Here is a 115,016-nt window from a genome sequence, read left to right on the forward strand (position 1 = left end):
GGGGGGCACGGTCTTGGTCGGCGCGGGGGCGGGCGCAGGAGCGGGCGCGGGGGTCGCGGCGGCGGTCGGGGCGGCAGGCTTGCTGTTACCAGTGTCACCCGGCGTCTCCGGGGTGTAGTCGGCCAGAAACTCGTGCCAGCTCTCATCGACCGACGACGGGTCTTGCTTGTACTTCTGGTACATCTCGTCGACAAGCCACTGGTTCTGTCCGAACTGGGATGTTGAGCTGCTCACAGCAGGTGTTCGCCTCATTTCGTTCTTCGCGCTGCGACGTTTGTGACGTGCTCGGCACGGGTAATCGGCTCGATACGCGCCGATGCGCCCTTATCGAGGATAGGCCCAGCCCCACTCCGGCGTCCCATGGCGGCAACCGCGGGTCCCTTAAGGTTTGCTCAACTCCCCGTTCGGGCCCCGCCGTGGTCGATCAAGGACCACCGGGCAGACCTAGCCTCATACTGTGTCGACTCGTCCGCGACTGAGAATATTCCTTCGCTTCCGAGTGTTGCTCCCCACACTCCTCTGGTGTCGCGGACCACAGTCCTGAATACGGTCCACCGGCCGCGAGCAGTTCGATGTGCGAACCGATTTCGGCGATCCGCCCGTGTTCGACGACCGCGATGCGATCGGCGCGCGCGGCCGTCGCCAGCCGGTGCGCGACGATGACCGCCGTGCGCCCGCGGGTCACCGAACGGTTGGCCGCCAGTACCTTCTCCTCGCTGTCCGGATCGAGGACCGCGGTGGCCTCGTCGAGCAGCAGCAGATCCGGATCCACCAGTTCGGCCCGGGCCAGGGCGATCAGTTGACGCTGCCCCGCCGACAGTCCGCGTCCGCCTTCGCCCACCGGTTGCCGCATGCCCTGTGGGAGTGCGGCGATCATGTCGGTCGCGCCGACGGCCGCGGCGGCGGCGTCGATCTCGGCCCTGGTGGCCGCGGGCTTGCCGAACGAGATATTGCTCGCCACATCGCCGCTGAACAGGTGCGCCTCCTGCGGCACGATCCCGAGCCGGGACCGATAGTCGGCGAGGCGATAGTCGCGAATATCTGTGCCGTCCACGTCGATCGAGCCCGCGTCGGCGGGCGGCAGATCGTAGAGACGGGCCAAGAGCTTCACAATGGTGGACTTACCCGCTCCCGTCGGACCTACCAGGGCGAGGCTGGTTCCGGCCGGGATGCGCAGCGAAACGTCGTGCAGCGCGTTGGACTTCGCGTCCGGATAGCGGAATTCGACCGCGTCGAAGGCGACCTCACCGCGCAGCCGCCCCCCGATGCTCCGCGCGTCGGGCGCATCGGCCGCGATCGAGGACGGGGTGCGCAGCAGCGCCTCGATACGCCGCAGGCCCACGCGCGCCTGCTGATATCCGTCGAATACCTGTGACAGCTGCATGATCGGGCTGAACAGCAGACCCAGATAGAGCACGAAGGCGACCAGGGTGCCCGCGGTGACGGAACCGTGAGCAACATCACGGGCGCCGACGTACACTACCGCGGCCTGTGCGAGATCGGCCCAGGCGATGACCGCCGCGAAGTACAGCGCGATGGCCCGCTGGGCCCGCATGCGACTGCGCCGGTAGTCGTCGGAGTAGCCGGTGAAGCGCCGGGCCGCGTCGGATTCGTGCCGGTAGGCCTGAGTGGCGCGCAGTCCGGCGACGTTCTCCTGGAAGTCGGCGTTGACCACCGCAACACGTTCGCGCGCGGCCGAATACGCGGTGGCCGATACCTTGCGGAAGATCAGTGTCGCGACGATCAGGGGCGGCAGGGTCGCGAAGACCACCAGGGCCAGTTCGAGATCGATGACCAGCAGGGCCAGCGCGATACCGGCCGCGGTGACGAGGCTGATCAGCGCGGTGCCCAGCCCGGTCTGCAGGAAGGTCGACATCGCGTCGATATCGGTGGTCATCCGGGTCATGATTCGCCCGGACAGTTCCCGCTCGTAGAAGTCCAGACCGAGTCGCTGCAGATGGGCGTAACTGCGCACCCGCAGGCCGTAGAGCAGCCGCTCGCCACCCCGCGCGGACAGCAGCGTTCCCGCGGTCTCGTCCGCCCAGCTGAGCACGACCAGCAGCACCCCGCCGATCGCGGCCGCCGCCAACACCTTTCCGCTGCTTGCGGCCACGCCGTGGTCGAGTGCGTATCTGGTCAGCGCGGGGAAGGCCACGCCGATGAAGCCGTCGACCGCCAGCAGCGTCACCACCGCGGCCAACAGCCAGCGCACCGGTCCGAGCAGTCGCCGCAATCGGAAATTCGGTTCGGGTTGTTCGAGTTCGTGGACGTCGAGCCCCGGTTGTTCGTGAGCGCCGGGCAACCGCGCCAGGGTGTCCCGCAGCTCCTCCGGTATCTCGACCTCGGAATTCGGTGGCGGTTCGGGTGCGCTGCCGTTGGATTCGGCCGACGAGCCGGGCCACAGGTTTCGGGAGGCGGGTGCGGCGGGATCGGGTAGGCGGATGACCCGATCGGCGTGGGCGAGGGTGGATTCGCGGTGGGCGAGAATCACGGTCGTGCGGTCGGGGCGGCTGGGCAGGGCCGCGAAGATGGCGGCCTCGGTGACCGCGTCCACGGCGGAGGTGGCGTCGTCGAGGATCAGGATGCGTGGATCGGTGAGCAGGGCCCGGGCCAGGGCCAGGCGTTGGCGCTGGCCGCCGGACAGGGTGAGGCCGCGCTCGCCGACGACGGTGTCGTAGCCGTCGGGCAGTTCGGTGATGAACTCGTCGGCCGCGGCCTGTTCGGCGGCGGCGCGGATCTGCTCGGGTGTGGCGTCGGGATTCCCGAGGGCGATATTGGCGGCGATGGTGTCGGAGAACAGGAATGGTTCGTCGAACACCACCCCGACCGCCGCGCGCAGTTCGGCGGTGCGCAGTTCGGCGATGTCGACCTCGGTATCGGCGCCGCGCAGGCTGATTCGCCCGGCGGCGGGGGAGAAGAAGCGCGGCAGCAGCAGCGCCAGGGTGGACTTGCCGGATCCCGCGGGACCGATGATCGCGACCGTCTCCCCGGGGCGCACGCTCAGATCGAAATCGCGCAGCACGGGACGATCCGGATCGAAACCGAAGGTGAGACCGCGTATTTCGATGCCGAGCGGACCCTCGGGCAGCGGTTTCGGCGCGGGCGGATCGATCGCGGCGGGAGCGGTATCGATCACCTGGTACACCCGTTCGGCGGCGGCTCGGGTCAGCTGCGCCATGACGATCACATTCGACACGATCCGGGTACTGGACGACAGCATCGTCACATAGGACGCGAAGGCCAGGAAGGTGCCGACGCCGATCGAACCGTGCAGCGCGAGCGTTCCACCCAGGGCGATGACCACGACGAGACCGAACTGCGGCACGGCCGAAACCAGTGGCGCGAACCGGGAATCGATCCGCGCGGCCCGCATCCGCTCGGCGTACAACCGGCGGCCGTGCCGCTCGAGCAGCGCGACCATTCGGGCCTCCTGCCCGAAACCCTTCACCACCCGCACGCCGGTGACGGTCTCCTCGACGTGCTGGGCCAGATCCGCGGCCCGCTGCTGCGCCGACCACGTGGCCGCGTGGAACAGCGGCCGCGCCCGATGGATCACCAGTCCCAGCACCGGCATGGTCGCCAACGCCACCACCGCCAGCAGCGGCGACAGGACGAACATCACCACCGCGGCCGATACGAAGATCATCACCGAGGCCGCCGACAGCGGGGCCATCGCAAGCAGCCCCTGCACCAGCTGCAGATCGCTGATCGACCGCGACACCACCTGTCCGGTGCGTAGCCGATCCTGACCCGGCCCGTCGTATCGATGCAGCGCCGTCAGCAGCCCGGTCCGCAATTCGTGCTGCACATCCAGCGCCAGCCGCCCGGCCATCCACCGCCGCCCATAGGACGTCGCGAATCGAACCACCGCCAGCCCCACCAGAATCCACGCCACCACGGCGATCCCCCGCACATCACCGATCCGCGCCCCGTCGAGCGCCCGCTTGGCCGCCACCGGCACCGCCACCTCGGCCAGCGCCCCGAACACCACGGCCGCGACCACCCCACTCGCCAGCCCCGGATGCCCCCAACAAGCACCCCACAACCGCCGAACCCACCCACGAGCCCGCGGCCCCGAATCCCTGTCCACCCCCGTCACCATCACCCGACCGACGGTACTCACACCCACCGACATCCATCGGACCACAATGGAGCGAGCCCGACGAGCGGCCGCGAACACGCCGGAGCGAAGCGGAGGCCAACGAAACGGAACCATCCGGGGCCGGGGCGCGTCGAACTCGATGTACCGAAAACAGACATTCCGAAAGGCGACCGGTGGCTGGCTACTTGAAGGTCGATATCGATGCGCTGGCCAAGGCCGTGCAGTTGTTGCGCGGTTCCGAGCAGGTGCTCACCGATGCGATGAAGGCGATGGCGCAGGGCGGGCACGGGGATATCGGTACGACGGTGCTCAACGATGCGGCCGAGAGTTTCCAGCGGCGCTGGCATTTCGGGGTGCAGCGCATCAGTGAGGCGACGAAGTCCACCGCGGACGGCATCGCGCAGTGCCATGACGCCTATCAGCAGGTGGACGATCAGTTCGCGCAGCTCATCGCGCAGGCGCAGGCGGGGGAGAACAATCCGACCCCGCCGGCCGAGACGAAGGTCTGACGAACTCAGATATCGCGCTGCCGCAGATACCACCACGCCCCGGCCCCGGCGGCCAGGGTCCACAGCAGCAGGATCACCGCGGAGGCGGGACTCGGGGCGAACAGGCGGTTGCCGGGGAAGGAATCCACCGCGACCGCCGAGATCGTGGCCGAACCCGGAAACAGCACGGCGACCCCGGGCACATCGGAGCCGTGGGCGATCAGCCAGATCAGTGGTTCGATCACCAGCAGCCAGCCCAGCGGCGCGACGATGGCCAGCACCGCCGACCGCAACAGCAGCCCGAGGCTCGCCCCGATCACGCCCCAGCACACCGCGGCCAGCAGGCCGCCGCCCAGCACGCTCACCAGACGCAACCCGAATTCGATCTTGTGCCGCCCCGCGGTCACCAACCCGAGACCCGCGCCCACCTCGGCGGCCAGGCCCAGCAGCAGCGAATAGACCGCGGCGATACCGATCTTCGCGCCGAACAGCAGATCGCGATCGGGGGTGAACAGCGCGGTTACCGGCATACTCGCGTAGCGGTACTCACCACCCGCCCCGAGCGCCCCGCCGATCAGCGATCCGGCGATCGCCACCGCCAGCCCGATGTACAGGCCCATGCTCGCCGTTCCGGTCGCCAGGTCCTGTTTCGGTTGCGGCCCGCTGCCGAGGGTCGTGCTCCCGATCGCGGCGAGCAGCCCGACCACCGCGCATCCGGTGAGCAGCAGCCACGGCCAGCGCAGCGTGGTGAGCTTGCGGGCCTCGGACGTCGCCGCCCGGCTCACCTCCGCGGGCACGGTCACAATCATCGAGGCGCTCCGTACGGGGTCGGCGGGGCGGGGACGGTGGTTCGGGTGAGCGTCGCGAGGACGCGATCGGGATGGACCGGCTCCGGAATCAGATCGCTCAGTTGAACTTTCGCGGCGCGCGCCGCGGCCTCGATTTCCGCGCGCGAGGCCTCCGCGACGGCGAGGCGGCCGTCGGCGCGCATGATCGCGTCGGTGAAGCCCTGGGCCGCCAGCATGGTCGCGAGCGCGATCGGGCTGGACGCGCCGACGATCAGCCGATCCGGATGGCTGCGCCGCAGCCGACGCGGACTGCCCTGGTACACAATCGAACCCGCGGCCAGCACGATCAGCTGATCCGCGGCGGGCAGCGCCGCGGCCAGGCTCTGCGCGGTGAACACCGTCGTACCGCCGCGCCGGGCGTGCCCGCGCAGATGGTCGTAGAGCCAGCCGCGTTCGGACCCGTCGAGTCCGGTGAACGGATCGTCGAGGATCAGCAGCGGGGGATCACCCAGCAGCGCGATCGCCAGCGCGAGCCGGGTCCGCAGCCCGGGCGCGAGCGCGCGCACCCGCAGGTCGGCGACGCCGTCGAGCCGGGTGAGAGCCAGCACCGCGTCGACCCGGGCATCGGAAACGCCTGTGGCGGCGGCGAATACACGCAGTTCACCGCGCACGGTGCGCCCGGGATGCAGGCCGCGCGCCTGGGTCATCGCCCCGACCGCCCGACCGGACGCGGACCGAGCGTCGCCGAGCGCGACGGTCCCCGTATCCGGCGTCGACAGCCCCAGCAGCATCGAGACGAGGGCCGTCTTCCCGGCGCCGGTCGTGCCGACCAGTGCCGCGGTGGTCCCGGCGGGAATCGTGAAACTCACATCCCGCACGGCATCCAGTCCGTCGAACTGTTTGGACAGTCCGGTGGCCGAGACGGCGAGCGATCGCGGCGCGCTCACTGCGATCCGGCTCCGGGCGAGGGATCCAGGGACGGCAGCGGATCAGCATCGATCACCAGCGGACCGCGCCAGGACCGCGGGGCCGCGCCGAAGGCGCCGTGCGCGTTGGCGATCACGGTCTTACCGAGCGCGCGGTTGCCGAAACCGCCGATGGCCGCGCCGATTCCGGCGGGAATCACCTTGCCCACCATCAACGCGCTGCGCTTGGCCAGGAACTGCACCACGAACCGCTTGAGCAGCGAATCGTTCATACTGCTGAGCCCCGGAATCCGGTTGGCCAGCAACGTGCCCCAGTTCTTGGCCGAATGCCCCACACTCTTCTCGACGATCTCCATCCCGCTCTCGCCGAGCACCACCGCCAGCACCAGGGCCCGGCGGCGCTCGGAATCCTCGGGCGCGATGTTGTGCACCGAGGCGACGGCGAGGGTGAATACCGCCGACGCCTCCAGGAAGAACGCCGTCTCCGCGCCCATGGCCGCGATCGAGGTGATGGTGCCGATGCCGGGTATCGCGGCGGTCGCGCCGACCGCGGTACCGCTGCCGGTGACCGTGGTCAGATACTGCCGCTCGAGTCGTTCGACGATCTGCGCCGGGGATTCGCCGGGGTGTGCGCGGCGGAGCCGTTCGACATACTTCTCGACCGCCGGCGCCTGCAGCTGCGATCCGTTGTCCAGCAGCGACACCACGGCCTTCTCCAGGCCGGTCTTGAACATCGCCAACACCCCTCTCGTCCGGTCAGCTGAAACTCTAACGAACGGATTCGCCGAGCCGGTTCCGTCCGCGCGTCCTACCGTGGAGCCGTGCACGGTGTGTCGGAGGGGGCGAAGGGTCTGCCGGACCCACGCCTGCGACCGTTCGTCAGCGGGTACGACGGTTATCTGCTGCACGGGTTCGCGCCCGGCGTCCACGTCGGCATGCCCTCGACCGCCCTGACGGTCATCGTCACCATCGGCGAGCCGATCGATGTGCCGGTGTCCTCGCATCCCGATCAGCCCGGCGGCACCTGGGACGCGCTGGCGAGCGGGCTGACCGTGCGGCCCAGCCTGATCGCGCACCGGGGTTTCCAGCACGGTATCCAGCTGGCGGTCACCCCGCTGGGTTCGCGGGCGCTGCTCGGCGTGCCGGTGGCCGCGCTGGGTTCCTGGGTGATCGATCTGGCGGATTTGCTCGGCCCCGACGTGACCGAGCTACGCGACCGGATCTCGGCCACCTCGATCTGGGCCGAACGCTTCGCCGTCCTGGACGAGATCCTGCTGCGCCGCCTCGGCGATGTGCCGATCGATCCGAATCTGCGGCACGCCTGGCGGCTGCTCACCGATGCGGCCGGGCCGCCGCGCGTGGCCGAGGTCGCCGACGATATCGGCTGGAGCAGAAGACATCTCGGCAACCGGTTCACCGCGGAGTTCGGCATCACGCCCAAGGACGCCGCCCGCCTGACCCGCTTCGAGGCCTCCCACCGCCGGTTGCGCACCCCCGGCGTGACGATCGCGGAGGTGGCCGCGGTTACCGGCTACTACGACCAGGCGCATATGGCCCGGGAGTGGCGCGAACTCGCCGGGATGCCGCCATCGCGGTGGCTGGCCAGCGAGGAGTTCCCATTCATCCAAGCCCAGCACGTATCCGCACTGGAAGGCTCGGATACATGAGCGATACAACCACTTCGAAAACGGCCACCACCGTGATCTGGCCGACCTTCACCTACCGCGACGCGCCCAAGGCGATCGAATTCCTGCGCACGGCCTTCGGCTTCCTCGAAACCGCCCGCTACGGCACGGGCGACGTGATCGACCACGCCGAACTGGCCTGGCCCGGTGGCGGCGGCATCATGCTGGGCTCACTGCGCGAGGGGTCGGCGCTGTGCGACCAGCCCCCGGGCGTCGGCTCGGCGTATCTGGTCGTCGACAACCCGGACGAGCTGTACGAGCGGGCCGTGGCGGCCGGGGCGACCATCACCCGCGAACTGCGCGAGGAGGATTACGGCTCGCGCGGTTTCACCTGCCGCGATCCCGAGGGCGTGTTCTGGAGCTTCGGCACCTACGCCGGGGCCCAGTGATCGGCGGGCACCCGCTCGGCCGGTAGCGGCGGCGGGGGCGGCGTGCCGTCACCGAACGGCCTGCCGCCCAGCGCCTCCCGGCCGTGCGGGGTCAGCCAGCCGGACAGATCCGGGCCCTTGGGCACCACCCGCGTCGGATTGATATCGGCGTGCACGATGTAGTAGTGCCGCTTGATCTGCACGAAGTCCACGGTGTCGCCGAAACCGGGGGTCTGGAACAGATCGCGGGCGTAGGCCCACAGCACCGGCATTTCGGTGAGCTTCTCGCGGTTGCATTTGAAGTGGCCGTGATAGACCGGATCGAAGCGGACCAGCGTGGTGAACAGCCGCACATCGGCCTCGGTGATGGTGTCGCCCACCAGGTAACGCTGCGTGGCCAGCCGCTCGGACAGCCAGTCCAGCGCCGTGAACAGCCGATCGTAGGCGGCCTCGTACCCCTCCTGGGAACCGGCGAAGCCGCAGCGGTACACGCCATTGTTGACCTCGGTGTACACCCGCTTGTTCACCGCGTCGATCTCCTCGCGCAGCGCCTCGGGATACAGCCGCGGCGCGCCGTCGCGGTGATATCGCGACCACTGCGTGGAGAAGTCGAGGGTGATCTGCGCGTAGTCGTTGGTGACCACCTCACCGGTCGGCACGTCCACGATCGCAGGGACGGTGATGCCGCGCGGATAGTCCGGATCGCGCTTCAGATACGCGTCGCGCAGGAAGTGCACTCCGAGCACCGGATCCACCTGGTCGGGATCCAGGTCGAAGGTCCAGCTGCGCTTGTCGTGGGTTGGCCCGCACAGGCCCAGCGACAGCACGTTCTCGAGGCCCAGCAGCCGCCGCACGATCAGCGTGCGATTGGCCCACGGGCACGCCCGGGCGGCGATCAGGCGGTAGCGGCCCGGTTCCACCGGATAGCCGTCGCGGCCGTCCACGGTGATGCGCGTGGTGATGTAGTTGGTATCGCGCTTGAACTCGCCGGGTTCCACATAGGTGCCGCTATTGGGCGACGAGATAGTCACCCGCCCAGTCTTCCACGCTTCCGTCGCGATGGTGGGCTGGATAGATTCGGCGGATGACCGAGAAACCCACCAGGCTGGAACGCGTCGATACCGATGGGGGCGCGCGGCTTGCCGTGCTGACCATCGACAGTCCGCCGCTGAACCTGTTCGACAAGGCGCTGATGGAGTCGTTGGCGGCCGATATCGCCGAGCTGACCGCGGCCCCGCCGCGCGCGGTGCTGCTGCGTGCCGAGGGCAAGGTGGTCTCCGGCGGCGTGGATGTGCACATCTTCGACGGACTCTCGGTCGAGGAGGGCGCCGAGCTGTGGCGGACGCTGTTCGCGCGCATCATCCATCCGCTCGAGGCGCTGCCGTGCCCGGTGGTTTTCGCCGCGCACGGGCTCACCCTCACCGCGGCCCTCGAGATCGCGCTGGCCTGCGACATCGTATTGGCCGCGCCCAAGGCGAAATTCGGGCTCGTGGAGACGGTCGTGGGACTGACGCCGTCGATGGGCGGCCCGCAGCGGCTGGCCGAGCGCGCGGGTTCGGGCCGGGCCCGGGAATTCGTGATGACCGGCGATCTGTACGACGCGGCCACCCTCGCCGACTGGGGCGTGGTCAACGCGGTGCACGAGGATGTCGACGCCGCCGCGCGAGCGCTGGCGGCACGCCTGGCCGAGGGGCCGACCCGGGCGCATTCGGCGACCAAGCAGATCGTGGCCGCGTGGCGTTCCGGTGGTGTGGCCCATGCGGATTCGGTGACGCCGCAGGTATCGGGCGAGCTGTTCGGCACCGAGGATCTGCGGGGTGCGGTGCGCAGCTTCCTCGAGGTGGGCCCGGGGAAGGCGAAATACAGCGGGCGGTGACGCGCCGGACACTTTTGCCGCCTATCCAACCTTCCTTGTGACCTGCGTCATATAGTCACAGGTGCCTGCCGAATCGAGGCGCTCGGAGGAACGGATGGCGCAGTTGCTCGTCGAATACCCGCAGCGGGATTGTCACCCAACGGAATTCGGCCCACTGGCCCGCGGGGCCGACGGCGTGTTGCGCTACGGCAATCTCAATCCGGCGCTGACGGAACTGCTCGATGTGCAAGTCCACGCGTTCTCCGGGCGCGAGGCCGTGGTGGAGATCGGCGGCCCGCGGCTGACCTATCGCCAGCTGTGGCATTCGGCGTCGCGCATCGCGGGCGGACTGCAGGAGCACGGGATCGGCTATGGCGATCGGGTGGCGGTGCATATGCCGGTCGGCGTGCGCTGGGTGCAGGCGTTTCTCGGCGCGCTGCTGTCCGGCGCCGTACCGGTGCTGGTGCACGACGGATTATCCGATGCCGCTGCCGCACAGGTGATCTCCGACAGCTCCGCGGATTTCATCCTGGGCAGCGGCGAATTACCGGATGCCGCGGCCTTCATCGACGACGGCGCGTCGCTGACCGAGCTGGCGCTGCTGTGCTACACCAGTGGCGCTGTGCCCCAGGGGGATTCGGCCGGACCGAAGGGGGTGGAGCTGACCAACGAGAACCTGCTCTCCGCGGTCCGCTCGGTGGTGGGCGCGCTCGACCTGCCGACCGACGGGCTGCGCAATCTGGTGCTGCTGCCGCTGGCGCATGCCAGCGGATGTGTGGATCAGGTGCTGCCGACCTTCGCCGTGGGCGGCACGGTGGTGCTGGTGCCGGATCCGACGCTGATCGCGGAAACCATTGTGGCCGAACGGATCGATATGGTATCGGCCACCCCGCGCATCTTCGCCGGACTGCTGCCGGAACTGGCCGGGCTGCGGGCCGAGGGGGTCGGTCAGGTGTGCAGCGCCGGACATCGCGCCGAGGTCGCCGCCACCGGGCCGGGCACCGCCGAGGTGGTGTCCGAGGCGCTGCGCGAGGTGTTCCCGCTGGCCCGGCAGTGGTCGGTATGGGGCGCGACCGAGACCAGCGGCATCGGTCTGGCGCTGGCGGACTGCGGTAAGCCCGCCCCCGATCTGCTCGGATTCCCGTTCGGTGGAACGGAATTGGCACTGTGGGGTCCGCGAGCGAGTGCCGGTCTCGGCGAACTGCTCTGCCGCGGGCCCAATGTGTCGCGGCGCTACTGGAACGATCCGCGGGCCACCGAGACCCGCTTCACCGGAAGTTGGTTCCACACCGGCAATCAGGTCGAGATCGATGCGGACGGTCTGGTGCACCGCGCCGACTGAGCCTCATTCCAACAGGCGTTCGCGCAGGCGGCCGCGCAGCGGATCGGACAGCCCGATCGCGTCGAGGTAGCCGTCCAGATCGCCGTAGAGGGTCCGCATATTCTCGGTGCCCGCGCCCAGATAGTCCGGCGAGACGCCCAGGACGTCGAGCGGAAGTGTCGCGCGCCCACCGGAATTGACCGAGACGTCCTCGCGCAGCGAGTCGATGGCCCCATTGCTGAGCAGATAGTCGTCGAGCACCGCGGATTCGGTGACGCCGACCGCGCGCAGCAGCGTCGCCACGGCCCAGCCGGTGCGATCCTTACCGGCGGCGCAATGCACCAGCACCGCGCCGTCGCCGCGGACCAGCGATTCGGCGATGGTCACCAGGGCGATGCCGGCCTCGGGCATCGCGGGAAAGGCCGCGTAGACCCGCATCATCTCGGTGCGGCCGTCCTGGTAGACCACCTCGTGCGGTGGCACCTCGCCGATCTGGGAGTCGAACGGGCTCAGCTCCAATCGAATATCGCGCGGGAGCGCGTCGGGACCCAGATGGTCGATCTCGCGCGGTCCGCGCAGATCGTGCACGGTCGCGACGCCGAGTTCACGCAGGGTGGCGTGGCCGTCGTCGTCGAGCCGGCACAGCTGCGCCGACCGCAGCAGGACCCCGCTGCGAACCTTCGCGCCGCCGGCGGTGCGCAGGCCGCCGACGTCGCGGTAGTTGAAGGTGCCGGATATGAGCAGATGATCGGGGCGTGCGGTGGTCATAAATCCAGGCTATGTCCGGGCCGGTATCGACGGGGTGTCGTTATCCGATCGAACGGGCGAATCTGCGATGGCATGTGTGATCGGCCACAGGATCGGGTGCGAGCGGTCCGTGACCCGTAAAGTTCTCTGATCGGACGACGCGAGGACACGCGCTGGGCGAGAGTGGTCCCCGGGTCTCCGTCAGGTCGCGAGGGGGTACCGGACCGGTAACAAAACATTCTTTCGGTCCGGAAATGCCCACTTAAAACGATCGCGATCCCTGAAAAACCTCTAACATTGTGAAAACGGGTCGACCGGGATGCTTCCGGAGCGATCAGTGAAGACCGCAGCCCGTTGAGCGAGTCGCGCAAGCGAGGTGCGCGAGTTCTTTCGCCCGAGGGAGTCGTCGTGAGCGCAAGTGCAAGTAGACAGATGGTTCAGGTTCTCAGACCGAGGCCGACGGTCGAACAGGCCGTCGAGCAGGCCGCGGCCGCACTCGACTACACCGGCACCCGCGCGCTGCGGGTGCTGTTACATGCCGGGGTGAGCGCGCTGTGGCCGACGATCAAGGCCACGCCGGAAAAGCAGGTGCGCTCCTACGAGTCCACGATCGCGGCCCTGCGTCGCCGCTGGTCCAAGGGCGGCGAATGCGAACCCGATTCCACCGTGGCCGCGCTGTTCCGTGATCTGGACGCCGAGGTGGCGGCCTTCCTGCAACTGTGCGCCGACCGCTCGCGGACCGAATGGCTGGAACCGGTCGAGGCCGTGGCGGCCTACTCGGTGGCGGTCATGCAGGGCACGGTCCTGCGCTGGTTGGCCGATTGTGACGACGAGACGACCCTGGTGGTGTTGGACGATCTGGTATCCAGCCTGTCCACCAAAGCCGCCGATCGATAATCCTGGACGTTTGACCAGTTTCATGGTTCAGTTGAACCTGTGACAGACGTGTCGTCCATCACCGGACTGAACGCGGCCACCGCCGATCTGGATCCGCCGTTGGCCGCGTTGGACCTGAGCGCGCTGCGCGCCAATGCCGCCGATCTCGTGCGACGGGCGCGGGGCGTACCGATCCGGGTCGCCAGTAAATCGGTGCGCTGCCGGGCGGTCCTCGAGGAGGTCCTCGGCGGCGAGCTCACCGGATCGGGCGGTTTCGCGGGCATCATGTCCTATTCGCTGCCCGAGGCCATCTGGCTGGCCCGCCGGGGCGCGCGTGACATTCTGCTCGGCTATCCGAGCGTGCATCGGGCCGCGCTGGTCGAACTCGGTGGCGACGAGACGCTGCGCGAGGCCATCACCCTCATGGTCGACGATCCCGCGCAGCTCGATCTGATCAAGACCACCGTCGGCGGCGAGCGGGTGCGCCCCCGGGTCTGTCTGGATGTCGACGCGTCGCTGCGGGTCGGACCGCTGCACCTCGGCGTGCGCCGATCCCCGATCCGCACCCCCGATCAGGCCGCCGACCTGGCCCGTGCCGCCCAGCAGCGCGGCTTCCAGGTGGTCGGCGTGATGACATACGAGGCGCAGATCGCCGGGCTGCCCGATACCAATCCCGCTGTGCGACTGGTGAAATGGGCCTCGGCCACCGAAATCGGCAAGCGCCGCAAGCAGGTGCTCGACGCCGTGCGCTCGGTGGTCGGCGAACTCGAGATCGTCAACAGCGGCGGCAGCGGGTCCATCGAGGTCAGCATCTCCGATCCCGAGGTCACCGAGGTGACCGCCGGTTCCGGCCTGTACGTACCGACCCTGTTCGACGGCTACCGCGCCTTCCGACCGCATCCGGCCCTGTTCTTCGCCCTGCCGGTGCTGCGCCGCCCCGCCCGCGGCATCGCCACGGTCTTCGCGGGCGGCTACACAGCCTCCGGTCCGGCCAATAATTCCCGCGTTCCGAAGCCCGTGTGGCCCAGCGGTTTACGGCTCATCGGCACCGAGGGTGCGGGTGAGGTACAGACCCCGCTGACCGGCGCGGAAGAACTCACCATCGGCGACCGGGTGTGGTTCCGCCACGCCAAGGCGGGTGAACTGTGCGAACGCTTCGACCAGATCCACCTGGTCGACGCCGACGGCACCCGAACCACCGTCCCCACCTATCGCGGCGAGGGCCTCAATTTCGGCTGAACCTCTCGGATCGTCCTCCGCCGGATACGATTTCGGTATGGAGAAGAAGACACGGAATGTCACGGTCTCCCTTCCCGAGGACGTGGCAGCCACCCTGGAGAGCTGGTGCGAAAGCGGCCGTATCGCATCGATCGGCGAATACCTCTCCAGCCGGGTGCGAGCCGACACCGTCGGCGCCCAGGACTGGGCCAGCGAGACAGGGACGCGCCCGGGCATCGGGTGAGCGGGGGTCCCACGACAGCCACGGGTTTGTTCGGATCCGTGGCGGCGGTGCGGATTTGTTCTCTTCGCGGAAATCCGCCGGATTGTGCTGCTCCGTCCCTGTGCGGTGATTCCGTGCGGTAGCTTTTTGGGGTCGGCGTGTTGAGCTGGCAGCACACCGTCGATGGGTCGCGAAGACCGCGGATCAGCGAGATGGCCCGTATCCGCGTTGCGGCCGTATGCCGTCGAGCGGGGTGAACCCGGGCCGCTGGGCGGCGAGTATCCTGAAGCGGGGGCCTCAGTATGTGATTGCCTGCGCCGCTATGGCGTGCGTGTGTGGCGTGTCGAAGCATATGAACTGGGAGGGGAATTCATGACCAGTGCGGCGAATATCTCGCCTCGGGCGACGATCCTGTCCGAGGCCCTCACCCGAGAACCGTCCTGTTCGGAAATCGTCGTGCTGCCGATCGGCAAGCTCCGTCCACTGGACTCGTCGCCGCGGACGACGGGCGAGAGCGCGGATCACGTACGCCTGCTTGCCGAATCGGGCACCGCGTTCGCGCCGATCGTCGTCCTGCGGGCGACGATGCAGGTCGTCGACGGCTGGCACCGGCTGTGCGCCGCACTGCTGCGCGGTGAGAAGACCATTGCGGCAGTGTTTTTCGACGGCGGCGTCGAGGCGGCGTTCGTGCTGGCGGTCAAACTCAATGCGGCGCACGGGCTGCCGTTGTCGCTGGCCGAGCGGAAGGCCGCGGTGCTGCGCATTCTGCGGTCGTACCCGGACTGGTCGGATCGGTCGATCGCCGGTATCGCAGGGGTCTCGCCCAAGACCGTCTCCGCCATCCGCAGGCGGTCGACTGTGGAAATTCCACAGTCGACCGGTCGGATCGCACGCAACGGTGTGCGGCATCGGTCCGGACCGCGGGCGCGACAACGCGCCGCCGAGATGTTCGCCGCCGATCCCACCATATCCGCGCGGAAGGTTGCCGTAGCGGTGGGTATTTCGGTGACAACGGCCAAGGATGTCCGAAAACGATTGAACGAGGCGACTTCCGTACCCGCACCCGCGGACGGCCCCGAGTCGACCGAGATCGCCGATCCGGCCGAACAGTGGCTGGTCACCGACGAGATTCTGCATCAGCTGCGCAAAGATCCGTCGCTGCGCTTCTCCGAGACCGGGCGAAAACTGTTGCGATGGTTGGAGTTTCCGTTCGGCGACGGCGTCGACTGGAGCGATGTCCTCGGTAATACCCCGAGTCACTGTGTTCCGCGCATCGCCGAACTCGCTCGACGACGCTCCCAGGACCTGCGGCAGTTGGCGCAGCTACTCGATCAACACAGCCGCGGCGCCTGTTCGGCGTGAGCTCCATGGTCGTGCATACGACCATGGCCGCCGACTCAGTACTGTTCTTGTGCACATCCCTTGTGCGCGTTAGTGTTGAGTTCGAGAGACTACCGGGGACTCTGAAATTGCACGGGGTTTCATGTGATCGACGGGGCTTTTATTGATTACGGCATGCCTGCCCTACATCGGGTGCGTATTGCGCGTTCGTAACCGATGATTCTCTCGATGTTCACACCCTCAGTCCGTGCTCCGAGGAGCAGGAGGGGTAATGAGTCAGGAATCGCTTACCGACAATTGCGAACATTACCGATGTGTGGGAATCGGTATCGGTCCGGCAAATCTGAGTCTGGCGTCTCTGCTGTACGGTCAGCCGGATATGTCGAACCGGTTCTTCGAGAAGCGGAACGATTTTCGATGGCATGACGGCCAGCTGCTGCCCGACACCTCGCTCCAGGTTTCGATGCTCAAGGATCTGGTGAGCCTCTCCGATCCGACCAACAGGTTCTCGTTTCTGTCCTACCTCCATGCTCAGGGTCGGGTCTATCACTATCTGAACGCGCAATTCGATGCGGTGCCGCGCAGCGAGTTCCGGAACTATCTGGAATGGGTGAGCGCGAACAACGAGAACCTCATGTTCGGCGAAGAGGTTCAGGCGATCCAATTCGACAGGGTTTTCGTGCTACGCACCGGCAATCGCACGGTGACGGCCGACAATATCGTTATCGGCGTCGGCCGCCGCCCCCATGTTCCGCCGATGGCCGAGGGGCTGCTCGGTCCGACCCAATTCCATATCGGCGAATTCGCCGACAGGGCGGTCGGACTCGGAGGGCGGCGAGTGTGGGTTATCGGCGGCGGCCAATCCGGCGCGGAGGCGTTTCTCGATCTGATATCCCGGCCGCGCGGTGAACTGCCGCGCAGGGTCGGCTGGATATCCCGGCGCCGCAACTACTTTCCCCTCGACGACTCGCCGTTCACGAACGACTATTACATGCCGGACTACTCGGAGTATTTCTCCGCGCTGCCGGGAGTCACCCGCGACAAGCTCAACTCCGCACATGTGCTGTCCAGCGACGGGATCTCCGAGTCCACGCTGCGCAAGATATACCAGCGTATCTACCTGCATCACTTCGTCGACGGCGCCACCGATCTGGTCGCGCTGTACCCCAACCGCGACGTCCTCGGCGTGACAGGTGATTCCGGCGCAGGCTGGGATATCACGCTCACCCACAACGACCAGCCGGGCGCGGACGAGCACGTCGAGGCGGATGTGATCGTCTGGGCGACCGGTTTCCACGCCGCCGACACGGAATTCCTGTCGCCGATCGAGGAGCGGCTCGAACGGGACGGCGACGAGTACAAGATCGACTCGGATTTCGCCGTGCGCTGGGACGGCCCGGCCGATCGAAACATCTTCCTGCAGAACGGCGCCCGGCGCCAACGAGGTCTGGCCGATACCAATCTGAGCCTCGTGGCCTGGCGCAGCAAGCGGATCGCCGATCGCCTGCGCGGCATTCGGTCCGACGATCCGCACGGATCATTCCTCGAGTGGTCGGCAAAGGGGCCCGACGACCGGCTGTCCGGAGCGTAGACCGATGGCGAATCCAACCATCGCCGTGGTCGGCGCAGGGATCATCGGTTGTCTGATTGCGCGCGAGGTGATTTCCCGTGCGCCCGATACACCGGTCGTGGTGTTCGAGCGAGACGGGATAGGGTCCGGGACCAGTCGACGCTCGGCGGGCCTGCATTTCCCCCGCGGCGCGACCGAGCGGGTGCGGAAGATGACCGCCTACAGCCAGGACTACTACGAGCGCCTCGTGGCGAAACATCCGCTGTTGCCGATCTATTCGCTCGATATGACCGTGGTGGCGACGCATACCGCCGCGCGAATAGGGGAGGTCTATCTCGACCGCGCCGCGTTGACGCCCGCGGACACCGTGCCGGGCCGCATGATCCGGGTGCCCCGTGAGGCCCGGATCTGGCGGGGCGCGGGATGCCACTACGCCGATGTGTCGACGGTTGCTCAGGCAATGGCTCGGGAGTTGCGTCCGCGCGTCACGTTCCGGGAAGGCATGCGGGTCACCGCAATCAGTGACGCGGGGGAGGAGGTGATCCTCCGATTGAGCACCGGGGAGACGTGCACCGCCGGACGCGTGGTGCTCGCGCCCGGCCCGTGGTTGGGCGACCGCGCCTGGTGCGAACTCGTCGCCCCGATGGGTGCCCGGGTCAAGAAGGTGGCCGCGATCCATATCGAGCGCGAGCCGCGGCCGGATGAGGGCGTGGTCGTATTCCAGGACGAGGACGCCTTCCTGCTACCGCTGCGACACCGCGGTCACTGGCTGTTCAGCTACACGTGCCAGGAGTGGGATGTCGATCCCGATGCCGTTTCCGATGGGCTCGACGAGGGCGTGCTCGGCGCGGCGCTGCCACTGCTGCACCGGTACGCGCCCGCACTGGTCGAGCACGTCGCGGGCGGGCGCGTGTTCTGCGATGCCTACAGCCTCGATCGGGAGCCGCAGGTGCGCGCGCTCGACCCGGCCGGACGAGTGATCTTCGCCGGCGCCGCGAACGGTTCCGGCTATCGGCTCGCCCCGGCGATCGCGGCCGAGGCCGTCGGCTTGCTGCGAGTCGAAGGGCAGACACGTCAGTCTTCGAAGGAGATGAGCCCCACGTGATCATCAGTCGTTTCGATACGGCCGAACTGCACTCCGCATTCGGCATCGACATGAGTTCGATCGAGGGATTGGGCTTCGGAGCCGGCTGGGCGCGGGTCACGCCCGGTGGCCGATCCGATCCGCATCAGCACGACGAGACCGAGATGTTCCTGGTCGTCAGCGGGGAGGGTGAGGTCGTCGTGGACGGCGCGCGGCATCCCGTCGGTCCGGGCCTCGCCATGCTGTTCGACCCCTTCGAAACCCACGTCATCGAGAACACCGGCTCCAGCGAGCTCGTATTCTTCGATCTGTACTGGCGCGATCCGGCCCGCGCCGCTCGCGCCGCGGCCGGGCGTAGCGACCGCAGGCGGTTCGGCGAGCGGCCGATCTTCGTATTCTCCACCCCGCCGACTCCCAACGGTGATCTGCATCTCGGGCATCTGTCGGGCCCGTACTTGGGCGCGGATGTCTTCGTCCGATTCCAGCGGATGAATGGTGCGCAGGCGTGGCACCTCACCGGCAGCGACGATCATCAGAGCTACGTCGTCGACCTGGCTCGGCGGGAGGGCCGCACACCCGCGGAGACCGCGGCGTACTACAGCGCCGAGATCGCCGAAACGCTGCGGCTGATGGATATCGAGCCCGATCAGTACACGGTGACCGGTGCGAACCCGACTTACCGTGAGGGGCTGCGCGCGTATTTCTCCCGCCTCGTGGCATCGGGATCCGTTGCGCCCCAGCAGGGTACGGCGCTGCGAGACGCGACGACCGCGGACTACCTGTACGAGGTGGATGTATCGGGCGGATGCCCCGGCTGCGGCGCGACGACCGGCGGAAATATCTGCGAGGGCTGCGGCGAGCCCAACTCCTGCGTCGATCTGACCGAGCCGCGATCGGCGCGATCCTCGGCCACCCCGCAGGCCGATACGATCGTCCGATACTCACTGCCGTTGCACGAGTTCGCACCCGAACTCGCGGCGCATCATCGGCTGGGACGAGTCCCGGCGCGACTGCGGGAGCTGGCCGGGCGTCTGTTCGCCCGGCCCCGGCTCGACGTGGCGATGACCCATCCCGCGGCATGGGGCGTGCCACCCGCCGAGCCCGGCGCGGACGGACAGGTCATCTGGGTCTGGCCGGAGATGTCCTACGGGTTCCTGCACGGCATTTCGGCGCTGGGTCGTCGTCTCGGCCGGGACTGGCGGGCCGATGAGCCCGAGCAGGATTGGAAGATCGTGCATTTCTTCGGTTACGACAACAGCTTCTACCACGCGATTCTCTATCCCGTGCTGTATCGGCTGGCCTTCCCGGGCTGGCAGCCGGATATCGACTACCACGTCAACGAGTTCTATCTGCTGGACGGTGGCAAATTCTCCACCAGCCGTCGGCATGCCGTGTGGGGCAAGGAAATCCTCACGCCCGACAGTGTGGACGGGGTGCGGTACTTCCTGTCCCGCACTCGGCCGGAATCGCGGCGTACCAACTTCACTCGCGAAAGTTATGCGGCCACCGTGCGCGAGGAATTGATCGGTACCTGGCAGCGCTGGCTCAACGATCTGGGACACCGGATCGATGTCCGCTACGGGGGCCGCGCGCCCGATGCCGGTGTCTGGACGCCGGAGCACACCGCATTCCTCGGCCGTCTGGGCGTCCGGCTGGCCGCGGTGAGCGCCGCGCTCGGCCCGGACGAATTCTCGCTCGGGTCGGCGACGAGCGAATTGCACGGCATCGTCACCGATACGGTTCGATTCGCCGAGAGGGAGAGCGCGGCAGCGACGGTCGAGGGCTGGCACGACGAGGCCCGCACCGCGGTGGCGTTGGAACTCGCCGCGGCGCGGTTGCTCGCTCGATGTGTCACACCGGTGATGCCGCGGTTCGCCGGAAAGCTCGGCGACGCGCTCGGCGAGCGGCGTCCGGCCGAATGGCCGCATACCGTCGAACTCGTCCCGGCCGGTAGTCGGGTGGATCTGGTGCGGGAGTTCTTCGCCGCACCGGCGGTCGTGGTGTCGGAGCCGGTCGCGGTGGGGAGCGCGTGATGGATTCGGTGGTCAATCGGATCGTCACAACGCCGCCGCCGGCCGGTTATCACGCTACCTTCGTGCGATTGGGTACGACGGAAACGATCGAACTACGCGAACTGTCCACGCGCGCCGAATATTTGGCGGCGCGGTTGCGCGAATCCGGTGTGACGCCGGGGGATCGCATCGGGATACTCGCCGCGAACTGTCTGGAATGGGTGGTGCTGGATCTGGCCGCGCTGCGATGCAAGGCGGTGACCGTCGGACTGGAACCCGGCAAGTTCGAGGCCGATGAGGCGCTGCTCGCACGCTACGATCTGAAGCTGCTGTTCACCGATCAGCTGTCCACCGCTACCGGTGCCCGGCCGATGAGCGTGGCGCGCGAACTCGCCGAACATCCCGCGGGCCCGCTGCCCGCCGTCCGATACGAATCCGACGAGACGACCACGCTCAAGTTCACCTCGGGCAGCACCGGCGTGCCGAAGGGGTTGGCGGCCAGCGTGGGCAGTATCGATAGCTCATTGCGCGCGGTTCAGGAGATGTTCGCGCACGGCCCCGGTGATCACCTGTTCGTCTTTCTGCCGCTGTCTCTGTTGCAGCAGCGGTATTGGATCTATTCGGCGCTGTCCTTCGGCCACGATGTCACCGTCAGCACCTACGAGGCGGCGTTCGCGGCGATGCGGCGGATGCGACCCACCGTCGTGATGGGCGTGCCGGGCTTCTACGAGACCGTCAAACGATATCTGCAGGCCCGGCCCGATCCGCGGGTCGCGGCCGAGGAGCTGTTGGGTGACCGGATCCGCTACCTGTGGACCGGTTCCGCGCCGGCCAGGCAGGACATGCTGCGCTTCTTCACAGATCTCGGGCTGCCGATCTACGAGGGCTACGGCATGAACGAGACCTGCATCGTCGCCAAGAACCATCCGGGCGCGAACCGGGTGGGCAGTGTCGGGCGCGTCGTACCGGGTAAGGAGGTGCTGTTCGACGCCGACGGAGTCATCCACGTGCGCAGCGACCATCCGGTGGCGAGGCGGTACGAGTACGGCGCGACCTCCGGTTCGTTGGGCGTATTCGCCGCCGACGGCACGGTTCGGACCGGCGATATCGGCCATATCGACGACGACGGCTTCCTCTATATCCACGGTCGCGCCGACGACGTGATCGTGCTGGAGAACGGGAGGAAGGTCATCGTGCGACCGATCGAGGAGCGCATGGTGGCGAGTCCGGCGATCGAGCACTGCGTGGTCTTCTGTCCGGCGCAGACCGAACTCGTCGCGGTCGTTTCACCGGCCGATGAACCCGCCGATGAGGCGGCCATCGCCGAACATCTCGCCCATACGAACGCGGAGTTGGAACGCGATGAGCGCATCGGCCGGGTCGTGATCGCCCACCCGCGCTTCAGCATCGAAAACGGTCTGATCAGTTCGCAATACAAACCGAAACGTCGGCAGATCCTCGAACAGTTTCGACGGGAGATCGGTGAGAAAGGAAAAGCTCATGCCTGATGTGGAAAAGGCTGTGCACGACAACTTCCGGAAGGTGATCGCGTCGAATATCGCTCCCGACGATCTCGATCCGGACCTGGATATGGCCGACGACTACGGCCTGACGTCGCTGAACAAAGTGCTGTTTCTGACCGCGGTCTGCGAGGACACGGGCGTCTCCCTGACCAGCTTCGCCGAGGACGACGTCGCGGCGATGCGCAGCCTGCGCGATGTGACGGCCGCACTGTCGCGGCGCGCGGAAAGCGCGGTCTGAGATGAGTTGGACGGAGATTGCCCCGGCCCGACTGGAGAACGATCAGGTTCTGCTGCGACCGATCGAACCGACCGACCGGGCGGCCCTGTGTGAGATCGCGCTGGATCCGGACATCTGGCGGTATTTCGTCTCCCTGGTGAAGACCGAGGCGGATTTCGACGCGTTTTTCGATGCGGCACTGGATGATCAGCGCGCCGGGCGCCGGGTGGTCTTCTACATCATGGACCGGGCCAGCGGCCGCGTCGCGGGCAGTATGAGTTACGGAAATATGGCCGAGCGGGACGGCCGACTCGAGATCGGGTGGTCCTGGCTCGGCCGGGACTTCCGGGGTCGCGGGATCAATCGCTGGGCGAAATACCTGTTGCTGGAACACGCTTTCGAGCGGCTGGGCGCGGAGCGGGTGGAGTTCAAGACCGATGTGCTCAACGAGCAGGCGCGCCGCGGCCTGCGCAATATCGGGGCGGTCGAAGAGGGGACGCTGCGCAGTTTCAATCCGATGCCCGGCGGTCGCCGCCGCGACGCGATCTTCTACAGCGTGCTGCGCGGCGAATGGCCCGAGGTCAAAAGGAAACTGGCGGCCTATCCGAAGGTGCAACTGGCGGGCGCATTCGAATGAACGCAGACGGGCGGACTCCGTTCATCCGGGCCGAGGGCGATTCGTTCGAACTCGGCTACCGGCACGGTCGAGCCAGGGCCGCAGAACTGCGGGCCTTCCTGGGCGACGGGTTGTGCCGGTTGAATCGGATTCTGCCCGAACCGGTATCGCTCGCGGGGTTGGGCCCGGAGATCGACGCCTATACGGCCGAGATCGCCGCCGCGACACCGGATCTGGCCGAGGAGATCCGCGGCCTCGGGGCCGGGGCCGAGCTCGACGCGCGCGAGGCCGCGCTGTTGCAGCTGCGCCGCGAGATCCTCGGCTATCAGAAGATTCCGAGCGCCGGAGACTGCACCACCTATGCGCTGGCCGGGGCCGATCCCGTACTGGCGCAGACCGTCGACCTCAACGGTGACCTGGATGACCAGATCAGCGTGCTGGAGATCGCGCGGGCCGGGGCGTCCCGGCGCGTTCTCGTGCTCAGTTTCGGGGGTCTGCTCGGCTATCTCGGCCTCAACAGCGACGGCCTCGCGGTCGGGTTGAATCTCGTGCTCGGCGGTGACTGGAAGCCGGGTGTGCCGCCCTATCTCGCCATCCGGCATGTGCTCGACAAGGCCGGGTCCGTCGCGGAGGCGGTGCGGCTGCTGCGGGAATTGCCGCTGGCGAGCTCGCGCAATATCGTTCTGTGCGACCGGGATACGGCCGCCTGGGTCGAGGTGCTCGGCCCGGACGTCCGGGTCGAGTACGGCCGAAATGTGGCGCATACCAATCATTTTCTGGCTCCCGACCTCGCGTCCCGCGACGAGATCAACGTGTTCGCCCGCAATTCCTCCGTGCGCAGGCTCGAGGCGTGCCGGGCGCGGCTGGTCACCGTGGCCTCCGATCCGGAAGAACATTTGGCCGTGCTGTCCGCGCCACCGATCAATGTCTCGGGCAACGGTGACATCCGCCGCGAACGCACCGTCGCCGCCGTCGTCCTGTGCCCGGAACGCGGCCGGATGTACCTGCGGCCGGGTGATCCCGCGGCGCACGCCACCGAAATATTCGCGCTGTCCTAGGAGAGCAACGATGAGCTTCGATGCGGGAATCCTCGCTCTGCCGTTCTACGAGCCACGACATGTGGAGTGCGCCCGGGAGATCGAGAGTTGGTGCGCGGAGCACACCGAGCTGTGGGACGACCCGAATGCCGCGACCGATCCGGATGCGACCGGCCTGCGGATCCTTCGGGCCCTGGGCGAGCACGGCTGGCTGGCCGCGCTGGATCCCGCTGCGGGACCGGAGAATTCGGCGATCGGGGACTGCCGCTCGGTGTGTCTGATGCGCGAGGCGCTGGCCTATGCCGACGATCTCGCCGACTTCGCCTTCTCGATCCAGGCTCTGGCGGCGACACCGATCGCGCGACACGGCGACGAACAGCAGCGGCGACAATATCTCGCGCCGATGGCGAAGGGGATCCTGTGCGGCGCGTTCGCCATCTCCGAACCGATGGCCGGATCGGATGTCGCGGCGATCGGCCTGCGCGCCGAACGCCTCGACGACGGGTACGTGCTGAACGGCGCCAAGGCCTGGATCGCCAACGGCGGCATCGCGGATGTCTTCTGCGTCATCGCGCGGACCGGCGAGGGGCCGGGCGCGCTGGGATTGACGGCATTCCTGGTGCCCGCGACGACCCCGGGGCTGACGGTGGGGCCACGGGTCGGGCTGATCGCGCCCCGGTCCTTCGCCGATCTCGAATTCGAGGACTGCCGACTGCCGCTCGACAGCGTACTGGGCAGGCCGGGCGGCGGTTTCGTGATCGCGATGGAGGTGCTCGAACGGTTTCGTACGACCGTCGGGGCCGCGGCCCTCGGATTCGCGCGTCGTGCCGCCGACGCGGCGCTGACGCATGCCAAGAATCGGCCGATGTACGGCGCTCGGCAATTCGATCTGCAGTTGGTGAAGGCCGGCTTCGCGGACGCCGAGGTCGAGCTGAACGCCGCGGCCTTGCTGGTGGCCCGCGCGGCCTGGGAAATCGACCGCGGAAACCCCACGGCGGCAAAACATTCCAGTATCGCCAAGCTGTATGCCACCGAGCGGGCGCAGGGGATCGTGGATGCGTGCGTGCAGATCTTCGGCGCGGCGGGGCTGGTTTCCGACAGCGTGCCGGAGCGGCTGTATCGGCAGATTCGGTCGCTGCGCATCTACGAGGGCGCCTCCGAGGTGCTGAAGATGATCATCGCGGGCTCGCTGGGGAGCGGCCGGGGGAGGACGAAATGAGCGCATACCTGTCGCGACCGCCGCGTCGCTCCGCCCGAATGCGGCTGTTCTGCTTCCCGCATTCCGGCGGCGGCGCTTCGGTTTTCCGCGGCTGGCACCGAGATCTCCCGGGCTGGGTGGACGTGCTGCCGGTACTGCTGCCCGGCCGCGAGGAACGATCCGATGAGCCGCCCCGGGCCGACCTGAACGAGCTGGCCGACGCGATAGCCGACGCGCTGCGACCACATCTCGACGCACCGTTCGCACTGTTCGGGCACAGCCTGGGCGGCCTGCTGGCCTACGAGGTCGCACTGCGCCTACAACGCGTCGGCGCACCGACACCCGCGGCGTTACTGGTGGCGGGCCTGTCCGCGCCACACCGGCTCACACCCGAGCCGATGCACGAACTGGCCGACGAGCAGCTACTGGACCGAATCTTCGAATTGGGCGGCACCCCAGCCGAATTACGCGATGACCGCGACCTGATCCACTCCGCGCTCCCCGCGCTGCGCGCCGACGTAACAATGTTCTCCACCTACCGCCACCAACCCGCTCCACGGCTGGCGTGCCCGATCACCGTCCTCAACGGCCGAAACGATGCCCTGGCCCCACCAGAGCACGCATCCGAGTGGAACGCCCTGACCACCGCAGCCCTGCGCACCCACGCCCTACCAGGCACCCACTTCTTCGTCCACTCCCACCACCACGAGCTGACCCGGATAATCACAGCCGAACTACGTCGCTATTCCCCACCCGACAACCGGCAACGCCCAATCGCCCCGGGAACGAGCGGCCAGGGAACCTCTGGAGCCGACTCGCACGGGCGGGGCGAACCAGACACCCGGGGAATTTCGGGGACCGTCTCGCGTGGGCGGGGTGAGCCGATCGCTGTGGTCGGGATTGGTTGTCGGCTGCCCAATGCCGATGGGCCGCAGGCGTTGTGGCGGTTGCTGGTCGACGGGGTGGATGCGGTGACCGAGGTGCCGGGGCGGCGGGCCGATCATCCGGGTGTGTATGGGCGTTTGCCTGCCGCGCCGGATGGGTTTCGTCGGTTCGGGGGATTTCTCGATGATGTCGCGGGTTTCGATGCGGCCTTCTTCGGTATCTCGCCTCGGGAGGCCGATCGGATGGATCCGCAGCAGCGGCTGCTGTTGGAGGTGGCTTGGGAAGCGCTGGAGGACGCCGGGATTCCGCCTACCGCGCTGGCGGGTACTCGCACCGGGGTTTTCGTGGGGCAGATGGGGCGGGACTACTGGGAATTGCAGGCGCGGCACGGTTCGCTCGATCTGCATGCCCTGACCGGGGGTGGGCTGGCGTCGTTCATGTCCGGCCGCATTTCGTTCGCGCTGGATCTACGCGGTCCGAGTGTTTCGGTCGACACGGCCTGCTCCTCGTCGCTGACCGCGGTGCATTTGGCCTGGCAGAGTTTGCAACTCGGGGATTCGGACCTGGCGTTGGCGGCGGGGGCGAATCTGGTGCTGCTGCCGGAACTGGCCGCGGTCTACGAGCAGGTCGGGTTGATGTCGAGGCAGGGGCGGTGTCGCTTCGGCGATGCCACCGGTGACGGGTTCGTGCGCTCCGACGGCGTCGGCGTGGTGGTGCTCAAACCGCTGGCGCGAGCGCGCGCCGACGGTAATCGCGTCTACGCGGTCATCGCGAGCAGTGCGAGCAATAACGACGGCAGCGGCGGCGGCTCCCTGGTCGCCCCGGCTCAGGACGCCCAGGAGCGACTGCTGCGCGACGCATTGGACCGCGCGGGCATGGATCCCGCCGCGGTGGATTATGTGGAAGCCCACGGCACGGGCACCAATACCGGCGACGCCATCGAATTACGTGCTCTGTCAGCAGTATTCGCCGGAACGCGCCCGGCCGGACGACCCTGCCTGGTCGGTTCGGTGAAGACCAATATCGGCCACCCCGAGGGCGCGGCCGGAATCTCCGGATTCATCAAAACGGTGCTGAGCCTGCATCATCGGATGATTCCGGCCAATCCGCTGCTGACCGAGCCACATCCGGTCCTGCTCGAACCGGATACCCCGCTGCGGGTGCCGACCGAACCCGTTGCGTGGCCGGAGGATTCGCTCCCGGTGGCGGGCGTGACATCCTTCGGTCTGTCCGGCACCAATGTGCACGTGGTACTCACCGCCGCGCCAGCGCAGGCGGATCCGGGTGATGACGAGGCGTCGCCGCTGGTGCTGCCACTGTCGGCGCGCGATCCCGGTGCGCTGCGTGCGCTCGCGTCCGCCTATGCCGACCGGCTCGACGGCGCGGATCCGGTGACCGCCAGACGTGTATGCGCCGTCGCCGCGCGCGGTCGGGCACATCACGAATGGCGTTCCGCGGTGGCCGCTCTCGACGGCGACGGACTCGCCGCCGCGTTGCGGGACCGAGCGTCCGAGGAGATCTCGCAGCGGCCCGGCGGCGGAGTGCGCATCGCATTCGTCTTCCCCGGCCACGGCAGCCAGTGGGTGGGAATGGGCCGCGAACTGCTCAACACCTCGGCCACCTTCCGGGCCGCCATCGAAAACTGTGACGCGGCAATCCGATCCGAGGCCGGATGGTCGCTGCTGAAGGTGCTGGAAGCGGACGACGGGGAGCAACTGGCGCGAACCGCGGTGATCCAACCGGCCGTCTGGGCCATGCAGGTGGCATTGGCGCAGCACTGGCGCTTCTGGGGAGTTCGACCCGATGTCGTCATCGGGCACAGTTTCGGCGAGGTGGCCGCCGCGACGATCGCCGGGGCGATCGAGCTCGACGACGCCGCCCGGCTCATCTGCCGTCGCGGCGAACTCACCGCGCAGGCCGATGGCCTGGGCGGAATGATCGCGGTGACACTGCCTGCCGCCGAGGCGGAGGCGGCGGCCGCGCGCTATCACGATCGGATCGTGGTGGCCGCGCGCAACAGCCCACGCCTGACCGTGCTGTCCGGCGAACACGACGCGCTCGAGGAGCTGCTCGCCGAACTCCAGGGCGCCGGGGTGCGTGCCGGGCGGGTGCGGATCAACTTCGCCTCACACAGCCGATTCATGGATCCGCTGCGGCCGCGGCTGATCGACGCGCTCGCCGGGCTGCGGGTGCGCCCGGCCGCCGTGCCGTTCCGGTCGACGGTCACCGGCGAACGCATGTCCGGACCCGATCTCGACGCGCGGTACTGGGCCGACAACCTGCGCTCCTCTGTGCGGTTCGCCGATGTGATCGCCGCCGAGAATGCCATGGGCCCAACTGTTTTCCTGGAGATCAGCCCGCATTCGGTACTCGCACCCGCCATCGAGCAGTGCCTGGCCGTCGATACGCACGGGCACGGGACGGTGGTGCCGGGGCTGCGTCGCAAGGTATCGGAGACCGCCCGCCTGGCGGAACTCGCCGCCCGGCTCTACACCGCCGGGGTCGATCCGGATTGGACCGCGATTCATCCGACGCTCACACTCCCGGACGAGGTGCCGACCTATCCGTGGCAGCGTCGGCGCACCTGGTTCACGACCGACTGGTCGGCGGAGGCGGACCGAATCCCCGCGGAGCCCGCCGCGCCGCCACCGCCGCCCGCGACCGCCGGTGGCCTCGTGGGCGATCTGACCGCCGAACTCGGCGCGGTGCTCGGCCTTGCGGCGGAACGGATTCCGCGACGACGTCCGCTGCGCGAGGTCGGCTGCGATTCGCTGGCCGCGGTCGAGATACGCGCCCGGCTCGAGCAGCGGTGGCAAATCCGGATTCCGTCGAGCACGGTGCTCGGCGCGAGCGTGGAGGACCTCGTCGAAGCGATCACCGCCGTCCACCCGGATGCGGATGGCGGGCGAGAAAGGGAGGGACAGTCGTGACTGTGCCGTCGCTACCGGAACACGATCCGCGCGACCCAGTGGAAAGCGCGGTGATCAGCAGACTCGTCGGGAATTGGCATCGGCGCGCGATGGTCAAGCGCCCGGAGCCCGATCTGGACGAGCTGTTCGAACCCACCCGTCCCGACTATCCGGAAGGTCTCATCCCCTTCCGGGACCATCCGGCCTACCGCGCGCTCGACCCCGATATCAGGGCGCGCATGCTGGGTTGGGGCTGGGTGGCATTCAACAAACACATCATGGATACCGAACAGCACGTGGTGAACCCGACGTTCTCCCTGATCATCGAGGGCACATTCGATACCGGCCTGAATATGGAGATGCTGAGCACCGCGATGACCCAGGCGATGGTCGACGAGCAGTACCACACCCTGATGCATCTCAATGCCAGCTCGGTGATGCGGCGTCGACGCGGCTGGCGAATGCCCGAGCAGGCATTGCCGCTCGGGCACAAGGCCGCTCGGCTCCGGCAGCGCATGGCGGGGAGCGAGGAATCCTGGCAGCGTGATCTCGGCGCGCTCGCCTTCACCACGGTCGCCGAGATCTCGATCAACTCCTATCTCGATCTGATCGCCGCCGACGATGAGATCCAACCGATCAACAAGATCACCGCGGCAATGCACAATCGCGACGAGTACTGCCACTCCTCGATCGCCGACGAGATCGCCAAGGCGGTCTACGACCGGCTGGGTCCGGCCGAGCGCGCCCTGTTCCGGGAGGCGTTGGTCGATGGGCTGGAGGCGTTCGCCGCCAACAACTTCCCCGTCTGGCATCGCATCGTCGACCTGGTGGGGATCGAGGGCGGCCATGAGATGCTGCGGGAAGTCGAGTACGATCCCTCCTCGAAGCTGTTGCTGTCCAATTTCAGTGGGCTGCACAAGTTCTGCAGCGAACTGGACATACTCGAGGAGCTCCCGTTCGACTGGTCAACCGTGACGGTCGGGGAACCGTGACATCCGAATCGAAGGGCGGCGCCACGGCGCTCGTCTCGGATTCCGCTGTGGCGGTGCCCATTTGGCTCGCGGCGGTCGGGGTCTCCCTGGTCGCGTTGAATCTGCGGCCGCCGATCACGGCGATTTCGACACTGCTGCACCAGGTTCAACAGCAGGAGGGTTTCAACAGCACGGTGGCCAGCCTGCTGGTGGCGGTGCCGATCGCGTGCTGGGTTGGCTTTTCCGGACTCACCCCGCGCATCGGACGCAGGGTGGGCCTCAATCGCACCATCGGATTCGCCCTGATCGTGCTGCTGGTGGGCTTCGGTATCCGAATGCTGCCCAGTGTGGCGGCGCTGTTCGTGGGTACGGCGATCATCGGCCTGGCCATCACCGTCGGCAATGTCCTGGTTCCGGCCGCGATCAAGCGCGATCATCCCGCGCATGCGGGACTGCTGACCGGGCTCTACACCATGTCCCTGTATATCGGGGCGGCCGCTGCCGCGGGAATCACGCTGCCGTTGCAGCACGCCACCGGCTTCGGTTGGCGCGCGACGCTCGGGCTGTGGGCCGTGCCGGTGGTCGTCGCGTGGGTGGTGTGGTTTCCGCAGCTGCGGGCGCGCGATCACACCGGTGCCGCCACCGCGCCCGAGACCGGGTCGCCGAGCCTGTGGCGTCAGCCGCTGGCCTGGGCGGTGACGTTCTTCTTCGCCATGCCCGCGCTGCTGTTCTACACGGTGTCGGCGTGGCTGCCGACGATTCTCATGGACGCGGGCATGGACGCCTCGTTGGCGGGCGGCATGCTCTCGGTCGCCAATCTGGTGGCGGTGCCGTCGGCGCTGATCATGTCCATCGTGTCGAATCGCAGCGCACAGCAGGTCTGGGCCGCGGCGTCGACCGGCGCGCTGTCGGCGGCGGCCTTTGTGGGGCTGCTGATTTCGCCGACCGGATGGGCCGTCGTATGGATGGTTCTGCTCGGCGCGGGGCTCGGGGCGGGCACCGCGATCGGGTATTCGCTGCCCCTGCTGCGCTCGCGTGAGGCGCAGACCACGGCGAAGCTGACCGCGATGAGCCAGATCGCGGGCTTCGCCCTCTGCGCGGTCGGTCCGGTGCTCGCCGGTGCGCTGCACGATCTGACCCACGCCTGGACCGCGGTATTGCTCCTGCTGGTGATACTGGCCGTCGTGCAGATCATTTCGGGTGTGCGGGCGGGCAGCGCTCGGTTCGTGTCGTGACTCCCATCCCCACTACCGATGAGGACATCGTCGTGCCCAAATCCCACCATTACGAGCTGGATGTGACCTGGACCGGCAATACCGGCACCGGAACCAGCGACTATCGCGAATTCTCGCGATCGCACGATGTCAGCGCCGACGGCAAACCGACGATCGCGGGCACCGCCGATCCGGCATTTCGCGGCGCGCCGGACCGCTGGAATCCCGAGGAATTGCTGGTGGCCTCCCTGTCTCAGTGCCATATGCTGTGGTTTCTGGTCCTGTGCGCGCGGGCGGGCATCGTGGTCACCGACTACACCGACCATCCCTCCGGCGCCATGGTCGAAAATCCGGACGGCGGTGGTCGTTTCACCGAGGTGGTGTTGCGTCCGCGCGTGACGCTGGCCGACCCGCAGCAGGCCGACCGCACCCCGGAGCTGCACGAGCGCGCGCACTCGCTGTGTTTCATCGCCAATTCCGTCAACTGCGATGTTCGATGCGAACCGGAAGTGGTGGGGACGGGGTCGCCCGGGTAGCCGCGGTGGCGAACCAGGCTCCGATCAGCGGCAGCCCCGCCCCGACGGCCGGGATCGGTGCGATGGTCGCGCCGAGCAGCGCCCAGGCAGAGAACAGGCCGAAGACCGGCACCAGGAATATGGCCGAGGCGGCCGTCGCGGGGCCGACCGCGTGGACCGTGCGCCTGATATGGCATGGCGCCCAGCGATTTCCACCGTCGGCTGCGACTGTGTGCGGCGCGGCGGATGATCGCGCGGGGGCGACCGATCGCCGAGGCCGCCGATGCGGCGGGCTTCGCCGACCGGGCCCACCTCCCGGCGGTTCCGTCGCTGTTGGGGCAGCACCCCGGGCATCTATCGCGCGACCCGACTACGGGTTCGACAGATCCAGGAAGGCGGCCAGATCGGCCAGCTCCGCGGGGGTTTCGGGTAGATATTCGGTGAGCAGGGCCGAATGCACGATCACCGCGGCCCACATGGCGCGCGAGACCGCGGTGGTCAGCCAGTGCCGCGAGAGCAGCGCGCCGATGCCGTGCGGCGCGTCGGCGGGTGTGGAGGTTGTGGTGGAGATTAGGACCACCGCGGCCTCGCGGCCCTGGAAGCGTTCGGTCGTGCCGACCACCACATCCTCGATCCGCGCGCGGGACAGCAGGGTTCGGATCCGGGCCACCTGCGCGTGATACGGCGCGACCACCAGGATGTCGTGCGGATGGAGTTTGCGCATCACCGCGCCCTGCTGCCAGGGCAGGCCCAGTAGCGCGCGCACCTGCCGCACGATTTCGCGGGCCTCCTCGGCCGATTCGGTGCCGTTGCCGCGATGTTCGACCGGAGCCATTCGCACGCCGGGTGAGATATCGGCCAATTCCCTTGCCAGCGTGACGGTTTCGTTGGATCGCAGCCGATCGCCGTAGCGCAGCCGCGATACCGGCCCGCACAGCTGCGGATGCATGCGCCAGGTGCGATCGAGGAAATATCCGAAATCCGGTGGCAGCGTGGTCGCTTCGCCGACCAGCCGTCCCAGGGCGGATTCGGCGACCGGTTCGGGATGAACGCCGTGGGTGGGCAGCGGCGCGGGATCGCCGAGCAGCAGCAGGTTGCGCGCACTGCCCGCCAGCGCGACGGCGTCGGCGAGCGGGAAATGTCCGGCGTCGGGGATGACCAGCAGGTCGAGACTGCCGGGCGGAATGCGGTCGGGATCGGCGACATCGCCGGGCAGACCGCCGATCACACAGCCGTTCACGGCATTGTCGAGGAAGCGGGGATAGCGGTCCGGATCGATCGTCAGCCACTCCGGCGCCACCTCCTGCGCATCGGATTTGGCCACCAGCTCCGGTAGCACCCCGGCCCGCACGACCGCGTCGAGCACCTCCTCGACCGCCGAATGCGAACCCGCAACCACGCCGATGCGCCAGCTGTGCCGGGTGACCAGCCGCTCGATCACCCGTGCGCCGGTATCGGTCTTACCGGTGCCGGGCGGACCCTGTACGGCGACATAGGAATCGTCGAGATCCAGCACCGCGGCCGCGACGGCGGCGGCGTGATCGCCGAACACCTCCGGTAGCGCGGCGCCGGATCGCGTGCGCGGGCGACGGCGGCACAGCAGATCGAATGCGGCCGTCAGGGGCGCCTCGGGCAGCGTGCCCAGTAGCTCGTTGGCGGTGTATTCCAATGCGGCGGCGATGTTCTCGTCGCTGCCGGGCGGGCGCGGCACGATCGCGACCGGTAGATCGTCATAGGGTGCGCAGCCCTCCGGTAGCGATTCCTCGACCCGCACGATGTCGTCGAAGTTGTCGTCGCGCGCACACCCGAGCACCGTGGCCGTCGCGATCGCCCGGCGGCCCGGTGCGGCGGTCATACCCGGGACGGGCCGGTCGTAGAGGGTGAGCACCGGTGTGCCGGGCGGCGGTGCGCTGCCGGTGCCGAGCCGTCCGGTCAGTTTGAGATAGCGGCGCATCGGGCGCTGACCGGTGCTGTGCCATTTGGTATCCACCGTGCCCCAGTCGGCGACCAGAACGCCCGGGGTATCGGCCCATTCGGCGATCGGCCGGTGCAGTCGATCGGCATGCGCCCAGTGCAGCGGCTGGCGCTCGCGCCGGTGATAGGCCAGCACGGCCGCGGTCAACGCGGCGATGTCCTGTGCGGGCGTGCGGGGTTCGTCGGTGTCGAAGGCGAATTCGCGCAGGGCCGCCTCGACCGCCGAGGGAGCCTCGGCCATGGTGTCGCGCGGGGCCGGGCGTGCTCGCACGCCGTGCTCGTCGGCCAGGGCGCGCAGCCGGTCGCGCACCAGCAGGGTCAGCGCACACTCCGATTCCATGGGATCGCCGTCGGATTCGGGCACGCGGTCCAGCAGGGTCGTCAGATCGCCGAGGCGATAGGCGCGCTCGCCGATCATCAGTGCCGCCCGCACGATCGGATACAGATCCAGCAGCGAACCCAGCAGATCCGCGGCGATCTCCTCGTCCACGCCGCAGCGCGCGCACAGCTCGGCCAGCAGTTCCCGGGCGGGTGAGCGGTAGTGGTAGACGCGCAGATCGGGGTGGTGTTCCTGGCGATCGGCGAGGAATTCCAGCAGGGCGGCCGGATCGTGGGCGATATCGAAGGCGTGGAACAGGATTGCCGCGGGCTGTTCACCCTCCTCGGTGGCGCGGGTCGGCGCGACGCCCACGCCGACCACCGTGGGCGGGGTTCCGGCGAGGGTGAGGAAGACGTCGCCCGGCGTGGCCGCGGGCAGCGCCGCGAGTGCGGCGGCATCGGTGACCGTGCACACCGGCTTTCCCGTCCGCTCGCGCTGCAACTGCAACCCGGCCTGGCGGCGCAGCACCGAGAAGGTCTGGGTCGCAACGCCACTCACGGCGGTGTCGGTGCGGGCCAGGCGATCCACGGTGGCGATCCCGGCGGCGTGCAGCTGGGCGCGCACCGCGGGGCGCATACCCGCGACCAGCAACAGATCCCGGCCGGTGACCAGCTCGTCGGTGCAGGTCGAGCAGTGGCCACAGGCCAGATAGCGGCGATCGCCCCACTGCACCGGCAGCAGTTCGTCCTGTTTGGCCTCGAGTACGGTCGCCACCCGGCGGCGGCGCGCGCGGGCGACCGTCATGGCGTCGGACAGATCGTGGTGACGCTCGGTGCCCGCGCTCCGGACGATCGCCTGCCGGTGCACGCCGAAACCATTGCGCTGCAGGGCCTCCGCGCAGGCGGCCAGCCGAATGAGGGTGACGACGACGGGTGCGTCGGTGACGGCGTAGAGCTGATAGGTCGTCTCGGGCGCGGCCGCATCCGGTTCGGGGTCGGCGGCCGGACCCGCGGCGGCCGCGGCCGGTGCGATCTGTGCGGCCCGAGCCGCGGCCCAGCCGTCCTGGCCCACCGTGGACGTTTTCAGCGCATCGCCATCGATGATCTGTTCGTAGGCGGATTCGTCCACCGGGAACAGCGAGCGCTGCCCCTCCGAGACTGGCATTCGCTCCGGCGTCTCGCGAATATTCGCGCGCAACAGATCCTCGGTCCGATCCGCGGCTTCGCCGACCGGATCCGGTGTGGCGGGCAGCGTGGACTTCGCGCGGGTGCGCACCAGGGCCGTGCAGTCCGCGGCGAAGGTACCGTCGAAGAATGTCGCCCCCGCGATCAGATCGGCCCCGGCGCGCAGGGCGCTCAGGGTTTGCCCATGGGCGCGGGTGAGCGCGCCCAGAGTCGCGGCGGGGGAGCCGGGCTCGACGGATTCGATGCGGATCGGCTCGTCCGCGAAGCGTTCTCGCAGCTGGTCGAGCATTTCGGCGGGGAACGGGAGCATATCGATACCGGTATCGACCGGACCGACGAGGCCGAGTTCGGCGTCGAGCGCGCGCAGCAGCGCGAACTCGCAGCGCGCCGCCTCCACCAGGTCACCGGTGCTGCACACGACACGATCACCGAACAGAATCAATCGCGGCCCTCCTGTGTCTCGGACACCCGCACCCGACCGCGCGTTCTCGCGACCCGAGCCGCGCAACAGAGTAATCAGTCGAGGTGGCGGGGAGTGGCGCGAGGGGGGCGTGTCGCGAGAGCGACCGAACGGAAGGATTACCGGGATATGCAGACGGGACAACCGAGCCGGACCGCGCTGGCGGCCGCCCGCTACCGCGCCGATCATCAGGATCTGGAGGGCGGCAACATCTTTCGCGACCCGCTGGCCCGCGCCATTGTCGGCGAAACCGGTCCGGACGAGCGATTCACCGAGAAATGGCGACAGCGCATGCGCGGATATATCGCCGTGCGCGCGCGATTCGCCGAGGATGCGCTCGCGGCGGCCGCGGCCCGCGGAACCGGACAGGTGGTGATCCTCGGGGCGGGTCTGGACACTTTCGCCTATCGCAATCCGCATCCGGGATTGCGGGTGTTCGAGGTCGACCATCCGGACACTCAGACGTGGAAGTGCGAGCGGCTCGCGCGGGCCGGAATCGAGATCCCCGACTCCGTCGCCTATGTCCCGGTGGACTTCGAACGAGACGCGCTGGGCGCGAGCCTGACCGCGGCCGGACTCGACCCCGAGTGCCCGGCGTTCGTGATCTGGCTGGGCGTCACGGTCTACCTCACCCGCGCGGCGATCGATGAAACCCTGCGTGTGCTCGGTGGTCTCGCACCGGACACCGAACTGGTCTTCGACTACGGCCCGCCCATCGTGCCCCCGCCGACCGCCGAACTGCGGGCCGTGCACGAGGAACGTGAGCGCCGCCTGGCCGCGGTGGGGGAGCGGTGGATCAGCTTCTTCACCCCGGAGCAGATCGCGGAAATCCTGTCCGGCAACGGTTTCGCGGTCGCGGAGGATCTGTCGGTGGTCGAACTCGCGGGTCGCTACGTGGGCCGGGAGGTGCCGACCACGGCCGGGCCCCGCCTGATTCGCGCGCGCGTGGCCCGGTGACAGGATTCGGATATGCCCTATTTCCAAGGTGAGCGCGGCCGCCTGCACTATCGCCAGTGGGCGGTGGCGGATCCGGCGGCGGTGCTGGTGCTGCTGCCCGGAACCGGACAGCACAGCGGCCACTATCACCGCTTCGCCCGCGCGCTCGGCACCGGCGGTATCGAGACCTGGGGTCTGGACCTGCCGGGTCAGGGCCTGAGCGAGGGCGATCCGCATGCGCCGGGCACACCGGTCGAATTGGCTCCCGACGCCCGCGAACTCGTCGCGATCGCCCGAGCGCGGCGGCCCGCGTCGCCGCTGGTGGTGTTCGGACATTCGCTCGGCGCGGCCACGGCGATCCTCGCCCGTCCCGACTGCGCGGGCCTGGTGCTCAGCGGCATCCCGCGTCGCGCGCTCACCGATCTGCCCGGGGTCGCGATCCTGGCGCTGCACGGCGTCGACGATCGACGCACGCCGATCGATCCGGTCCGGGAGTGGTCGGCGGGGCGGGATTCGACCACGCTGATCGAATATCCCGACACCGGTCACGATGTGCTGCACGAGCCCGCGTCGCGGCAGGTCACCGCGGATGTCGTCGAGTGGATCCTGGCCGTGGGCCCGGCCACCTAGACTTGCGCCAGTATGCCGATGCCGGGCACGATCTGCTGCACGAGCCGGTACATGCACGGGTTACGGCCGACATCGCGGAGTGGATCGACGACTGCTCGCGCCGAACGGCGTGGGGTCGAGGTGAACCGAGCACGAGAAAGGGGGACCGGTGCAATCACAACAAGACGGAGATCTGCGCAGTGACGTCGCGGCCCTGACGCAGGCGGTCGACGACGGCGAGTTGTGGATCGACAGGGTTCTCGTGGCCGACGGTACGCACGAACGCTGCGCGCGCCGCTACGAATTGCTGGCCGATCAGGTCGAACAGCAACTCGGCGTGCTGCGCGCGGCCGGAACACTGCCCGGCTTCGGCGGTTTCGAATCGGGCAATTCGCTGCGCCGCGGATTCGAGGGCAAGGCGGCCGACGCGTTGCAGCGGTTGCAGGAGTACGCCGACGCGGCCCGCCAGCTCGCCCAGACGCTGCGCGCGGCGGGTTCGGCCTACGCGCAACACGATGCCGATGTGGCCGCGGCCATCGGGCGGGTGGGGGTGGGTCATGCGTGAGGTGGGCGGCGGTGGCGGTCGCGCGAGCGGACCGCACAGCGATCCGGATTACGCGCCGAACTGTGAGGTGTTCGATCATCTCGGCTACGACGAGATCTATCGCGGTGTGGCACAGCTGAAGCCGGAGGTGCTGACCGCCGGGCGGCAGGCCTGGCAGGGTTCGGCGAGTGGTATGGCCGAGGCGGTGCAGCAGGCCCATGCCGAAATTCGCGCGGCCATCGCCGATGGCTGGCGCGGTACCGCCGCCGATCTGGCCGCGGGCGCGGTCGCCTCGTTCGAGGATCTGGGTCGCCAGCTGTCGGATGTGATGGCCGAGGTCGGCAATCGGCTCGGACAGGCCAATGACGCCGCGGAGACGCTGCGGTCGGCGCTGGCCCAGCCGGTGCAAAATCAGCCCGACCTCGAGGCGGCCCTGCTGGATCCGCGCCGTGCGGCGGCCAATGTGTCGGTGCAGAAGATGGCGGAGAATCTGCGGTTGGACGCGGTGCGGGTGATGAATTCGGTGTACGCCGAGACCTTTCTGCCGACCGGTCACAATGTCCCGGCCTTCCAGGACGGCGGCATGTATCCGGCCCCGGCCGTGGTGGAGGGGCCCGCGGATCCGACGGCGCCGGGCGGGGGTTCGGCCGATGTGATGGCTCCCGGCGCCGCGCCGAAGACCGAGACACAGCCGGAGGCGCGGACCGAGACCGTGCGGCCCACCGCGGCGGTGTCGAATGCCGCCGCGGCACAACCGCAGAACGTTGTGGCGGACGCCGCCGCGGTGGTTTCGACCCAGCCCGCCGCGGCCGCCGGGATGACACCCGTCGCCGCGACCCAGCCCGCCGCGGCCGTCGCGCCCGCGGCCGTCCCGGTCGCGGGCGAATCCGTTCCGGTCAATAGTCCTGTGTCGCAGGCGGTTTCAGCCGTCGAACCCCCGGCGGGCGGTGCGGTCGCGGCCGTCGCGCCCGTTTCGGCCGCGGTCACCCGTGCGGCCTCGACCGAATCCGAGTCCCAACGCAAGCGCACCGATCGCGACGAACACGGCGACGCGAGCGCCAATGCCATCGGTGGTATGGGCGCGGGTGTGGTCGGTGGTCTGGCCGGTGGCGCGTTCGCGGCGGGCGGTGACGCCCTGCGCCCGAATTCCGCGGCCCCGGTGCGGCCCAAACCCGCCCGCATCGAGGACGAGGACGACGAGGACTACTACCCCGATTTCGACGAGCCGACCTTCCTGGAACCGTCCGAGCCCGGCGGTGAACTGGTCGGTCGGATGAAGCCGACCACGCCACCCGTGTTGGGGGAATGGGCTGAGGAGTGAAATGGACCCTCACCCCCGATCAGTTCGCCCTGGCCTGGGAGCGCACCGACGGTGACCGCATTCCGTATCCGCTCGCGGTGCGGTTGTCGGCGCGCACCAGCGACGAGCGGGCGGCGCAGTTACCCGCACTGAACGAATGGTGCGCGCGCACATTGGATCCGGATCTGGAGGCGGCGCTGCGCGTGCTGTCCCGGCCGACCATCCGGGTGGAGGTGTTCGGCGAGCAGGGTCCGCGCGAGGACGCGCGGCCGGTGCGCGTGCTGGGGGCCGCGACCGGACACGTCACGGTGGTCGCCGCGCAGCGGGCCGGGGTGGACCCGGATCGCGGCGGTGAGGTGCGATTATTCGTCGGTAATGCGAAAACCCTTGCGCCCCGGGTCGTCTCGGTTCTTCCCGAATGCGGTCCGGGCGGCCTGCCGAAATTCACCGCACCGCTGGATCGGGTGCGGGAGGACAGCCGCGATCTGGTGACGGTGCCGGTGTCCGGACCCTCGGTGTCGGCGCGGATGCGGCGGCTGCTCAAACAGCCGCGCGAGGGGATCGGCCAGATCGTGGTGTCGGTCCGGCGCGCGGACGATACCGTCCGGCCGCTGGGCGCGCTGTGCTGGATCGATGTGGCCGGGGACGGCCGCTACGCGGTGCGCGCCCGCACCGAGGTCGAGATCGTGCCGGTGACCGCGGAAGCCTTCGCGGGTCAGCTGCGCCCGCTGATCGCCGCGGCCGAGCGATTGGTCGACGAACACGCCTACTGGTGAATTACGTTACCCCCGTGCCACTGTACGAATTCGAGGGTAAGCGCCCCCTGATCGATCCCACCGCGTTCATCGCCCCGACCGCCACGCTGATCGGCGATGTGCGGGTCGAGGCGGGCGCGTCGGTCTGGTACGGCGCGGTGCTGCGCGCGGATCTGGCGCCGATCACCGTGCGCGAGCGCGCCAATGTTCAGGACAACGCGGTCGTGCACACCGCCGAGGATGTGCCGGTGGAGATCGGTGCGGGCGCGACGATCGCGCACAGCGTGGTATTGCACGGGGCGATCGTCGGCGCGGAAGCCATTGTGGGCAACGGGAGTACGGTTCTCGATCAGGCCCGGATCGGGGCGCGCACCATGATCGCCGCGCATTCGCTGGTCCAGCCGGGCGCCGAGATTCCCGACGACGTTCTTGCCGCGGGAACGCCCGCCACGGTCAAGCGTTCGATCACGCCGGGGACCCCGGCCGCGGGGTGGATCGCGATCAATCCCGGCTACTACGCCGAACTGGCCCAGCGGCATCGACGCGGTATCGAGCCCGTGCCGGAGTGATCGCCTCAGGGCCGCAACAGCGTGAGGACCTCATCATCGGTGAGCTGATGAAAATCCTCGTACGCGCCGCCGACGCCGCCGAGGACGCGAGGCACGTACGGGCACACCACCCGATCGCACAGCTGCTCCACGCGGCGCAGGGCCTCCAGCGAGGAGACCGGGACGGCCACCACCAGCAGACGCGGTTCGTGCAGTCGCGCGATCTCGCAGGCCGCGACCACGGTCGCGCCGGTGGCCATGCCGTCGTCGACGATCACGGCGGTGCGATCCTTCAGCGGAACGGGCGGGACCAACGCGCGCAGAACCTGTTGGCGCCGTTCGAGTTCCGCGAGTTCCTGCTGTTCGACGGCCGCCAGCTGCTCGGGGCGCACACCGGAATGTTCGAGTACGTCGTCGTTGAGGATGCGCACCCCGCCCTCGCCGATCGCACCCATCGCCAGCTCCGGCTGCCACGGCACACCCAGCTTGCGGACCAGCAGCACATCCAGATCCCCGCCGATGACCGATCGCACCGCGGCCGCCACCGGGACGCCACCGCGGGGCAGTCCCAGCACCAGCGGGTCCGCCGCTCGCAGGTGGTTGAGCGACCCACCCAGTGAGCGACCGGCGGCGACCCGATCGGGATAGATCATTGTGCTGCCCAGTCTAGTTGCCCCGGCGCGGAATTGCTCCTACGGAGTAATCGAGAATCGGCGAAGCGCCAGGCTCGGATTGGTGGCGCGGACCCGCTCGAGGTGGTCGAGGTCGATGCGGGCCGTGGCGATTCCGCTGGCCTCGCCGAGTTCGGCGACCACCGTGCCCATCGGATCGACGATCATCGACGAACCCGACCCGCGAGGGGTGGCGTGATCGGCGGCGGCGACGTAGACGGTGTTCTCGATGGCCCGCGCGCGCAGCAGCGTGGTCCACTGGTCGACCTTCGCCGGGCCCGGAATCCATTGCGCCGGAAGCAGAAGCACCTGCGCGCCCGCGGCGGCCACCCGGCGGCAGCCCTCCGGGAAACGCAGATCGAAACAGGTCTGCAGCCCGAAGGTCACGCCGTCGACGGTGAAGGTCGCGGGATCGGTGAGCTCACCGGCCAGCACCAATTCCGATTCGCGGAAGCCGAACGCGTCGTACAGATGCACCTTGCGGTACACCGCCACGAATTCGGCGTCGGGCCCCGCCGCGACGAGGGTGTTGTAGATCCGCCCCGGCTCCGCGCCGCCCGGCGACTCCACCACGCCCGCCACCAGATGCACCCCGAATTCGGCCGCCAGCCCGCGCAATCCGCTCACCCACGGCCCGGTGATCGGCTCGGCCGCCTCGACCGCCCGCTCGTCGAGCCGCGTCGTGGCGAACATCGAATACTCCGGCGCCACCACCACCCGCGCCCCGTACTCCGCCGCGGCCCGCACATGCTCGCGCAGCATCGCCAGATTCGCGTCCTTGTCGGTATAGGGGTCGAACTGCACCACGGTCACATCGACCGCGCGGGCCGCCGCGGGCGTGGGCGAGGTGAGGGGCTGCGGCACGGGCTCGGGTTCGGTACCCGCCGCGGGGGTGGCCGCGGCAACCGTCGCGGCGGTCGAACCGCTGATCACGACCGACGGAAACGGGTCTGAGACAGGGCGCGCGGGCGGCTGCTGGGGTTGCATACGTCTCACCGTATTGGCCCGATGGCCGCCGCGACCACTCAACCGCGCTTGTTCCTGCGGAGCCATCCAGCCAACGCGATCCCTACGACTGTCAGGGCCGGGTTGCTCGCGCCGGACGAAAGCCGGTGTGCCGGCTTCGATTGTTCCCGAACACTGGGCCGTCCGGCCTCGGCTCCCAGCTCGGTCGAAACTGCGCCAGAGTTCGCAATCGGGAGGGCTCTGTCCGAGTGCTGAGGTCATTGTCAATGTGAGCGCTACGGCCGAACGATAAGTGGGAATGATCTGAAGAAGGGCTGCCGCGTCAATTTATGTCTCGCCGGAGTGGGATATATAGCCTTTCCGGCTGTTGTGCGGGGACTGAGACTCCGTGGGGTTCGGCCGACGAGCATCCGGTGAGCGGTCGCAGTGGGACTGTGACGCATCGTTGGGCGTGGGTGTGTTGTGACCCGCGACATGTCGGGGCCCGTTGCAGCGCCTACCGCTGCCGCTGGTCTCAACGTTGGGGCAGTACGAAATTCGGACGAAACCTCGCCGAGGCCGGTCGGGTCACCCCAGGGGTCGGGCGGGTACCGTCGCCCCGCCGCTACCAGCGGACATGGGTGCCGTCAGGTATCAGTGAAGGTGGCTGGGACCTGAGCTAGTAAACTGCTGGTCAATATGAGCACCTCACCGGTCGACAGCGTTTCCCACGACTCAGAGAGGGACGCAGCCGACCCGTCCTTCGCCGATCTCGGTATCGATGACCGCATCCTCGCGGCCATCGCCGATGTCGGCTACGAATCTCCGTCGCCGATCCAGGCGGCCACTATCCCGCCGCTGCTGACCGGGGCCGATGTGGTCGGCCTGGCGCAGACCGGCACGGGTAAGACGGCCGCGTTCGCGATTCCGATTCTGATGGGGCTCGAGGCCAAGGCGAAGGCGCCGCAGGCGCTGGTGCTCGCGCCGACCCGCGAGCTGGCGATCCAGGTCGCCGAGGCGTTCGGCCGGTACTCCTCGCATCTGCCGGGTGTGCACGTGCTGCCGATCTACGGCGGCCAGAACTATGCCGTGCAGCTGTCGGGTCTGCGCCGCGGCGCGCAGGTCGTGGTCGGCACGCCGGGACGTGTGATCGATCACCTCGAGCGCGGCACGCTGGATCTGACGCAGCTGCGCTATCTGGTGCTCGACGAGGCCGACGAGATGCTCAAGATGGGCTTCCAGGAGGACGTCGAGCGCATCCTGCGCGATACGCCGGTCGACAAGCAGGTCGCGCTGTTCTCGGCGACCATGCCGGGCGTGATCCGCAAGATCTCCAAGCAGTATCTGAAGGATCCGGTCGAGATCACGGTCAAGACCAAGACGACCACCAACACCAATATCACCCAGCGCTGGGTGCACGTCTCCCATCAGCGCAAACTCGATGCGCTGACCCGCATCCTCGAGGTCGAGCCCTTCGAGGCGATGATCATCTTCGTCCGCACCAAGCAGGCCACCGAGGAGCTGGCCGAGAAGTTGCGGGCGCGCGGCTACTCGGCCGCGGCGATCAACGGCGATATCGCGCAGAACCAGCGCGAGCGGACCATCGGTCAGCTCAAGGCGGGAACGCTGGACATCCTGGTCGCCACCGACGTCGCCGCGCGCGGTCTGGACGTGGATCGCATCTCGCATGTGGTCAACTACGACATCCCGCACGACACCGAGTCCTATGTGCACCGCATCGGCCGCACGGGTCGCGCGGGCCGCAGCGGTGACGCGCTGCTGTTCGTCGCGCCGCGCGAGCGTCGTCTGCTCGACGCCATCGAGCGCGCCACCCGCCAGCCGCTGACCGAGATGCAGCTGCCCAGCGTGGACGATGTGAACGCGCAGCGTGTGGTGAAGTTCCACGACGCCATCACCGAGAACCTCGCCTCGGACAATCTGCCGCTGTTCCGCAAGCTGATCGAGGACTACGAGGCCGAGCACAACATCCCGCTCGCCGATATCGCGGCCGCGCTGGCGTTGGGCGGCCACGACGGCGACAACTTCTTCATGGAGCCCGAGCCGGAACCGGTTCGCCGCGAACGCACTCCGCGCAAATTCGAGGAGCGCGACGACCGCGACCGCCGCCGCGAGCCCGGCGCCCACCGCGCGACCGGCGCCGAGATGGCCACCTACCGCATCTCGGTCGGTAAGCGCCACCGCGTGGTCCCCGGCGCGATCGTCGGCGCGATCGCCAACGAGGGTGGCCTGCGCCGCAGCGACTTCGGGCATATCAGCATCCGCCCCGACCACAGTCTGGTCGAACTGCCCGCCGATCTGTCCGCCGAGACCCTGGAAGCCTTGCGCCGCACCCGAATCAGCGGCCAGCTGATCCAGCTGCAGCTCGATCAGGGCCCGCCGGGCCACCGCCCTATCAGCCGCGGCTACCGCCGCGAGCCCAACAAGCGCAACGACCGGCGCAAGCCGCGCTCCTGAGCCGAAAAGGCCCCGGCCTCCCCGTAATTCGGGGAGGCCGGGGCCTTTTCGGGAGTTGTCAGTTGGCGGGCGTATCGCCGCCGGGGGTGAGGATCGGCTTGTCGTCGAGACCAGGGGCCGGGGCGGCCTTGGACTCCGGGGCTGCCTGGGTGGGCGCGGAGCCCGAGCCGGGGACGGGTTGCGCCGGAACGGCATCGGTGCCCGGAGCGGGTGCGGGAGCCGGGGTGTCGGCGACGGTGAACATGCCGACGGTCGGGGTCATCACGCACAGGGAGGTGGGGTAGTTGATCGTGCCCCACATCGAGGCGACGACCGTGCCGGGGCCGGTGTCGACCGTCTTGGACAGGCCGGGCAGGTGATAGTCGGTCTGGTCGTCGAGCGGGTCGATGCCGCTGCGGCCGTTGGAGACATTGAGCCAGGCGACGGTCAGGCCGGAGGCGATCGGGAAGCCGGTCACGGCCGGGGTGGCCTGGAAGCGCAGGGTGCCGGGGCCGCCCGCGATACCGCGGTTCGGGCCCGGTTCGCCCGAGACGCCGGAGGCGGCGGTCAGGGTGATGAAACTGTCGCCGCAGCCGATGGTCGGGGCCTGATACGCGAAGGGGGCGAAGCCGCCCGCGATCCGGTCCAGATGCGCGGCGGTGATCAGACGCGCGACCTTGGCTACCGAATCGGCGCCCGCGTGCGCGGCCGGATCGGGGCCCGCGGTGGCGGTCAATTGGTCGATCGCGGTATCGAGCGGAGATTTCGCGGGTTCCGCGGTGGCGCTGCCAAGCGTTGCGGCCGTGCCGATTCCGACGGCCGCCGCGGTAGCGGCCAGGCGCGCGATGGTCCTGCCGGTCACTCTCGTGCTCCTTGTCGTGAACTCCTTCCGAGCAAGGTACCAGTTCGGCCTCGGTCACGTCCGTCCGGTCTGTGATCCACCTGACAGCGTCCGATTACCGGGGGGTAAGTTCGAGCGCGGATACCCGAACACGGTGGGAGACGCCCCATGAAACTTGCCCTGTCACCCGATGAGGTGACCTTCCGGGACGAACTGCGTGAGCTCTACCGGACCAAAATTCCGGCCGAGATCCGGGACAAGGTCAAATACGGCCGCGAACTCTCCCGCGAGGACTGGGTCGCCGCCCACAAGATCCTGCACGAGCACGGTCTCGCGGTGCCGAACTGGCCGACCGCGTGGGGCGGCAGGGACTGGACCCCGATCCAGCGCCACATCTGGGAGGACGAACTGCAGCTGGCGTGCGTGCCCGAGCCGCTGACGTTCAACGCCAACATGATCGGCCCGGTGATCGCGCAATTCGGTTCGCAGGAGCTCAAGGAGCGTTTCCTGCCGCCCACCGCCGCCCTCGACATCTGGTGGTGCCAGGGCTTCTCCGAGCCGGACGCCGGATCGGATCTGGCCTCGCTGCGGACCACCGCGGTCCGCGACGGCGACTCCTACATCGTCAACGGGCAGAAGATCTGGACCACCCTGGCCCAGTACGCCGACTGGATCTTCTGCCTGGTGCGCACCGATCCGCAAGCGCCCAAGAAGCAGGCGGGCATCTCGCTGCTGCTGTTCGACGTGAAGTCCCCGGGCGTGACCGTCCGTCCGATCAAGCTGATCGACGGCCATCACGAGGTCAACGAGGTCTTCTTCGAAAACGTCCGGGTGCCCGCCGATCAGCTGGTGGGCGAGGAGAACATGGGCTGGACCTACGCCAAATTCCTGCTCGGCAACGAGCGCACCGGCATCACCGGCGTCGGCCGCACCAAGGTCAAGCTCGCGGTCGCGAAGGAGTATGCGGCGCAGACCAATTCGGGTAACGGTACCCTGCTCGACGATCCGCTGTTCGCCGCCCGCATCGCGGAGCTGGAGAACGAACTGCTGGCTCTGGAGCTGACTCTGCTGCGCGTGGTCGCCAATTCCAGTGAGGGACGGCCGAATCCGGCGTCGTCGGTACTGAAGTTGCGCGGTTCGGAGCTGCAGCAGGCCGCCACCGAACTGCTGCTCGACATCGCGGGCCCGGACGCGCTGCCGGTGGGCGCGGCCGATATCGCCGCGCCGGACTGGGCGCAGCGCACCGGTCCTGGCTATCTGAACTACCGCAAGACCACCATCTACGGAGGCTCCAGCGAGGTGCAGCGCACCATCATCGCCTCCACCATCCTCGGATTGTGAGGCGCCGTAATGGATTTCGAACTCACCGATGAACAGGGCCTGCTGCGCGACACCGTCCGGGACCTGCTGGCGCGGGCCTACGATCCGGAGACGCGGCTGAAGGTGATCGACACCGATCTGGGCTGGAGCCGCGAGGTGTGGGCGCAGCTGGCCGAATTGGGTGTGCTGGGACTGAGTTTCAGCGAGGAGGACGGCGGCGTCGGCGCCGGACCGGTCGAGACCATGGTGGTGCTCGAGGAGATCGGACGCCGCCTCGCACCCGAACCGCTGCTGGACGCGGTGCTGCTGCCCGGCGGCCTGCTGGCCCGCCTCGGCACCCCCGAGCAGCGCGCGCGAGTGCTGCCGGAGCTGGTGGGCGGCACCAAACTACTGGCCTTCGCGCACGAGGAGCCGGGTTCGCGCTGGCCCGCGACCGCGGTCGCGACCACCGCGGTCGCCGATCCCGATCACGGCGGCTATCGGCTCACCGGCGTGAAAAACCCGGTGGCGCACGGTGATTGCGCCGATGAGTTGGTGGTCAGCGCGATCCTGCCGGGTAATGCGCTCGGCCTGTTCCTGGTGGCCGCCGAGGCCGAGGGTGTGACCCGCACGCCGTATCGAACCTTCGACGGCCGCCGTGGGGCGCAGTTCGAATTCGATTCCGCCCCGGCCGAATTGATCGGTGACACCCGCGACGCCACCGAATCGGTCGCCTCCGGAATCGGTGCGGCGCATGCCGCGCTGTGCGCGGAATCGGCCGGCGCGATGGCCGAGGCGCTGCGGCTGACGACCGAATATCTGAAGACCCGCAAGCAATTCGGCGTGCCGCTGTCGAAGTTCCAGACCCTGACCCAGCGCGCGGCGGAGATGTACGTCTCGCTGGAGCTGGCCCGCAGCATGAGCTACTACGCCACCGCCTCGCTGGCCGACGGCACGGTCGATCCGATCGTGGTTTCGCGGGCGCGGCTGCAGGTCGGCCGCTCCGGTCGGCATATCGCGCAGGAGGCCATCCAGATGCACGGCGGTATCGGCATCACCACCGAATATCCGGTGAGCCATTACGCCGCCCGCCTGACCGCGATCGGTCGCACCCTCGGCGGCGACCTGGAACATCTGCAGGTTCTCACCCGCCGAGTCGGCCGTTACGGGCTGGTCGAACTGTAGGAGATCAGTTGGAGCGCGGCCGGATCGACGTGCCGGCCGCGGCTTCGGCTGTGGTCACCGGGGCGACGGTCACCGGTGCGGTGGTCGGCTCGGCGGCGGGCGTCGAGGTGGTCGTCTCCGGCGCGACCGTGGGCACCGTGGATTCCTGGGTATCCGACGAATGGGTCGTCGGGATCGGCAGCGGCGCGGGGGTCGAGGTGGTGGTGGGCAGGCTCTTGGTGGTGGTCGTGGTGAGGTCCGAATCGTCCGACGGCTCGATCGTGCGCGTCGGTTCGGCTGTGGGGGTCGAGGATTCGGGGGCGCGCGGAAAATCGGCACGGACCTGCGGGTTGTCGGTGGCGTCCGGCGAGTGACCCGGCGAGGTGGTGGCCGAGCCGCTGGTGAGGGTGCGCCGGGGCGGGGTGTTCACCGCGACGCGCCAAGTCGGCGACGGCGGAATGGCCACGGCGGGTGTGCTACTGCCCGACCGGCCGGTCGTCGGGGCGCTCTGCAGGTCCGCGTTGAGCGCCGGCGGGGCCACGTAGATGTCGTGACGCCCGAGGCCGCACGAGCCGATCAGGATCAGTCCCAGTGATACGGCTCCGGCGGCGACTGCCGGTCCGGCCACCTTGGCGGACAGGCGGCGGCTGCCATCCATGAGTGTGGTGCTCCTCAATTTTCTCGAGTGGGCCTCACCTTAATCGAGGCCACGGGTTCGGGCCAGGCAAGCCGGGCGGTCTGCAAAATACCCGCCGGTAATTTCAAACGCCTGTGATTCAGATAACGAATTGGTCACTTGGGCGTGTCGCGGGCACGTGTCGGGTGAAGATTTGGCAACGGAGACGTACCGTGTGAGCAAAGTTACACGTGAGACGCCTGAAAAGTATTGAGGGACACTGCGAATGTTGCGGTGGTCAATAACAGGTGTCATCAAGGAGTGGTGATGGGAGCATATTCGACATCCCCGCTGCGTGCGGTGTCGGAGAACGATTCGGATACAACCGAATCCGGCCGCACCGGGTGGGCGATCGTCTCCCGCGTCGCGGCTTGGCTGTTCTTCCTCGGCGGAGTGGTCGGCGCGGTGCTCGGCATTGCCGGTCTACGCGTGGAGATCACTGTCGCCGGGCTGATCCTGGCCTGTACGGCCGGACTGGTCCTGCTCAAGCTGCGGGCCGACAGTCACGGCCCCGCCTGATGCCCGTCGTCTCGTAAAGTGCTGGGCGACGTGGCCTTTCGCGCCTACCGTGAACAGATATGAAGGTTGAGCTGGTCGACGACGCGGGCGAGTTCCGACGTCTGGCCGGAGAGTATCTGTCACGTGACCCTCTGCGACACACCGTAATCGCCACCGCCATCGAGAATTTCGCCAGCGGGCTGAGTGACGGGCGGGTGGTCTTCGCGGCCGTCCGCGCCGACGGCGTGGTGATCGGCGCTGGGATGCAGGCCGGTCCGCACAGCATCTATCTGAGCGATGTCCCGGATCCGATCGTGGGCGAATTGGCCGAGCGCTTCGCCGAGCATGTACCCGACGCGCCGGGGGTGGAGGCCGCGCCCGGTATCGGCCTCGTCTTCGCCGAGCGGTGGAGTGCGCTGCGGGGCGGCAAGTTCCGGATGGATTTCGCCAGCCGGCTGTATCGGCTGGGCGCACTGCGTGTTCCGGAGGTTCCGGGGCGGCTGCGCGGCGCGCTGGACGCCGATATCGATATCTGTGAGCAGTGGCTCGACGGTATGCGCAACGAGGTCGGGGTCGGCCTGGACCGCGCCGCGATCCGGGTGCGCATCGCCCTGGGCCGGCTGTGGCTGTGGGAGCGCGACGGCCGCCCGGTCTCGCTGGCCGCCCATCAGGCGCGCGCCTACGGTTGGAGCCGGATCGGACCGGTCTACACCCCGCCGGAGGAACGCCGCAACGGATACGCCGGAGCCCTTACCGCGCATCTGTCGCAGTGGCTGCGCGACAAGGGTTCCCGGGTCTGCCTGTTCACCGATCTCGGCAATCCCACCTCCAACAAGATCTATCAGGCCATCGGCTACGAGCCGGTGCACAACTTCGTGCACTACGTCTTCGAGTAGCCGCGCGCCGGATCGATCGGGGTGTTCTGCGCGGCGGCCAGCCACCAGCGATCGTCGCGTCGCACCAGCGTGTACATGGCCATTTCCGAGAAGGCCCCGGGATCGGTGGCCCGGCGGCGGATCTGGGTCACGACCACCCCGGGCGTCGGGGCGATGGCCGCCACCACCTCGAAGGTCGACGGCGGTGCGACCCGATCGTCCATCAGTCGATGGTGGATGGCGTTGAGCTGGTCGTATCCGCGGATCGTCGCCCCGAAGGGTGAGCCCCACAGCACATCCGCGGCGAAGGAGTTGTCGTAGCCGTCGGCGTCGGAGGTCTCCCCGGCGTGCTGTAGTTCCGCGGCCAGCGCCTCGGCGACCGCGCGGGCGTCCGCGGCGGCGGCCGGATCGTCGAGGTTGGGTCGAATGGTCATCTCTGCTCCGTTTCTCGATGTCCACCGAACCTAGAAGCTGAAGTTAACTTCAGGTCAACTGTGCTGTCGGTGAGGTCACAGTCGCGATGCGATCGAGGACCTCACGCAGGGCGGCGGCCGGATCGCGGGGCGCGGTCGCGGCGCGCCAGGCCACGATCTGATCGGGACGCACCAGGAGGGCTCCGGTGCGTTCGATTCCCACTGTGGCGCACCAGGATTCGTCGAGGGCGCGCGTCGGTACCGGCAGTTCCTTCCCCCGCCACGGCGTGGCGTCGGGCCCGGTGAGCAGTGTGAATTCGGTGTCGATCAGATCCAGGGTGGAGCGGCCGTCGGGGAGGAAGCGATGCGGCAGCCGGGTGCCCGGCTGTCCGGTCAGGTCAAGTCGTTCGGTGGTGTGCGCACTGTCGTCGGGGATGAAAGCGCCTGTGGGATAGCGGACTCCGAGAATCAGCGCGATCGGGTCGGCCAGCGGTGAGCCGTCGGTGGATTCGGTCGTCACCCGGCGCAGATCCGGCGTTCGGATACTGGACTGATCGGCTACGAACATCCCGGTGGGATGGCGTTCGGCGTGATAGCTGTCCAGCAGTGCCGCTTCGGCCGTACCACGCAGCACCAGGCCCAGCTTCCAGGCGAGGTTGTGCGCGTCCTGGATGCCGGTATTGGCGCCCGCGGCCGCATACGGCGGCATGACGTGGGCGGCATCACCGGCCAGGAAGATGCGCCCCGCGCGGTACCGGTCGGCCACGAACATGCCCGGCTCCCAAGCCAATACGCTGAGCACCTCGATCTCGATATCGGGCACGCCGATCGCGGTGCGCAACTTCCGCGGCCACGCGTCGGCCGGGGTGTCCACCTGCCGGGTCGTGAAGATCCATCGGTAGCGCCCGTCCACCGACGCGAAAGCGCCCGGGGCGCTGTCGTTGTCGATCTGGCAGAGATTGAATTCCCTGTCGCGCACCAGCTCCGACAGATCGGCGCGGAAGTACACGTTCACCGCCCGGCCCAGCGTGCCGCGCCCGCTGCGGGGGATCGCGAGCCGCCGCCGGATGGGACTGGCCGCACCGTCGGCGGCGATCAGATAGTCCGCGCGCAGCCGCTCGGTCGAACCGTCGGAGGCCCGCAGTGTGGCGGTGATTCCCGTTGCGTCCTCGGCGAATTCGGTGCATTCGACGCCGAATCGGATATCGCAGCCGCGTGCCTCGCCGAGCGCGCGCAGCGTCGGCTCGAGGGTGTCCTGTGCGCAGAGACAGGCCGTGGCCGGGGTGATGGCATCCCAATCCGGCATGCCGCCCGGGAATGCGAACGGCAGCCGCTGCGCCTGCGCGAGCGTGGGCCCGGCCGCCATGGCCTGATGATTCGCCAGTCCGGCCGCCGCGGCGAGGACCTGCTCGGCGATGCCGAGCTGACGGAACAGCTCCATCGTGCGGATATTGATGCGGCGGGCCTTGGGCTGCGGTGACGTGTTCGCGCGGCGTTCGACCAGCGTGGCCGCGACGCCGTGATGCCGCAGGAACAGTGCAGCCGACAGGCCGACCAGACCGCCGCCGACGATCAGAACGCGAGGTTCGTGTACGTTGTACATCATGTGTACGTTGTACGCCAATGATTGAATGCGGGCAAGGAGGTGTCATGACGGACGAGGCGCCCGGACCGCTGGTCTGGTCCCTGCCCGAACCACCCGGCCGGCCGACCACGAGCCTGAGCCGGGCCGAAATCCTGCGCGCCGCACTGACGATCGCCGATGCGGAGGGCGCGCGGGCCCTGACCATGCGCCGGGTGGCGACGGCGGTCGGCGCGTCCACGCCCATGTCGCTGTATCGCTATGTCGGCAGTAAGGACGGGCTGGTCGATCTGATGATCGATGCCGTCTACGGTGAGATTCCCTTGCCCGAGCGGGTAGAGGGCTGGCGCGACGGCCTGGAACGGCTGGCGCTGGAGAGCTGGACGGTGATCCGGCGGCATCTGTGGTTCGGCGAGCTGGTGCACACTCGTCCGCCCCTGGGTCCGAACGCTCTGCACTACTTCGATTTCCGCTTCGCGCTGCTGGAACCGCTTGGTCTGTCCGCCGATGAGCTCACGCTGCTCACCGGTGCGGTGGACGGCCACATCTTCGGCGCGGCACTGCAATCCGCCGAGGAGGCGCGCATGCGCACCCGCGTCGGCCTGAAAACGGAGGCCGACCTCGAGGCCGCCGCCCGGCCGTTCCTGGAACCGATCCTGTCCGGCGACCGCTATCCGGCCTTCGCCCGCTGGTTCGCCGCGCGCACGGGTTCGGCCCCGGCCGATCCGGTGGCATGGACGCTGGCCTGTCTGCTCGACGGCATCACCGCACGCCTCGAACTACCGGCGCGGTGAACTAGCCCACGCGCTGTGAACGGCGGGGAGGCGGAGCAGATCGTGGATGTGATCGTCGTCGATGGGCGCGAAATCCTGGTAGTGGTCGGCGATATTGTCCAGATGTTCGCAGGTGTGCAGGCAGACGACCTTGTCGGCGTCGCCGACGAGTGCGGCGACGGTGAGCGCGCAGGCGACGGGGCTGGCGAAGACCACGCGAATCGCGCCGTGGGCGTAGGCCGCACGGCAGGCGGCGCGGGCCCGCGCCGGGTCGGCGAGGCCGTCGTCGACGATCACGACCGTATGTCCGGCGAGTCCGCAACCCGGGCGCAGCCCGCGGAATCGTTCGGTCCTGCGGCGCAAAGTGTCTCGTTCGCGGCGCTCGATGCGGGTCAGTTCGGCGGTATCGGAGGCCACGGCCCGCGCGAGATCCTGATCGAGGACCCGCACGCCACGCTCGGCGATCGCGCCGTAGGCCCGGGTCGACTTTCCGGGACGGAGATCGCAGACGACCATCACATCCAGCAGCACGCGCAATCGGGAGGCGATTTCCGCGGCCACGGCCACCCCGCCGCCGGCCAGCCCGACGATCACGACATCCGGGCCGCGAAATGCCATGAGCCGGCCGGTCAGCCGCCGCCCGGCGTCGCGGCGATCGAGAAACTGCATGACACCTCCTGAGGACCCGGATACGAAACTCTCACCTGCGCCGTTTGCGCCGCATGGGCGGTGGCCGCTCGGGCGGTTCGGGCTCGCGTTCCAGCGTGAGCACCGCCAGGCCGGTATCGCGAATGAGCATGTCCAAATCGTCCAGCAGATCGGTGACCGCGGCGCTGGCCGCGCGCAGGTCCCGCTCGGAACTGTCGTGCTGCTCGAAAACCGCACGGAGCGTATGCAATTGCAGTCCGACATCGAACAAATGTCGCACCAAGCGGTCGCTCAGGGTGGTGAACTCGGCCTGATCGCCCCGGGGAACCTCGTCGAAATAACCTTGGGGCACAGGTAATTCCGGTCCTTCAGCGTCATGCGCAGGAACCACATTCCCTCCTGAGCCGCGAACCGTCCATGGTTGCGAGCCGCACTCGGGACTCGGGAAGACGACGTTGGCAATTCTACGTCGTCGCTGGTGCGGGGGGTTGTGAAACAGTGGCGATCTACTTCACGTCAGGGGTTGGCGGGATGAAAACCTTTGCGCTGAAACGTATTATCGAAACTCGAGAGCGTACGGCTCGATTCGAGAGCCCGGTCGGCACATCCGGCCCCAATCGGTACGCCGGGACGGATAATCGGAAATATGGCGGACCGGGGCGAGCGGGAGCTGCGCGAACTGACCAATGGCGACGCGCTACGCCTGCTGGGCTCGGTCCGGTTCGGCCGGGTGGTCTTCGCCCGGCACGCGCTGCCGACCATCCGCCCGGTCAATCACATCATCGACGGCGAATACGTCATCATCTACGCGAATCTGAGCATCGTGCCGATGCATTCGGACCGTCAGGTCGTTTCCTATGAGGCCGACACCATCGACCACGAGACCCAGCTGGGCTGGTGTGTGATCCTCACCGGAACCGCCGAACCCGTCCTGGATCCCGACGAGATCGCCCGCTACGAGCGGCTGATCGATCCGTGGCTGCCGGGTGCGCGCAATCGGGTCGTACGGATCCGGCCGGATATCGTGACCGGCATCGAACTGGTGACCAAGGTCGAGGTCGATCAGGCCTGATCGGAGACGACCCAGTCGAAGGCCTTTGCCTCGGAGCGGGCGCCCTCGACCGTGCGGGATCGATTGGGCTCGCCCAGTTCGGTCAGCAGCGATTCCGACAGTCGGACCAGCGTGGCCAGCGCCGCGGGGGTGAACCAGTCGGGTCGGGTGGCGAACAGCAGATCCTCGCTCGCGGTATTGCCGCTGGCCCCGGGCGCGAAGGGGCATCCGCCGAGGCCGCCGAGCGAACCGTCGACCATATCGGCCCCGGCGGCCGACGCCGCCAGCGAATTGGCCACCCCCATACCCCAGGTGTCGTGCCCGTGAAAGACGATGCGCCGCCGCGGGGTTCGGGTGCGAACCGCCTCGACCAGCGCGCCGACCTGTGTGGGATGAGCCTGCCCGAGTGTGTCGGCGAGCACGATATCGGCCGCGCCGTCGGTGCGCGGATCCGCGGCGATCGCCAGGACCCGTTCGGGATCGACCGCGCCTTCGAACGGGCAGGTGAACGCCGTCGCCAGACAGAGCTGAATCTCGCCGCCCGCCTCGTGCGCGATCCGGATCGCGTCCGGCATGGCCGCGACGCTGTCCTCGGCGGTGCGGCCGATATTGGCCCTGTTGTGCGCGTCCGAAACCGACAGGCAGTACTGGAAATTGCGCACCCCGGCCGCCGCCGCGCGTTCCACCTGCCGCGGCGTGGCCACCCACACCCAGCAGCGCCGCAGCTCCTCCGGGGTCAGGGCGGCGACCACCTCGAGCGTATCGGCCATGGGCGGCACCAGATCCGGCCGCGCCATGGATCCGATCTCCAGGGCGGGCACGCCGAGGCCGAGCAGGGTGCGGGCGATCTCGACCTTGCGTTCGGTGGACAGCGCCTTGCCGGTCAGTTGTAATCCGTCGCGCAGGGTGACATCGCGCAGCAGGGCGAACGCGTCGGTCATGACAACTCCAGAGCGTCGATTTCGGCATCGGACATGCCGAGCAGTTGTGCGAGCACCTCGCGGGTGTGTTCGCCCAGATCGGGGCCGACCGAGCGGATCGGCAGCGACCGGTCGCCGATCACCGGGACGATGCCCGGGAAGCCGACCTGTTTGGGTTCGGCGTCGCCGACGTCGACCGGGAAGTTCTGAATCATATTGCGCGCCCGGTACTGCGGATCGTCGACGATATCGGCGGCGGTGTAGATCGGGCCGCACGGGATGGCGGCCTCCTCCAGGATCTTCAGCGCCTCGTCGCGGGAGTGGCGACGGGTCCATTCGGCGATGGCGGCGTCGAGGCGGTCGCGGTGCTGCCAGCGCCCGGCATTGTCCTGCAGTTCGGGATCGGCGGCCAGATCCGGACGTTCGATCACCCGCATATAGCGCTGGAAGATGGCGTCGCCGTTACCGCCGATGATGATGCTGGAGCCGTCGTCGCAGGGATAGGCGTTGCTTGGCGCGATGCCCTCCATCCGCCCGCCGACCCGTTCGCGGCGGATGCCGTAGGCCAGATAGTCGGGGACCAGCGATTCCATCACCGACAGTATGGATTCGTTCAGCGCGACGTCGATCACGCGCTGGTCCAACGGAATTCGGCCCTCGGTGCGATCGCGCTGGAACAGCGCCGTCACGGTGCCGAAGGCGGCGTAGATCCCGGCGATCGAGTCGCCGATGGACACCCCGACGCGCACCGGCGGGCGATCCGGATCGCCCACCAGTTCGCGCAGACCGCCCACGGCCTCGGCCACCGCCGCGAAACCGGGCCGCTGCGACAGCGGCCCGGTCTGGCCGTAGGCGGAGATGCGGGTGATGACCAGATTCGGATTGGCCGCGTCCAGCTCCTCCGGCCCCAGTCCCCACTTCTCCAACATGCCGGGCCGGAAATTCTCCAGCAGCACATCGCTGCGCCGGACCAGCTCCAGCACGATCGCCCGCCCCGCCTCGGTGCGCAGATCCAGCGTGATCGACCGCTTGTTGCGATTGACCGTGCGATACAGCATCGAGGTATCGCCACCGTAGAGCCGCCAATTACGCAGTTCGTCACCGGTTTTCGGCCGCTCGACCTTGATCACGTCGGCCCCGAAATCACCGAGAATGCGCCCGGCGGTCGGTGCGGCGATGTAGTTGCCGAGTTCGAGTACTCGAACCCCGTCCAGCGGCCGAATCTCCATGGGGAGATTCAAGCACGGCCCTACGCCGCCTTGATCTCCTCCACGATCGAGTAGTGCTCGGCATTGCCCGCGATGACCGTGCTCGACGCGCCGTCCACGCCGACCGGGATATCGCCCGCGAGGGTGATGCGGGTGAGTTGGCGATGTTCGGCGCCGTCGTAGTCGTCGATGGCGTAGTGCTGGGTGGCACGGTTGTCCCAGATGGCGACGTCGCCGAGGGACCAGTTCCAGCGGGTGGTGTGCTCGAGGCGGGTGACCCGGTCCTGGAACAGGCGGAACAGCGCCTGCGATTCGGGGCTGGACAGCCCGACGATCTGTTTGACGAAGTGGCCGAGCAGCAGGGCGCGTTCGCCGGTTTCGGGGTGTACGCGCACGACCGGATGTTCGGTCTCGTAGTAGGTGGATTCGAATTCGGCGCGGTAGGCGCGGGCATTCGGATTCGGGGAGTCCTCGCGCGCCGCGGCGTAGTCGTACTGGTTGGTGTGGCGGGCGCGCAGCCCCTCGGCCAGGCGCTTGAGCGGTTCGGGCAGCGATTCGTAGGCCGCGACCGTGGAGGCCCAGGTGGTCGAGCCGCCGTAGCTGGGCAGGCTGACCGCGCGCAGGATCGAGGCCTTCGGAATGCGGTCCACGAAGGTGACATCGCTGTGCCAGCTGTTGGCGCGGCCGTGCTGGGAGTCGATGGCCAGACTCTTCACACCGTGCGAGGTGACCGTCGGATGCGGGGTGGTCGGACTGCCCAGCAGCCGCGCGAATTCGTACTGCCCGTCCTCGGTCAGATGATCCTGACCGCGGAAGAAGATCACCTTGTGCTTGTTGAGCGCGGCGCGGATCAGCGCGACGGTCTCGGCGGGCAGATCGCCGCCGAGCCGCACTCCATCGATCCGGGCGCCGATGTGAGCGCCGAGTCGAACCACCTGTGCGGTGGCGGTATCTGCTGCGTAATCGACGGACATACAAGGCCTTTCACTCGAACCGAAGCTGATTCGAGAACATCACGGCCGTGCCCGAGGGGACAGGATTACGGTCAGCCCGATCCCAAAGTCCGCCCCCGCCAGGGAATTACTTCCGGGAAGAACTACCCCACATGCTCGCGCAGATACGCCAGATCGTCGGCCAGCCCCTCGCCCGGAGTCTCCAGCACCACCGGAGCGTCGGCCGTGCGGCACACCTCGGCCAGTAGCTGCGGGTCGATGGTGCCATCGGCGAAGTTGGCGTGCCGGTCGGCGCCGGAGTTGAACTCGTCGCGGGAGGAGTTCAAATGCACCAGGTCGATGCGGCCGGTGATGGCCTTGATCCGATCGACCACGCCGATCAGCTCCTCACCGCCCGCCCATGCGTGGCAGGTGTCCAGGCAGAATCCCGCGCCGTACTCGCCGACGGCGTCCCACAGCCGGGCGATGGCGTCGAAATGCCGTGCCATGGCGTGATTTCCGCCCGCGGTGTTCTCGATCAGGATCGGCACCGCGAATCCGCCCTTGTCCTGCTGGCGCTCGAACAGTTTGCGCCAGTTGTCGACCCCGGCCTCGAGTTCGGCGTCGGAGCGTACGTGCCCGCCGTGGACGACCAGGCCGAACGCGCCCAGATCCGCGGCCGCCTTCGCCTGCTGGGCGACGGCGTTGCGCGAGGGCATGCGCAGCCGGTTGTTCGTGCTGGCGACGTTGATCTGATACGAGGAGTGCACCACCACATCGATGGGGCTGGCCTTGATCTGTTCGGTCAGCGGATGCGGTTGCGGTTTCTCCCAGCCCTGCGGATCGATGACGAACATCTGGATGACGTCGGCGCCCAACTTCTCGCCGAAGCCGATCGGATCACTGTCTTGCCGGACGTGAGCACCAATACGCATGGTCACAGAGAGTATCGCCAGCCACCGACAGATACGCTTCGAACCGGGTGGCGGGGGTGCGCCGTATCAATCTCCGTGGGCGTGGCGGTCGGCTGGGACTGCTATGGTTTCGGTGTTTTCCGTGGTCGGCCGAGGGCGGCGACGGGCATTTCATGCGGTACTGCCGTGCGTAGGCGGGTCCCGGCGCGCGGTTCGGAAAGTGGGAGCTTGCATGCTGGCCAACGGTGACGTCTTCGCTGGCTATGTCATCGAGCGGTTGCTAGGCCGCGGTGGCATGGGATCGGTGTACCTCGCGAAACATCCGCGCTTACCCCGGATGACGGCGTTGAAGCTGCTCAATCGGGAGATGGTCGCCGACACCGAGATTCGCGCCCGGTTCGAGCGCGAGGCCGATCTGGTCGCCCAGCTGGACCATCCGAATATCGTCACCGTCTACGACCGCGGGCTCGAGGACGGGCAGCTGTATATCTCCATGCAGTTCGTCGACGGTATCGACGCGGCCAGCGTGGATCCGAAGACGCTGCCGCCGGAGCGGGGCGTGCAGATCATCGCCGAGGTGGCCGAGGCGCTGGACTACGCCCATCGCAACGGTGTGCTGCATCGCGATGTGAAGCCCGGCAATATGCTGCTGGCGCGTTCGACCGGCGGGCGCGGCGAGCGGGTGTACCTGACCGACTTCGGCATTGCCCGGCTGCGTGACGACGGCGGCCACCTCACCCAGACCGGTACGTTCACCGCGACGCTGGCCTATGCCTCGCCCGAACAGCTCACCGGCGCCCAGCTCGACGGGCGGTCGGATCAGTATTCCTTGGCGTGCAGCCTGTTCTGGCTGTTCACCGGCAGTGGGCCGTTCCCCGCGCCCAATCCCGCGGCCGTCATCCGCGGCCATCTGCAGGGCCAGCCGCCGCTGTTGAGCAGTGTGCGGCCCGGCCTGCCCCCGGTGCTGGACAGCGTGCTGAGCAAGGCGATGTCCAAGCGGGCCGACGATCGCTTCGACACCTGCGCCGATTTCGCGGCCGCGGCCCGGCGCGCCTTCGCCGCGCCCAGCGCACCGGCGATGCCGGTGTCGCCGCGCCAGTTCACCAATCCGCCGATGCCGACAACCGGGTCCCGGCCGACCTCGGCGGGGCCGGGGATGGGTGCCGGACCGGGGATGGGTGCCGGGCAAGGGATGCACGCCGGGCAGGGAATGAGCGCGGCGCAGGGAATGAATGCGGCGCAGGGAATGAGCGCGGCGGGACCCGGGCTGAACGCCGGGCCGGGAATGCCCGCGCAGGGCACGTCCGGGAACGCGGCGATGCCGTGGGGTCCGGGCCAGGCTGCCGGGCAACCGCAGTGGGGCGGGAACCGCATGGGCACCGGCCCGTCGAACCCGACGGTCGGGCCCGCGCCCTATCCGAATTCGGCGGCCGTGCGCTCGGCCACCCCGCCGCCGCAGCCGGTCTATCGTTCCGCGCCGAATTATCCGCAGCAGCAGGGCGGTTACGGTTACCCTCAGCCCGTGCCGCCGCCGCGCAAATCCAATGCGGGCCTGGTCATCGCGATCATCGTGGGTTCGGTGGTGCTGGTTCTGGTCGTCCTGGCCGTCATCGGCGCGCTGGCCGGATCCTAGGGCCAGGTCGTGGAATGGCGGCCGGGCGAGGCTACCGGCGGCCGCAGCAGCGCGAGATAGGCGCTGACGCCCAGGATCAGCCAGACCAGGCCGAGTGACCAGCCCGCGAGCACATCGGTGAGCCAGTGCACGCCGAGGTACACCCGCGACAGGCCCACGGCGGCAACGAATATCGCCGCCGCGGCGGTCACCGCGATCCGGCTCGCCCGGCGGCCCAGCGACAGCACCGCCAGGGTGGTCAGCGCGCCCACCACCGCCGTCGAGCCCAGCGTGTGCCCGGACGGGAAGGACTGATGGGCCACGATCACCAGGCGATCGTCGATCGGTGGCCGCTCCCGCCCGACAGTGCGCTTGACCACCGACACCAGCAGCCCCGCGCCCGCGGCGGTGATCCCGACGAACAGCATTGGCGACCAGCGGCGCTGCCACGCGTACAGGGCACAGCAGACCACGGTCACCGCGGTCATCGTCGCCGTCGAACCCAGATCGCTGATCGCCATGGCGAGGGGATTCAACCAGCCCTGACGATGCGTGACGACCCAGTTCGTCGTGGTCGTATCGAGCCGGGTCGTACCGTCGCCGGATATCACGGCCGCGGTCAATTCGACGACGACCGCGAGCAGTGTGGTCGCCGCGATCAACGCGCAAGCGGCGTACCGGTGCAGCACGCCCCGGCGGACCAGCACGACCGCTACGACAGCGGTCAGCAGGCCCACGACGAGCAACACCATGGTTATGAGGATAGGCGGATTCGGTAATCGGACTTCCTCCCTGGGCACTCGGGGAAATTCCCGATGGCGCAACGGAACGGGTCCCGGAAGACTGGTGTGCATGACTGCCGATGCCCTAGGCACCGAACCCACCGCATCCACGGCGGCCGCGGTCGCGGCCCGCGCCACCGACCTGGCCAAACTGTACGGCTCGGGCGATACCCAGGTCCGCGCGCTGGACGGGGTGTCAACGGAGTTCGCCCAGGGCGAGTTCACCGCGATCATGGGACCGTCCGGATCCGGCAAGTCCACACTCATGCACTGCCTCGCGGGACTGGACGCCGCCACCTCCGGCACCGTGCACATCGGCGACACCGATCTCACGCGGCTGTCGGACAAGCAGATGACCCAGCTGCGGCGGGATCGGATCGGCTTCGTCTTCCAGGCGTTCAATCTGGTGCCGACGCTCACCGCGCTGGAGAACATCACACTGCCGCTGGATATCGCGGGCTGTAAACCCGATCAGGACTGGCTCGACACCGTCATCAAGCGGCTCGGCCTCGGTGATCGGCTCGGCCACCGGCCCAGCGAGTTGTCCGGCGGTCAGCAGCAGCGCGTCGCGTGCGCCCGGGCGCTGGCCGGTAAACCCGACATCATCTTCGGCGACGAACCGACCGGCAATCTGGATTCGCGCTCCTCGGGCGAGGTGCTGTCGATCCTGCGCGCGGCCGTGGACGAATTCGGCCAGACCGTGGTCATCGTCACTCACGAACCGCATGCCGCCTCCTACGCCGACCGCGTGATCTTCCTGGCCGACGGGCGCATCGTGGACGAAATGCGCGATCCCACGGCCGATTCCGTACTGGATCGGATGAAGTCGCTGGAGAATCTCTGATGTCGGCCGGCCCGATGCGCAAGGTGGCCTTGCGCAATCTCGCCGCGCACAAGGTGCGCTTGGCGCTGACGCTGCTGTCGGTAATCCTCGGAACCGCCTTCATCGCGGGCTCTTTCGTCTTCACCGATACGCTGCAGAGCACCTTCGACGGCATCTTCGCCCAGCAGGCCAAGAACGTCGACGTGCGGGTGAGTCCGAAAGAGCGGCAGTCGCTGGGCGTTCCGATCGCCGCGGTCGACAAGGTGTCGGGCATCGAGGGCGTGCGGGCCGTCGCGCCGAGCGTGAACGGGCCGCTGGTGTTGATCAAGGACGGGCATGCCGTTCAAACCGGCGGCGCGCCGAGCTGGGGCCAGTCCTATATCCCGCCCGATCGGGCCATCGCCGAACCGCAGAAGATCGTCAGCGGCGTCGCGCCCGCGAAATCCGGTGACGTCGCCATCAATGTCGGCGGCGCCGAGCGTGCCGGGCTGAAGGTCGGCGACAGGGTCAAGGTGCTGATCCCCTCGCGCAGCACCTATGACGTCACCATCAGCGGCATCTACGAGGTCCCTTCCGACACCGGGGGTTTCGTCGGCGTGCTGTTCGGTGATCAGCAGGCCCGCGACCTGTTCACCGACGGGCATCATGTCGCCTACGTCGACGTCGCGGCCGCCCCGGGCGTCGGGGTGGACGTGCTGCGCGACCGGATCGCCAAGGATCTGCCCGATTTCAAGGTGCAGGACGGCGCGCAGGTGCGCGAAGACCTGAAATCGCAGGTGGGCAATGCCCTGAAATTCGTGAACTACTTCCTGTTCGCCTTCGGCGCGATCGCGCTGCTGGTCGGCACGTTCATCATCTACAACACCTTCTCGATGATCGTGGCCCAGCGGCTGCGGGAGCTGGCGCTGCTGCGGGCGGTCGGCGCGAGTCGGCGGCAGGTGGGTCTGTCGGTGGTCGCGGAGGCCGCGGTCATCGGATTGCTCGGCAGCGCCATCGGTCTGGCGGCGGGCGTGGCTCTGGCGTTCAGTCTGTCGGGGCTGCTCAACGCCTTCGACCTCGGACTGCCGACCGGGGCCATGTCGGTGCGGCCGCGTACGGTGCTGGTGGCCCTGGGCATGGGTCTGCTGGTGACATTGCTCAGCGCCTACGCGCCCGCGCGCCGCGCGGCCCGCATCCCACCGGTGGAGGCGATGCGCGAGGAGTTCGCCTCGATCGGTGAATCGCTGCGGGTGCGCACGATCATCGGCGCGGTGCTCGCGGTCGCGGGTGTCGTGCTCGCGGTGCTGGGTGCGCAGTCCACCGGCGGCGATGCCGCGCGGACGGTCGGAATCGGCGCGGCCGCACTGATTCTGGCGGTGCTGCTGGCCTCGCCGTGGCTGTCGCGGCCGGTGGTCGGCACGCTCGGCATCGCGGTCGCCGCCCTCGGGCCGATCGGACGCATGGCGCGCAACAATGCCGCGCGCAATCCGCGCCGTACGGCCGCAACGGCTTTCGCGCTGACGCTGGGGCTGATGCTGGTCTCGGCGATCGGCATGCTGGGCGCCTCGGCCAAGGCCAGTATCGGCGATCTGGTGGACAAGGGTGTGAAGGCCGACTACATCCTGGCCGGTCCGCCGGGCAGTTTCGTCGGCCTGCCGATGGCCGCTGGGGATGCGGTGAAATCCGTGCCGGGCGTGGGCGATGTGGTCGCCATCCGCGGTACCAATCTGAAGGTGGGCGCCGACGCCCTGGTGGCCACCTCGCCCGACGGGCCGGTGGAGGCGGTGCTGAATTACGAACTGCGCGAGGGTTCGCGCACGCTCGGCGACAGCGACCTGCTGGTCTCGCAGACCGAGGCCACCGATCGGAACTGGCATCTGGGCCAGCGCGTCGAGCTGACCAGTATGGACAACAAGAAGATTCCGCTGACCGTTTCCGGGATCTACAAGGACACGCAGTTGCTGGGCAAGATCGTCGTGCCCGGTGCGGTCTACGACCAGGTGACGCCGGTGTCGTTCCGCAACGACTTCCTGGTGCTGGTGACCGCGAAGCCGGGGACGAACCTGTCCACCCTGCGCACCGATCTGGAGAAGGCGACCGATCAATTCGCGATCGTGCAGGTGCAGGATCACGAGCAGTTCAAGGGAACCCAGGGCCAGCAGATCAACACCATGCTGGCCATCCTGTACGGACTGCTCGCCCTGGCGGTGGTGATCGCGATCCTGGGCATCGTCAATACGCTCGCGCTGTCGGTGGTGGAACGGCGGCGCGAGATCGGCATGCTGCGGGCCGTCGGCATGCAGCGTCCGCAGGTTCGCCGCTCGATCTATCTGGAGTCGCTGCTGATCGCGGTCTTCGGGGCGGTGGTCGGCGTGGTGCTCGGGCTCGGTCTGGGCGTCGGATTCCTGCGCACGCTGCGCGATCTGGGTATCGAACAGATCGCTGTCCCGTGGTCGCAGATCGCGCTGATGCTCATCGGCTCCGGCGTGGTCGGCGTCCTGGCGGCCCTGTGGCCCGCCGTCCGCGCGGCGCGCACGCCACCCTTGGCGGCCATCGCAGATCTCTGATGTTCGCGCCCGCGCGAGTTACGATCCAGGCTGCTCTCGCGTATGCCCGGTTCGTTCGAATGCGGTCGAAAGGGTGAGGACATGGAGATTCTGCAGGCCCTGAGCCTATTGCTGAACATCGCCACCAGCCTGGTTGGGTTGGCCCAATTGTTCGGCAGTTAGGGACGACTCGCCGCGGCATTGGCCCAGGTTTGGATATCGCCGCGATCCAGGGCCACGGCCAGCAGCTCGGGGAAGCGGTCGGGGGTGCAGGCGAAGGCGGGCACGCCGAGGGCCGACAGGGCCGCGGCATTGTCGTGGTCGTAGGACGGCGCGCCGTCGTCGGAGAGGGCCAGCAGCACCAGAACCTGAACTCCCGCCTCGCGCATCGTGGCGACACGGCGCAGCATTTCGGCGCGGATGCCGCCCTCGTACAGGTCGGATATCAGGACGAACAGCGTATCGGCGGGACGGGTGATCAGCTGCTGGCAGTAGGCGATGGCGCGGTTGATATCGGTGCCGCCGCCCAGTTGGGTGCCGAACAGGACGTCGACCGGATCCGACAGATCCTCGGTGAGATCCACTACGGCCGTATCGAATACGACCAGTGACGTCTTCAGGGCGCGCATGGAGGCCAGCACCGCGCCGAAGACCGCGGCGTAGACGACGCTCGCGGCCATCGAACCGGACTGGTCGATGGCCAGCACCACGTCGCGGCGCACGGCCTGGGCCCGGCGGCCGTAGCCGACCAGCCGCTGCGGTACCACGGTCCGGTGCTCGGGGAGATAGTGGGCGAGATTGCGGCGGATGGTGCGATCCCAGTCGATATCGCGCAGGCGCGGTCGGGCCACCCGTGCGGCTCGATCGAGGGCCCCCGACACCGCGGTGATCGTGCGCGCCGCGATCCGGCGCTCGATCTCGCGCACCACCTTCTCGACCACGGATCGCGCGGTGGCCCTGGTGGTTTCGGGCATCACCCGGTTCAGGCTCAGCAGTGTTCCGACCAGATGCACATCGGGTTCGACGGCCTCGAGCAGTTCGGGTTCCAGCAGCAGTTCGGTCAGATCCAGTCGCTCGACGGCATCGCGCTGCATGACCTCGACCACCGTCGAGGGAAAGTAGGTCCGAATATCGCCGAGCCACCGCGCCACCTTCGGCGCGGACCCGCCGAGCCCACCCGCCCGCTTCTCGCCCGAGGACTGCTCGTCGGCGTTGTACAGCGCCGCCAATGCTCGATCCATGGCGACGTCCTCCATCCCGGACAGTCCGCCGAGCCCGCCCTCGGCGGGCGCGCCGAGCACCAATCGCCAGCGTCGTGCCTGTGCGCTCATCGGATCCTCCTTCGATCGAAATATGTTTTGCGCCAATGGCTTTCGCTATTCATCGCGCCGCCGCCAGGATCCGGGTCAATGCGTCCATGGCCGCGACGCCGCGGGTGGGATCGAAGGTCGCGGCGGTGTCGGAGTCGGCGGGGCGGTGGCGCAGGGATTGGGCGATCGACTGGCGTTCACCGGATTCGAAGGTCGCGAAGGTTCGGCGGAGCAGGGGCAGGATGGTGACGAACTGGTCCTCGTCGAGGTCGCAGAGCCAGGTGTCGATGAGGCGGAGCAGTTCTCGGTCGTGGACCAGCAGCAGGCCGCGGCCGCCGATGAAACCGTCTATCCAAGCGGCCTTTTCGGCGGGAGTGCGGCCCACCGACAGGGCGGCGGCCAGGCGGCGGGCCGCCTCGGTCTCGTCGAGGCGGCCCGCGTCGCACAGCAGGCGGACCGCGCGGCCGACCAGCGCGCCGTGGACGTCGTCGCGGTCTGCCAGGGTGCGCAGGGCGCTCAGCCAGGTGTCGGTGGCCCAGGCGTTGTCGCGGGTGGCGACGGCCAGGTGCGCGGCGTCGAGTTGGCCGCGCAGCTGCGTGGCGGCGTCGACATCCAAACCGGTTACCGCGCCGGGTAATCCGGCGCAGATGCGGATCAGCAGACCGTCGGCGACATGTGCCAGCGCCCCGAGGTCGGTACCGCGCACATCGCCGTAGCGCAGGGTGCGGATCAGTCCGGGCAGGGCGGCCAGCAGATGGGTGACGTCGTGATCCAGGGCGGCAACGGTTTCCAGCCGCCGCACCAGTCCGGCGACTGCGGCGCGCAGATCGGCCAGCAGCGCCGCCTCCAGCGCACCGCTCAGCGCGCCGATCGTGGTGTCGGTGGCGGCGGTGTCGAGGATCTTCGCCTCGGCGGCGGTGCGGATCGTGGTACCCCAGCGCGAGGCCTCGACGACGGCGATCGACAGCTCGGGTTCCCAGCGCAGCGTCCACGATTCGCGAAACGTTCCGGTATTGCGCACCTCCCCGGTTGTCCTTGTGCCCCAAGGGATGTCGAGCAGCGACAGCCGATGCAGCAGATGGGAACGGGTCACATCGCGGTCCTTGCGCAGATCCAGATCGAGCTGCTGGGCCAGGGCCTGCTGTTTGAGCCGCAGCGAGCGGGCGTGGGCGCGCAGATCCGCGTCGAGCGGAACGGTCGGGGTGTCATCGGGCACCGTGCCGAGCGCCTCGCCGACGACCAGTTCGGCGGTGATCAGCCGCAGCATCGTCTCATCGCCCTCGCACAGCACCGCGCGGGTGGCGTCGGTGACCTCCGACAGGCCCGGCAGCGGCCGCCCGCGCATGGCCGCGAGGGTGTCCGCGAGCCGGACGGCTTCGATGATGTGGGCACTGGAGACCGGCAGATCGTGGGCCCGCAGGGTCGCGGCGACCATGGTGAGCCAGCGCGCGATCGGTTCCTCGGTCCGGGTGAACAGATGGTGATACCAGCCCGGTGAGGTGACCCCCGCGCCGTAACCGGACCCGCCCGCCAGTCGCGAATGCGTCCAGGGCACCCACGTCAACGTGATCTTCACCTTCGGCAGCCCTTTGAGCAACCGGGCATCGGCCGCCGCGGGCCCCAACTTCCCCGCCAAGGCCGGGGCATGCCACGCCCCGCATACGACGGCCAGCCGAGTCGCCCCGTCTTTCAACGACTTTCGCATCACCTGCCGCATATACGCCTCGCGCCGCAGCGTATGCGCATCGATCCCACCGGTCTCGGAGAACAGCGCATCGGACTCGGATTCGTCTGCGGAGGAAGCGGTTTCGCGCAATACGCCCATGGCCTCGGTGACCGCGTCGAAGATATCGGCATCGGCCGAGGATTCGATGACCGCGTCCCACCAGCGCTCCGGATCGTCATAGCCCCCGGCATCGGCGAGGGCCGCCAGCGGATCGGTGCGATCGCCGGGCTCGGCGTCCAAGGCGAGGGTATGGGTGGCCGGAAGATCGCAGAACCGAACCGGCACAGCGTGTTCCACCGCGTAGCGCAGCGCCTGCCACTCGGGCGAGAACACGGCGAACGGCCAGAACGCCGCCCGCGAGGGCGCGTCCGGCACATACGCCAGCAGCGCCACGGGCGGACACAGATCTTCCGAGGCCGCATATCCGACCAGCGGATCGGCGTCGGCGGGACCCTCGATCAGAATCACATCCGGCCGAAACCGCTCCAACCCCAACCGCAGCGAACGCGCCGATCCGGGGCCGTGATGGCGAATCCCGAACACCCGCGTCCGCACCGGCTCGGCCTCGGTCGGGTCCGGCGCGGCACGAGCCGAGAGTTCGGCGTTCGGCGCGGTCATGGTTGGACCTCACGGCAGGCGCGGTAGAAGTCGGACCAGTCCGGGCGTTCGCGAACGATGGCTTCGAGGTATTCGGTCCAGACGACGGCGTCGGCCACCGGGTCCTTGATCACCGCGCCGAGGACGGCTCCGGCGATGTCGGGGGCGCGCAGGGTGCCGTCGCCGAAGTGGGCGGACAGCGCCAAGCCGTTGGTGATCACTGAAATGGCCTCCGCGGTGGACAGGGTCGCGGTGGGGGATTTCAGTTTGGTGCGGCCGTCGGCGGTCATACCGGAGCGGAGTTCGCGGAATACCCGGACCACGCGGCGGACCTCCTCGGCCGCGGCGGGGACCGCGGGCAGTTCCAGTGCGGCTCCGAGCTGTTCGACGCGGCGGATGACGATCGCCACCTCCTCGTCCTCGTCGGCGGGCAACGGCAGGACGACCGTATTGAAGCGGCGGCGCAGGGCCGAGGAGAGCTCGTTGACGCCGCGGTCGCGATCGTTGGCGGTGGCGATCACATTGAAACCCTTGGCCGCCTGCACTTCCCGGCCTAGTTCGGGAATGGGGAGGGTCTTCTCCGACAGGATGGTGATCAGCGCGTCCTGGACGTCGGAGGGAATGCGGGTGAGTTCCTCGATGCGGGCGATGGATCCGTCCCGCATGGCGGTCATGACCGGTGAGGACACCAGCGCGCCCTCGCTCGGACCCTCGGCGAGCAGGCGCGCGTAGTTCCAGCCGTAGCGGATCGCCTCCTCGGCGGTGCCGGAGGTGCCCTGGACCAGGAGCGTCGAGGCGCCGCAGACGGCGGCCGAAAGATGTTCCGACACCCAGGTTTTCGCGGTGCCGGGCACGCCGAGCAGCAGCAGTGCGCGGTCGGTGGCCAACGTCGCGACCGCCACCTCCATCAGGCGGCGCGGGCCGACGTATTTGGGGGAGATGACCGTCCCGTCGGACAGGGTGCCGCCGAGCAGATAGGTCACCACCGCCCAGGGCGAGAGTCGCCACGAGGGTGGGCGGGGACGATCGTCGAGCGCGGCGAGTGCGGTCAGTTCGTCGGCGAAGGACTGTTCGGCGTGCGGGCGCAGCAGATCGTCGCGCGGTGCCTGGGAGGTGGTCACTGCAGCTCCTCGAGCATCATGGTCCGTTCGGACAGGTCATTGGCGAGTTGGTCGAAGGTGTTCTGCCAGTACGGATCCGGACAGCGCCGGGCCGTGCGCGTCACGACGGCGGCCGCCTCGACCGGGAAGTTCAGCGCCGCCACATGGAACAGGGTTCGATAGGACGCGGGGGACAGGCCGGGCGCGCCGGGGCGGGCGGCGGCCAGCTGCGCGCGATCGAACAGCAGCCGGGTCACATGTTCGGCCAGGGGCATCGGCCACGGCCGAGGCACGGCCGCGATCAGCAGTTCCGCCTCGGCGAGCCAGCTGGAATCGAGCTGGCGCAGGCGGCGTACGCGCTCGTCGAGGGGGAGCAGGCCGAACAGTTCGCGCCGCACCTCCAGATCGGTCCCGAGCGTCGGGGTTGTGGTGAGCACCTCGAAAAGTACGGCCGCCCAGCGAGGTTCGCGCTGGGAGCGGGCGGCATCGGCCCAGCCCGCGAACATCGGCCCGAGCACCCGATCGTCCATCGGCACCGTCAGGGCCCGCTCGGGCTCGGCGAACAGCTCGTCCCAATGGCGCAGGGGTGTGGCCGCGACCAGGCGTCGTAACCATTCCGCGGCGATATCCGGCACGCCGTCGGCGCGATAGGGAGTATCGGTGGTGCGGTCGGCCAGACCGTCGCGGCGGGCCGAATCGTCCAGGGCGGCAGGCAGATCCACCACCAGTCGGTAATCCCGCAGGGTGATCCACCGCGCCGCCCGCTGCCGCATACGCTCGGCGAGCGCCGATTCCGGCAGTCGCGCGAGCAGATCCGCCGCCACCCGGCGGACATCGGCGCGCGGATCGTCGAGAGCGGATTCGAGCAGCGGTTCGTCGTCGCCGGTGAGCCGGTCGGCGAGGACGGCCAGTAGATCGGCCCGGGCCGAACCGGGTTCGGCCCGCCAGCTGCCGGACAGCGTTTCTCGGGCGGCCTTCGGATCGCGCTCGCGCAACGCCGTCAGCCAGGCGCGGCGCTCGATCGGGCGGCCGTGCGACCATGCCGAGGCGTCGTCGGCCTCGGCGCGAACCAGATTGCGCCACTGAGGATTACGGCCGGCCAGCCAGCGTCCGCGCGCGCCCGCCAGGCGCAGCAGCGGTTCGCGCAGCGTGGCACGGGTTTTCGCCTGATCCAGCAGGAGCGAGCACAGGGCGTCGGGCGCGCGGACCTCGCGCGGTGCGACGATGTCGAACCATTCGGCCAGAAACGGCGAACCCTCCGCCAGCATTCGCGCCAGCCGGGCGGCCGCCCGCGCGGGCAGCCGCGGGCGCGGATCGTCGGGCGCGGGCTCGGGAAGTGTGACGGCCGTGGGTGATACGCCGCCGCGACGGTACAGGTCGTAGGCGATCGTCGTATCCAGCAGCGCCTCGGCCGAATCGCCGGTACCCGCGGCCACGGCCGCCGCGACCGGTTCGGGCAGCTGTTCCGGATCCACGGTTCGCCGCGCCGTGCCGAGCAGAGCCACCGACAACAGTTCGGCCGCAGGTTCACCGGTCGATCCGCCGATCGCCTCGGCCGCGATATCGATGATCTCGGCCGCGGCGAAGGCCGACACCGGCGCCAAACCGTCGACGGTCCACTCCCCGATCACCGTGAGCGGATGTCCGCCGGACAGTCCGCACAGCCGCCAGGGCGCGTCGGCCGTCCGCGCCAAAGGCAATGCGGCGCCGTCGGACTCGGCCACGAACCAGCGATCCTCCACCACCACCGGCGCCACCTCGCTCAGCAGCACCGGCCACGACCGCAGCCAGGGATCGGCCCCGAGTGCCGCGGCATGCTCGGTGAGCGCGGCCTCGATGCTGCCCGCCGCGGGAATGGTCGTGAAGGGAACGGGCGCGCCGTGCTTTTCGCCCCACAGCGCGCGCAGGGGCGCGGTACCCGGGTAATAGTGCAGTTCCGCGTCGAGTTGCCAGCCCGGGACCGGGACGTCGGCGGGGAAGTCGGGGCTGCCGAAGCTGTGGTCGACAATCAGGGCCCAGCGACCGGTGCCGCGACCGCGCAACCAGGTGCGACGGGTGTGCAGGCGCTCCTCCTCGGAGACGCGGCGGCCCAAAACCATCCAGTGGTCGCGGATAGGGGGCTGGGCGGTGCGAACCGTCTCGGCCGTGGTCGGGTAGCCGATGTGGGCGCGGACGCGATCGGCGAGTTCGGCGGGCAGGGCATCGAGGCGGCGGTGTGCCGTCGCCAGCAGATGCAGGCGCGCGTATTCGCGCAGCAGCAGGGCGGGCCAATCCGGGCGGATGACGACATTGCGGGCAAGTTGCCGAAGCGCATTCGCCACGCCGGGCGCCTGGGCGTCGACCATGCGGGCCGCGACCGATTCCAGCGCGCGATAGGAGCGATCGGATTGGGCCAGGCCGGTGCGCACCTGATCACCGAGCCAGATGTCCAGATCGGCCAGGCCCGCGCTGACCCGCGTGCGGCGCTGTTCGGCGGTGGCCGCATTGGGTGTGCGCGGGCTCGCCGCAGCGGGTTTCGCGGCTCGCGCCGCACGGGTGGCCAGCCAGTCCGCGGCGAAGGCGGCGGTCGCGGACGCCTCGGGGATCTCGCCCTCCGACCAGGCCAGCAGCAGGCCCAGGGCGTGTTTACAGGGGAACTTCCGGCTCGGGCAGGTGCATTTGTACGCGGGCCCGCTCAGATCGACGATGGTCTGATACGGCTCGGCTCCGCTGCCCCGGCACAGCCCCCACAGCGCGGCCGCGTGCCGACCCGTGCCGCTCCACCGGCCGCGCAGTTTGCGCGCGGCCGTCAGCGACGTCGCATCCGGCGCCAGCGCGGTGATCCGCGCCGCGGTCCAGGATCCGAATTCGGCCCCCACCTGAGATATCGTCACGCGACCCCCTCTCTCGGTTGACCGGATTTCTACCGCATCGCACCGACAAGTCTCCTCGCCGCAGGTCGGCCCCATGCGATCGGCCTCGGCGGACGACGCGTTCGCTGGCCGATAACGAGTCGAATTGTCATGGGGGAGAAACTAATTGAATTCTCGAGCACTGTTGCTTCCGAGAACGAACTCTGACATCCTGACCTGTTCGGTTGATCCGAGCCACCCGATGGGTGAACACCGTGGAACTGCCCGGGCCGGGACGGCCGAGGGGTGGACATCGGGCGGATCAACCGTAACGATGGCCATTACGTCCCGCCCCGGGCCGGTTCGTCCGGAACCACTGGCGTAGGCGCGAATTCGGCCGAGATCCGGTAGCGTTCGGCACGGCGTCGAGTGCGGTGACGACTCGATGTGAGGTGATCGAACGCGAGGAGTGGTGGCAGTTGGGGGATGCGCCGGATGATGGCGTACCGCGCCTGGCCGAACTGGTATCCCGCCGGCTGGACGCGGATCCGTCGATCACACCCGAGGTCGCCCACACCGTCCTGGAGGCGCTCGGCGCCGATCCGGACCTGCGCTCCGGCCCCGGCCACAGCGGAATCTTCGTCAGTTCCATCCGGGTTCGCGGTTTCCGCGGCATCGGTCCCCAGGCGACCCTGCGATTGAATCCCGGCCCGGGGCTCACCCTGGTCGTGGGCCGCAACGGCTCCGGCAAATCCAGTTTCGCCGAGGCCGCCGAGCTGACGCTCACCGGCGTCAACCGTCGCTGGGAGGGTCGCTCCTCGGTATGGCGGGAGGGTTGGCGAAATCTACACGAGGGCAGCGTCTCCCGAATCGATCTGGAACTGACCACCGCGGGATCCGATGCGCCGCTGACCATCACGCGCGAGTGGCCGGAGCAGGCGGATCTGTCCGGCGGCAGCTGGACCCAGTGCCGGAAGGGGCAGCGGCCCACCGAATTCCGCGCGGAGGACTGGTCGCGCGAGCTGGAGCTGTATCGCCCGTTCCTGTCCTACAGCGAGCTCGGCGCGCTGGTCGACGGGCGGCCGAGCGATCTGTTCGACGCGCTGCACCAACTGCTCGGCCTCGACGATCTCACCGCCGCCCAGGACCGCACCCGCGCGCGTCGACTCGAATTGGAGCGCGCGGCCAAGGCGTGCCGCGACGAACGCAATGCCCTGCTGACCGCGCTGGCCACCGTCGCCGACGACCGCGCCGCGCGTGTCTCCGAACTGCTGCGCGCCCCCGAACCGGATCTGCCCGCGATCGGCCGCGAATTGGCCGGGGCCCGGCACGATCCGACCGGTGCGGCGGCACTCGAGGCGATCCTGCGGCTGCGTCTGCCCGAACCGGCCGAGGTCGACGCCGCGGCCGATCGGATCGTCCGGTGCGCGGCGGAGTTGGCCGCGCATGCGACCGGCGATATGGAAGCAGAACTGCGCGTACTGGATCTGCTCAGCCGTGCCCGCGATCACGTCGACGCGAGCGGGAACTGTCCGTGCCCGGTATGCGGACGCGGCGGCCTCGACACGCAGTGGCGGCGCGAGACCGACGCTCAGATCGTGCGCCTGACCGAACGCGCCGCCGCGCTCACCGCCGCCCGAATCGCCCTGGAACGGGCCGTGGATCGCGCCCGTTCGCTCGTCGCGGCATTGCCGCCCGAATTGGACCCACCCGCCCCGCCGGTGCCCAATGTCGATACCGGCCCGGCGCGGCGCACCTGGTCGGCGTGGTCGGCGCTGGCCGAAGCCGACTATCAGCCCGAACTGCCCACTCATCTGCGCACCGCGCACGCCGACGCGGTACGCGGTCTGGAGACGCTGCGCCGTTCGGCGCGTAAGGAATTGGATCGCCTGGACGCGGTATGGACGCCGCTGGTGCCGCGCATCGCCGCCTGGTTGCGCGACGCCACCGCGGCGGCCGCCGCCGAACCGGAGCTGCGCACCGTACGCCGCGCCGAAGATTGGCTGAAATCCGCCGCGGCGGGTCTGCGCGAACAGCGAATGGCCCCGCTGGCCGATCACGCCCGGCGGATCTGGCGCGGACTGCGCCAGCAGAGCAATGTCGATCTCGGTGCGATTCGATTGCAGGGCAATGCCGGAGCCAGCCGCAAGGTGCTGCTCGATGTCACCGTCGACGACACCGGCGGCACCGCGCTGGGGGTGATGAGCCAGGGCGAGCTGCACGCGCTGGGTCTGGCGCTGTTCCTGCCGCGCGCGACGGTATCCGACAGCCCGTTCGGCTTCGTCATGATCGACGATCCGGTGCAGGCCATGGATCCCGCCAAGGTGGACGGGTTGGCCCGGGTGCTGGCGGCCGCGGCGCGCAGCGGGCGGCAGGTGGTCGTATTCACCCACGACGAGCGGCTCGCCGAGGCCGTGCGGCGACTGCGCCTCGACGCGACCGTGCTGGACGTGCAGCGGCGTGAGCGGTCCACCGTCGAGATCCGCGTCGCCGAGGATCCGGTGCGCCGCTATCTCAGTGATGCCAACGCACTCTTGCGAACTCGGCAACTGCCCCGGCCCATCGCCGCCGAACTGGTCATCACCTGCTGCCGCTCGGCGGTCGAGGCGGCCGCGCTGGCCAAGTCCCGGCGCGCCCTGCTCGCCGACGGTATGGACCATCGGGAGGTGCAGCGCCGCGTCGACGCCGCGCGAACCACCTGGGAGAAGGTATCGCTGGCGGTGCTCGGCGAACCGGATCGGGTCGACGATCTGAACGCGCTGCTGGATCGCGAGGCGCCCTGGGCGCGCGCGGTATTGCGCGACGCCGCCGCGGGCGCGCATATCCGCATCGATCGCGATCTCGGCCAATTGATTTCGGAGACAAGAAAACTGGTCAAGTGGCTGAACCCCTGACCCCGACTGTGGCCGAGCGGCTCGCCGCGGCCGACGAGCTGTTGCGCGGCACGGTCACCGATGCGGGCGGACTGTGGTCGCGGGCGACGGTGTGGCTGTTGCGCATCGCGATCGAGCAGGCCATCGATCAGCTGTGGTGGCAGGTGGCCCCACCGCTGGCCCGCTGCAGTATGCGGGCGCAGCTGCTGGCGCTGGAACCGTATACGGGCCCGTCGACGGCCGCGCGGATCGCGGCGCTGTGGGCGACGCTGTCGCGGGCGGGGCACCATCACGACTACGAGTTGCCGCCTGCGCTGATCGAGTTGCGCGGCTGGTACGACGAAACCGTCCGGCTGATCGACGAATTGGCCATAACGCAGACCGCTCGGTCGGAATAATCACCGTTGTCCGGCTTTTCGTGTCGGCTCGGTCGAATTCCGGTATCGAGAAGGGGAATTCGCTGAACTGCGCGGGCGTCAGGCAGTAGCCTGCCTGCTGCTGCGCGGTTTGCGGCGTGTATGCGGTCGAACACTCTCTCGTACCCGTCTCGCTGAAGGAGCTGCATCATGGAATTGCTCGACGGCCTCAACTCCGGATCATCGCTGCTGTCGAATACGACCTCCGCTCTGATCAACCTGCTGACGCTCATGCGGATGCTCGGTTCGTGAGCCGGAGCTCGGGCGGTCCGCCGGGCCGCCCGAAGCCGGGACAATCGACTCATGGCCCAACCTGTGGAGACCGATCCGTGCCCGTGTCGCAGCGGCGAGCGGTTCGGCGCGTGCTGTGCGCCCCGGCTGGACGGCAGCAGTCCCGCGCCGACCGCCGAGACCCTGATGCGGTCGCGGTTCACCGCCTTCGCCGTCGGCGATACCGAATATTTGCTGCGAACCTGGCATCCTCGGACGCGACCGCATCGACTGGAGCTGGACCTGCAGCAGCGCTGGATGTTCCTGGAGATCCTGGACACCGAGCGCGGCGGTCCCTTCGACGAGGTCGGGCAGGTCGAGTTCCGGGCGCACTACCGCCTCCCGAAAAGCCGGGGCACGCTGCACGAACGCAGTCGATTCACGCGCATCGACAGGCAGTGGTTGTATATCGATGGCGATATCGAATCGTGACGTCGACGGTGAGGCTGGTCACAAGGCTTGCGGGCGGTAATTTACGATTCTACGGTTCCAGACAGAAGTAACGCCGGATGGATGCGAGGAATTTGCTGCAAACAGTTTTCGCGCATGGTATCGACGCGGCGACGTAGTCTGCGCGCCATGCCACGAGTCGCAATCGAGTACTGCACCCAATGCCGCTGGCTGCTGCGAGCGGGTTGGATGGCCCAGGAGCTACTGAGTACCTTCGCCACCGATCTGACGGAGGTCGCGCTGGTTCCGGGCAGCGGCGGAGTATTCCGCGTCACGATTGACGGCCATCAGATCTGGGAACGCAAAGCCGACGGCGGATTCCCCGAAATCGCGGTACTCAAGCAACGGGTGCGCGATCACATCGATCCCGACCGGGACCTCGGTCATATCGATCGCGGATGATGCGGCGCAGATGCAGCCTTCGGACATGATCGCGGACGTACTCTCGTTACAGGGAGTACGAGGAGGTGCGAGATGAGCACGCAGTTCTACGAGGCGGCCCCCGGCGTGGAGACGGCCGAGCCGGCCCCCGTCGCGCGGACCACCGCCGGTGATGTGCGCGGGCTGCGCGTGGGAACGGTCAATGTCTGGCGCAGCATTCCCTACGCCGCCGCACCGGCCGGACCGCGGCGCTTCTCGCCCCCGCAGCCCGTGGCGTCCTGGACGGGCGCGCGGGACTGCGTCGAATTCGGGGAGATCGCACCGCAGGCCATGGGGGCCATGGTGCCCGTGGACTCCGGTTTGCGGATGGGGGAGGACTGCCTGTGGGTGAATGTGTGGGCCCCGGCCCGCACCGCCGACGAACCCCGCCCGGTCATGGTCTGGCTGCATGGTGGCGCGTACTGCCTCGGTACGGCCGCGCAGGGCATCTACGACGGCCGCAAACTCGTGGAAACCGGCGATGTGGTGGTGGTCGGGGTCAACTATCGCCTGGGCGCGCTCGGCTTCCTCGATCTGTCCTCGCTCGGCTCCGATTTCGTGCCCAATCTCGGCCTGCACGATCAGATCGCCGCCCTGGAATGGGTGCGCGACAATGTCGCCGCCTTCGGCGGTGATCCCGGCAATGTCACCGTCTTCGGCGAATCCTCCGGCGCGGGCTGTGTGACCGCACTGCTGACCTCGCCGCGCGCGGCCGGACTGTTCCATCGTGCGATCGCCCAGAGCCCGCCCGCCACAACGGTTTTCGGGCCCGAGCGGGCCGCCGGAGTGGCGCGGCGCTTCCTGGACCTGGTGGATCTGCCGCCGGAGCGGGTGCGGGAATTGCTGGAATGTCCGATCGAACGGATCGTCGACGCCGCGGGCATCCTGCTCGACGAGGTGCCGCTGCAGTCGCCGGGCCGCCTGGCGGCCGCGCCGGTGGTCGACGGCGATCTGCTGCCCACCTATCCCGCCGACCGATTCCAGCAGGGGCGCTCACATCGAGTGCCGCTGCTGATCGGTACCAATCGCGACGAGGCGTCGCTGTTTCGGCTGTTCCGCTCGCCGATCATGCCGGTGACCCCGGACGCGGTCAACGCCATGCTCAGCGCGATCGCCGCCGAACATCCGAATGTCTCACCCGAGCGCATCGCCGAGATCACCTCGGCCTATCCCGATCTGGACAAGGCGCGCGGCGCGCTGGCGATGTCGACCGACGCCGCGTTCCGGATGCCCGCGCACTGGGTGGCCGACGCGCACTCCCGGCATACGCGCACCTGGATGTACCGATTCGACCAGGCCACGCCGATGCTGAAGGCGGCCCGCGTCGGCGCGGGTCACGCCACCGAATTACCGTATGTCTTCGGCAATTTCGGCACCATCAACCATGATCCGACCTTCTGGCTCGGTGGTCGCAAGGCCGCGATGGAGGTGTCGGGCCGGATGATGCGTCGCTGGCTGGCCTTCGCCGAACACGGCGTGCCCGCGGCCCTGGACGGTTCGAAACACTGGCCGCCCTACCGCGAATCGACCCGTACCACCCTGGTCATCGACGCGGTCGACCGCGTACTCGACGACCCGGACCATGACCTACACGCGGCCTGGGGCGATCGGGTCGTCGGCTTCAGCTGACCCTCATACCGCGGTGGTCTGCTCGGCGCGATGGCCGAGCAACACCGGAATGGTGCTGTAACCGCGCAGGGTGAGCAGTCGGCGGCGCTCGGGCCGGGCGGCCAATTGCAGATCCGGGAAGTGGTCGAACAGCATGCGCAGCGCGTAGCTGCCCTCCATTCGGGCCAGGCTCGCGCCCAGGCAGATGTGGATGCCCGAGGAGAAGCTCAGATGGTCCTTGGCGTTCTCGCGCGTGATGTCGAACCGGTTCGGATCCTCGAAGACGTTCGGATCGCGATTGGTTCCGGCCAGTGAGATCACCACGGAGTTGCCCTTGCGCACGGTGACGCCCGCGATCTCGATATCCTCCTCGATCGGATAGCGGGCGGTGGTGTGCACCGGCGGATCGAAGCGCAGGATCTCCTCGATCGCATTGGGCCACAGGTCTGGATCCTCGCGCAGCTGGGCGAGTTGCTCGGGATGCGACAGCAGCTGGACCACGCCGTTGCCGATGAGGTTCACCGTGGTCTCGAAGCCCGCGCCCATGAGCAGGCTCGCCGAGGCCTTCAGCTCGCGGTCGTCGAGTTCGCCCGCGACCACCAGGCTGGACAGGATGTCCTCGCCCGGTTCCCGCCGCAGCCGCGCGATGTGCTGGTCGAGGTAGCCGTTCATGAAATCCATGGACCGCATGGCCTCGCGATAGGGCCGCCACGGCAGTCCGACATCCAGCAGCGGGCTGCCGGCGTCGCCCCAGTCCAGAAACATCTGCCGGTCGCGGTCGGGGAAGCCGAGCATTTCGGAGATGATCGCGATCGGCACCTGGGAGGCGTAGGTGGACACCAGATCCGCCGAACCGCCCGACGGCAGGGCCTTGATCAATTCGTCGGTGACGGTCTCGATGCGATCGCGCAACCTGCCGATCGCGCGCGGGGTGAACGCCGAGGCCACCGGGCGGCGCATGCGGGTGTGATCGGGCGGATTGATCACCAGCATCGAGGGCGGTTCGACGGGGTTGGGCGGCACCGGATGTCGGTCGACCAGCCGGCGCAGCGGACGCGGGAAGTTCAGGCCCTGGACGGCGTAGACGCCCCAGCGGTTGTCGCGCAAGATGGTTCGGCACACCTCATGGTCGGTCGACGCCCAGCCGATGGGTGAGGGCGTCAAACGTCCCTGTGCGCGCAGCTTTTCGATCAGGGGATACGGATCGTGGTAGCCGTCCGGCCCGACCATCAACCGCGCCAGCGTATCTCCGCGTCGGGCGAACAGTTTCATCGCGTATCGTGCCGCACCCTGTACGGACAACCAGCGCAACCAATAGTGTGGCGTCATTGCCGACCCCGTTCGTTGTTCGGTCCTGATCCCACCGTACGGAAATGTGCAATGAACTGAAACGTTCCGATCCCGATCTTACCCGCGGGTCACGCGCTCGGTCTCGATTCGATGATCCCGCCGAGCGGGATCCGGATTGGCGACCTGCACCAGGGAGGCGCCCGCGGCGTACACGGCCAGCAGGCCGTCGACGAGTTCGGTTGCGGTATCCCACTTCGCGCTCGACAGTACCCGATCCTCGGCGGTGAAGCCTTGGCGTGCAGCGGATTCGCGCGCCGCGTCGAGTACCTCGGCCACCGATCGGCCGTCCAGCGCCGCACCGGCCCCGTCGGGACGGAACTGATCCCCGTGTGCGCGTACCGAAGTCGCGTAATCGGTGATGCCGACCGGCAGATCGCGCACGGGCGCGCCCATCGGATCCAGGGACAGCGCGGCCACCTCCGCGATATCGGCGACCTCGTCGACACGGTCCGCGGTCACCAGCGCCAATTCGGCCTCGTCGTCGGGGCGCGGCACCACTTCGGTTCCGGCCCACCAGCATCCCAGCAGCACCGCCGCGGTCTGCCAGTGCGCGGGCAGCAGCACCGCCACCCGGCCGCCCGGGGCGAGACCGAATTCGTCGCGAATCATATTGGCGGTCTTGGCCGCCCAGTTCGCCAGCGTCACCGCCGACAGTTCGACGCGCGCGCCGGTGGCATCGTCGTAGAAGGTGATGCGCGGACCGGCCGGATCGCGGGCCAGGATGGGGTCGAGCAGCGCCGCGGTGACGGTCTGGTTCAGTTCACGCATTTGGGTCCGTTCCGGCCGGCGTCGATGGGTGGCGCGGGCGGCACGGGTGTCGCCGTACTCGCCGCCGAGGTCCCGGACAGGTCGAACAGGTTGCCCGCCGCCGAGCCCGGACCAGAATAGTCGCCCGCCAGCACGACTCGGACCGCACCCGGCGGCAGCCCCGACTCGGCCGATACGGTCAGTCCGCCGAGCGCCTTGGCGACGGCCTCGGCCTTGGGATCCGACGCGCTGCCCGCGATCACCCGGCTTGCCGGGACCGCGCCGCCGATCCAGTTGTCGACGGTTCCCGTGCGGAAACCCTTGCCCGCCAACGCCTGTGCCACCTGCCCGGCCAGACCCGAGGTGCCGCTGGCGTTGTAGACATCGACCGTCACCGACGACGGCTCCACCGTCCCCGGATCCGACGGCTTCTCGTCGACCATCGCGGCCACATAGGACTTCACCGCCTGGGGATCGACCTTGACCACCGATTCGCCCGCCGCGGTGGTGCCGTTGATATCGGCGACCGGAATCGTCTCGAACTTCACCTCACCGGCCGTCAGATCCTGTAGCTGCTGCAGGAATTTCAGCACATCCCAGTCGTCGTCGAGCACGATCGTGCGGCCGACCGCCTCGCTGAGCTGACTCAGTCGGCCCGGATTGGCAAGGATTTTCGCGCTCAGCGCCTCGTGCACCAGGGAGGCCATGAAGACCTGCTGGCGCACGATCCGGTCCAGATCGCCGCGCGGAAGATCGTGGCGCTGGCGCACGAAACTTAACGCCTGCGGACCCGCGAGCCGCTGTTCACCGGCGGGGAAGTCCGCACCCGAGAGCGGTTCGCTGACCGGATTGTTCAGGCAGACGTCCACCCCGCCGACAGCGTCGGTGAGCAGGACGAAACCCAGCAGGCTGACCTCGGCGTAATGGTCGACGGTGATGCCGGTGAGGTTGCCGACGGATTTGATCAGAGCCTGACGACCGGCCTGGGTGGAGCGGCGTTCCAGCTCGGCCTCGGACAGGCCCTGATTCTCGAGTTTCCGGCGTTCCTTGTCCTTGGTCACGCCGTAGGCCGAATTGATCTTTCCCTTACCCATTCCCGGGATGTCGACATAGGAGTCGCGCGGGATCGAGATGGCCGTGGCCGAGCGGCCGTCGTTGGGTACGCGCATCAGCACGATGGTGTCGGTATTGGTGCCGACCTCGTCACCGGCGTGCAGCATGGCCCGCTCGGCCTTCGACAGCGGATTGCCGTGGGCGTCGGTGCGGCTGTCGATGCCGACCATGAGGATGTCGGTCGCGCCGTCGCTACCTCCGCCCAGGCCCAGATTGCCGATGCGCTGAATGCCGGAGATGAGCCCGTCGATGCTGTGCCAGCCGAAGCCGGTGAGGATGAAAACCAGGACCGCGGCGATCGCGGCGATGAGACGCCCGGAGCGGTTCACCGGAGGTTTGCCGTATGCGGGCCGCTGCCGAGGTCCGCCGCGCAGCGGGGTGTCGGCGCTGCGCGAGCGCGGCAGCGTCGATCCACCTCTGCTCTGCGTCACGTTCCTCGTCCTTTCGGCCCCACCCGGTAACCCCATGTTGCCTGTCTACCACCCCCCGATGAGGAGGCTAACGAATGCGAGGGCGTGCATGGTTCAAGCGAGGCCCCGGCGCGGCGTGCCAGACTTGGGCGCGTGAATTCCTCGTTCGACGCGCGATTGATCGTCACCGGTGCGGGTGGGCAGCTCGGCCGGGCCGTCTGCGCCCGAGCGCCCCACGCGCTCGCACTGCATCGCGATGATCTGGACATCACCGATCCGGAGGCGGTCCGCGCGGTGCTGCGGCCCGGTGACGTGGTGCTCAACTGTGCGGCCTACGCGGCGGTCGACGCGGCCGAATCCGACGAGGCCGGGGCCTTCGCGGTCAACGAGACGGGTCCGGCCGTCCTGGCGGCGGCCTGTGACACGTTGGGCGCCAAGCTGATTCATGTATCGACCGATTACGTCTTCGACGGTGCGGGCGCGCGGCCCTACGAGACCGACGATCCGACCGGGCCGACCAGCGTCTACGGGCGGTCCAAACTCGCCGGGGAACAGGCCGCGCTGAAATTCGAGCGAACCGCTCATATCGTGCGTACCGCCTGGCTCTATACCGGTGATCACGGCGATTTCGTCGCCACCATGCGGCGGTTGGAGCGCGAGCGCGAGACGGTGTCGGTGGTCGACGACCAGATCGGCTCGCCGACCTTCGCCGTCGACCTCGCCGGGGGACTGCTGGAACTGGCCGCGCGGGTGCGCGAGCCGATGCCGCGAATTCTGCACGCCACCAATGCCGGTCAGGCGACCTGGTTCGAATTGGCGCGCGCGGTATTCGAGGGAATCGGGGCGGATCCGGCGCGCGTGCGGCCCTGTACCAGCGCCGAATTTCCGAGTCCCGTACGGAGACCGGCGTATTCGGTGCTGTCGGATCGCGCCTGGGTCGAGGCGGGGCTTACGCCGCTGCGGGATTGGCGTCTCGCCCTCGGGGACGCACTGGCACGGATATCCGGTTAGGCTGGGCCCCCGTGAACGCGGATTCCGTCGCCAAACCCACCCTGGTCGTGGTCACCGTGACCTACTCACCCGGTGAACACCTCGAGCATTTCATCAGCACGCTGGCCAGTGCGACCTCTGAAAAGCCGCAGGTCATCCTCGCCGACAACGGTTCGACCGACGGCACGCCGGAACTGGCGGCCGAGGCGAACGAACATGTGCGACTGCTACGCACCGGGGGCAATATCGGCTACGGCGGCGCGATCAATCGCGCGGTCGCCGAGATCGATCCGGATATCGAATTCGTCGTCCTCGCCAATCCGGACATCCGCTGGGGCACCGACTCCATCGATCGGTTGCTGGAGGCCGCGCGACGCTGGCCGCGGGCCGGGGCGCTCGGCCCGCTCGTTCTCGAACCGGACGGCAGCGTCTATCCGTCCGCGCGCCGGGTGCCCGGGCTGCTCGACGGCGCAGGGCACGCCCTGCTCGGTACCATCTGGCCCGCCAATCCGTGGACCCGTCGGTACCGGCAGGAGAACGAGGAGATCTCCGAGCGCACGGTGGGCTGGCTGTCCGGCTCATGTCTGCTGGTGCGCCGGGCCGCCTTCGATTCGATCGAGGGCTTCGACTCGCGTTACTTCATGTACATGGAAGATGTCGACTTCGGTGACCGCATGGGCCGCGCGGGCTGGCACAATGTATTCGTACCGTCGGCCGAGGTCACGCACGCCAAGGGGCATGCGGCCGGGCGCAACCCCGAGGCCATGCTGCCCGCCCATCACGCCTCCGCGTATCGTTTCCAGGCCGATCGGCATCCGCACTGGTGGCAGGCGCCGTTGCGGCTCGCGCTGCGGGCCGGACTTGCGATCCGCTGCAGGCTTGCGGTTCGATCTGCCCTGCGTGAGCGTGCCGCGCAGGGATAACCCGCAGGCGTGCGGACGAGAATGGGACCGAACCTGAACAGGGGAGACTGATGGCGGACACTTCGGCTGCGGCCGGCACCGCGACCGATGCCGTGATCCTGGTGGGCGGCCAGGGCACCCGGCTGCGTCCGCTGACGCTGTCGGCGCCCAAACCCATGCTGCCGGTGGCCGGTCTGCCGTTCCTGCACCACCTGCTGGCCCGCATCGCCGATGCCGGGATCAACCATGTGGTGCTCGGGACCTCGTTCAAGGCCGAGGTCTTCGAGGAGCATTTCGGCGACGGCGCGGATCTGGGCCTCGAGCTCGAATACGTGACCGAGGTCGACCCGCTGGGCACCGGCGGCGCGATCCGTAATGTGCTGCCGAAGCTGCGCGCCGACACCGTGATGGTGTTCAACGGCGATGTGCTGGGCGGCACCGATCTCGGCGCGGTGCTCGACACCCACGTGTCCACCAATGCCGATGTGACCCTGCATCTGGTGCGGGTGAGCGATCCGCGGGCATTCGGTTGTGTGCCCACCGACGAGAACGGCCGCGTCACGGCATTTCTGGAGAAGACCCAGGATCCGCCGACCGATCAGATCAACGCCGGTTGCTATGTGTTCCGGCGCGAGTACATCGAGAAGATCCCGAGCGGGCGGCCGGTGTCGGTCGAGCGCGAGGTGTTCCCCGCGCTGCTGACCGAGGGCGCGCACATTCAGGGCCATGTGGACACTTCCTACTGGCGTGATATGGGCACTCCCGAGGATTACGTGCGTGGTTCGGCGGATCTGGTGCGCGGTATCGCGCCCTCGCCCGCGCTGCCGGGTCAGCGCGGGGAGTCGCTGGTGCACGCCGGTGCGGGCGTCGCGCCCGGGGCGCTGCTGATCGGCGGTACGGTGGTCGGCCGCGGTGCGGAGGTCGGCGCGGGCGCGCGGTTGGACGGGGCGATTCTGTTCGACGGCGCGCGCGTGGAAGCCGGTGCCACGGTGGAACGTTCGATCATCGGCTTCGGTGCGCGCATCGGTCCGCGGGCGCTGGTCCGCGACGCCGTGATCGGCGACGGGGCCAATGTCGGGGCCCGCTGCGAACTGCTGCGCGGTGCGCGGGTGTGGCCCGGGGTGGACATTCCCGACGGCGGTATCCGCTTCTCCACCGACGTGTGATCAGCGAATCCTGCTGCCGGGCCACCAGTTCCATCGCCCCATCGGTTTCATGAAGGCGGGAATCAGCAACAGCCGGGCCAGGGCGGTGTCGATCGCGATGGCGATGGCGAGCGCGAAGCCGGCCTGCTTCAGCTCGATGACGCTGGCGGTCAGCAGACTGGCGAAGATGACGACCATGATGGCCACGGCCGCGGTGATGGGCCGGGCGGTGTGCTCGACGCCCGCGGCGACCGCACTCTCGTTGACTGGGTCTCTGTCCCACTCCTCCTTCACCCGGCCCAGCAGGAATATCTCGTAGTCCATTGACAATCCGAACAGGACCGCGTTCGGGGAATCGGCTGCCCGCGAACGGATATCGCGCACCAGATCGGCCGCGGCCGTGGAATCCACCGGATTCGCGGGGATCGCCAGCCACAGCGCCCGGCCGTCGGAAGTGAGGGGTACGACGGTGGAGATGCGCTGATCAGAGGTGAGAAATCGGCCGAAATCGGTTGTGGCCGAGCGGCTTTCGGGGCCGAGCGAGGTATTGGACGGTCCCGTCGCGATGATCTGGATCGGGGACAGCAGTCCGGGGCTGAAATCGCGGGCGAGGATCGAATTGGCGGTGCCCGAGGGGGTGTCGCGCATTTGCGTCGTCGCCATGTTCAGCCCGTATCGAATGCCGAACAGCGGTAGCGCCGCGATCACCAGCACGGCCGTTCCCGCCAGGCCGTAGACGATCGGGCGGCGCATCACCGCATAGGCCCAGCGCGACCAGCGCCCGGGCCCGGTGGTCCCGACGGAATCGGCGGGCCGCAGGCGGCGCGGCAGCGCACCGGCATTGATGCGCGGACCGAGTACGCCCAGTACCGCGGGAAGCAGGGTCAGGGCGACCAGCAGCACCGACAGCACCGTGGCCGAGATACCGATCGCGATCTCCCGGAAGATCGGCGAATTGATCACCAGCAGCGAGGACCGCGTGATCACCACGATCACGCCGGAAATCGTGATCACCCGTCCGGTCGAGCGCAGGGTCCGCCCAACCGCCGCCGCGATATCCGCCCGGGATGGAGCCTCGTCGCCGAGGCGGGCCAGTTCCTCGCGGAAGCGGCTGACGATGAAGAGTCGATGCCGACACCGAGTCCGAAGGCCGTGGCGATGGTGACGACCACGGAGCCGAAACTCATCACCTCGTTCAGTCCCGCCAATACGCCCAGTGCGGTGATCAGTCCGGCGCCCGCGACGATCAGCGGCACGATCGCGGACATGAACGCGCCCAGCGCCAACAGCAGAATGATCAGCGAGATCATCGGCCACGATCGTTCGAGTGGAAGACATGGAAGCGACCTGACTGATAGTCACTGTCAGCTATCGGCAGCCCGTGCCCGCCGCGTTCCCCCACACAGCACGACTCCAGGGGTCACAGTCTGGTGCAATACTGGTCGAGTCCGAGCCGGTTCGCGAAAGGGGGATGCATGACCGCCGACCCTCTCACGGAGATGGGGCCACCCCGTCTGCCGTCGTGGCTGACACCGCCACCCGAGGGCTACTTTGCCGAGGATCTCGATCGTTTGCCTGATCTGCCGCGACATACACAGTTGATCGACGGGGGGCTTGTCTTCGTGAGTCCGCAGGCGAAGTTCCATATGCGGGTGATCTCCTTTCTCGAGCGAACTTTGAGTCGTCAGGCACCGGAATCCCTCGAGGTATGCAGAGAGATGACTGTGACGCTGGGGCCGCGTCAGCGGCCCGAGCCGGATCTGCTGGTGGCCTCGGCCGACGCCGACACCGGTCTCGATCAGACGACTTTCCAGCCGCAAGATGTCGTTCTCGTGATCGAAGTGATGTCCCTCGACTCGGTGATACGCGACCGCGAGCGCAAACCTCAGCTGTACGCCCAAGCCGGGATACCGCACATGTGGCGGATCGAGAATGTGGACGATCGCGCGGTTGCGTATATATACGAGCTTGACCCCGCGCTGAAGACATACGCGCTCAGTGGGATTCACCATGACAGGCTGAAGCTCAGCGTGCCGTTCGAGATCGATATTGATCTGACAGCGGCTGTTCGGCGCAAGGCCGAGGCAGATCAGAACGACTGAGCCGCCGAGATCGGCGTCTTGTTCGGGCTCGGTGAGCGCAGGGTCGCCTGTTCGCGTACGAGTAGCGCGCCGGTGAGGACCACCAATGCCGCGGTGAGGCCGTGGATGCCGAAGGCGGCGGCGTGGGAGCCGTGGTAGCTCAGCACGGTGATCATGTCGCCGATCGGGACGAGTGCGGTGGCGAACATTGCTATGCCCAGGGCGAAGCGCTGGCGGGCGAGCAGTAGGGCCAGGGTCAGGACGGCGAATCCGGTGTCGCGGACGCCCTTCAGATTTCCGAATGCCATGGCCTGTCCGTGTGGCCATTCCGGCAAGCCGAAGCCGTTCGCCATGGACTCCGGCGCGATCAGGTAGCCGAGGCCGATGTAGAGGATGAAGGCGACGCCGAGGAGGACGAGGGCGGTGTTGATGCGGGTCAAGGACATTGGCGTGCTCCAAATTCTAGCGATGCTAAGTTGTAGAGCGAAGATAACCTATCGGCTGCGCTGTTGTCTAGCGATGCTAGGGTTTTGATGTGAGCACTCAGACCCGACGTGAGCGCCAACGCGCCGAGCGACATCAATTGATCATCGACACCGCCCGTGAGATCGCCGAGAACCAGGGCTGGGAGATGGTGACCGTGCGGCGGCTGGCCGATGCCATCGAGTACAGCCAGCCGGTGCTCTACAGCCATTTCGCGGGTAAGGACGCGATCGTGGCCGCGGTCGCCGAACAGGGCTGTGCGGAAATGGCCGAATTGTCGCGGCGGCTGCGCAATGCGGCGAGTACGCCCGAGGAGGCGCTGACGGCGGTCGCGCGCGGATATCTCGAATTCGCCCGGAACAGTCCGGCGCTCTATGACGCCATGTTCGTGCAGAAGGTGGATCTGAAGTTCGGTCCCGACGCGCCGCAGGCGCTGCGCGACGCCTTCGCTGAACTGGCGGCGGTCTTCGCCCCCTTCGCGGGTGACAACGATGTGGAGACCTTCACCGAGGTCGCCTGGAGTTCATTGCACGGGCTGGCCACGCTCGATCACGACGAGCGGTTGCGGCCCGACTTTCGCCGCCAGCGGCTGGACATTCTGGTCCGGCAGTGGACGCATCGCTAACCGGTCGAACCGCTCGACGATCCCGAGACGAGCATCGACATCACCCAGGTGAACGCGTGGCCGAGTACGGTCATCCAGTCGCCCACGTTGAACGAGCCCATGGCGCAATCCTTTCCGTCGCCGTCCGACCTCAGGGGCCGACCCGGTCGCCCGCCGCGGTGAGGTCGCAGGAGGCGTCGTCGCTGGTATTGCCGCCGGTGGAGGTGATGTCGGCGAATACCTTCTTGCAGTTGCGCTCGCCGAGGCCGGAGGTGTTGGCGGCGATCGTGCTGCCGCGCAGGATCAGATGTCCCATACCGGGATTCACCGCGTCGGTGAGTTGATACGGCAGCGTGTCCAGATAGGCCGGGGCGATATTGATCCCGCCGCCGCCGTCGGTCGCGCTGTTGCGCACGACCTGCGAGTCGATGAGCACCACCAGCCCGACGCCGCGGATGTCGAGTCCGCCGCCGCGCCCGGCGAATCCGCCCGGCCGATACCAGCGGCCCGGATTGGTGACGCGATTGTCGCTGATGATCGTTCGGGTGAAGGTGCAGGTGTTGTCGCAGCGCACCCCGCCCGCCTCGCCGCCGGCATTGCCGGAGATCAGCGAATCGGTGACCTTCATATCGGCGACCGGGATGTTGAAAATGCCGCCGCCGTAGTCGGCCGCGTTGCCGGTGACGGTGACGTGATCCAGGGAAAGCCTGCCGGAGTTGGCGATTCCGCCGCCGCCGGTGTCGTAGAGCGGGATCTCGCGCTGGCTGGCGTTGCCGCCGGTGACGGTGAGGCCGGACAGGGCGACATCGGCCGTGGTGAGCAGGACGCGGTCGAGATGATTGCCGTCGATGATCGTCTCGTCCCGGCCCGCGCCGAGGATCGTGGTGTCGGAGGTGATGTCGAGATCGCCGGTGGTCGGATCGATCAGGGGGCCGTTGATATTCAACGGGTTCGGCGGAATCGTGAGCCGATAATGGCCGGGCGGCAGCACGATCGTCGTACCCGGGCGGGCATCGGCCACCTGGACGGCCGCGCGCAGTGTGCATTCGCCGAGTCGGGTGCGGCACCGACCGTCGAACGGGTTGGCGGCCGGGGCATCCGCGGTCGTGGTGACGGTGACGGTGCCCGAGGATTGCGCCGATCCGGTGTCGGCGGCGGCCGGGGCTGCGAATACCGCGGTGAGAAGCGTTGCGACGCCGCATAGTTCGGCATATCGGCGAGCGGTCATGACCGAACTCCCTGGTGGACAGGCGCATTCGCATCGTTGTGATGGCGATCACAAAAAGGATGCGGGTAAGCGGCCGGTGACGCCATGGTCGGTTTGCCGAATTTCGGCGGGGCCGGTTGGTCGGATGCCTCGTGCCATCCGGGGTGCGGGAGGTCGTGCGGGCCCCACCGACGCGCCGTCGCGCCGCGCATACAGTGGTGACCATGGTGGATGTGGTGGTGGTCGGGGCCGGGCCCAACGGGCTTGCCGCGGCGGTGATCCTGGCCCGGGCCGGGCTGGCGGTCGAGGTGTACGAGGCGGGGGAGACCATCGGCGGCGGCTGCCGGACCGCCGAGCTGACGCTGCCGGGATATCACCACGACGTCTGCGCCGGGGCGCATCCGATGGCGGTGGCGTCGCCGTTCTTCCGGGCCTTCGATCTGGCCGCGCACGGGGTGGAGATGCTCGCGCCGGAGGTGTCCTACGCCCATCCGCTGGACGGGGGTGTGGCGGGGCTCGCGTGGCGGGATCTGGACCGTACGGTCGCCGGGCTCGGTCGCGACGGGGCGGCGTGGCGGCGGCTGTTCGAGCCGCTGATGCGGCGTTGGGCGGAGGTGGTGGCCCTGACCATGTCGGATCTGCGGCCGCCGCCGCTGAATGTCGGGGCCGGGGTGCGCTACGGGCGGCGGGTGCTGGAACAGATTTCGCCGCTGTGGAATCTGCGTTTCCGCGAGGACGCGGCCCCGGCCCTGTTCACCGGGGTGAGCGCGCATGCCATCATGCCGCCGCGGGCCTTCGCCTCGGCCGGGGTGGCGCTGCTGCTCGGCACGCTCGCCCACGTGGACGGTTGGGTGATTCCGCGCGGCGGTAGTCAGGCCGTCGTCGACGCTCTGGCCGCCGATCTGCTCGCGCACGGCGGCCGGATCGTCACCGGCCACCGCGTCGGCTCATTCGACGAATTCCGCGACGTCCGAACAATTCTGCTCGACACCGCACCGGCCGAACTGCTGCGTATCGCCGGTGACCGGCTGCCCGCCCGCTACGCGCGTCGCCTCGAACGATTCCGCTACGGCGGCGCGGCCTGCAAGGTCGATTTCGCCCTGTCGGGCCCGGTGCCCTGGCGCGCCGAGGGTTGTGACCGCGCGGGCACCCTGCACCTGATCGGCACCCGCGCCGAAGCCGTCGCCGCCGAAAAAGCCGTCGCCGCGGGCGAACACGCCGAGCGCCCCTACGTCCTGGCCATCCAGCCGGGCACGGTCGACCCGTCCCGGGCCCCCGCGGGCGCCCACACCCTCTACACCTACGCCCACGTCCCCAACGGATCCCCCCGCGACATCAGCGCCGAAATCATCACCCAGATCGAACGTTTCGCCCCCGGCTTCCGCGACCTGGTCCTCGCCACCCACGTCCGCACCGCCGCCGACCTCCCCACCTACAACCCCAACTACATCGGCGGCGACATCTCCGCGGGCGCCATGACCACCCTCCAGATCCCCTTCCGCCCGGCTCCGCGCTGGAACCCCTACGCCACCCCCCTCCCCGGCGTCTATCTCTGTTCCTCTTCCACCCCACCCGGCCCCGGCGTGCACGGCATGTCCGGCCTACACGCCGCCCGCCACGCCCTGCGCGACCGCTTCGGGATCACCACCGATCCATTGGCCCTGCTCAGCGATTCGACTCGGTAGTCGCGCCGCTGCGGTAGAGGTCGGGTTCGATGTACATGAGTTTGGCGGTGGGGACGGCGGTGCGGACTCGGGATTCGGCGTCGTCGATGGCCTGGGCTATGTCGGTGATCTCGAGGCCGGGGACGATGGACACCTTGGCGGCTATCAGGAGTTCTTCGGGGCCGAGGTATTCGGTGCGCAGGTGGATCACGCGGTCGATGCGGGCGCCGTCCACGAGGTTCTCGCGAATCTTGCGGGTTTGATCGGGGGTGGCGCCCTCGCCGATGAGCAGGCTTTTCATCTCGACGATCAACACGATCGCGATCGCGCCGAGCAGTGCGCCGATGCACAGGGTGCCGATGCCGTCCCAGATCGGGTCGCCGGTGAACATGGTGAGCAGGACCGCGGCCAGGGCGAAGATCAGGCCGATCAGGGCGCCGGTGTCCTCGAGCAGGACCACCGGCAGTTCCGGATTGCGGGAGTTGCGGATGAACCGCCACCAGCTCAGATTGCCGCGCAGCGGGGCTGATTCGCGCATGGCGGTGATGAAGCTGAAGCCTTCCAGGCCGACCGCGAGCACCAGGATCACGATGGCCACGATGGGTGAGGTCAGTTCCTCGGGATGCTGAATCTTGTGGATGCCCTCGTAGAGGGAGAACATCGCGCCGAGGCTGAACAGCACCAGCGCCACCACGAACGAATAGAAATACCGATTGCGGCCGTAGCCGAACTGATGCTTCTCGTCGGCCTCCTGTTCGGCGCGGTTCTGCCCGAGTAGCAGCAGTCCCTGATTACCCGTGTCGGCCACCGAGTGCACACCCTCGGCCAGCATCGATGCCGAACCCGTAATCGCCGCGCCGACGAATTTCGCGATCGCGATGCCCAGATTCGCGCTCAGCGCCGCGAGAATCGCCTTCTTACCGCCACCGGCAGACATGATGCAGCCCTGACCCTTTCGTCATCGCGGCCCGGCGCCCGCGGCCGTGTCCGATTCGCCGGATAATCTACCCGTGCCTACTACCGACCACTGACACAGGCGCAGAACAACTGTGCCGCATCGTCCGCCGCCTGCGCGCGCACGATGCCGTCGGCCGCCGAGATCCACGCCGCACTACCCGGCGTGATCCGCAATTCCCCGGCCCCCTGTCGCAACCGCGCGGTCCCGGCCGTGCAGAGAACGATGCCCGGCCCGCCGTCGAGTACCTGTACCGGTTCCGCGCCCGCGGTCAGTTCGTAGCGGCGAAGCTGGAATTCCGCGGCGGGGGTGTGATACGCGAAGGCGCCGTCGGCGATGCGCTCGGGCTCCACGACCGGCAGATCCAGCGGTTCGAAATCCAGTACGCGCAACAATTCCGGCACGTCCACATGTTTGGGCGTCAACCCGCCGCGCAGCACATTATCGGAATTGGCCATGATCTCCACGCCGATTCCGCGCAGATAGGCGTGCAGATTACCGGCGTCCAGGAACAGCCCCTGCCCGGGTTCGAGGGTGATCCGATTCAGCAGCAGCGCCGCGAGGACGCCCGCGTCGCCGGGATATCCCTCGGCCAGCTCCAGCGTGGTGCGCGCCTCGGCGACGAATTCCTTTGTCGTCGCCGCCGATTCGTCGTCGGACTGCTTGAGATAACGCACGCAGCCGTCGAGCACCTTGGGCAGCAGCGTGGACAGCATCGCCTGCGGCAGCGTGATCCAGGTGGTGAACAGCGTGCGCAGCCCGTCCGAATCCGGTTGGGCGGCGAGCAGTTCGGCGTAGGGGAGCAGCTCCGGTACGCCCAGCGCACGCAGCAGCGCGACGGTGCGGCGCGGATCGCGGAAACCGGCCAGCGCCTCGAAACGCTCCAGCGCCACCACCAGCTCGGGTTTGTGGTTCTCGTCGCGATAGTTGCGCATCGGCGAGTCCAGCGGCACCCGCGTGTGATTCTCCCGCTGATATCCGGCGCGGGCCTGTTCGGCGCTCGGATGCGCCTGTAGCGACAGCGGCTCCTCGGCGGCGAGGATCTTCAGCAGGAACGGCAGCCGGTCGCCGAAAGCCGGTGCGACCGGACCGAGTTCATGTTTCGGATCGGCGGCCACCACATCGAGTAGCGAGGCGGTGCGGCCGTCGACGCGAATGTGGGCCGGATCGGCGGGATGGGCGCCGAACCACAGTTCGGCCTCCGGATGCGCGGACGGGACCGGCCGGCCGCACAACTGAGCCAGCGCGGTGCGCGAACCCCAGGCATAGGAACGCAACGCACCTACGAGTTCGTGCACTAGTAGGGTCCCCCGTCGTACTGGGTGGGACGGTCGTCGGCGGTGGGACGACTGCCGAGCAGCCGTAGATACGCCGTCGCCATTTCGAGTCGCAGAATGAGCACGGCGAGCTGCTCGATCATCCCGCCGCGGCCGGGCGGCTCCGAAACCGGTTCCGCCAGCAGGGCTTCCGCGGCCCGCGGTACCGCGGCCTCGGTGATCGCCGGTTCGATGTCGGCGCTGACCAGATCGGCGTCGACCAATCCGGCGCTCCCGCCGAACACCGCCAGCCGCCGATGCGCGGCGACCTGATCGGGATCGGCGCTGACGACGAACACCCGTACCCGCTCCACCGGCGCCGGGCCGTCGAGCTGCTCGTCGTGGAACAGCGGATCGTAGCCGGGCGCGGTCACGCCCGCGGCCTCGCTCATTCGGGTATTGGCGGCCACGGCGTCGGCCAGGCTCGTGGCCGCGGCGATCTGCCCGGTGGCCTGTAACAGCACCTCGCAGGTGTGCGCGGCCACCTCGGTCGCGGCGGGGGAGTCGCCCGCCAGCACGATGCGGCGCTCCTGCATGCGCGCGGCCAACGTCTTGGCCGGATTGTGGAAGACCTCGTTGGCCGGGCTGTCGCGCATGGCCTCGGCGTCGAGCGCATCGGCGAGCGCGTCCAGATCCGGTACCAGCGGCCCGCTCCGGGCCGGATCGATCGCGCGCAGTACCGCGACGCCGACCGCCAGATAGCGCAGCAGCCGATTGTGATCGAGCACCCGGATCCGCGGCGGCAGCATCGCGGCCCGTCCGGCCGCTGCCGCGCGCAGCGGTCCCTCGTCGGGGGCGGCGACGACCACCTCGGCGCCGCGGCGCAGCGCCCGGTCCACCGCACCGATCAGGCGGGGATCGCCGGCGTCGTCACCGGCGACGAGCACCACGTCCAGCGGGCCCACCCACTGCGGGATCTCGGTGACCGGGACGATCGGCAGTCCGGCGCGATCGCCGAGCGCGGCGACCAGCAGCGCGGCCGCGCGCGCGGCGCGGCCGGAGCCGGAGACCAGCACGAGGCTGCGGGGGCGAAGGTCGGTCAGCCGACCGAGGGCGTCCTCGCCGATCGCGGCGGCGGTCGCGCGCACCTGGGCGCCGCCGGAGGCGGCCGAGCGCAACGTTCCGCCGGAATCGGCGGCCTCCAGCGAGGCGACGTCATCGAGGTCGAGTACCGGTGTCCCTGCGATCATCGGGCGTTGCCACCTCCCCTCAATCGGGTCACCAGGTCGGGCGAATCCGAGCTCTGTGATTCCACTATTCCAGTCAGCCGCGGACGATGCTCAGGATCTCGGTCACGAGTGCGTCTACATCCTCCTGCGATCGGGCCTCGACGTTGAGGCGCAGCAGCGGTTCGGTATTCGACGCGCGCAGGTTGAACCACGCGTCGTCGGGCAGCTGTACCGTGACCCCGTCCAGCCGATCCACCGATTTGGACCTACCCTCGAATGCCGCGAGTACCGCCATCGTTCGCTCCTTCGCGTCCGCCACTGTGGAATTGATCTCCCCCGAGGCGGCGTATGTTGCATACGAAGCCGCCAATTCGGACATGGGGCGGTCCTTTTCGCCGAGGGCGGCCAGTACGTGCAGCGCGGCGAGCATGCCGGAGTCGGCGCCCCAGAAGTCGCGGAAGTAGTAGTGCGCGGAATGTTCGCCGCCGAAGATGGCGCCGGTGGCGGCCATCTGCTGCTTGATGAACGAATGTCCCACGCGGGTGCGCACCGGCGTGCCGCCCAGTTCGGTCACCAGTTCCGGCACCGCGCGGGAGGTGATCAGATTGTGAATGACGGTGGCGCCCGGCTCTTTGGCCAGTTCGCGCTCGGCCACGAGGGCGGTGACGGTCGACGGCGACACCGGCTCGCCCCGCTCGTCCACCACGAAGCAGCGGTCGGCGTCGCCGTCGAAGGCCAGGCCGATATCGGCCCCGGTCTCGCGCACGAACTTCTGCAGATCCACGAGATTCTTCGGATCCAGCGGATTGGCCTCGTGGTTGGGGAACGAGCCGTCCAGCTCGAAGAACAGCGGTGCGACGGTCAGCTGCGCGACCTGGCCCAGTACGGCGGGCACGGTGTAGCCGCCCATGCCGTTGCCCGCGTCCACCGCGACCCGCAGCGACCGGATACCGCTCAAATCGACCAAACCGCGCAGGAATTCGGCATAGGCGTCGAGCAGATCCCGATCGCTCTCCGCGCCGCGCGGGCCGTCGAAGGCGGGCACGCCCGCGATCAACTCCTCGGTGATGGTGGCCAGGCCGGTGTCCTGGCCGACCGGCAGCGCCTTGGCCCGGCACAGCTTGATGCCGTTGTAGCGGGCCGGGTTGTGGCTGGCGGTGAACATCGCGCCCGGGCAGGACAGATGTCCGGAGGCGAAGTAGAGCTCGTCGGTGGAGGCCAGGCCGATCTGCACCACGTCGAGCCCCTGACCGAGGACGCCGTCGGCGAAGGCCGCGGCCAAACCCGGTGAGGAGTCGCGCATATCGTGCCCGACGACCACCTGCGCCGCGCCCTCGTCGCGCATCAGCCGCGCGAACGAAGCGCCCACGTCCCGAACGAAATCCGCGTCGATCTGTTCCCCGACGACACCGCGTACGTCGTAAGCCTTGACCACTGCGTGTACGGACTCGGCAGATCGCGCGCTCGTCATGACAACCACCCTAGTAGGGCTCCCTCGGACAGTTCCGCTGTGTCCCCCACAATTCACGCCCCACGTGAAGGCTCACCTGAAGTCACACAGCGGAGGGACCGTACGGCCAGCAACGCGGAGAGGCGGAACGGCTCAGCTCGGGGGATCGGGGAGGACGCGGAGATGGCCGCGGCGGCCGGTTCGGCCGGTTCTCGTCGGGCGGGCCTGGGCGGGCGGTACGTCGGAATAGCCGCGTTGTTCGGGTTCCGGTGTGCGGCGGCGCATTCCGGCCTCGCGGACGGCCTCGGCCAGGGCGGTCAGATCGTCGTCGTCCGGGGTGCTGGAGGAGAAGCCGCCCTCATAGCGGACCATATCCCAGCCCTTCGGGGCGGTGATCCGGGAGGCGTGGGTTTCGCACAGATCCCAGGAGTGCGGTTCGGCGACGGTGGCGAGGGGGCCGACGACGGCCGTCGAATCGGAATACACATAGGTGAGCGTCGCGACGGCCGGATTTTTGCAACCTGGACGGCAGCAACGACGCATGGGTATCACGCCAAGGAGAGTAACCCTCCACCCGGCGGTTCGCTGTGAGACACGCAGGATGGGATGCCGATCACTGCGTGGAAAACGTTGCCGGGTGGTGTCGAACGCGTGCCCGGACGGGGTATTAGGTTTAGTCCATGACCCGTTCACGGAAACGACCGCCGACCGCGCGGTCGGTGCTACGTCGTGGGCGTGGGGTGCGCGGACCCATGCTGCCTCCGACCGTGCCCGCCTGGCGCACCCGGGGCCAGCAGTTCGACCGGTTGGTGCTTGAGGCCTTCGCGCCCCTGGACAACCGTTGGCACGACCGGCTCACGAAATTGGATATCGCCGTCGACGACGTGCCGAAAATCCGTCCGCTGCATCCGGATTCGGTCACGTGGCCGGATGAGGTGGTAGCAGACGGCCCGGTGCCGCTGTCACGCCTGATTCCGGCCGGTGTCGACCGGTACGGCGCCGCGACCCGGGCCCGCGTCGTACTGTTCCGCCGGCCGATCGAGCGGCGCGCGCCCGAACCGGACGATACGGTCGATCTGCTCCGGGAGGTGCTCGTCCAGCAGATCGCCACCTATCTGGGCGTCGATCCGGACGTCATCGATCCCGAAGAGGAATGACCTCGGGGGAACCATCGGTGAAAAACAGCGGGAGCCTGGGGATTGTCCCCGGGCTCCCGGCTAGCTGATGCCTCGCTTCAGGCGGCGGCGCTCCCTTTCGGATAGCCCGCCCCAGATGCCGAAGCGTTCGTCATGTGCCAGAGCGTATTCCAGGCATTCGTCACGAACCTCGCAGCCCATACAGATCCGCTTGGCCTCGCGGGTCGAGCCGCCCTTCTCGGGGAAGAACGCCTCGGGATCGGTCTGGGCGCACAGCGCCCGTTCCTGCCACTGCTCCTCGATGGTGTCGAACATGGCATCGAAATCGGTGACGATCAGGCTCAGCCGTGGCGGTTCCGGTTTGCGCTGCGCCCGGGCCCACTGTCCTCCCTGCTGAGTCGGGCTCCCCGAGCCCGCCCCGGTCACCGACGGACCCCCCTCCATTAGCTCACTCTCAGCACAGACGCCAGGTGCTGCGCCTGCTGTGGAATCGGTTTGCGATACACCGCCCGGAATGCCCTGCGGGGCCAGCTCCTCGGCCATCGCTCCGCCTCCTCACTGTGTGTTAGCGCAGAATGATTTATCCGCCGGACCTCATCTGCCCACCGACGGCACAACACCGCGACGTAGTCCCGCGGCCATCCCCGAGCTAGTCAGCCCGATGCGAACGCCTGTTCGAAATCTGGCCTGCGCCTTGCACTCTCGCGCGGGCCCGGAATGACATGCCTGTGATTAGACACGCCGGACGCCGCGATGGTCAAGCTGCCGACACAATTCCGTTACTATCCGCCGCCGTCTTCGACGCGGTTCGGTAACCGGAAGTAGCAAATGAGCAGCAAATATGCTTCGAAGCATGAGCCTAGCGCCACCGCATAGGCTGTGTCGATGTGAGTGGAGAACGAGCGGAGATCACGCCCGCCGAGGGGTCGCGCATCGCGGTGCTGGTCGGTGGAGTCGGTGGCGCGCGCTTCCTGCAGGGCGTCCGCGAACTGCTGCCCGGTGCGGAGGTTTCGGCCGTCGTCAATGTGGGCGACGACGTCTGGATGCACGGGCTGCGCATCTGCCCCGACCTGGACACCTGCATGTATACCCTTGGTGGAGGGATAGATCCGGAACGCGGTTGGGGCCGGCGCGGGGAAACCTGGCACGCCAAGGAGGAACTGGCCAATTACCGGGCGCAGCCGGATTGGTTCGGACTGGGCGATCGGGATATCGCCACCCATCTCGTCCGCAGTGAAATGCTGCGTGCCGGCTACCCGCTCTCCGCGGTCGTCGAGGCGCTGTGCAACCGGTGGCAGCCGGGAGTGAAACTGGTTCCGGCAACCGACGACAGGTGTGAAACACATGTTGTCATCACCGACCCGGAGAACCCTGGCGAACGCCGCGCGATTCATTTTCAGGAGTGGTGGGTACGCTATCGCGCGGACGTCGAGACCCATGGATTCGTCACAATCGGGGCGGAACAGGCCACACCTGCCCCAGGTGTGATCGAAATCATAGAATCCGCCGACGCGGTCCTGCTGGCCCCGTCGAACCCCGTGGTGAGCATCGGGGCCATCCTCGCGGTGCCCGGAATTCGCGGCGCGCTGCGCACGACGAAGGCGAAGGTGATCGGGCTGTCACCGGTGATCGATGGAAAGCCGTTGCGCGGCATGGCCGACGAATGTCTGTCGGTGATCGGTGTGGAGACCACGGCCGAGGCCATCGGCCGGCATTACGGTGCGCGCTCGGAGACCGGCATCCTCGACGGCTGGCTCGTGCACTCCACCGACACCGCCGAGGTGTCCGGTGTCGAGGTGCGCAGCGTGCCGCTGCTGATGACCGATCCGGCCGCGACCGGTGAAATGGTGCGTGAGGCACTGGATCTGGCGGGAGTGAAGCCGTGACCGTCACCGATCATGCCCCGGGCGGGGAACTGCGCATTCTGCCGGTGCCCGGGCTGCCCGAATTCCGGCCCGGCGACGATCTGGCCGAACATATTGCGGCGCAGGCGCCCTGGCTCGCCGACGGCGACGTGCTGGTGGTGACGAGCAAGATCGTCGCCAAGGCGGAGGGTCGCATCGTCGCCGCGCCCGCCGATCCGGAGGAGCGCGACACGCTGCGACGAGAACTCGTTCGCGCCGAGGCGGTGCGGGTGCTCGCGCAGAAGGGCCGCACCCTCATCACCGAGAACCGCATCGGCATCGTGCAGGCGGCCTCGGGTGTGGACGGCTCGAATGTGGAACAGGGCGAACTGGTACTGCTGCCCGCCGATCCCGATGCCAGCGCCAAGGCCCTGCGTGCCGCGCTGGCCGATCGGCTCGGCGTGGACGTCGCGATCGTCATCACCGACACCATGGGCCGCGCCTGGCGGATCGGGCAGATCGACGCCGCGATCGGCTCGGCCGGACTGCGCGTGGTGCACGACTACGCGGGCGCGATCGATGGACAGGGCAACGAATTACACGTGACCCAGGTGGCCGTCGCCGACGAGCTGGCGGCCGCGGCCGATCTGGTGAAGGGCAAACTCGGCGGCGTGCCGGTGGCGGTGGTGCGCGGACTGACCCCCTACGACGACGGTTCGCGCGCGGCCGATCTGCTGCGCCGCGGCGAGGAGGATCTGTTCTGGCTCGGCACCGCCGAGGCGTTGGCGCAGGGCCGCCGCGAGGCGCTGCTGATGCGGCGCTCGGTGCGCCGATTCGCCGATACGCCGGTCGATCCCGAGCTGATCCGGGAATCGGTCTCGGACGCGCTGACCGCGCCCGCGCCGCACCACACCCGGCCCGTGCGATTCGTCTGGGTGCGCGATCCGCTGTTACGGACGCGACTGCTCGAGACGATGGCCGACAAGTGGCGGGCCGACCTGACCGCCGACGGGCTGCCCGCCGACCGGGTCGAGCGGCGAGTCGGCCGGGGCCGCATCCTGTTCGACGCGCCCGAGGTGATCATTCCGTTCTGCGTACCCGACGGCGCGCACGACTATCCGGACGAGCGGCGCACCGCCGCGGAGAAGACCATGTTCACCGTGGCGGTCGGCGCGGCCGTGCAGGGACTGCTGGTCGCCCTGGCCACCCGCGGGGTCGGCAGCTGCTGGATCGGCTCGACGATCTTCGCGCCGGAACTCACCCGCGAGGTGCTCGGATTGGACGGTGACTGGAATCCCTTGGGGGCCATAGCCATCGGCTACCCTGACGAGGAATTGGCCCCGCGCGAGCCGCGGGAGCCCGGGGTGGGTCTGCTCGAACTCTAGGGACGAAGGGAACCGATGAGCGCGGAATCGTTGCATGCCTCGGCACGGGAGTTGCTCGAGAAGTGGTCGCCCGCGGCCGGTCCGGAGCAGTCGCTGCGCCAGGCGATGCTGGCATTCCTCGGGGCGTCGCCGCGCAGCTGTCTGCGCGAGCACGTCCCGGGGCATATCACCGCCTCCGCGCTCGTGTTCTCCCACGATGAACGGGAGATCCTGCTGACCCTGCATCCGCGGGTGGGGCTGTGGATCCAATTGGGCGGACACTGCGAGGAATCCGACGAGACGGTGGTCGACGCCGCGCTGCGGGAGGCGCTCGAGGAGTCCGGTATCGCGGATCTGGAGATCGAGCCGCAGCTCTACGGGGCCCAGGCCCATCCGATCACCTGTTCGCTCGGCGTCCCGACCCGCCATCTGGACCTGCTGTTCCGGGTCCGCGCGCCGAAAGACGCGGTGCCGGTGCGCAGTTCGGAGTCCACGGATCTGCGGTGGTGGCCGGTGGACGCGCTGCCGGAGAACGCGGAAGTGCTGCTCTAGAAAATGGAAGGCGCCGGTGCGCTGTCCGCTCGGGGGTGATGAGCGGGGCGCACCGGCGCGGCTGGTCTCGGCCCTGGGAACAAGGCGGGTACTAGGCCGGGACCAGGTCTTTGTCGGCCGACGGATGATCGTCGACCAAAGTCGTTTCGTCGAAGGGCAATTCGCGGTCCAGCACCGAGCGCACCCGGACCGGATCGATGGTCTTGGTCCAAGTGCCGATCAGCACGGTGGCCACGGCATTACCGGAGAAGTTGGTGACCGCGCGGGCCTCGGACATGAATCGGTCGATGCCGACGATCAGGCCGACGCCGTTGATCAGATCCGGCCGATGACTCTGTAGGCCTCCGGCCAGCGTGGCCAGGCCCGCGCCTGTCACGCCGGCCGCGCCCTTGGACGCCACGATCATGAAGGCCAGCAAGCCGATCTGCTCTCCCAGAGCCATCGGTTTGCCCATCGCATCGGCTATGAAAAGCGAGGCCATCGTCAGGTAGATCGCGGTGCCGTCCAGGTTGAACGAGTACCCCGTCGGCACCACGATGCCAACCGTGGTGCGCTCCACGCCCATATGTTCCATCTTCGCGATCAGCCGCGGCAGCGCCGATTCCGACGACGAGGTGGAGACGATGAGCAGGTACTCGCGGGCCAGATACCGGACCAGTTTGAAGATCGACACACCGGACGTGACCCTCATCAAAACGCCCAGCACACCGAAGACGAACAGCAAACAGGTCAGGTAGAACGCGACCATCAACACGGCGAGTTCCTTCACCGCACCGAGTCCGGTGGTGGCGACCACATTCGCCATCGCGCCGAACGCACCGATCGGCGCCAGCCACAGGATCATGATCAGAATCCGGAACACCAGCTTCTGCACCAGTTCCACGCCGCGCAGCAGCGGTTCGCCGGTGGCGCCCATCGCCTGGATGCCGAAACCCACCAGCAGCGCGACGAACAGCGTCTGCAATACGCTGCCCGCGGTCAGCGACGACAGCAGTGAGGTGGGCACGATGCCCTCCAGGAACTGCCACGTACCGCCCGCGCCCTCGGCCTGTTTGACGAATTTCGCCGCGTCCTTGGCATGGCCGGCGATATTCAAACCGGTACCGGGCTGCAGCAGATTGCCGACCACCAGCCCGATGCCCAGCGCGACCGTCGACATGATCAGGAAGTAGCCGATCGCCAGGCCGCCGATCCGGCCGACCCGCGATGCGGCCCGCACCGATCCGATGCCGAGCACGATCGTGCAGAAGATGACCGGCGAGATCATCATCTTGATCAGGTTGACGAAGATCGTGCCCAGTTCGGCGACCGACTTCCCGACCCCGGGTGCGAGCCAGCCGACGAGCACACCGGCCACCACCGCCACGATCACGGCGAGGTAGAGCCAATGGGTTCGGTCGCGCTTCGGCCGCGCCGCGGTCGTATCGGTCATCGTCTGTGCTGCCTCCGGGTGATCCTGCGTGCTCCTGCGTGAGCCGGGCCACGCGTTCTCGGGAAATCATGTCGGCTACCGTGACGACCGTCACTATTTCGTACATTTCGTTCACCGGGAGGCGCGTTGGGTTCGCGGCGACGGCGCGGCACGACTCTGGCCGGGCAGGTCTTCCTGGTGCAACTGCTGGTGCTGGTGGCGGTGATCGGCATCGGCGCGACGCTCGCGCTGTGGGAGGTGCGCCGCGAACAGGACGAGGCCACCCGCCAGGTCGTCACCGGGATCGCGGTGGCGGTCGCGCAATCGCCCGCGACCGTGGCGGCCGTGCACGAACCGGATCCGACCGCGCTGCTGCAGCCGGTCACCGAGCGCATCCGCAAGCAGACCGGCGTGGATTTCATCGTGGTGATGGCGCCCGACCGCACCCGCTACACCCACACCGAACCGGATCGGATCGGAAAACCTTTCAGCGGCAATATCTATCGCGCCCTGCGCGGGGAAACCTTCACCGAGACCTACACCGGCACCCTGGGACCGTCCATCCGGGTCGTCACCCCGGTGCGCGACGAGATCGGCGGCGGGGTGGTGGCCCTGGTCTCGGTGGGGGTCACCCGGGCGACCATCGGCGATCAGGTACTCGAACAACTGCCCCTGATCCTCGGCGCGGCCGGGGCCGGTCTGCTGTTGGCGACCCTGGGCTCACTGCTGTTGCGCCGCAGATTGATGCGCCAGACCCACGGCCTGGGTCCGGCCGAATTACGTTCGCTCTACGAACATCACGACGCCGTACTGCATTCGGTGCACGAGGGTCTGGTGGTATTCGATCAGGACGCCGAGGAGGCGGCCGTGGTCAACGACGAGGCCCGCGAGCTGCTGGAACTGCCCGATGGACCGGTGCGCCGCACCGATCTGCCGGTCTCGTTGCGGCGCTTGGGCATGACCGTGGTGCGCGATGAGATGCATGTGACCGCTCAGCGCGTGCTGGTGGTCAATCAGGATGTGGTCACCTGGTCGGACCGTCCGCTGGGCACCGTGCTGACCGTGCGTGATCACACCGAATTACGGGACATGATGGGCGAATTGAACTCCGTGCGCGGACTGGCCGACTCGCTGCGCGCCCAGGCCCACGAATCGGCCAACCGGCTGCATGCGGTGATCACGCTGGTGGAACTGGGCCGCCCGCGCGAGGCGGTGGAATTCGCGACGGCCGAACTGCGGCTGTCGCAGGCCCTCATCGATCGACTCACCGGCGCGGTACAGGAGCCGGCGTTGGCGGCGCTGCTGTTGGGCAAGGTCGATCAGGCTTTGGAACGCGGCGTGGAACTGACCGTCGCCGAGGACACCGCGCTGGACTCGGCCGCGCCGCTGAGCCCGCACGAGATGGTCACCCTGGTCGGCAATCTGGTCGACAACGCCCTGGACGCGGTGGCCCAGAGCCCCGACGCCTGGGTGGAGGTCACCGTGCGCCAGCATGATTCGCAGTTGTACATCCGCGTCGCCGACAGCGGCGCGGGCATGTCGGAGGAGGTGTTCACGCGCGCGATGGAACGCGGCTATTCGACCAAGACCGATCACCAGGGCCTGGGTCTGGCGCTGGTGCGGCGGCTGGTGGCCCGCTACGGCGGCACGCTGGACGCCGAGCGCGCCCCGGAAGCGGCCGTGGTGGTGCGCATTCCGGTCGCCGGGGGCCGCGCGTGATCCGGGTGCTGATCGTGGAGGACGAACCGCGCATCGCCGCGGCGCACCGATCGTATGTGGAGCGGGTCGAGGGCTTCACCCCGATCGCGGTGGCCCACACCGGCCGTGACGCCCTGCGGGAGGCCGGGCAGGCCGTTGCCGCGGGCGCGCCGATCGATCTGGTGCTGATGGATATCGGCCTGCCCGATATCGGCGGCCTCGAGGTCACCGCGGCACTGGCCCGGCTGCGCCCGCGGCCCGATGTCATCGCCATCACCTCGTCGCGGGATCTGGATATGGTGCGCGCGGCGGTGGCGCACGGGGTGGCACTGTACCTGCTGAAACCGTTCACCTTCGCGGCCTTTCGCGACAAGCTCGAGCGCTATCGCGAATTCCACACCGCGTTGTCGGCCGGGGCGGCCGCGGTCACCCAGCACGATATCGATCGCGCGTTCGGCGCGCTGCGCACCCCGGACCCCAAGGCCGTCGCGCCCAAAGGCATTGCCCCGCATACCCTGGAGGAGATCTCGCGCGCGGTGCGCACCGCCGAGGTCGGCCTGTCGGCCACCGAGACCGGGCGCGCCATCGGCGTTTCACGGGTCACGGCGTGGCGCTACCTGGAGCGATTGGCCGATGACGGGGTGGTCGACCGGCGCACCGATTACGGCCGGGCCGGGCGACCGCAGGTGCGGTACGTGTGGCGTAAGTGACTGGGCGTTTCCCAATCGTGTTGAGCTGTATAACATTTGTGCCGACCCATCGAGGATGCTGGGCGGCAACTGGGCAGCGTCGACGATCTCCGGACCGGCCCGCGACCGCGTTGCCACGGTGGGGCCTCGAGCTCGTCGAGCGTTCGCCGGTGGGATGCGGTGGCGGGAACCTCGTGTGCAACAGCTCAAAAGGGGACCCCGGGGTATGTAACGGTTGCCACGTTTGATAGATCCGTATGGATGTAACGGGCGTAAAGTCGGGACAGATCTACTGGCGATAGTTCCAGGGTACTTTTTTAGCGGGGCAAACGTGCAAACGGTCGGCAAACGCTCGGGTTCGCCTGACCCCAAGCGACACCTGTGGGTGCTGGGGTTGATAGCTCCGGGTTGTGCGTTGCTGCCTTCTCAGCTGGTGCTGCACACCGGATTTCCGGTGTTCTGGTGGATCGGACCGATCATCGTGCTGATCGCGATCCCGGTGCTGGACTGGGTGGTGGGGGAGGACGGCAACAATCCTCGGGACGAGGACTACGAACTCCTCTCCAATGATCGGTACTACCGATGGTGTACCTATCTGTTCCTGCCGATCCAGCTGACGGGGCTGTGGATCGCCGCCTACATGTGGGCCGGCGACGAGCTGAGTCCCGTCGACAAGCTGGGTCTGGCGGCCACTCTCGGATTCGTCAGCGGGATCGGCATCAACGCCGCCCACGAACTCGGCCATCGGGTCGAGCACATGGAGCGGTGGCTGGCGAAGATCGCACTGGCCCAATCGGGTTACGGGCACTTCTTCGTCGAGCACAACAAGGGCCATCACGCGCGGGTGGCCACGCCGGAGGATCCGGCCAGCGCGCGGCTGGGGGAGGCGCTGTGGGAGTTCCTGCCGCGCAGCGTATTCGGCGGATTCCGCTCGGCGGTGCGGATCGAGCGGGACCGGTTGCGGCGCAAGGGTCACGGCTGGTGGACCCCGCACAATCACATCCTGCAGGCCTGGTCGATGACGCTGGCGCTGTACGCGGTGCTGCTGGCGGCGTTCGGGCCGCGGATCCTGCCGTATCTGTTGCTGCAGGCGGTGATCGGGGCCGCGCTGCTCGAGACGGTCAACTACGTCGAGCACTACGGTCTGCTGCGGGGCAAGCGGTCCAACGGTTCCTGGGCGCGCTGCTCACCGGCCGACAGCTGGAACAGCGATCGCCTCGTCACCAATATCTTCCTGTTCCACCTGCAGCGGCACAGCGATCACCACGCCAATCCGGGACGCCGGTACCAGACGTTGCGTTCCACGCGGGAGGCGCCACAACTCCCGGCCGGATATGCCACCATGATCCTGCTGGCGACCATCCCCCCGCTGTGGCGGCATGTGATGGACCCGAGGGTGCTCGCGCACTACGGCGGCGATGTGGCCAAGGCCAATATCGCACCGCGGAAACGGAAGCGGATCCTCGCGACATACGGCGAGGCCGCGGCGGCCTGAAGGCTCAACCGACCTGTGACTTCACGCCCATGCGTACCGTGTACGCACATTTGGTACTAGTCTCTCCTCGTACACGCCGACCAGGAGAGGCTGATGACGACCGCAGTGAGCAGCAAGACGACTGCCGACCACCGCAACGGGATCGATTTCAAGGTGGCGGACCTGTCGCTGGCCGAGTTCGGCCGCAAGGAGATCCGGTTGGCCGAGCACGAGATGCCCGGTCTCATGGCGCTGCGCCGCGAGTACGCGGAGGTGCAGCCGCTGAAGGGCGCCCGTATTTCGGGTTCGCTGCACATGACCGTGCAGACCGCGGTGCTGATCGAGACCCTGGTCGACCTGGGCGCCCAGGTGCGCTGGGCGTCCTGCAACATCTTCTCCACCCAGGACCACGCGGCCGCGGCCGTCGTCGTCGGCCCGCACGGCACGGTGGACGAGCCCAAGGGCACCCCGGTGTTCGCCTGGAAGGGTGAGACGCTCGAGGAGTACTGGTGGGCGGCCGAGCAGATGCTGACCTGGCCGGACGAGCCCGCGAACATGATCCTCGACGACGGCGGCGACGCCACCATGCTGGTGCTGCGCGGCGCGCAGTTCGAGAAGGCCGGTGTGGTGCCGCCGGAGGACGAGACCCACTCCACCGAGTACAAGGTCTTCCTGAACCTGCTGCGCGCGAGCCTCGAGGCCGACAAGGGCAAGTGGTCCAAGATCGCCGAGTCGGTCAAGGGCGTCACCGAGGAGACCACCACCGGCGTACTGCGGCTGTACCAGTTCGCGGCCGCGGGTGAGCTGTCGTTCCCGGCGATCAATGTCAACGACTCGGTCACCAAGTCGAAGTTCGACAACAAGTACGGCACCCGCCACTCGCTCATCGACGGCATCAACCGCGGCACCGATGTGCTGATCGGCGGTAAGAAGGTGCTGATCTGTGGTTACGGCGATGTCGGCAAGGGCTGTGCGGAGTCGCTGGCCGGTCAGGGCGCTCGCGTGCAGGTCACCGAGATCGATCCGATCAACGCGCTGCAGGCGCTGATGGACGGCTTCGACGTGGTCACCGTCGAACAGGCGATCGGCAATGCCGACATCGTGGTCACCTCGACCGGCAACAAGGACATCATCACCCTCGATCACATGAAGGCGATGAAGGACCAGGCCATCCTGGGCAATATCGGTCACTTCGACAACGAGATCGATATGGCCGCCCTGGAGAACTCGGGCGCCACCCGCCTGAACATCAAGCCGCAGGTCGACCTGTGGACGTTCAAGGAGTCGGGCCGCTCGATCATCGTGCTGTCCGAGGGTCGCCTGCTGAATCTGGGCAATGCCACCGGCCACCCCTCGTTCGTCATGTCGAACTCCTTCTCCAACCAGGTCATCGCGCAGATCGAGCTGTGGACCAAGCCGCAGGAGTACGACAACGAGGTCTACCGCCTGCCGAAGGTGCTCGACGAGAAGGTCGCCAAGATCCACGTCGAGGCCCTGGGCGGCACGCTCACCAAGCTGACCAAGGATCAGGCCGAGTACATCGGCGTCGACGTCGAGGGCCCGTTCAAGCCGGAGCACTACCGCTACTGAGCCCGAGAGCCGAACGGCCCGGCGACTTCTCGTCGCCGGGCCGTTCGTCGTTCGATCCGAGGATCAGATCTGGCAGGTGGGGCTGGGGTGCAGCAGCCAGCAGAGGATCGATCCCGGTCCCGCCGAACCGGTGAGCAGATCGGCCGAACCGGTCGAGGCGACCGGTGCGGTGGCGACCTCCTCGGGCGTCGCGGCCGCGGTCGCCTGGGTGGCGCCCACGAGCGCGCCGACGGCGGCCGTGGCGAGGGTGAGACGAATCGACATGCGCATGAAGTGTTTCCTGACTACCGGAGTGAATACTGTTCGGCCGGTATATCCGTGCGCGATCCGGCTCCGAAACACGGCCCGCTGCCCCGAATTCCTCTACTTCCGGTAGGCCCGGGGTAGTGGTAAGCCCTTGTCCTGCATCGCCTTCCGGGCTCGGTCGGGATAGTCGGTGATGATCCCGTCCACCCCGGTGTCCAGCTGCGCGGCAATCGTGGCCTGGTCGTTGACCGTCCACGGCACCACCTTCAGGCCCTTCTCGTGGGCCTTGCGGACGTAGTCGGCGTCGGCGGTGAAGCGGAAGCCGGAGTCACCCGCCTTGGTCGGGCTGTCCTGCGCCGGGACGTAGCTCGGCGAGGAGATGTTCGCGCCCAGCGCCGCGATCGCGCCGAGCGGATCGTTCACATGATCCTCGTAGCGAATCGGACCGAGCCAGCGGCTGCCCGCCCTGAAGGTGGTGTCGTCGTACAGCGCGACCGTCGGCACCGCCGGATTCCGCTGTTTCACCAGTGGCAGACTCGACCAGTCGAAGCTCTGGATCTCCACCCGGTCGGTCGCCCCCGCCGCGGCGACGGTGTCGAGGATGACGTCGACGAATTCCTGTGGCGCGGCGGTCTGTTCCGGATGTTCCGCCTCGATCTTGGTTTCGATGTTGTAGCGGATGGTCTCGAATGCGCCGGGATAACTCTTCACCAGATCGAACAGTTCGGGCAGCCGCGCGATTCGATTGTTCGTCACCGCGCGCTGTTCGGGAAAGTTCGGCAGTGTCTTGGAACAGTCGACGGTGCGCACCTGGTCGTAGGTGAGTTCGTGGATCGTCTTGCCCACATAGGGATATTTCGGATCGTCCGGGAATGCGGGCGCGGTATCGGCGCACTTGTCCGACTGAATAGTCGGATCGTGCCAGACCATCGGAACCTTGTCGGCGGTGAGACCGATATCCAGTTCCAGCGTGCTGACGCCGAGTTCGAGCGAATGCGCGTAGGCCGCGAGCGACTCCTCGGTCAGCAATCCGCGGCCGCCGCGATGGGACTGCAGATCCACCGCACGCTGCGGATCCAGCGCCGGCGTGCTCGTAGCCGCCGAACCCGAACCGCCGCCCGAGTCGCCGCAGGCGGCGGTGGCCGCCAGGGCAACCGCGCAGCCGACGACGGAGATTGCCCGGTATAAGTGCTTTCTCACGATTGTGGGATGCATTCCGGTCACCCTAGCGATCCAAGGGCAACGCGTGCCGACGCCCGGGTGACCGGCGCGTGCCGCGGGGGAGCGTCTAACCTGTTGCGCATGGGTGCGTTGGTGGCGGTGGAGGGACTCGACGGCGCGGGTAAGCGCACGCTCATCGATGCCGTGGTGACGGGCCTGGCCGAGCGCGGGCTGCGGGTCGCGACGCTGGCGTTTCCCCGCTACGGGCGATCGGTGCACGCCGATCTGGCGGCCGAGGCGCTGCGCGGGCGACACGGCGATCTGGCCGCCTCGGTCAATGGAATGGGCCTGCTGTTCGCCCTGGATCGGGCCGGGGCCCGCGACGAGCTGGCGAAGCTGTTGGCCGACAACGACATCGTGCTACTCGATCGCTACGTCGCCTCGAATGTCGCATACAACGCGGCACGAACCGACCAGTCCGTGGACGGGGAAATCGCTTCCTGGGTGGCGGAATTGGAATTCGGTCGATTCGAAATGCCGGTGCCGGATGTCCAGGTGCTGTTGGACGTACCCACCGAACTCGCCGCGGAACGGGCGCGTCGGCGCGGCGAACTCGACACCGCCCGCGCGCTGGACGCATACGAACGCGACAAAGGGCTGCAGGAGCGTACCGCGGCGGTCTATCGTGTGTTGGCCGAAACGCATTGGCACGGATCGTGGTGGGTGCATCGACCGCATGACGATCCGGCAACGCTTACCGCGCGCCTGGCGGAAAAGGTTGCCCTATAGGGTTGGATGTGCGTCGGTAATGTACCAGTGTTGGCGTGGTTGCCCGTTTCGAGCCGGAGAGATGACAACATAGTAGTTATGAAGCCGAAGATTCTGGTCGTCGACGACGATATGGCGCTCGCGGAGATGCTCACGATCGTCTTGCGCGGCGAGGGTTTCGATCCCCACGTGGTCGGCGACGGTACGCAGGCGCTCACCGCTGTCCGGGAACTGCGCCCGGATCTGGTGCTGCTGGATCTCATGCTGCCGGGCATGAACGGCATCGACGTATGCCGCGTGCTACGAGCCGATTCGGGCGTGCCGATCGTGATGCTGACGGCGAAGACCGATACGGTCGACGTCGTGTTGGGCCTGGAGTCGGGCGCCGACGATTACATCGTCAAGCCGTTCAAGCCGAAGGAACTCGTCGCCCGGGTACGCGCTCGGCTGCGCCGGACCGAGGAGGAACCGGCGGAGCTGCTGTCCATCGCGGATATCGTCATCGATGTGCCGGCGCACAAGGTGACCCGCGGTGGTCAGCAGATCTCGCTGACTCCGCTCGAATTCGACCTGCTGGTGGCGCTGGCGCGCAAGCCGCGTCAGGTGTTCACTCGCGAGGTGCTGTTGGAACAGGTCTGGGGTTATCGGCATGCCGCCGACACCCGCCTGGTCAACGTGCATGTGCAGCGACTGCGCGCGAAGGTCGAGAAGGATCCGGAGAATCCTGAGATCGTGCTGACCGTTCGTGGCGTGGGGTACAAGGCCGGACCGCCGTGATCGATAGCTCCAGAAACCGCCTCGCGCGGTTACTGGCGGCGATGGTGGCCTGGTTCAAATCCGTCGGAGAGTCACTGGGCCACGTTTGGCGACGTTCGCTGCAATTGCGCGTCGTCGTGTCCACCCTCACCCTGTCGCTGATCGTGATCACGATTCTGGGTGTGGTGCTGACCAGTCAGATCACCGATCGACTGCTCGACGCGAAGATCAACGCGGCCGTGGAGGAGATGGGTCGCGCCCGCAACACGGTGGAGAGCCAGTTGACGGGCGCGCACGATTCGAGCACCCAGACCGTGCGGCTGCAGGACGCGCTGCGCGGGCTGTCGTCGGGCAGTTCCCAATCCGGCGGCGCCGCAGGCAGTTACGACGCCGCGCTGGCGATGATCGGGGAGGGCCAGCAGGAGATCACGGCCGGGCCGATCCAGGACGTGCCCGCCGAGCTGCGCCGGTTCGTCCAGCAGAATCAGCTCAGCTATCAGTTCGTCACGATCTCCGATCCCGACGGCTATCGCGGTCCGGTACTGATCATCGGCAGTCCCAGCGCCGATGTGCCCACCCTCGAGGTCTATCTGATCTTCCCGCTCAACAACGAGGATCGCAGCCTGCAGCTGATGCGCGGCACGATGCTCATCGGCGGCATCGTGCTGCTGGTGCTGTTGGCCGCGATCACCGCGCTGGTGACCCGACAGGTGGTGCTGCCGATCCGATCGGCGGCGCGGATCGCCCAGCGCTTCGCCGACGGCCGGCTCAAGGAGCGGATGCTGGTGCGCGGCGAGGACGATATGGCGCGGTTGGCCATGTCGTTCAACGAGATGGCCGAAAGTCTGTCCAACCAGATCACCCAGCTCGAGGAGTTCGGAAATCTGCAGCGCCGCTTCACCTCCGATGTCAGCCATGAGCTGCGCACCCCGCTGACCACCGTGCGCATGGCCGCCGACCTCATCCACAGTTCCAGCGACGAACTGGATCCGGCCCTGGCGCGCAGCTCGGAACTGCTGGTGACCGAGCTGGACCGGTTCGAAAGCCTGCTCAACGATCTGCTCGAGATCAGCCGCCACGACGCGAAAGTGGCCGAACTGCAGGTGGAATCGCTCGACGTACGCATGTGCGCGCGGGCGGCGCTGTCGACCGTGCGGCATCTGGCCAAGGAGTCCGGCGCCGAGGTCGTGGTGGACCTGCCCGAGGAGCCGCTGGTGGCCGAGGTCGATCCGCGCCGCGTGGAGCGCGTGCTGCGCAATCTGCTCGCCAATGCCATCGACCACAGCGAGGGCAAACCGGTGCTGTTGCGGATGCGCGGCGATGTGGAGGCCAATGCGGTCGCCATCGTGGTCCGCGATCAGGGTGTCGGCCTGCGACCGGGCGAGGAGAAGCTGGTGTTCAACAGATTCTGGCGCTCGGACCCCTCGCGCATGCGCCGCTCCGGCGGCACCGGTCTGGGCCTGTCGATCAGTGTGGAGGACGCCAATCTGCACGAGGGCAAGCTCGAGGCGTGGGGCGAACTCGGTGTCGGCGCGAGTTTCCGGCTCACGCTGCCGATGACGCGCGGCCGCAAGATGGGCGCCAGCCCGCTGTCGCTGGATCCGCCCAAGCGCCGGGTGCAGATGGTGGAGGCCGCGATACCGTCGGAGGAGGCCGAATCCGATTCGGCGACGGGCGAATCCGCACCCCCCGGCGCGCCCGTCGATACGAATCACCCGCTGCCGCAAGACGGTTCGCTCGACGGCGCGACGCCCCCGGCGCACCGCGCGAACGGATCCACCGCCGCGGATTCCGTCTTCAGCGATACCGGAGACGGAAAGTCATGAGCCGGTTCGGAAGACCGCGCATCGTCGCCTGCCTGATCCTGGTCGGCCTGCTGGCCCTGACCGGCTGCGCCAACCTGCCCGATTCCTCGGCGCCACAGGCACTGGGCACCATCGATCGCGAGCCGACGTCTTCCGCACCGCCGCAACCGATTCAGGGCCGCGACCCGGATCTGCTGCTGCGCGATTTCCTGCAGGCCACGGCCGATCCGACCAACCGGCATCAGGCCGCGCGCCAGTATCTGTCGCCGACCGCGGCGGCCACCTGGGACGACACCGCGGGCACGACGATCGTCGAATCACCGGATACCCTGCGCGAATCCCGCTCCGGCGATACCGCGACCTACAAGATCCGCGCCAACAAGACCGGCGAGCTCGAATCCGACGGCTCCTACCGCGCCGCCTCGGCCTCGGCCACCGGCTACGAGGGCAAGATCGAAATGGTTCGGGTGGGCGGCGAATGGCGCATCGATGAGCTGCAACCCGGTGTGGTGGTGGTCAATACCGCCTTCGAAAAGTCCTACCGGTGTTATTCGCTGTATTTCCCGAATTCCGCCGGTACCACCATGGTTCCGGATCTGCGCTGGGTCTCCGAGCGCAAGGAGCAGCTCACCCAGCGGCTGCTGAGCCTGCTCGCCGAAGGGCCGCAGCCCGCGCTGAATCCCGCGGTGCGCAATGTCCTGTCCAATCCGGTCAGCCTGCGCGGCGGCATCACCAAGGCCAACGGGCAGAGCGATGGCGTCGGCGTCGGCGTGGGCGGGGTGCAGATCGACTTCGCCGGGGCCTCGACGCTGGATCAGCACAACAAGGAACTGCTCGCCGCGCAGGTGGTGCTGACGCTGTCGGACGCCGGTGTGCTCGGGCCGTATGTGCTGCTGGGCGACGGTAAGCCGCTCGACGATCGCTATGCAGCCTCGGGCTGGTCGCCGGTCGATGTGAACGCCATGAATCCGATGGCCAACGCGCAGAACCGGATCGGGCTGCACGCCGTGCGGGACGGATCGCTGGTCAAGGTCGATATCGGCAAGAACGAGATCCTTCCGACGCCGGGCTATTTCGGCACCGCGCGCAATCTGCAGTCGGTCGCGCTCTCGGCGGACGGCCAGTTCGTGGCCGCGGTCGCCGACAGCGGCCGTCCCGCGCCGGATCCGCCGCGCACCCTGGTGATCGGCACCTACGACGGCAATGCCACCGTGCCTGTGGCGCAGGGCAATACCTTCACCCGGCCGTCCTGGGCGCTCGACGGCAGCGCGGCGTGGACGGTCGTCGACGGCGATCACGTGATCCGCGCCGTACACGATCGCAGCACCGGCAATATCTCGCAGCAGGACGTGGACACCTCCGCGTTGTTCACCCCGCCCGCCAACCCCGCCGACACCCCGCTGCGCGGGCCGATCACCGATCTGCGCATCGATCGCACCGGTGCGCGCGCGGTACTGGTCGCCGCGGGCAAGGTGTACGCGGTGGTGGTCGCGCCGCGTCCGGACGGCAAGTACGCGCTGACCTCGCCGCTGCCGGTGGCGGTCACGCTCAGCACGCCGGTGGTCTCGGTCGACTGGTACAGCACCGATACCGTCATCCTGGCCCGCGAGGGCAATGTCGATCCGGTCGAGACGATCAAGATCGACGGCTTCCACCCGACCCCGCTCACCCCGCAGAACCTCACCCCGCCGGTGCGTATCGTCAGCGCCACTCCCGAAACCCAATACGTGGCCGACGCCCGCGCGGTGATGCAACTGCAGTCCGCCGAGCCGAGCAGTGAACGCTTCTGGCGCGAGGTCTACAACCTGGGCCCCAATGCCGCCCCGGTGCTGCCGGGCTGATTCCTGTCGGTGCCCCGGGTCATACTCGGGCCCATGCTGCTGGATCTGATCCTGCCGCAATCGTGCGGGGGCTGTGGGGAACTCGGCGCCGGGTGGTGTGCCGGGTGCGCGGAAAGTCTTGCCGGGCCACCGATTCGGGTGTATCCGCGCGCGGACCCCGGCGTGCCGTGCTGGGCGCTGGGTCGATATCGCGGGCCGGTGCGGCGCGCGGTGGTTGCCGTGAAGGAGCAGGGTCGCCGCGATCTGGCGGTGCCGCTGGGGCGGGCCCTGGCGAGGGGGCTGGATGGTTTGCGGGACCGCCAACGGTCGTTGGTGCTGGTGCCCGCGCCGAGTCGGGGCGCGGCGGCCCGGCGTCGCGGTGGGGATCCGGTGGCTCGGACCGTGCGGGTCGCCGGAAGTTGGCTGCCGGATTGCCGGATCGCCCCGATCCTGCGGATGCGGCGCGGTGTGCGGGATTCGGTCGGCTTGGGCGCGAGTGCTCGCGCACACAATCTGCGCGGGCGCGTCGTGGTGTCGGCGGGTTCGCTGCCCACTGCCGTGGCGCACCCGAATGTCGAGGTAGTGCTGGTCGACGACGTGCTGACCACCGGAGCGACCGCGCGCGAGTCGGTGCGGACGCTGGCGCGCGCCGGGATTGCGGTCCGTGCCGTACTGGTAACTTCAACCGTCTGATCGGGGGAAATTTGCGTGAACACTGGCGGACAGATCGCTGGCGTAATAGCGTGGCGAGTAGAGCGATCTGACACCCGAACCCAGAGTTTGGAGGTGGCGCCTCGGACGACTTCGTGCCGAGTTTCACGCATCGGTTCCCAAGCTCGGCACGGCTGATTCCCGCCATACATGCATCGATTGTGTGGCCAGATCCGGGAGGTACGCGTGACGACTTCACGACCTTCAGTGAAAGAAGCAGATCCCTCGGCCCGCTACGGCACTGAGTTCGACGTTCCGCAACGCAACGGAGCCGAGCAATCTGCAGCGGACCGGCCCAAGACGCCTCGAGCGGACGTCGTGGTGAAGGGACGCAACGTCGAGGTTCCCGATCATTTCCGAATCCACGTCGCGGAGAAACTCTCGCGACTCGAACGCTTCGACCCGTCGATCTATCTGTTCGACGTCGAGCTGTTCCACGAACGAAATCGCCGCCAGCGCAAGGCTTGTCAGCGGGTCGAGATCACCGTCCGGGGTAAGGGCCCGGTCGCGCGGTCGGAGGCCTGTGCGGACAGTTTCTACGGCGCGCTGGAGCTGGCCGTCGACCGACTGGAGAGCCGGCTACGCCGGACCAAGGATCGGCGACGCGTGCACTACGGGGAGAAGACCCCGCTCTCGGTGGCGGAGGCCACCGCGGATCTGATAGACGAGGCCCTGTTCCACGGGTCGTCGAACGGATCCGATCCGGCCCACGACCATCGGGCCGATGAGGTCGTCGAAGCCGCGGATTACGCGGGCCCGGGTCATATCGTGCGCACCAAGGTGCACCCGGCCACCCCGATGACCGTCGACGACGCGCTCTATCAGATGGAGCTCGTCGGCCACGATTTCTTCCTCTTCCAGGACAAGGAGTCCGACCGAC

General features: G+C 68.2%; 103 protein-coding genes and 1 pseudogene (1 of these 104 running past the window's edge). 63 read left to right on the forward strand and 41 right to left on the reverse strand.

Features of this window, described 5'->3' with window-relative positions; genetic code table 11:
* Together NP4_RS40555 and NP4_RS00010 are read right to left on the reverse strand one after the other, a co-directional pair.
* A partial coding sequence (locus tag NP4_RS40555; RefSeq protein WP_444980109.1) for a 2-oxoglutarate dehydrogenase E1 subunit family protein occupies positions 1 to 234 on the reverse strand: 234 nt, incomplete at its 3' end.
* A 190-nt stretch (positions 235 to 424) separates the two neighbouring features.
* A complete protein-coding gene (locus NP4_RS00010; RefSeq protein WP_082875411.1) occupies positions 425 to 4,102 on the reverse strand; it encodes an ABC transporter ATP-binding protein in 3,678 nt (1,225 codons plus the stop codon).
* Between the two features lie 173 nt (positions 4,103 to 4,275).
* Here NP4_RS00010 and NP4_RS00015 point away from each other — a divergent pair, with 173 nt between their 5' ends.
* Positions 4,276 to 4,611, forward strand: a complete 336-nt coding sequence (locus NP4_RS00015; protein WP_067989924.1) for a hypothetical protein — start codon at positions 4,276 to 4,278, stop codon at positions 4,609 to 4,611.
* A gap of 5 nt (positions 4,612 to 4,616) precedes the next feature.
* Here the strand turns inward: NP4_RS00015 and NP4_RS00020 are convergent, their stop codons facing one another.
* The 3 genes from NP4_RS00020 to NP4_RS00030 are packed head-to-tail and all read right to left on the reverse strand — an operon-like array spanning position 4,617 to position 7,038.
* Positions 4,617 to 5,399: a hypothetical protein gene (locus NP4_RS00020; RefSeq protein ID WP_067989927.1), complete on the reverse strand. Its 783-nt coding sequence runs from the start codon at positions 5,397 to 5,399 to the stop codon at positions 4,617 to 4,619.
* On the reverse strand, positions 5,396 to 6,325 hold the full coding sequence (locus NP4_RS00025; protein WP_067989929.1) for an ABC transporter ATP-binding protein: 930 nt from the start codon (positions 6,323 to 6,325) through the stop codon (positions 5,396 to 5,398). Before NP4_RS00025 ends, NP4_RS00020 begins: the two co-directional genes overlap by 4 nt.
* A complete protein-coding gene (locus NP4_RS00030) occupies positions 6,322 to 7,038 on the reverse strand; it encodes a YbdD/YjiX family protein (protein ID WP_067990503.1) in 717 nt (238 codons plus the stop codon). The genes NP4_RS00025 and NP4_RS00030 overlap by 4 nt, the downstream gene beginning before the upstream one ends.
* Positions 7,039 to 7,125: 87 nt before the next feature.
* Between NP4_RS00030 and NP4_RS00035 the strand changes: the two genes are divergently transcribed.
* Positions 7,126 to 7,971, forward strand: a complete 846-nt coding sequence (locus NP4_RS00035) for a helix-turn-helix domain-containing protein (protein WP_067989932.1) — start codon at positions 7,126 to 7,128, stop codon at positions 7,969 to 7,971.
* A complete protein-coding gene (locus NP4_RS00040; RefSeq protein WP_067989935.1) occupies positions 7,968 to 8,378 on the forward strand; it encodes a VOC family protein in 411 nt (136 codons plus the stop codon). Before NP4_RS00035 ends, NP4_RS00040 begins: the two co-directional genes overlap by 4 nt.
* Here NP4_RS00040 and NP4_RS00045 read toward each other — a convergent pair.
* A complete protein-coding gene (locus NP4_RS00045; protein ID WP_067990505.1) occupies positions 8,360 to 9,382 on the reverse strand; it encodes a glutathione S-transferase family protein in 1,023 nt (340 codons plus the stop codon). The two genes, NP4_RS00040 and NP4_RS00045, sit on opposite strands and share 19 nt — an antisense overlap.
* A gap of 59 nt (positions 9,383 to 9,441) precedes the next feature.
* Here NP4_RS00045 and NP4_RS00050 point away from each other — a divergent pair, with 59 nt between their 5' ends.
* A complete protein-coding gene (locus NP4_RS00050; protein ID WP_067989938.1) occupies positions 9,442 to 10,233 on the forward strand; it encodes an enoyl-CoA hydratase/isomerase family protein in 792 nt (263 codons plus the stop codon).
* Positions 10,234 to 10,327: 94 nt separating this feature from the next.
* A complete protein-coding gene (locus tag NP4_RS00055; protein WP_067989941.1) occupies positions 10,328 to 11,554 on the forward strand; it encodes a class I adenylate-forming enzyme family protein in 1,227 nt (408 codons plus the stop codon).
* Positions 11,555 to 11,557: 3 nt separating this feature from the next.
* Here NP4_RS00055 and NP4_RS00060 read toward each other — a convergent pair whose 3' ends face one another.
* Complete coding sequence (locus NP4_RS00060; RefSeq protein WP_067989943.1) at positions 11,558 to 12,301, reverse strand: tyrosine-protein phosphatase; 744 nt, start codon at positions 12,299 to 12,301, stop codon at positions 11,558 to 11,560.
* A gap of 387 nt (positions 12,302 to 12,688) precedes the next feature.
* Between NP4_RS00060 and NP4_RS00065 the strand changes: the two genes are divergently transcribed.
* The 17 genes from NP4_RS00065 (at position 12,689) to NP4_RS43235 (ending at position 32,133) form a co-directional block, all read left to right on the forward strand.
* Positions 12,689 to 13,177: a TetR family transcriptional regulator gene (locus NP4_RS00065; protein WP_245996856.1), complete on the forward strand. Its 489-nt coding sequence runs from the start codon at positions 12,689 to 12,691 to the stop codon at positions 13,175 to 13,177.
* A gap of 48 nt (positions 13,178 to 13,225) precedes the next feature.
* Positions 13,226 to 14,395: an amino acid deaminase/aldolase gene (locus tag NP4_RS00070; protein WP_067989949.1), complete on the forward strand. Its 1,170-nt coding sequence runs from the start codon at positions 13,226 to 13,228 to the stop codon at positions 14,393 to 14,395.
* A gap of 37 nt (positions 14,396 to 14,432) precedes the next feature.
* Positions 14,433 to 14,618: a hypothetical protein gene (locus NP4_RS00075; RefSeq protein ID WP_067989951.1), complete on the forward strand. Its 186-nt coding sequence runs from the start codon at positions 14,433 to 14,435 to the stop codon at positions 14,616 to 14,618.
* 351 nt (positions 14,619 to 14,969) lie between these two features.
* Positions 14,970 to 15,959 (forward strand): ParB/RepB/Spo0J family partition protein, encoded by a 990-nt coding sequence (locus tag NP4_RS00080; protein WP_169813630.1) that lies wholly within the window; start codon positions 14,970 to 14,972, stop codon positions 15,957 to 15,959.
* 250 nt (positions 15,960 to 16,209) lie between these two features.
* A complete protein-coding gene (locus NP4_RS00085) occupies positions 16,210 to 17,529 on the forward strand; it encodes a lysine N(6)-hydroxylase/L-ornithine N(5)-oxygenase family protein (protein ID WP_067989953.1) in 1,320 nt (439 codons plus the stop codon).
* Positions 17,530 to 17,533: 4 nt separating this feature from the next.
* Positions 17,534 to 18,613, forward strand: a complete 1,080-nt coding sequence (locus NP4_RS00090) for an NAD(P)/FAD-dependent oxidoreductase (RefSeq protein WP_067989956.1) — start codon at positions 17,534 to 17,536, stop codon at positions 18,611 to 18,613.
* Positions 18,610 to 20,625 carry a class I tRNA ligase family protein gene (locus NP4_RS00095; RefSeq protein WP_067989959.1) on the forward strand — a complete coding sequence of 672 codons (2,016 nt, stop codon included), beginning with the start codon at positions 18,610 to 18,612 and terminating at the stop codon, positions 20,623 to 20,625. Before NP4_RS00090 ends, NP4_RS00095 begins: the two co-directional genes overlap by 4 nt.
* A complete protein-coding gene (locus NP4_RS00100; RefSeq protein WP_067989963.1) occupies positions 20,625 to 22,112 on the forward strand; it encodes an AMP-binding protein in 1,488 nt (495 codons plus the stop codon). The genes NP4_RS00095 and NP4_RS00100 overlap by 1 nt, the downstream gene beginning before the upstream one ends.
* Positions 22,105 to 22,365 (forward strand): phosphopantetheine-binding protein, encoded by a 261-nt coding sequence (locus NP4_RS00105; protein ID WP_067989965.1) that lies wholly within the window; start codon positions 22,105 to 22,107, stop codon positions 22,363 to 22,365. The genes NP4_RS00100 and NP4_RS00105 overlap by 8 nt, the downstream gene beginning before the upstream one ends.
* A 1-nt stretch (position 22,366) precedes the next feature.
* A complete protein-coding gene (locus NP4_RS00110) occupies positions 22,367 to 22,981 on the forward strand; it encodes a GNAT family N-acetyltransferase (protein WP_067989969.1) in 615 nt (204 codons plus the stop codon).
* Positions 22,978 to 24,018, forward strand: a complete 1,041-nt coding sequence (locus NP4_RS00115) for a C45 family autoproteolytic acyltransferase/hydrolase (protein ID WP_067989970.1) — start codon at positions 22,978 to 22,980, stop codon at positions 24,016 to 24,018. The genes NP4_RS00110 and NP4_RS00115 overlap by 4 nt, the downstream gene beginning before the upstream one ends.
* A gap of 10 nt (positions 24,019 to 24,028) precedes the next feature.
* Positions 24,029 to 25,216 carry an acyl-CoA dehydrogenase family protein gene (locus NP4_RS00120; protein WP_067989973.1) on the forward strand — a complete coding sequence of 396 codons (1,188 nt, stop codon included), beginning with the start codon at positions 24,029 to 24,031 and terminating at the stop codon, positions 25,214 to 25,216.
* Positions 25,213 to 29,010 carry a type I polyketide synthase gene (locus NP4_RS00125; protein ID WP_082875381.1) on the forward strand — a complete coding sequence of 1,266 codons (3,798 nt, stop codon included), beginning with the start codon at positions 25,213 to 25,215 and terminating at the stop codon, positions 29,008 to 29,010. Before NP4_RS00120 ends, NP4_RS00125 begins: the two co-directional genes overlap by 4 nt.
* Positions 29,007 to 29,981 (forward strand): AurF N-oxygenase family protein, encoded by a 975-nt coding sequence (locus NP4_RS00130; RefSeq protein WP_245996859.1) that lies wholly within the window; start codon positions 29,007 to 29,009, stop codon positions 29,979 to 29,981. The genes NP4_RS00125 and NP4_RS00130 overlap by 4 nt, the downstream gene beginning before the upstream one ends.
* Positions 29,978 to 31,195, forward strand: coding sequence for an MFS transporter (locus NP4_RS00135; RefSeq protein ID WP_211335701.1), 1,218 nt, complete (start codon positions 29,978 to 29,980; stop codon positions 31,193 to 31,195). Before NP4_RS00130 ends, NP4_RS00135 begins: the two co-directional genes overlap by 4 nt.
* Positions 31,192 to 31,710 (forward strand): OsmC family protein, encoded by a 519-nt coding sequence (locus tag NP4_RS00140; RefSeq protein ID WP_245996861.1) that lies wholly within the window; start codon positions 31,192 to 31,194, stop codon positions 31,708 to 31,710. Before NP4_RS00135 ends, NP4_RS00140 begins: the two co-directional genes overlap by 4 nt.
* 174 nt (positions 31,711 to 31,884) lie before the next feature.
* Positions 31,885 to 32,133, forward strand: coding sequence for a hypothetical protein (locus tag NP4_RS43235; protein ID WP_211335703.1), 249 nt, complete (start codon positions 31,885 to 31,887; stop codon positions 32,131 to 32,133).
* Here NP4_RS43235 and NP4_RS00145 read toward each other — a convergent pair.
* The gene (locus tag NP4_RS00145) at positions 32,060 to 35,608 is read right to left on the reverse strand and encodes a bifunctional RecB family nuclease/DEAD/DEAH box helicase (RefSeq protein ID WP_067989983.1); all 3,549 of its coding nucleotides are present in this window, start codon (positions 35,606 to 35,608) and stop codon (positions 32,060 to 32,062) included. The two genes, NP4_RS43235 and NP4_RS00145, sit on opposite strands and share 74 nt — an antisense overlap.
* Positions 35,609 to 35,755: 147 nt before the next feature.
* Between NP4_RS00145 and NP4_RS00150 the strand changes: the two genes are divergently transcribed.
* The 6 genes from NP4_RS00150 (at position 35,756) to NP4_RS00175 (ending at position 40,339) form a co-directional block, all read left to right on the forward strand.
* Positions 35,756 to 36,583: a class I SAM-dependent methyltransferase gene (locus tag NP4_RS00150; protein ID WP_067989986.1), complete on the forward strand. Its 828-nt coding sequence runs from the start codon at positions 35,756 to 35,758 to the stop codon at positions 36,581 to 36,583.
* A gap of 12 nt (positions 36,584 to 36,595) precedes the next feature.
* The gene (locus NP4_RS00155) at positions 36,596 to 37,192 is read left to right on the forward strand and encodes an alpha/beta hydrolase (protein WP_067989989.1); all 597 of its coding nucleotides are present in this window, start codon (positions 36,596 to 36,598) and stop codon (positions 37,190 to 37,192) included.
* A 148-nt stretch (positions 37,193 to 37,340) separates the two neighbouring features.
* On the forward strand, positions 37,341 to 37,736 hold the full coding sequence (locus NP4_RS00160; RefSeq protein ID WP_062513580.1) for a hypothetical protein: 396 nt from the start codon (positions 37,341 to 37,343) through the stop codon (positions 37,734 to 37,736).
* A complete protein-coding gene (locus NP4_RS00165; protein ID WP_067989991.1) occupies positions 37,729 to 39,036 on the forward strand; it encodes a PPE domain-containing protein in 1,308 nt (435 codons plus the stop codon). The genes NP4_RS00160 and NP4_RS00165 overlap by 8 nt, the downstream gene beginning before the upstream one ends.
* Positions 39,033 to 39,791, forward strand: a complete 759-nt coding sequence (locus NP4_RS00170) for an ESX secretion-associated protein EspG (RefSeq protein WP_067989993.1) — start codon at positions 39,033 to 39,035, stop codon at positions 39,789 to 39,791. Before NP4_RS00165 ends, NP4_RS00170 begins: the two co-directional genes overlap by 4 nt.
* Before the next feature lie 14 nt (positions 39,792 to 39,805).
* A complete protein-coding gene (locus NP4_RS00175; protein WP_067989996.1) occupies positions 39,806 to 40,339 on the forward strand; it encodes a gamma carbonic anhydrase family protein in 534 nt (177 codons plus the stop codon).
* A 5-nt stretch (positions 40,340 to 40,344) separates the two neighbouring features.
* Here NP4_RS00175 and NP4_RS00180 read toward each other — a convergent pair whose 3' ends face one another.
* Both NP4_RS00180 and NP4_RS00185 read right to left on the reverse strand, forming a co-directional pair.
* Positions 40,345 to 40,971, reverse strand: coding sequence for a phosphoribosyltransferase (locus NP4_RS00180; protein ID WP_067989998.1), 627 nt, complete (start codon positions 40,969 to 40,971; stop codon positions 40,345 to 40,347).
* A gap of 39 nt (positions 40,972 to 41,010) precedes the next feature.
* On the reverse strand, positions 41,011 to 41,976 hold the full coding sequence (locus tag NP4_RS00185; protein WP_082875382.1) for a carbon-nitrogen hydrolase family protein: 966 nt from the start codon (positions 41,974 to 41,976) through the stop codon (positions 41,011 to 41,013).
* 657 nt (positions 41,977 to 42,633) lie between these two features.
* Here NP4_RS00185 and NP4_RS00190 point away from each other — a divergent pair.
* Positions 42,634 to 44,409, forward strand: coding sequence for a DEAD/DEAH box helicase (locus tag NP4_RS00190; protein WP_067990001.1), 1,776 nt, complete (start codon positions 42,634 to 42,636; stop codon positions 44,407 to 44,409).
* A 58-nt stretch (positions 44,410 to 44,467) separates the two neighbouring features.
* On the opposite strand, the gene NP4_RS00195 is transcribed toward NP4_RS00190, so the two are convergent.
* Entirely contained in the window at positions 44,468 to 45,250 is a 783-nt protein-coding gene (locus NP4_RS00195) for a hypothetical protein (RefSeq protein ID WP_067990004.1), read from the reverse strand.
* 147 nt (positions 45,251 to 45,397) lie between these two features.
* Here NP4_RS00195 and NP4_RS00200 point away from each other — a divergent pair, with 147 nt between their 5' ends.
* Positions 45,398 to 46,570: an acyl-CoA dehydrogenase family protein gene (locus NP4_RS00200; protein ID WP_067990007.1), complete on the forward strand. Its 1,173-nt coding sequence runs from the start codon at positions 45,398 to 45,400 to the stop codon at positions 46,568 to 46,570.
* A gap of 9 nt (positions 46,571 to 46,579) precedes the next feature.
* Positions 46,580 to 47,713 carry an acyl-CoA dehydrogenase family protein gene (locus NP4_RS00205; RefSeq protein WP_067990009.1) on the forward strand — a complete coding sequence of 378 codons (1,134 nt, stop codon included), beginning with the start codon at positions 46,580 to 46,582 and terminating at the stop codon, positions 47,711 to 47,713.
* 4 nt (positions 47,714 to 47,717) lie between these two features.
* On the opposite strand, the gene NP4_RS00210 is transcribed toward NP4_RS00205, so the two are convergent.
* Complete coding sequence (locus NP4_RS00210; protein WP_067990012.1) at positions 47,718 to 48,350, reverse strand: hypothetical protein; 633 nt, start codon at positions 48,348 to 48,350, stop codon at positions 47,718 to 47,720.
* A 285-nt stretch (positions 48,351 to 48,635) separates the two neighbouring features.
* On the opposite strand from NP4_RS00210, the gene NP4_RS00215 reads away from it, so the two are divergent.
* Together NP4_RS00215 and NP4_RS00220 are read left to right on the forward strand one after the other, a co-directional pair.
* A complete protein-coding gene (locus tag NP4_RS00215; protein ID WP_147287804.1) occupies positions 48,636 to 48,887 on the forward strand; it encodes a hypothetical protein in 252 nt (83 codons plus the stop codon).
* Between the two features lie 59 nt (positions 48,888 to 48,946).
* Positions 48,947 to 49,762 (forward strand): GNAT family N-acetyltransferase, encoded by an 816-nt coding sequence (locus NP4_RS00220; RefSeq protein WP_067990019.1) that lies wholly within the window; start codon positions 48,947 to 48,949, stop codon positions 49,760 to 49,762.
* Here NP4_RS00220 and NP4_RS00225 read toward each other — a convergent pair.
* Positions 49,747 to 50,175: an SgcJ/EcaC family oxidoreductase gene (locus NP4_RS00225; RefSeq protein WP_067990026.1), complete on the reverse strand. Its 429-nt coding sequence runs from the start codon at positions 50,173 to 50,175 to the stop codon at positions 49,747 to 49,749. The two genes, NP4_RS00220 and NP4_RS00225, sit on opposite strands and share 16 nt — an antisense overlap.
* 49 nt (positions 50,176 to 50,224) lie before the next feature.
* A complete protein-coding gene (locus tag NP4_RS00230) occupies positions 50,225 to 51,760 on the reverse strand; it encodes an FAD-dependent monooxygenase (protein WP_245996862.1) in 1,536 nt (511 codons plus the stop codon).
* Between the two features lie 44 nt (positions 51,761 to 51,804).
* On the opposite strand from NP4_RS00230, the gene NP4_RS00235 reads away from it, so the two are divergent.
* Positions 51,805 to 52,530, forward strand: coding sequence for a TetR/AcrR family transcriptional regulator (locus NP4_RS00235; protein ID WP_082875383.1), 726 nt, complete (start codon positions 51,805 to 51,807; stop codon positions 52,528 to 52,530).
* Here NP4_RS00235 and NP4_RS00240 read toward each other — a convergent pair.
* Complete coding sequence (locus NP4_RS00240; protein WP_067990032.1) at positions 52,516 to 53,178, reverse strand: phosphoribosyltransferase family protein; 663 nt, start codon at positions 53,176 to 53,178, stop codon at positions 52,516 to 52,518. The two genes, NP4_RS00235 and NP4_RS00240, sit on opposite strands and share 15 nt — an antisense overlap.
* Before the next feature lie 31 nt (positions 53,179 to 53,209).
* The gene (locus NP4_RS41445) at positions 53,210 to 53,509 is read right to left on the reverse strand and encodes a hypothetical protein (RefSeq protein WP_067990035.1); all 300 of its coding nucleotides are present in this window, start codon (positions 53,507 to 53,509) and stop codon (positions 53,210 to 53,212) included.
* Positions 53,510 to 53,803: 294 nt separating this feature from the next.
* Here NP4_RS41445 and NP4_RS00250 point away from each other — a divergent pair, with 294 nt between their 5' ends.
* Positions 53,804 to 54,229, forward strand: a complete 426-nt coding sequence (locus NP4_RS00250; protein ID WP_067990038.1) for a pyridoxamine 5'-phosphate oxidase family protein — start codon at positions 53,804 to 53,806, stop codon at positions 54,227 to 54,229.
* On the opposite strand, the gene NP4_RS00255 is transcribed toward NP4_RS00250, so the two are convergent.
* From NP4_RS00255 to NP4_RS00270, 4 genes are all read right to left on the reverse strand, one after another.
* Positions 54,220 to 55,149, reverse strand: a complete 930-nt coding sequence (locus NP4_RS00255) for a hydroxymethylglutaryl-CoA lyase (RefSeq protein ID WP_067990041.1) — start codon at positions 55,147 to 55,149, stop codon at positions 54,220 to 54,222. The two genes, NP4_RS00250 and NP4_RS00255, sit on opposite strands and share 10 nt — an antisense overlap.
* The gene (locus NP4_RS00260; RefSeq protein ID WP_067990042.1) at positions 55,146 to 56,357 is read right to left on the reverse strand and encodes a CaiB/BaiF CoA transferase family protein; all 1,212 of its coding nucleotides are present in this window, start codon (positions 56,355 to 56,357) and stop codon (positions 55,146 to 55,148) included. Before NP4_RS00260 ends, NP4_RS00255 begins: the two co-directional genes overlap by 4 nt.
* Before the next feature lie 20 nt (positions 56,358 to 56,377).
* Positions 56,378 to 57,310 carry a TauD/TfdA dioxygenase family protein gene (locus tag NP4_RS00265; RefSeq protein ID WP_067990047.1) on the reverse strand — a complete coding sequence of 311 codons (933 nt, stop codon included), beginning with the start codon at positions 57,308 to 57,310 and terminating at the stop codon, positions 56,378 to 56,380.
* A gap of 122 nt (positions 57,311 to 57,432) precedes the next feature.
* Entirely contained in the window at positions 57,433 to 58,203 is a 771-nt protein-coding gene (locus NP4_RS00270; protein WP_067990516.1) for a deoxyribonuclease IV, read from the reverse strand.
* A gap of 211 nt (positions 58,204 to 58,414) precedes the next feature.
* On the opposite strand from NP4_RS00270, the gene NP4_RS00275 reads away from it, so the two are divergent.
* Entirely contained in the window at positions 58,415 to 59,815 is a 1,401-nt protein-coding gene (locus tag NP4_RS00275; RefSeq protein ID WP_082875385.1) for a serine/threonine-protein kinase, read from the forward strand.
* On the opposite strand, the gene NP4_RS00280 is transcribed toward NP4_RS00275, so the two are convergent.
* Positions 59,812 to 60,546 carry a phosphatase PAP2 family protein gene (locus NP4_RS00280; protein ID WP_067990048.1) on the reverse strand — a complete coding sequence of 245 codons (735 nt, stop codon included), beginning with the start codon at positions 60,544 to 60,546 and terminating at the stop codon, positions 59,812 to 59,814. The genes NP4_RS00275 and NP4_RS00280 overlap by 4 nt on opposite strands.
* A gap of 100 nt (positions 60,547 to 60,646) precedes the next feature.
* On the opposite strand from NP4_RS00280, the gene NP4_RS00285 reads away from it, so the two are divergent.
* Together NP4_RS00285 and NP4_RS00290 are read left to right on the forward strand one after the other, a co-directional pair.
* A complete protein-coding gene (locus tag NP4_RS00285) occupies positions 60,647 to 61,420 on the forward strand; it encodes an ABC transporter ATP-binding protein (RefSeq protein WP_067990052.1) in 774 nt (257 codons plus the stop codon).
* Positions 61,420 to 63,945 carry an ABC transporter permease gene (locus NP4_RS00290; RefSeq protein WP_245996864.1) on the forward strand — a complete coding sequence of 842 codons (2,526 nt, stop codon included), beginning with the start codon at positions 61,420 to 61,422 and terminating at the stop codon, positions 63,943 to 63,945. The genes NP4_RS00285 and NP4_RS00290 overlap by 1 nt, the downstream gene beginning before the upstream one ends.
* Positions 63,946 to 64,103: 158 nt before the next feature.
* Here NP4_RS00290 and NP4_RS00295 read toward each other — a convergent pair whose 3' ends face one another.
* Genes NP4_RS00295 through NP4_RS00310 form a run of 4 tightly spaced genes read right to left on the reverse strand, consistent with a single transcriptional unit; the run spans position 64,104 to position 71,530 of the window.
* A complete protein-coding gene (locus NP4_RS00295) occupies positions 64,104 to 65,255 on the reverse strand; it encodes a VWA domain-containing protein (protein WP_067990054.1) in 1,152 nt (383 codons plus the stop codon).
* Between the two features lie 49 nt (positions 65,256 to 65,304).
* The gene (locus NP4_RS00300; protein ID WP_067990057.1) at positions 65,305 to 67,578 is read right to left on the reverse strand and encodes a DUF5682 family protein; all 2,274 of its coding nucleotides are present in this window, start codon (positions 67,576 to 67,578) and stop codon (positions 65,305 to 65,307) included.
* A complete protein-coding gene (locus NP4_RS00305; protein WP_067990062.1) occupies positions 67,575 to 68,678 on the reverse strand; it encodes an ATP-binding protein in 1,104 nt (367 codons plus the stop codon). The genes NP4_RS00300 and NP4_RS00305 overlap by 4 nt, the downstream gene beginning before the upstream one ends.
* Entirely contained in the window at positions 68,675 to 71,530 is a 2,856-nt protein-coding gene (locus tag NP4_RS00310; protein ID WP_245996866.1) for an SWIM zinc finger family protein, read from the reverse strand. The genes NP4_RS00305 and NP4_RS00310 overlap by 4 nt, the downstream gene beginning before the upstream one ends.
* Before the next feature lie 392 nt (positions 71,531 to 71,922).
* Here NP4_RS00310 and NP4_RS00315 point away from each other — a divergent pair, with 392 nt between their 5' ends.
* From NP4_RS00315 to NP4_RS00335, 5 genes are all read left to right on the forward strand, one after another.
* A complete protein-coding gene (locus NP4_RS00315; RefSeq protein WP_245996867.1) occupies positions 71,923 to 74,382 on the forward strand; it encodes an AAA family ATPase in 2,460 nt (819 codons plus the stop codon).
* A complete protein-coding gene (locus NP4_RS00320) occupies positions 74,367 to 74,759 on the forward strand; it encodes a hypothetical protein (RefSeq protein ID WP_067990068.1) in 393 nt (130 codons plus the stop codon). The genes NP4_RS00315 and NP4_RS00320 overlap by 16 nt, the downstream gene beginning before the upstream one ends.
* Positions 74,760 to 75,080: 321 nt before the next feature.
* Entirely contained in the window at positions 75,081 to 75,479 is a 399-nt protein-coding gene (locus tag NP4_RS00325; RefSeq protein WP_067990071.1) for a YchJ family protein, read from the forward strand.
* 147 nt (positions 75,480 to 75,626) lie between these two features.
* A complete protein-coding gene (locus NP4_RS00330; protein WP_082875388.1) occupies positions 75,627 to 75,899 on the forward strand; it encodes an Rdx family protein in 273 nt (90 codons plus the stop codon).
* A 72-nt stretch (positions 75,900 to 75,971) separates the two neighbouring features.
* The gene (locus NP4_RS00335) at positions 75,972 to 77,546 is read left to right on the forward strand and encodes a carboxylesterase/lipase family protein (protein ID WP_082875389.1); all 1,575 of its coding nucleotides are present in this window, start codon (positions 75,972 to 75,974) and stop codon (positions 77,544 to 77,546) included.
* 3 nt (positions 77,547 to 77,549) lie between these two features.
* Here the strand turns inward: NP4_RS00335 and NP4_RS00340 are convergent, their stop codons facing one another.
* From NP4_RS00340 to NP4_RS00350, 3 genes are all read right to left on the reverse strand, one after another.
* Positions 77,550 to 78,797 carry a cytochrome P450 gene (locus tag NP4_RS00340; protein ID WP_425464069.1) on the reverse strand — a complete coding sequence of 416 codons (1,248 nt, stop codon included), beginning with the start codon at positions 78,795 to 78,797 and terminating at the stop codon, positions 77,550 to 77,552.
* A gap of 135 nt (positions 78,798 to 78,932) precedes the next feature.
* Positions 78,933 to 79,643 carry a TIGR03089 family protein gene (locus tag NP4_RS00345; RefSeq protein WP_067990080.1) on the reverse strand — a complete coding sequence of 237 codons (711 nt, stop codon included), beginning with the start codon at positions 79,641 to 79,643 and terminating at the stop codon, positions 78,933 to 78,935.
* Positions 79,631 to 81,166, reverse strand: a complete 1,536-nt coding sequence (locus tag NP4_RS00350) for an LCP family protein (protein WP_373863796.1) — start codon at positions 81,164 to 81,166, stop codon at positions 79,631 to 79,633. The genes NP4_RS00345 and NP4_RS00350 overlap by 13 nt, the downstream gene beginning before the upstream one ends.
* Positions 81,167 to 81,298: 132 nt before the next feature.
* Here NP4_RS00350 and rfbD point away from each other — a divergent pair, with 132 nt between their 5' ends.
* The 3 genes from rfbD to manB are packed head-to-tail and all read left to right on the forward strand — an operon-like array spanning position 81,299 to position 84,203.
* A complete protein-coding gene (gene rfbD, locus NP4_RS00355; protein ID WP_211335705.1) occupies positions 81,299 to 82,156 on the forward strand; it encodes a dTDP-4-dehydrorhamnose reductase in 858 nt (285 codons plus the stop codon).
* 11 nt (positions 82,157 to 82,167) lie between these two features.
* Positions 82,168 to 83,058, forward strand: a complete 891-nt coding sequence (locus tag NP4_RS00360) for a glycosyltransferase family 2 protein (RefSeq protein ID WP_245996868.1) — start codon at positions 82,168 to 82,170, stop codon at positions 83,056 to 83,058.
* 50 nt (positions 83,059 to 83,108) lie between these two features.
* Complete coding sequence (manB, locus tag NP4_RS00365) at positions 83,109 to 84,203, forward strand: mannose-1-phosphate guanylyltransferase (protein WP_067990083.1); 1,095 nt, start codon at positions 83,109 to 83,111, stop codon at positions 84,201 to 84,203.
* On the opposite strand, the gene NP4_RS42270 is transcribed toward manB, so the two are convergent.
* Both NP4_RS42270 and NP4_RS42275 read right to left on the reverse strand, forming a co-directional pair.
* On the reverse strand, positions 84,204 to 84,935 hold the full coding sequence (locus NP4_RS42270) for an MMPL family transporter (RefSeq protein WP_307596064.1): 732 nt from the start codon (positions 84,933 to 84,935) through the stop codon (positions 84,204 to 84,206).
* Positions 84,936 to 84,980: 45 nt separating this feature from the next.
* A pseudogene (locus NP4_RS42275) lies at positions 84,981 to 85,492 on the reverse strand (MMPL family transporter); the annotation flags it as partial.
* A 165-nt stretch (positions 85,493 to 85,657) separates the two neighbouring features.
* Here NP4_RS42275 and NP4_RS00380 point away from each other — a divergent pair.
* Positions 85,658 to 86,284: a Uma2 family endonuclease gene (locus tag NP4_RS00380; protein ID WP_211335707.1), complete on the forward strand. Its 627-nt coding sequence runs from the start codon at positions 85,658 to 85,660 to the stop codon at positions 86,282 to 86,284.
* On the opposite strand, the gene NP4_RS00385 is transcribed toward NP4_RS00380, so the two are convergent.
* Positions 86,272 to 86,709 carry a DUF4267 domain-containing protein gene (locus tag NP4_RS00385; RefSeq protein WP_067990091.1) on the reverse strand — a complete coding sequence of 146 codons (438 nt, stop codon included), beginning with the start codon at positions 86,707 to 86,709 and terminating at the stop codon, positions 86,272 to 86,274. The two genes, NP4_RS00380 and NP4_RS00385, sit on opposite strands and share 13 nt — an antisense overlap.
* An 89-nt stretch (positions 86,710 to 86,798) precedes the next feature.
* On the opposite strand from NP4_RS00385, the gene NP4_RS00390 reads away from it, so the two are divergent.
* On the forward strand, positions 86,799 to 87,371 hold the full coding sequence (locus NP4_RS00390; protein ID WP_067990093.1) for a TetR/AcrR family transcriptional regulator: 573 nt from the start codon (positions 86,799 to 86,801) through the stop codon (positions 87,369 to 87,371).
* Positions 87,372 to 87,501: 130 nt separating this feature from the next.
* Here NP4_RS00390 and NP4_RS00395 read toward each other — a convergent pair whose 3' ends face one another.
* Entirely contained in the window at positions 87,502 to 88,578 is a 1,077-nt protein-coding gene (locus NP4_RS00395) for a CSLREA domain-containing protein (protein ID WP_067990097.1), read from the reverse strand.
* A gap of 203 nt (positions 88,579 to 88,781) precedes the next feature.
* On the opposite strand from NP4_RS00395, the gene NP4_RS00400 reads away from it, so the two are divergent.
* Positions 88,782 to 90,242, forward strand: coding sequence for a phytoene desaturase family protein (locus NP4_RS00400; protein WP_067990529.1), 1,461 nt, complete (start codon positions 88,782 to 88,784; stop codon positions 90,240 to 90,242).
* Here the strand turns inward: NP4_RS00400 and NP4_RS00405 are convergent.
* From NP4_RS00405 to NP4_RS00425, 5 genes are all read right to left on the reverse strand, one after another.
* Positions 90,223 to 91,158 carry a cation diffusion facilitator family transporter gene (locus tag NP4_RS00405; RefSeq protein ID WP_067990100.1) on the reverse strand — a complete coding sequence of 312 codons (936 nt, stop codon included), beginning with the start codon at positions 91,156 to 91,158 and terminating at the stop codon, positions 90,223 to 90,225. The two genes, NP4_RS00400 and NP4_RS00405, sit on opposite strands and share 20 nt — an antisense overlap.
* A gap of 80 nt (positions 91,159 to 91,238) precedes the next feature.
* Positions 91,239 to 92,474 (reverse strand): mannose-6-phosphate isomerase, class I, encoded by a 1,236-nt coding sequence (manA, locus tag NP4_RS00410; RefSeq protein ID WP_067990103.1) that lies wholly within the window; start codon positions 92,472 to 92,474, stop codon positions 91,239 to 91,241.
* Complete coding sequence (locus NP4_RS00415) at positions 92,474 to 93,682, reverse strand: tobH protein (RefSeq protein WP_067990107.1); 1,209 nt, start codon at positions 93,680 to 93,682, stop codon at positions 92,474 to 92,476. Before NP4_RS00415 ends, manA begins: the two co-directional genes overlap by 1 nt.
* A 73-nt stretch (positions 93,683 to 93,755) precedes the next feature.
* Positions 93,756 to 95,132 (reverse strand): phosphomannomutase/phosphoglucomutase, encoded by a 1,377-nt coding sequence (locus NP4_RS00420; protein ID WP_067990109.1) that lies wholly within the window; start codon positions 95,130 to 95,132, stop codon positions 93,756 to 93,758.
* 132 nt (positions 95,133 to 95,264) lie between these two features.
* Positions 95,265 to 95,654 carry a DUF3499 domain-containing protein gene (locus NP4_RS00425; protein ID WP_082875393.1) on the reverse strand — a complete coding sequence of 130 codons (390 nt, stop codon included), beginning with the start codon at positions 95,652 to 95,654 and terminating at the stop codon, positions 95,265 to 95,267.
* Positions 95,655 to 95,791: 137 nt separating this feature from the next.
* Between NP4_RS00425 and NP4_RS00430 the strand changes: the two genes are divergently transcribed.
* Positions 95,792 to 96,268, forward strand: coding sequence for a metallopeptidase family protein (locus tag NP4_RS00430; RefSeq protein ID WP_211335708.1), 477 nt, complete (start codon positions 95,792 to 95,794; stop codon positions 96,266 to 96,268).
* A 60-nt stretch (positions 96,269 to 96,328) separates the two neighbouring features.
* Here the strand turns inward: NP4_RS00430 and NP4_RS00435 are convergent, their stop codons facing one another.
* A complete protein-coding gene (locus tag NP4_RS00435; RefSeq protein WP_030515006.1) occupies positions 96,329 to 96,562 on the reverse strand; it encodes a WhiB family transcriptional regulator in 234 nt (77 codons plus the stop codon).
* Positions 96,563 to 97,134: 572 nt separating this feature from the next.
* Between NP4_RS00435 and cofD the strand changes: the two genes are divergently transcribed.
* Genes cofD through NP4_RS00450 form a run of 3 tightly spaced genes read left to right on the forward strand, consistent with a single transcriptional unit; the run spans position 97,135 to position 100,007 of the window.
* Complete coding sequence (cofD, locus tag NP4_RS00440) at positions 97,135 to 98,133, forward strand: 2-phospho-L-lactate transferase (protein WP_245996869.1); 999 nt, start codon at positions 97,135 to 97,137, stop codon at positions 98,131 to 98,133.
* Complete coding sequence (locus tag NP4_RS00445) at positions 98,130 to 99,476, forward strand: coenzyme F420-0:L-glutamate ligase (protein ID WP_067990116.1); 1,347 nt, start codon at positions 98,130 to 98,132, stop codon at positions 99,474 to 99,476. The genes cofD and NP4_RS00445 overlap by 4 nt, the downstream gene beginning before the upstream one ends.
* A gap of 15 nt (positions 99,477 to 99,491) precedes the next feature.
* Positions 99,492 to 100,007, forward strand: a complete 516-nt coding sequence (locus tag NP4_RS00450) for an NUDIX hydrolase (RefSeq protein WP_067990119.1) — start codon at positions 99,492 to 99,494, stop codon at positions 100,005 to 100,007.
* 91 nt (positions 100,008 to 100,098) lie between these two features.
* Here NP4_RS00450 and NP4_RS00455 read toward each other — a convergent pair whose 3' ends face one another.
* The gene (locus NP4_RS00455) at positions 100,099 to 101,439 is read right to left on the reverse strand and encodes a cation:dicarboxylate symporter family transporter (RefSeq protein WP_067990122.1); all 1,341 of its coding nucleotides are present in this window, start codon (positions 101,437 to 101,439) and stop codon (positions 100,099 to 100,101) included.
* Positions 101,440 to 101,565: 126 nt separating this feature from the next.
* Between NP4_RS00455 and NP4_RS00460 the strand changes: the two genes are divergently transcribed.
* The 4 genes from NP4_RS00460 (at position 101,566) to ahcY (ending at position 106,869) form a co-directional block, all read left to right on the forward strand.
* The gene (locus tag NP4_RS00460) at positions 101,566 to 103,137 is read left to right on the forward strand and encodes a sensor histidine kinase (protein WP_067990125.1); all 1,572 of its coding nucleotides are present in this window, start codon (positions 101,566 to 101,568) and stop codon (positions 103,135 to 103,137) included.
* Positions 103,134 to 103,826: a response regulator gene (locus NP4_RS00465; RefSeq protein WP_067990130.1), complete on the forward strand. Its 693-nt coding sequence runs from the start codon at positions 103,134 to 103,136 to the stop codon at positions 103,824 to 103,826. The genes NP4_RS00460 and NP4_RS00465 overlap by 4 nt, the downstream gene beginning before the upstream one ends.
* Before the next feature lie 394 nt (positions 103,827 to 104,220).
* A complete protein-coding gene (locus NP4_RS00470) occupies positions 104,221 to 105,300 on the forward strand; it encodes an alkane 1-monooxygenase (protein WP_245996870.1) in 1,080 nt (359 codons plus the stop codon).
* 93 nt (positions 105,301 to 105,393) lie between these two features.
* Complete coding sequence (gene ahcY / locus NP4_RS00475; RefSeq protein ID WP_067990137.1) at positions 105,394 to 106,869, forward strand: adenosylhomocysteinase; 1,476 nt, start codon at positions 105,394 to 105,396, stop codon at positions 106,867 to 106,869.
* 63 nt (positions 106,870 to 106,932) lie between these two features.
* Here ahcY and NP4_RS00480 read toward each other — a convergent pair whose 3' ends face one another.
* Both NP4_RS00480 and NP4_RS00485 read right to left on the reverse strand, forming a co-directional pair.
* Positions 106,933 to 107,133, reverse strand: a complete 201-nt coding sequence (locus NP4_RS00480; protein WP_147287805.1) for a hypothetical protein — start codon at positions 107,131 to 107,133, stop codon at positions 106,933 to 106,935.
* A 99-nt stretch (positions 107,134 to 107,232) separates the two neighbouring features.
* Entirely contained in the window at positions 107,233 to 108,330 is a 1,098-nt protein-coding gene (locus tag NP4_RS00485) for a glycerophosphodiester phosphodiesterase (RefSeq protein ID WP_067990533.1), read from the reverse strand.
* An 87-nt stretch (positions 108,331 to 108,417) separates the two neighbouring features.
* Between NP4_RS00485 and NP4_RS00490 the strand changes: the two genes are divergently transcribed.
* From NP4_RS00490 to hpf, 6 genes are all read left to right on the forward strand, one after another.
* A complete protein-coding gene (locus NP4_RS00490) occupies positions 108,418 to 109,065 on the forward strand; it encodes a dTMP kinase (RefSeq protein ID WP_067990143.1) in 648 nt (215 codons plus the stop codon).
* Between the two features lie 78 nt (positions 109,066 to 109,143).
* Positions 109,144 to 109,821 (forward strand): MtrAB system response regulator MtrA, encoded by a 678-nt coding sequence (gene mtrA / locus NP4_RS00495; RefSeq protein WP_062507888.1) that lies wholly within the window; start codon positions 109,144 to 109,146, stop codon positions 109,819 to 109,821.
* Positions 109,822 to 109,862: 41 nt separating this feature from the next.
* The gene (mtrB, locus tag NP4_RS00500) at positions 109,863 to 111,626 is read left to right on the forward strand and encodes an MtrAB system histidine kinase MtrB (RefSeq protein ID WP_082875415.1); all 1,764 of its coding nucleotides are present in this window, start codon (positions 109,863 to 109,865) and stop codon (positions 111,624 to 111,626) included.
* Positions 111,623 to 113,446 carry an MtrAB system accessory lipoprotein LpqB gene (lpqB, locus tag NP4_RS00505; RefSeq protein ID WP_067990146.1) on the forward strand — a complete coding sequence of 608 codons (1,824 nt, stop codon included), beginning with the start codon at positions 111,623 to 111,625 and terminating at the stop codon, positions 113,444 to 113,446. Before mtrB ends, lpqB begins: the two co-directional genes overlap by 4 nt.
* 33 nt (positions 113,447 to 113,479) lie before the next feature.
* Positions 113,480 to 114,118 (forward strand): ComF family protein, encoded by a 639-nt coding sequence (locus NP4_RS00510; RefSeq protein WP_067990149.1) that lies wholly within the window; start codon positions 113,480 to 113,482, stop codon positions 114,116 to 114,118.
* 168 nt (positions 114,119 to 114,286) lie between these two features.
* A protein-coding gene (gene hpf / locus NP4_RS00515) for a ribosome hibernation-promoting factor, HPF/YfiA family (protein WP_082875394.1) crosses the window boundary here: on the forward strand, positions 114,287 to 115,016 show its 5' portion. 56 nt of this gene lie beyond the right edge of the window; 730 of the gene's 786 nt are visible here — the first part of the coding sequence; the start codon lies at positions 114,287 to 114,289; the stop codon falls past the right edge of the window.

The sequence above is a fragment of the Nocardia pseudobrasiliensis NBRC 108224 genome, assembly GCF_001613105.1.
Lineage (GTDB): Bacteria > Actinomycetota > Actinomycetes > Mycobacteriales > Mycobacteriaceae > Nocardia > Nocardia pseudobrasiliensis.

Bases quoted from the DNA above. Each gene is read 5' to 3' on its own strand.
- NP4_RS00010 (WP_082875411.1), bottom strand. From the start codon at position 4,102: ATGGTGACGGGGGTGGACAGGGATTCGGGGCCGCGGGCTCGTGGGTGG.
- NP4_RS00020 (WP_067989927.1), bottom strand. From the start codon at position 5,399: ATGATTGTGACCGTGCCCGCGGAGGTGAGCCGGGCGGCGACGTCCGAG.
- NP4_RS00030 (WP_067990503.1), bottom strand. From the start codon at position 7,038: ATGTTCAAGACCGGCCTGGAGAAGGCCGTGGTGTCGCTGCTGGACAAC.
- NP4_RS00040 (WP_067989935.1), top strand. From the start codon at position 7,968: ATGAGCGATACAACCACTTCGAAAACGGCCACCACCGTGATCTGGCCG.
- NP4_RS00050 (WP_067989938.1), top strand. From the start codon at position 9,442: ATGACCGAGAAACCCACCAGGCTGGAACGCGTCGATACCGATGGGGGC.
- NP4_RS00055 (WP_067989941.1), top strand. From the start codon at position 10,328: ATGGCGCAGTTGCTCGTCGAATACCCGCAGCGGGATTGTCACCCAACG.
- NP4_RS00060 (WP_067989943.1), bottom strand. From the start codon at position 12,301: ATGACCACCGCACGCCCCGATCATCTGCTCATATCCGGCACCTTCAAC.
- NP4_RS00075 (WP_067989951.1), top strand. From the start codon at position 14,433: ATGGAGAAGAAGACACGGAATGTCACGGTCTCCCTTCCCGAGGACGTG.
- NP4_RS00080 (WP_169813630.1), top strand. From the start codon at position 14,970: ATGACCAGTGCGGCGAATATCTCGCCTCGGGCGACGATCCTGTCCGAG.
- NP4_RS00085 (WP_067989953.1), top strand. From the start codon at position 16,210: ATGAGTCAGGAATCGCTTACCGACAATTGCGAACATTACCGATGTGTG.
- NP4_RS00090 (WP_067989956.1), top strand. From the start codon at position 17,534: ATGGCGAATCCAACCATCGCCGTGGTCGGCGCAGGGATCATCGGTTGT.
- NP4_RS00100 (WP_067989963.1), top strand. From the start codon at position 20,625: ATGGATTCGGTGGTCAATCGGATCGTCACAACGCCGCCGCCGGCCGGT.
- NP4_RS00105 (WP_067989965.1), top strand. From the start codon at position 22,105: ATGCCTGATGTGGAAAAGGCTGTGCACGACAACTTCCGGAAGGTGATC.
- NP4_RS00110 (WP_067989969.1), top strand. From the start codon at position 22,367: ATGAGTTGGACGGAGATTGCCCCGGCCCGACTGGAGAACGATCAGGTT.
- NP4_RS00115 (WP_067989970.1), top strand. From the start codon at position 22,978: ATGAACGCAGACGGGCGGACTCCGTTCATCCGGGCCGAGGGCGATTCG.
- NP4_RS00120 (WP_067989973.1), top strand. From the start codon at position 24,029: ATGAGCTTCGATGCGGGAATCCTCGCTCTGCCGTTCTACGAGCCACGA.
- NP4_RS00125 (WP_082875381.1), top strand. From the start codon at position 25,213: ATGAGCGCATACCTGTCGCGACCGCCGCGTCGCTCCGCCCGAATGCGG.
- NP4_RS43235 (WP_211335703.1), top strand. From the start codon at position 31,885: ATGGCGCCCAGCGATTTCCACCGTCGGCTGCGACTGTGTGCGGCGCGG.
- NP4_RS00150 (WP_067989986.1), top strand. From the start codon at position 35,756: ATGCAGACGGGACAACCGAGCCGGACCGCGCTGGCGGCCGCCCGCTAC.
- NP4_RS00155 (WP_067989989.1), top strand. From the start codon at position 36,596: ATGCCCTATTTCCAAGGTGAGCGCGGCCGCCTGCACTATCGCCAGTGG.
- NP4_RS00165 (WP_067989991.1), top strand. From the start codon at position 37,729: ATGCGTGAGGTGGGCGGCGGTGGCGGTCGCGCGAGCGGACCGCACAGC.
- NP4_RS00180 (WP_067989998.1), bottom strand. From the start codon at position 40,971: ATGATCTATCCCGATCGGGTCGCCGCCGGTCGCTCACTGGGTGGGTCG.
- NP4_RS00185 (WP_082875382.1), bottom strand. From the start codon at position 41,976: ATGCAACCCCAGCAGCCGCCCGCGCGCCCTGTCTCAGACCCGTTTCCG.
- NP4_RS00190 (WP_067990001.1), top strand. From the start codon at position 42,634: ATGAGCACCTCACCGGTCGACAGCGTTTCCCACGACTCAGAGAGGGAC.
- NP4_RS00200 (WP_067990007.1), top strand. From the start codon at position 45,398: ATGAAACTTGCCCTGTCACCCGATGAGGTGACCTTCCGGGACGAACTG.
- NP4_RS00205 (WP_067990009.1), top strand. From the start codon at position 46,580: ATGGATTTCGAACTCACCGATGAACAGGGCCTGCTGCGCGACACCGTC.
- NP4_RS00210 (WP_067990012.1), bottom strand. From the start codon at position 48,350: ATGGATGGCAGCCGCCGCCTGTCCGCCAAGGTGGCCGGACCGGCAGTC.
- NP4_RS00215 (WP_147287804.1), top strand. From the start codon at position 48,636: ATGGGAGCATATTCGACATCCCCGCTGCGTGCGGTGTCGGAGAACGAT.
- NP4_RS00220 (WP_067990019.1), top strand. From the start codon at position 48,947: ATGAAGGTTGAGCTGGTCGACGACGCGGGCGAGTTCCGACGTCTGGCC.
- NP4_RS00225 (WP_067990026.1), bottom strand. From the start codon at position 50,175: ATGACCATTCGACCCAACCTCGACGATCCGGCCGCCGCCGCGGACGCC.
- NP4_RS00230 (WP_245996862.1), bottom strand. From the start codon at position 51,760: ATGATGTACAACGTACACGAACCTCGCGTTCTGATCGTCGGCGGCGGT.
- NP4_RS00235 (WP_082875383.1), top strand. From the start codon at position 51,805: ATGACGGACGAGGCGCCCGGACCGCTGGTCTGGTCCCTGCCCGAACCA.
- NP4_RS00240 (WP_067990032.1), bottom strand. From the start codon at position 53,178: ATGCAGTTTCTCGATCGCCGCGACGCCGGGCGGCGGCTGACCGGCCGG.
- NP4_RS00250 (WP_067990038.1), top strand. From the start codon at position 53,804: ATGGCGGACCGGGGCGAGCGGGAGCTGCGCGAACTGACCAATGGCGAC.
- NP4_RS00255 (WP_067990041.1), bottom strand. From the start codon at position 55,149: ATGACCGACGCGTTCGCCCTGCTGCGCGATGTCACCCTGCGCGACGGA.
- NP4_RS00260 (WP_067990042.1), bottom strand. From the start codon at position 56,357: ATGGAGATTCGGCCGCTGGACGGGGTTCGAGTACTCGAACTCGGCAAC.
- NP4_RS00265 (WP_067990047.1), bottom strand. From the start codon at position 57,310: ATGTCCGTCGATTACGCAGCAGATACCGCCACCGCACAGGTGGTTCGA.
- NP4_RS00270 (WP_067990516.1), bottom strand. From the start codon at position 58,203: ATGCGTATTGGTGCTCACGTCCGGCAAGACAGTGATCCGATCGGCTTC.
- NP4_RS00275 (WP_082875385.1), top strand. From the start codon at position 58,415: ATGCTGGCCAACGGTGACGTCTTCGCTGGCTATGTCATCGAGCGGTTG.
- NP4_RS00280 (WP_067990048.1), bottom strand. From the start codon at position 60,546: ATGGTGTTGCTCGTCGTGGGCCTGCTGACCGCTGTCGTAGCGGTCGTG.
- NP4_RS00285 (WP_067990052.1), top strand. From the start codon at position 60,647: ATGACTGCCGATGCCCTAGGCACCGAACCCACCGCATCCACGGCGGCC.
- NP4_RS00290 (WP_245996864.1), top strand. From the start codon at position 61,420: ATGTCGGCCGGCCCGATGCGCAAGGTGGCCTTGCGCAATCTCGCCGCG.
- NP4_RS00295 (WP_067990054.1), bottom strand. From the start codon at position 65,255: ATGAGCGCACAGGCACGACGCTGGCGATTGGTGCTCGGCGCGCCCGCC.
- NP4_RS00300 (WP_067990057.1), bottom strand. From the start codon at position 67,578: ATGACCGCGCCGAACGCCGAACTCTCGGCTCGTGCCGCGCCGGACCCG.
- NP4_RS00325 (WP_067990071.1), top strand. From the start codon at position 75,081: ATGGCCCAACCTGTGGAGACCGATCCGTGCCCGTGTCGCAGCGGCGAG.
- NP4_RS00330 (WP_082875388.1), top strand. From the start codon at position 75,627: ATGCCACGAGTCGCAATCGAGTACTGCACCCAATGCCGCTGGCTGCTG.
- NP4_RS00335 (WP_082875389.1), top strand. From the start codon at position 75,972: ATGAGCACGCAGTTCTACGAGGCGGCCCCCGGCGTGGAGACGGCCGAG.
- NP4_RS00340 (WP_425464069.1), bottom strand. From the start codon at position 78,797: ATGAAACTGTTCGCCCGACGCGGAGATACGCTGGCGCGGTTGATGGTC.
- NP4_RS00345 (WP_067990080.1), bottom strand. From the start codon at position 79,643: ATGCGTGAACTGAACCAGACCGTCACCGCGGCGCTGCTCGACCCCATC.
- manB (WP_067990083.1), top strand. From the start codon at position 83,109: ATGGCGGACACTTCGGCTGCGGCCGGCACCGCGACCGATGCCGTGATC.
- NP4_RS42270 (WP_307596064.1), bottom strand. From the start codon at position 84,935: ATGCGCCGCCCGATCGTCTACGGCCTGGCGGGAACGGCCGTGCTGGTG.
- NP4_RS00380 (WP_211335707.1), top strand. From the start codon at position 85,658: ATGACCGCCGACCCTCTCACGGAGATGGGGCCACCCCGTCTGCCGTCG.
- NP4_RS00385 (WP_067990091.1), bottom strand. From the start codon at position 86,709: ATGTCCTTGACCCGCATCAACACCGCCCTCGTCCTCCTCGGCGTCGCC.
- NP4_RS00395 (WP_067990097.1), bottom strand. From the start codon at position 88,578: ATGACCGCTCGCCGATATGCCGAACTATGCGGCGTCGCAACGCTTCTC.
- NP4_RS00400 (WP_067990529.1), top strand. From the start codon at position 88,782: ATGGTGGATGTGGTGGTGGTCGGGGCCGGGCCCAACGGGCTTGCCGCG.
- NP4_RS00405 (WP_067990100.1), bottom strand. From the start codon at position 91,158: ATGTCTGCCGGTGGCGGTAAGAAGGCGATTCTCGCGGCGCTGAGCGCG.
- NP4_RS00415 (WP_067990107.1), bottom strand. From the start codon at position 93,682: ATGATCGCAGGGACACCGGTACTCGACCTCGATGACGTCGCCTCGCTG.
- NP4_RS00420 (WP_067990109.1), bottom strand. From the start codon at position 95,132: ATGACGAGCGCGCGATCTGCCGAGTCCGTACACGCAGTGGTCAAGGCT.
- NP4_RS00425 (WP_082875393.1), bottom strand. From the start codon at position 95,654: ATGCGTCGTTGCTGCCGTCCAGGTTGCAAAAATCCGGCCGTCGCGACG.
- NP4_RS00430 (WP_211335708.1), top strand. From the start codon at position 95,792: ATGACCCGTTCACGGAAACGACCGCCGACCGCGCGGTCGGTGCTACGT.
- NP4_RS00435 (WP_030515006.1), bottom strand. From the start codon at position 96,562: ATGTTCGACACCATCGAGGAGCAGTGGCAGGAACGGGCGCTGTGCGCC.
- NP4_RS00450 (WP_067990119.1), top strand. From the start codon at position 99,492: ATGAGCGCGGAATCGTTGCATGCCTCGGCACGGGAGTTGCTCGAGAAG.
- NP4_RS00455 (WP_067990122.1), bottom strand. From the start codon at position 101,439: ATGACCGATACGACCGCGGCGCGGCCGAAGCGCGACCGAACCCATTGG.
- ahcY (WP_067990137.1), top strand. From the start codon at position 105,394: ATGACGACCGCAGTGAGCAGCAAGACGACTGCCGACCACCGCAACGGG.
- NP4_RS00480 (WP_147287805.1), bottom strand. From the start codon at position 107,133: ATGTCGATTCGTCTCACCCTCGCCACGGCCGCCGTCGGCGCGCTCGTG.
- NP4_RS00485 (WP_067990533.1), bottom strand. From the start codon at position 108,330: ATGCATCCCACAATCGTGAGAAAGCACTTATACCGGGCAATCTCCGTC.
- NP4_RS00490 (WP_067990143.1), top strand. From the start codon at position 108,418: ATGGGTGCGTTGGTGGCGGTGGAGGGACTCGACGGCGCGGGTAAGCGC.
- mtrA (WP_062507888.1), top strand. From the start codon at position 109,144: ATGAAGCCGAAGATTCTGGTCGTCGACGACGATATGGCGCTCGCGGAG.
- mtrB (WP_082875415.1), top strand. From the start codon at position 109,863: ATGGTGGCCTGGTTCAAATCCGTCGGAGAGTCACTGGGCCACGTTTGG.
- lpqB (WP_067990146.1), top strand. From the start codon at position 111,623: ATGAGCCGGTTCGGAAGACCGCGCATCGTCGCCTGCCTGATCCTGGTC.
- NP4_RS00510 (WP_067990149.1), top strand. From the start codon at position 113,480: ATGCTGCTGGATCTGATCCTGCCGCAATCGTGCGGGGGCTGTGGGGAA.